Source organism: Psychromonas aquimarina ATCC BAA-1526, assembly GCF_000428725.1.
In the GTDB taxonomy this organism is placed as follows: Bacteria; Pseudomonadota; Gammaproteobacteria; order Enterobacterales; family Psychromonadaceae; genus Psychromonas; species Psychromonas aquimarina.
Genome location: NZ_AUAM01000008.1, coordinates 56,768 through 172,110, shown reverse-complemented (window position 1 = coordinate 172,110; position 115,343 = coordinate 56,768). Strand labels below are relative to the sequence as shown.

Here is a 115,343-nt window from a genome sequence, read left to right as displayed (position 1 = left end):
TGAAATCTGTTCTCATTTCAATTTCCATAAATTTATACCTACTGACTATAACTCTTTGTCAGAATGATCTTAGTGACAAAATAAGTGAAAGGTAGCATTACTGCAGTTATTAAAAGAGGGGCAATTTGCTCACTTACATTAAAAAACTGAATCAATAACTCGAGTAAAAAAGCTGAACTAGCATACTGGAAAAGGTAAACAAGTGGATAAATAACTAATTTTTTAAAAGACAGTTCTACATTAAACACAAACTTTGAATTTAATATAAAAGATAGAATTATTCCAAATATATATGAGAGCATAAAAGCCAATTGATACGATAAAATAATATTGAGTAACAAATAAACTAAGTAACTCCCCCCGGTATTAGTGAGCCCCATAACAATATACATGACCCAATGTTTTTTTAGCTTTATATTCATATTTATTACAATTTTACCGTACACTTAGCGATTTGTCTTCTTACTTATAATTATAGATAAGGGGCGCCCTTTACTATTCTCATAAGCTCTCCAAGCATAAGTTCCCACCAAACCTAAGCCAAACAGATTTAATGTGCCAAATGATAAAATTACAATTATTGTAGTGGCATAACCAGATACCTCAATAAGTCCCATTAATCGTGCAGTCAGAACTACAATCGCAAAAACGAAGGCCAGAACACTTCCAATCGCTCCTATATTTGTTAGCATCCTGATAGGGAAATCGGTAAATGCAAAAATACTATCCATCATATAGTCCACCTTTTTCCTAAATGTCCATGAAGATGCCCCCTCTAGTCGCTCAAGTCTTTCATAAGAGACTAGTTTTCTCCTAAATCCAAGCCAAAAGATCAATGCAATTAAAGATGATCTTGATTCATCAAGTCTTAACAGTTCTTTTCGGAAAATATTATTGCAACCGAAGATGTCAACTCCACCACTGGGCATATCCTTTACAACTAAACGTCGATATATCCCCCAAAATATACCTGATGAAATTTTAGATGATAAAGTGTCAGCTCTTGAAGAGCGAGTACCAATAACAACATCATGGCCATCATCTTTTAAGATATTAAAAAACTCAAGTAGCAATTCCGGTGGTTCCTGTAAATCAGCGGCCATTACACCAAAGTAACTGCCTTTGGCTACTGACAAGCCCGTACGAATGGCCGAAAATGAGCCAAAATTTCTAGAATGAGCAATTAACTGAGCCGAAAAATCCAAACTTTCTAAACGCTGAAGAATCATTTCATACGATTTATCCGGGCTACCATCGACTACAAATACAGCTTCCATATTGCCATGAAGTTTAGAATTCATATCAGTTAACACATCTAATAATCTCGATATAGATTCTTCATTTTTATAAACAGGTATAATTACTGAGTATTTCATAGCGACCACTTATTAATTTCATTTACAATATACCCTACTTCATTCATCGTCATAACAGGACTAATTGGTAATGACAATACTTCCATATGTAGCTTTTCACTCACGTCAAATACATCATTACCCCACTCCTTATAAGCACCTTGCTTATGCGGAGGAATAGGATAATGAATTAATGACTGCACCCCATTCGCAGTTAGATAATCAGCTAACTTTTCACGCTGGGTCGTTTTAATCACAAACAGATGCCAGACATGGGCATTTACGTCTTCAACAACGGGCAACTCAATCAGCGGGTTATTAATCCCCTTTAAATACGCCAGGGCTACAGCCTGACGTGCGCTTGTCTCTTTATCTAAATAACGTAACTTAACGCGTAACATTGCTGCTTGTATTTCATCTAATCGGCTGTTCATACCTTTATATTGGTTTTTGTACTTTTCATGGGAGCCATAGTTACGCAAAGCAGTGATCGTTTTTGCCAACTCGCTATCATTAGTTGTGACCGCACCGCCATCGCCTAAAGCGCCTAAATTTTTACCTGGATAAAAACTAAAACCAGCGGCATCACCCAAACAACCAACTTTTCGACTATGGCCTTCTTTCTCAGTATACAAAGCACCATGCGCTTGAGCGCAATCTTCAATAACTTTCAAATTATGCTTTTTAGCAATGGTATTGATTTCATCCATCGCAGTTACTTGGCCATACAGGTGCACGGTTAAAATCGCTTTGGTCTTTTTAGTGACAGCCTGTTCGATTAACTTTGGAGCTAAGTTGAAGGTGTTAATATCAGGCTCAACTAATACCGGCGTTAAGCCATTTTCAGAAATAGCTAAAATAGAGGCAATATAGGTATTCGAGGGAACAATCACTTCATCCCCTTTTTGTATCACACCAAGTTCAATATAGGCTCGCAGAATCAGTACTAATGCATCCAAGCCGTTAGCGACCCCTAGGCAATATTTTGTTTCACAATAAGTGGCGAATTCTTTTTCAAATTCAACAACTTCATTGCCTAATACATACCAACCAGAATCAATGACTCTTGCACATGCTTCTTTTAATTCAGTTTGATATTGCGCATTAATTTTTTTTAAATCTAAGAATGGAATCATAAGTTACTCAATAAAATGTTTTTTTTCATTGTAAAAATTTATATAGTTTTTTTTATTTAAATTAAAAAAGTATTCAATTTCATTTTCTTCAATAATTTGAGCGCCCATTTTTTTGTGGAATGTTATAACACCTTTATTTTCTTTTCTTACTTCAAAATGACACTTAGAAAATTGAAGTGTTCTGAATGCTAACTCATAAACTAACATCGCACTTTCAACAGCAGATAATCTTGTTTTATTTTCATTAAGTATCCAACTACCCCATGAAAAGGATCCCTTTACACTTGCAAAGTCATATAACCTTACGGTCCCGATTGGGGTTTTATCTGCAATTTTTTCAATAATAAAATAATATTCAATGCCTGATTTTTCTTTTTCTTTATATTTTTTTATCCATTCTTTTTGATCTTTAACACTTCCGGTTACTTTTGATAAATATTTATTATATTTCCCATCAACTCTTAAAGAATTGATAAATTCAGCATCACTTATTTCAACGAGTCTAAATTTTATTGTTTTACCTATTTGTTCAAGCTTCATTATTCACACTCTCCATAAATTCATTGTAATTTCTAATGTAGTCATCTGGATCATAGTGATCTGAAGCAAAAACCATTAAAACCGCATCAGCAGAATATCTATATTGAACCCCCCACACCATAGGCGGTAAATATATCCCTTTATTCGGCTCGTCTAATATGAACTCTTGTCTTTGTTTACCATCATCCGCCATCACATGGCAACTTCCCTTAATACAGACTAAAAATTGATGGCACTCTTTATGTGCGTGCTCTCCACGAACGTCTTTGCTCGGCACATCAAACACTGCAAAATATCTTTTAGGTGAGAAAGGAATTTCTTTATTAAATTCCCCTACAGTTAGGTTGCCGCGTAAATCATGAATAAGTGGGAATTCATGCAGTGTCACGCCTTTAACTTTGATAAGTTCTGGCTCGGTTTTAACAGATAACGCAGATGTTTTCTTATTATTCTCCGTTGAGACATAGCCAACAATATGAGCAGGATTACCAACTACGATAGCATTATCTGGCACACTTCTTGTAACAACTGCTCCTGCACCAACTATTGCTTTTGAACCAATCGTAATTTCAGGTAAAACTGTTGCACCGGCACCGATAGATGCCCCTGATTTTACAAATGTTTTAGGAGAAGAATCAGAGTATGATTTTGAACGTGGATATTTATCATTTGTAAATGTTACATTCGGCCCAATAAAAACATCATTTTCTAAAACAATACCATCCCATAACTGTACGCTTGATTTAACGGTAACGTTATCGCCAATGAAGACCTTGTTTTCAATAAAACAATGAGAAGAAATATTACAGTTTTTACCTATAATCGCTTCAGGTAAAATCACTACAAACTGCCAAACATTTGTATTTTCACCAATATTCTCACTTTGGATATCTGCTGTTGTATGTTTCATCATATCTCTAATTTAATTTAACTAAATCTAATAAATACTGCCATAACAATTTTTAATCAATGGTTTGGCAATCGCTTTATTTGTTCCATGGACAACCAGCCCTGACAGAAGCCTATCTCTTCAGGCAGGCAATCTTAAAGCCTTGTTGTTTCTCGATAGTTTTCACATATTATCCAGCATCCATCAAGCTATCGTAAGTGCCTGTATCTACCCAAGTGAAATCACGATCCAATAATTCGATATTTAAATCACCACATTTTAAGTTTTCGTTATTACCGCTGGTAATTTCTAACTCACCGCATTCTGACGGTTTAATATTTTCCACTATTTCAATCACATCGTTATCGTAAAAAATATAATGCTGTGACAGCAAAGTCAGATTTTGCTATTTCGGGTTGCTCTTCGAGAGAAATAGCTTTGTAAGTTTCACCACCCTCTAGCACTAAACGAACATTATCGTCGCCAATAAACTCTCCGCCATAATGAATGCCTGCGCCAAGCCAACAAGGCTTGGTTGAACTTTATATGATATTTCGATACCAAATTGACTCCATAACCTAGCAAACGATTAAACCTTCATTTTTAGGTTGTTTATTATATTCATCCCCACTCTATTCTCTTCGGTTTAATTTACTTATCACTATCAAAATAAAAGGCATTATCACCCGCACTTCTTTAAAAAAGCCAATATCTCGAACAAAAAGCGACAGTCCTAAATTAGCTTCAATTAAAGCTAATTTAGGTTGTGTGGAAATTAACAACTGAATTAGTTAATATTTAGACATCTCAGTAGTTGTTCTGAACTTTCTTCCCAAGTCAGCCATGGCATGTTATCTGATTTTGGATGTTCATCTTTCTCATATAATTCCAACCAATTTCTTATCGTAGTGGCTATAACATCTACCCTGTTATCATTATCAAAATAATACGCATAGTCGCCGGCGACCTCACGGAACACAGGAATATCTCGAGCAATAACGGGGATATTCTGTTGCGCAGCTTCAATCAATGGCAAACCAAATCCCTCACCATATGATGCGGCTATCAATGCACAACAGTTATGATAGAGATACTGTAGTGTATCGTCAGAGCAATTACTCAACCACCTGACATTTGATGTATTTGCATTATGTGATTTAAGCTTTTTAACTAAGCACTCTGTATTCCACCCCTCTTTACCAACTATTAGTAACGTATAATCTTTACGTGATGCGAATAAAGTTTCAAATGCGTTGACAACTTGCTCATGACCTTTTCTTGGCTCAATTGTACCAACCATTAAAAAGGTCTTAGATAAATCTAGCCCTTCCAATTCTGTCGCGACACTCTCAGTTACAACATTTTTTGGTGTTGTAAAATCAGCTCCTAAATGAAAATGCTCAATTGTATAAGGAAGTAAACGTTCGACTGCTGAAGAAGATATGAATTCTTCTAGATCATTCGCAACTGACTCAGATATACAAAGCAGCTTATCTGCTCTTTCAATTATCATACTCCCCCATAAAGGGAAAGCATCTTTTATTCCTGAGTGAAAAAATTCCGGCATTCTTATTGGCAATATGTCATAAACAACAATACAAATGAAGACACCAAATTCACGCCACTTTTTATATATTTCACCGGTAACAGAAGCGGCGTGAGCGACAAGGTCTAACCCTATAAAAACATCACCAGAAGTCGGCAATACATAGCCTTTATCTCTATTTTGATTATTAGCATATTTACTTTCATAATCAAACGCATAGTAATAATGACCATCAGATGCAAGGTACACTAATCTAATTTGATGCGACAAGCTTAAATCAAACCATTTCTCTATTATAGACTTGACTACTCTTTGAATCCCAGTCTTAGCATCACTTTCTGCTAATGCAGTTATATCTATAAGTAGTTCTGGCCTCTCCTTAGGCATTGATAGATCGATACAGTTTGCAATTTTTTTTAGTTCACTCTTTGATAACTTTGATATTTTATCGGAAATGCTATCAATGCATTGCTTATATTTACTTTCTTTAGAAACTTCTAGTTTTTCTGAAACTGTAAAAGATTCCATCCTCTCAAGTACTTTCTTAGCTGTTGTAGTCCAAGAGAACATCTTAACTCTTTGTTTAGAATTATTAAGCAACAACTCATAATACTCGTTATCTACAAGTGCTTTTTCGATAAGAGCCGCCATTTCAACTGGGTCTAGAGGATTAAACATAGCATCCTCCAGTCCAATAACTTCAGGGATACTTGTAGTGTTTGATCCTACAACAGCAGCCCCACAGACCATAGCCTCTAAACACGGTAAACCGAAACCTTCATGTAGAGAAGGGAAAACAAACAAACTACATCGCTTGTATAGTACTATTAGCTCTTTATTTGACACGTGCCCAGTAAGAATCAGCTCACCTTGATGAAGCCCAGCCTTAGCTGCTTCAGCTTCAATAATTAGCCTTCGCTCTTCATCGATGTGAGAAACAATAACTAGTTTTAATGTGTCCCTGATTTCCTTATCAACGAGTGAATATGCTTTAAACAAACCCGTGATATTCTTCCTTGTATCAAGATTCGCTGTATATAATACATACTTGCCGATAATATTTAAATTATCTAAAATATTATTGGATTCAGTTTCTGTAATATCAATATTTAAGAAAGCATTAGAAACTGAAGATGATATATTAAACACCTTTTTCTCATCAATATTTAAATACTCTAGGCATTCCTTTTTTGCACTCTCTGAAATAGAAAAGAAAAGATCTGCTCGTTTAAATTGTTCAATTTTCCTATAATACCAAGCTTTCAGTAAAGGAGACTCAAGGTAGTCACTTTCATTGATCAGCGGAATAAGGTCATATAGAGTCACGGCCGTTGGAATACTCCCCCTCTCTGGAATATTCGTGACTGAGTTATTATCCAGCCCCTCAAAAAAACTACTAATATGAACAAAGTCAGGGTCAATAAGTTTAATATGGAACTCTCTAATTATTTCAGCACATTGTGTAAGTTCAATATTATTTTCAATACCAGACACACCAGTAACACCACCAAATATGTGAATATTTCTCCTCCCGACAAGAGGTTCAAACTGAGCACGTAAAGATAAGATCGTTTCACTTAAACTGGAGTTTAGTAATATATGAAAATCGTGCTTACCACTACCAATTGTAATCATTTCTAGGGCTAAATCTAATGAATACCTACCTATACCTCTCATGTGACTAGGACTTTGACATGACTGCAGATCTATTAAAATTTTCATGATTATTTCTCCCCCTTTATGTCGTTTAGTATTCTCTTCCCTCTCTCGGTTAAAAAGGTAGCATTACATATTTCATGTTTACTGGAATTATCCAAATGAAATTTTCTAGTAAACAGCTCCAGCCTAGAGCTTCTTTTTATAAGACTCCAGATGACAGCTTTTAGTTTTGGCCGCGTACTTACAAACCTGATTGCCCCTGAAATAAAAAAACGAATAACTTTTACTAGAAAAGACTTAAATCTAGCTCTAAAACCGAGAGCTCCTATCAACCGTACTTGCAGTCCAAACCACCGTAATGGCTTTGTGAAGCGCCAAGAACGAGACTGTAAAATATGACTCATTTCTACTTCTGCAGCATTTGCCTTTGCTTCTGTAGCATTTGCCTTTGCTTCTGCCACATTTGCCTTTGCTTCTGCCGCATTTGCCTTTGCTTCTGCCACATTTGCCTTTGCTTCTGCCACATTTGCCTTTGCTTCTGCCACATTTGCCTTTGCTTCTGTCTCAGCAGTTTTAGCTTCTACATTTAATAAACGACGTTCAAATTTAGCAGCGAGTGATACTAAAGATATCCCAAAATCCTGGCTGAAAACATTATCGAAATGCTTTAAAATATCACTATCTGCTTCTTTTTGTGCAACAACAGCATAATCTGGACTAGTACCTCCTAATACATCCATTAAACTTGCACAGTTTTGATTCACCAACTCTTTTGGTTCATTTAACTTCACAACCTTAGTCCGTATAAAACCATGAAATTCAGATATAAAAGACAATAACTCAGAAGGTATTGATTTAATATGAGTAGGATCTAGATAGAATTTTTCTGTCGCAACTTTAATATTTTCTGGATTTGGCGTTTCTAATATTAGAATTCCACCTGGCTTTAGGACTCGAAGCGACTCTTCAACTAGCACCTGAAGATCATCAAAACTTATATGCTCTACAACATGAAATGCACTAACTATTGCTATACTGTTATCATTCTGTTCTTTTAGGTATTGAATTCCATTGTCTTGTATGACGTCAAGGCCAAGCTCAAGGCAAGCATCAAGCATACCACTATCAAGATCTATACCTTGAGCAGAAATACCATTATCTTTAAGCAATTCAAGCCATTCACCTCTACCGCAACCAATATCTAAAGCAGAAGAATCAGGGTATAATTCTTTCAATTTCAGAATAAATGGCAAATATATTTTTATTCTATTTTTTATTAATGCTCTCGAGCCTCTAAATTTATCCTCGAATGCCCTATAAAAACTTTTATGAGACATGTTTTACCTCTATTTTTTGATCTAGCCAAACTGATCCGGCAAATACTTGTTTTGATGAATTCACTACATTGAAAACCAAGGTTAAATCACGCCATTCATAATTTTTCGTTAAGTGAGTATCTTGATCGGTCAATGCAGTCTGAATAGAATAACTTCCGGGCCCTAAATTTGCAGGAAAGGAGGCTATAAACTCATAGACATTTCCAGCTACTGGACTTTCAATCACTTGTTTTGTGTGCCATGTATTTGTGCCGTACATAACTTGCCCCAGTCGATCTTTTATACCGTAACCAAGAACCAATGATTCGATGTCTTGGTGGATTTTTACTTTTATACGTAATTCAAGCGCATCACCAACTCCAACAAATTCAACCATTTCACCTTTGGTATTATAAAGCCCAATTTCTTCGACGGTTGCTTCATTTGTGCCGGAAACGGTTTCCACTTTGCCATCTTCTTTAACTGTCTGCGTGACAGTACTGTTTTCTTTTTCTGCAATTAAAGCATTATAAAAGTCCATCACCTCTTCGGGGTTTCCATCTTTAATAACCGCCCCTTTCTCAAGCAAAATTGCTCTGTCACAGATAGCCTGAATAGAAGCACGATCATGTGAAACTAGAAGCAGCGTTGTGCCCTGTTCTTGAAACTCCCGTATACGGTTTAAGCTTTTGTGCTGGAAATAGGCATCACCAACAGAAAGTGCTTCATCTACGATCAGAATTTCGGGGCGGTAAGCAGTGACTACACCAAAAGCAACACGCATCTGCATACCACTGGAGTAGGTACGAACAGGCTGGTCAAAATACTCACCAATTTCAGCAAAAGCTTCAAGTTCATCAATAACAGCGTCAATCTGCGCTTGAGTAAAGCCCATTAATCCAGCTGAGTGATAAACATTTTGACGGCCAGTCAGGTCAGGATGAAAGCCCATGCCAAGTTCTAAAATAGCTGAGATACGGCCAGCGATATGAACACTACCTTGAGATGGTTTAAGGGTACCCGTAATAATTTTTAAAAGCGTACTTTTACCAGCACCATTTTGCCCGACAAGACCAACAGCCTCACCCGGAGAAAGAGATAAATTAATATGTTTTAAAATCTGATGTTCCTGAATAGGCTTAGATTTCAAACCAAACCAAGACAATATACGCTGAGATTCAGAGCGGTAGTCTTTGAAAGATTTACTTACATTTTTAACTTCTAAAACATTACTCATAAAACATCCGCCATCTCTTCGCTTGCTTTCTTAAAAATAACCATAGCCAAGCTCAAGCTTACGATGGCAAATACACTTGGGTACACAAGTAAACTAGCATCTGGTGCTTTATCGTATAGCAATACGTGTTGAAACCCCATCGTTACCCCTGTCATAGGGTTTAACATCAGTAGCCAATGGTGTTTTTCAGGTACAATTGAAGCCATATACACGATAGGCGTTAACCAGAACCAAAATTGTAAAGCAATGTTCATAACCTGCCCTATATCTCGCATAAACACGTTTAAAACCCCAAAAAACAAGCCTATTCCTGCAGCCAAACCTAAGGTAATTAAAACTAGCAATGGGATCCAATGAAGCATATGAAAAGGAAGGTGGCCTAAAAAACCAAAAACAACAAACATGGTAATGAACAGCAGCAAGAAATTAACTAACCCGCTTCCGATTATTATCAACGGAAGTGCAAGCTTAGGAAATGACATCTTTTTAAGTAAATTACCATTATCTATGAACACCGTTAGAGAGCGGCCTAATATTTCTGAGAACAACATCCACCCAACTATTCCTGAAAGGATGTAAACAGGATAAGCATATTGAGTTGCTACTTCCGGCAGTTTAGCCGTCATAATTTGAGAAAGAATCAGTGCATAAATAAGCACCAGCGCTAAAGGATGCAATACCATCCATAATCCACCAAGTTTACTTCGCGCAAAACGAGAGCGAAATTCAGTTTTAATTGATGAAAGTATAAAATATCGATACGCCCAAAGCGGGAGGAATACTCTTTTCATTTAAATAATACCTTTAAAATAGAAAATAATAACGAGAGGGGAAATTTAGCTTTGCAGCCTTTCATATAAAGCCGGGAAACCCCTATATACTTAACAGCAAAGCTTAGATCATTTATTGTGCACACAAAAGAGCTAGGAGCGCGGCTGTTTTATCTTCCATTAAAGCTACATCAGCACGAGACTCAACGTTCAAACGAACTACAGGCTCTGTATTCGATGAGCGCAAATTAAAGCGCCATTCACTAAATTCTAAAGTAATACCATCAGTTTCATCTATCACTAAAGCATCTTTTTCATAAAACGACCTGACTCGTTGAATAGCGGTTTGAGGATCATCCAGCTTATTATTAATTTCACCAGAAGATGGATATGCGGCGATACGAGCTTCAACCATTTCTGAAAGCTTTAATTCAGAAACAGACATAAGTTCAGAAACAAGCAGCCATGGAATCATACCTGAATCACAATAAGCAAAATCACGAAAATAATGATGCGCACTCATTTCTCCGCCATAAACCGCATCTTCTAAGCGCATTCGTTCTTTTATAAATGCATGACCGGTTTTGGACATAACAGGTTTTCCATCAGACTGCTCAACTATATCGATTGTATTCCATGATAAGCGTGGATCATGAATAATTTTAGCACCTGATTCTTTCTTTAAGAAAGCTTCCGCTAAAAGACCTACGATATAATAACCTTCTATGAAATCGCCTTTTTCATCAAATAAGAAACAACGATCGAAATCACCATCGAAAGCAATTCCCATATCAGCCTTATACTCTCGAACAGCAGATGCAGTATCTTCTCGACACTCTGGTAAAAGAGGGTTTGGAATACCATTAGGGAAGTTTCCATCGGGCTCATTGTGAACTTTTATCAACTCTAGAGGTATATTTAATGCCTTAAATTTTTCTTCAAGTACGTCAATTACATGACCTGCTGCACCATTGCCAGAGTTAATAACTAACTTTAAAGGTTTAATACTTTTTGGATTGATATATCCCATTAAGTGTTCTACATAATCACTTAAAATATCAACCTTTTTATATTCACCACGCACCAATGCAGGTTTAGCAAAATCATTTTTCTCAGCTGAAAGCTGGATTTCTCTTAACCCTGTATCGCCACTAATTGGTCTTGCATCTTCACGCACTAGTTTCATGCCGTTATAATCCATCGGATTATGACTAGCCGTTACTTCTACGCCACCATCAACTTGTAAGTGAAAAGTAGCAAAGTAAATTTCTTCAGTTCCACTTAAACCAATATCGAATACATTAATCCCTGCATCTCTTAAACCATTAGAAAGAGCCGTTTTTAACTCATCACTAGTTAAGCGAACATCACCGCCAACAACAACTGTTTTGTCTTTCTTATCATCTTTAACCAAGAATTCACCATAGGCACGTCCGATCCGATATGCAATACCATCATTTAATTCAGAGCCTAACTTACCTCGGATATCGTATGCTTTAAAACACGTTAATCTATTCATTTATTATCTCTTTCTATAATCTGACAATATCATCATTGTGAAGGTAGCTGCCCGACTGAACTTCGATCAGTTCAAGATCTACTTTACCTGGGTTTTCGATTTTATGAGCAACACCGATAGGAATATAAGTGGATTGATTTTCTGTCAGAAGAAAGACATCCTCACCTTTTGTCACTTTTGCAGTTCCTGAAACGACTACCCAATGTTCTGCACGATGATAATGCATTTGAACGGACTGCTCTTTTCCTGGCTTTACTGTGATCAAATTGACTTTATATCGGTCACCTTTATCAATGGCATCAGATATCCCCCAAGGACTATATACTTCTCGATGATCTTTAAATTCGGTTCTATTTTCTAATTTCAGGTGTTCAACGATTTTTTTGACTTCTTGAACTTTAGATTTATCTGCAACTAAAACCGCATCTTTTGTTTCAACAACAATTATATCTTTTAAGCCAACAGCAGCGACTAGCTTATTCGGAGCATGAATTAAACAGCCGGTTGTCCCTTTTAAAATAGCGTCTCCATGATATACATTTTGATTATTATCTTTCTCTGATACTTCCCATAATGCAGACCATGAACCTACGTCACTCCAGCCGGCGTCCATTGGCACAACAACTGCTTTCGTTGTTTTTTCCATGACTGCGTAATCAACAGAATCATCCGGACACTTTAAAAACTCATCTTTTGATACACGTATAAAATCAAGATCAGTTGTGCTTTTCTCTACTGCTTTAGCACAGGACTCATATATTTCTGGAGATAACCGCTTCAGTTCATTTAGAAAAACGCTTGCTTTAAACATAAAACAACCGCTGTTCCAATAATATTCTTCTGATTTAAGATATTCTTCAGCTGTTTCTAAATTTGGTTTTTCCACAAACCCTTTAACTCTATAGCCTTTATCACCAGTAATATCACCGCGGTGGATATAGCCGTATCCGGTTTCTGGAGCTGTTGGTACGATACCGAAAGTCACCAATTCGTTCGTAGAGGCGAGCTCTAATGCTTGAGTGATCGAACGTTGAAATGCAACTTTATCAGAAACCACATGGTCGGCGGCAAGTATTAATAAAATAGGATCTTCACCATGAGCAATCGCTTCAAAAGCAGCTAACGCTATAGCAGGAGCAGTATTTCGACCGGCAGGCTCTAATATAATTCTTGATTTATCACCATAATTTCGAATTTGTTCTGCAACAATAAAGCGGTGTTCTTCATTTGAGATAATAATAGGATCAGAGGCTTCTAATCCATGAATTCTGTCTAATGTTGCTTGTAACATTGTTAAATCGTTTTGATTATCCAATGCTAAAAACTGCTTTGGAAATTTCAAACGAGATAAAGGCCACAACCGAGACCCCGATCCTCCGGCCATAATCACAGGGATAAACATAATTAATCCTAATTAAAAACTGTGAATTTTACATCAGTTCTTAGTAGATTTCTAATGATAACGTTAAATTCGCCCCTTAGACTAACTTATCAGGTACTCCCCCGTCATTCCCAAATTGGTTTGTCGATAATCTCAGAGCCAATAGCACCATAATGCAACGAGCTCAGCAACATGCAACTATCGGCTTCAATATCTCATCGTACATCTAAACAAAAAATCAGTGTAAACATCGTAGTAAAGCATTTTTACTTGCTATCCAATATTTACTGGTATGCGTGACAAATAATACCTATTTTCCAATGAACCGACAATCTCTGATAATCTTTGCCAAAACCACTTACAAGCTCTATCCATGTATCATCAACAATGCCAATGAATTTAATAATGACGGGTGATTAGTAGGAATAACACCATATTTATCAATTCTGAGTACTCTCACCGTCCAATCTGGCAGTTTAATGTAATCAATGGGTGAATAAATTATACCATCTGGATTCGCTTGATGTCTGTCATTAACAAAACGAAAACGCTGGCCCCCAGTTCCAGAGGTGGTGAAGCACATGATAACTGTTTGCGCCAGTGTACGGTTGTACTTGACAAGAGTACTACTGGTTAACCTTCCAAACCAAATCACCGATACCATCGGTTGGGTTAAAACCAGTTGGTGTGGATAATAAAATTTTACGTATCTGCTCATGATCAAAATTGTGACAAGCTTTGTCTAACCTCTCTAAAATTTCTTTATATTCACAATAAGGCAAGAAGCTTTCATTAGCTGTCATTATTCGTTCGTGTTCTGTCCCCATTACACCATCGCCAATCAACAACTCTTCAAATAATTTTTCACCTGGTCGTAATCCTGTAAATTTGATATCAATATCGCCAAGTGGGTTTTCTTGGGATTTCACTTCTAAACCAGAAAGCTTAATCAGGTTGGTCGCTAAATCAACAATCTTTACTGGCTCGCCCATATCCAATACAAAAACATCCCCACCTTTACCCATTGCACCTGCTTGTATAACCAACCCAGCGGCTTCAGGAATCGTCATAAAATAACGAATTATATCTGGATGAGTAATAGTGACATGATCACCCTCTGCTATTTGACGTTTAAATAACGGAATGACAGAACCAGAAGATCCCAATACGTTACCAAATCGCACCATACAAAAGCGTGTTTTACTATTTTCAGCGGCTAACGACTGTAATGTCAACTCTGCCATTCTCTTGGTTGTCCCCATTACATTAGTTGGTCTAACCGCTTTGTCTGTTGAAATCAAAACAAAAGATTCAACTTCAGCCTCAATCGCAGCAAGTGCGGTATAATAAGTACCGAAAACATTATTTCGCACCCCTTCAACCACATTATATTCAACTAATGGAACATGTTTATAAGCAGCTGCATGATAAAGAGTGTGCACTTTAAAGCTTTTTAACACAGCTTTTAAACGAGTCAAGCGCTGAACAGAGCCTAACAGAGGAATAATTTTTACATCTAGACCTTGTGATGCAACAAGCTCCGATAACTCTTTATCTATTTGATATAAAGAGAACTCAGAAAGTTCGAATAATACCAAGGAACTAGGTGATTGATGTATTATTTGACGACAAAGCTCAGAACCAATAGAGCCGCCAGCTCCCGTTACCATCACTATTTTATTTTTGATATTAGCTTCAAGAAGCTCTGCTTTAGCTGGAACGCAATCTCGTCCTAATAAATCTTCAATAGGTACATCACGTAATTGATCGATGGGTGCCGAACCATTTAAAATTTCATCAAAACTTGGAATTGATTTCACTTCTACCGGTAAATCAACCAGAGAGTCAATAATCACTTTACGTTGTGAGCGAGTCGCACTGGGCATTGCTAACAGCACTTTAATTGCACGAGTTTTCGAAACTAAGCAACTTAAGTTTTTACTACTGAATACCGTAAGACCGTTAACAACACTTTTAAACAGTTTTTTCTCATCGTCAATAAATGCAACAGGATGAAACTCATTTCCTTGACGTAATAAATTGACCAATTGGCGGCCAGAATCACCTGCACCGTAAATAATCACCCGCGTTTTTTGTTTATTATTCTGTTGAGCAACAATCACTCGTACAAATAACCGCGCACCACCACAGAGTAAAATAAGGTAAGTCCCGTAAAGAATAGGGACTGAGCGAGGAATAAACACATCAAAATAATAACCAAAAACAATAACTAACAATGCAGATATAAAACAGCTGATAACAATAGTTAACAGCGCATGCACGCTTAAAAAACGTAAAATAGCCCGATACAACCCTACCTTAGAAAAGAATAAAAGGGTTGTAATTGAAAGAGTAAGCAGTACTTGCCAGTATTGGTCAGTTTTAAAAAAATTCAAATCACCTAAACGTGTAGAGAATGCACCGAAAAAAGCGACACAAATAAAAAGTGCGTCAATAAAAACACTGATAATACGCTTACAAATGCGTGGTGTGGATAAAACAGAATCAATAAAAAACATAGGGCCTTGCCTAAACGAAGTTAGAGGTTAAAGCCCTATAAATCACATGTAAGGCTAATAAAAAAACAACATATCATAAAAGACAATTAAATGATGTAAATTATTTAACACGATCCCCGGAACCACTTCCTGTTGCCGTCATAATAATATATTTAAAATAATCTTTAACGGTTAATGCCTTAATCATTTCTTGATCTGTTTCAGCAAGTAACTTAGGTGTCGACATATCAATAGTATTAACTTGTGCAAGGCCTGTAATACCTGGCAGTACATCATAGACTCCACGACTATCTCGTTCAGCAATTAACTCTTCCTGGTTAAATAAGTTTGGACGAGGTCCGACAAAACTCATTTCCCCTTTTAATACATTGATTAACTGTGGAAGTTCATCAATTTTAGATTTACGTAAAAATGAACCTAACCTAGTGATCGATGCTGTACTCGCAAGATGACTCGCTACAGATTTTGTGTCGACCGACATAGTACGGAATTTAATAAGCTTGAAAGGACGCTTATTTTTCCCCACTCGCTTCTGAATGAAAATAGGAGATTTAGTATCAAAATAACCAATAATGGTCACAACCATAAGAATTGGAAATGTAATCATAAGACCACAAAAAGCCATGATAAAATCTAGAGTTCTAATTAAAAAAAAATTCATAGTATCAATTACTTTCTATTGTTTTTAATAAATGCAACTGCTGTTTTTTTCATACATTCAGCAATGCTATAAGGTGGTTGCCAGTTTAACAGCTTTTTTGTCTTTGATATATCGACTTGCAAAGAACCACATAAACGCTGTGATATTGCAGGCTTACCAATTAATTTAGCAAAAAAAGTAAACCATGAACTTGGTATTGTTAATAATCGACTAGGAACATCTAACGCTATAGCCATATGTTCTAACAAACCAGTAGTAGAAACATCATTATCATCAGACACTAAAAAGGTCTGATTTGCTGCTTTAGGGTGCTCGATACAAGTTACAATTAAATCAACAAGATTATCAACTGATACCAAACTACGTATATTATTTTTAATACCACCTAATGGTAAAGGAACACCTTTATTCACCCAATGCATCATAGAAGCGAAATTGGCTTTTACACCTGCCCCATAAACCAAAGGCGGGCGAATTATAACTACTTCCATTCCAGTATTATCTGCAATCTTACGTAAACCGATTTCAGCTTCATATTTGCTCAGCCCATATGGTTCTGTTGGCACAAAGCTACAATCAGGCTTAAATGGCCGACCAAGCTCTGTAGATTCACCGTTTACTTTAACAGAACTAATAAATATAAAACGTTTAACACCAGCATCAGCGGCTTGCTGTGCAAGGTTAAGTGTACCGTAGGTATTTACTGCTCGGAATTCATCTAATGGATTAGTAGAAGCATCATTCATGATATGAACACGAGCAGCGCAGTGGATAACAATATCGGCGTTAATTACAATCCTTTCCCAGTCCTGATTTTTACAGATATTATCAATAGAATATTGAGAAACTTGCCCATTTAACCTTTCATTTAAGCTTCGAACAGCAGCTCGTATATTATATTGTTTGCTGAGCAAATTTGGCAGAAGAGCCTGCCCAACAAAACCACTAATGCCGGTTAAAACAATTTCCATCCCCCCTCCCTAGATAAAGATCATAACTTTAAATTGCTTATAATTGTATTTGCCGCTGACTCTACTGAAAAGTGAGTCGCAAGTAAGCGGTTAGCATTATTGCCAATCTGCTTTCTGCGCTTTTCATCGACAGCTAAAATTTTTGCGGCTTCAAAAAACTCAGCGTCTTGACCATTTACCAAAATAAAGCCGGCATCCGCATCAGTAATAAATTCACTTAAATCATTCCCTTCATTAATACTGCCTAAAATAGGCAATGATTCAACCATATAACCAAGCAATTTACCTGGAAAATTATGGGTTTTGTGTGATGCAGCTAAAGAGAAAAGTCCCACATCAACTTGCGTTAATATTTGCTTATACCTCTCTTGGGAAACAGATGCCAATAAGGTGGTATTTGATAAACGTTGAGATTCGATGGTTTCTTTTACTAAATCAACTTCATCTCCTTGCCCGAGAAAAAGGAAATGCGCATTAGTAATTTCTTTCATGGAACGTGCTAAGCGTAATAAATTTCCCATGTCTTGCGCATGACCAATATTTCCACCGTAAAAGAAAATAACCTTACCTTGCAAGCCATAGGTTTCTCTTAAATCGGCATTCCCATCCCGTTGCAAAGAAGCAGTAGTGTCAGCCCAATTATATAATACGTGTGTATTAAATTTATCTTGGTGCTTATCTGTAAACAAAGTTAAATTTTTAGGTGACATTAAGCCGATAGAATCTGATGCGCAATAATTAACATTTTCAAAATAGCAAAAATATTTTTCAATAAGAGAGCCTTTTTTTATTAAGCCCTCATCAACAGCCCATTGCGGAAACATATCACGTAAAATCAAGTAAGATTTACATCTGTTTTTAGCCTTTATTTTATTTACTAAAGGACCAAAAAAAATAGACGGTGAATAATAGATAACTCCGTCAAATGGTTCTTTTTCAACTATATGAGGTATAGCAAGCCAAGCATTGAATGATAACAATGTTTCATTGATCGCTCGTTTAAACTTGCCCTCCCCCCTTAATTTTCCACTTTTGAACTTCCAATAAGTATTACCATCAAGACTGGAAATGTCTAATCGTTTTTCTTGCTTTGGCTTACCAGGCGCAATAATAACAACAGTATGCCCCTGTTTTTTTAATTCAGAAGCAAGTTCATGCAACATTTTTGCATGAACTAAGGTGCTATTGGGCAGGCTATCATCACCAATAATAGCTAAATGCATTTAAGACTTCTTCCATACAACACGATTAACATAATCAGTATAAGAATGAATAATTCTCACAACCTTGTCTGATACATTTGGCATAGAATAATCAGCAACTTGACGTAATGAGCGCTCTGTTCCTCGGCTTTGAGTCTCTAAAATTTGTAATGTTTGCACTACTCTTTCAGGCTCAAGTCCAACCATCATAACAGCAGCTTCTTCCATTCCCTCTGGTCGCTCATGTGCTTCACGAAGATTAAGGGCGGGGAAGTTAAGAATTGATGATTCCTCATTGATTGTTCCACTATCAGAAAGAACAGCGCGAGCTTCTTTTTGTAGTTTCACGTAATCTTTAAAACCAAGTGGTTTTAATAATTGAACTAATGGATGGAATTTGATTTGCTTAGCATCAATTCGTTTTTGCGTTCTAGGATGCGTCGATACAATTACAGGTTCATTATAAATTTCTGCAACTGTATTTAATGTTAATGCCAACTTATCTAAGTTAACATCTGAATCAATATTTTCTTCTCTATGCGCACTTACAATAAAATATTTTCCTGATATTAAGTCTAATCTTGAAAGTACATCAGAAGCATCAATTTCATCACTATAATGTGTCAAAACTTCACACATAGGACTGCCAGTTTTAATTGTTCTGTCTGCAGGCAAGCCCTCTGCGAGTAAGTATTCACGAGCTATATCGCTGTATGTAAGATTAACATCAGCGGTATGATCAACAATTCTACGATTAATTTCTTCCGGCACACGCATATCAAAGCAACGATTACCAGCTTCCATATGGAAAATAGGAATTTTACGACGTTTTGCAGGGATTGCAGATAAACAGCTATTAGTATCACCTAAAACTAAAAGTGCTTCTGGCTTTATTTTTTCAAGTACTTCATCAACCGAAATAATAATTTGACCAATTGTTTCTGATGCATTTTTACCTGCAGCATTTAAGAAATAATCAGGCTTACGTACACCGAGATCATCAAAAAAGATTTGATTTAATTCATAGTCATAATTTTGACCAGTGTGAACAAGAATATGCTCACAATGCTCATCTAACTTAGAAAGAACCCGTGATAAACGAATAATTTCAGGGCGCGTGCCTACAACACTTACAACTTTTAATTTTTTCATTACTTAAACCTTAAAATTAATCGTATCTGGATTTTCACGATCAAATATTTCATTAGCCCATAACATTACAATTAGCTCATCTTCACCGATATTTGTTATATCATGTGACCAACCAGGAGCTGTTTCAACTATTTGTGACTCTTCTCCATCAACAAGCAACTCATAAGACTCGCCAGTGATAATATGTTTAAACTTAAATGATGCCTTGCCTTTAATAACTAAAAATTTTTCAGTTTTAGTATGGTGATAATGTCCACCTCTGGTAATACCAGGATGAGCAGTAAAGAAAGAGAATTGACCAGAGTCTTTTGTTTTAAGCATCTCAACAAAGGTGCCGCGTTCATCACCGTGCCGAGTTACCGAATAAGAAAACTGTGACGGTTCAAAATAACTAAGATATGTTGAATATAAAGCACGAATAAAATCAGTTCCTACTTTTTCAGTAACAATAGAATCGCGACTGCCTTTAAACTTAGTCAATAAGTCTACTACTTCTCCAACTGTTGTTCTATAAATAGGGGATATTTCACAATATTGGCTATTCACAATTGAGCCTTCTAATAGGCGAACAAAGTTTTTACAAACATCATCAATATACACAAGGTTTAATTGCGCATCAGCATTATGAATAGTAATTGGTAAATCATTAATTGTGTTATAACAAAAAGTAGCAACAGCAGAGTTGTAGTTAGGACGACACCATTTGCCAAACACATTTGGAAGACGGTAAATATAAACTTCTGTTCCAGTTTTTTCTCGATAATCTTTTAGAACTTCCTCCGCTCCAGCTTTACTAGCACCATAAGCGTTATCTAGACTAGCCTGAATAGAAGACGTTAAAACAATAGGAGTTTTTTTACCACAAGATACTAGCTGATCAACAATCAGAACAGTTAAATCTGTATTACCTTTTTTAAATTCATCTTCACTTTCAGGGCGATTAATCCCTGCTAAATGATAAATAAAATCAGCCTGTTCAACTTTATTTAAAATATCTTCTTTTGAATCATCAAGGGTGATGGTTGATAATGACTCATAACCAGCTTCTTTTAAGAATACACATAAATTTCGACCGATAAAACCATCTGCACCTGTAACTAAAATTTTCATTTATACACCTTCTGGAACAATTAAATTTCCAGATTCAATGTCTCGCATAAAATCAAGTTTTCTTAATAAATCCTTCATTCCATCAACATCTAAACGCTGAGTATTGTGAGAATTATAATCCTCTACTTTAGAAAGATCTTTATCACCCTCTTCCATATATTGAGAATAATTCAAATCTCTATTATCAGCAGGAACTCGGTAATAATCACCTTGATCTTGTGCTACAAACATTTCTTCGCGACTACATAATGCTTCAAATAACTTTTCACCGTGACGTGTGCCAATTACATTTACTTGATGATTAGGCTTATCCATTAAACTAAAAATTGCTTTTGTTAACACATCAATGGTTGCACCAGGTGCTTTTTGAACAAAAATATCGCCATTGCTACCATGTTTAAATGCATGCAAAACTAAATCAACAGCATCATCTAAAGTCATCATAAAACGAGTCATACTAGGATCTGTTACTGTAATAGGAGAACCTTCTATTATTTGACGAACAAATAAAGGAATAACACTACCACGAGATGCCATTACATTACCGTAACGAGTAGTACAAATAGTCATATTTTCTGGAACATTCCGTGATTTAGCAACAATTACTTTTTCCATCATAGCTTTTGATATACCCATTGCGTTAATAGGGTAAACCGCTTTATCTGTACTTAAGCAAACTACATTTTTAACACCATAATTAATTGCAGCTTCTAATACATTTTCAGTACCGAGCACATTTGTTTTAACGGCTTCTAGCGGGTAAAACTCACAAGATGGAACTTGCTTAAGGGCAGCCGCATGGAAGACAAAATCGACACCCCGCATTGCATTTGAAATACTTTGATAATCACGCACATCACCGATATAAAACTTCAATTTATCTGAATTAAATTTTTTTCGCATATCATCTTGTTTTTTCTCATCACGAGAAAAAATACGAATTTCTTTAATTTCCGTTTCCAAAAAACGATTTAAGACGGCATTACCAAATGAACCTGTACCACCTGTGATTAATAAAATTTTATTTTTGAACATAAATAAGCTTCCTTTTAAATGACACGAACGTCATTATCAATGCTTTCAATCTGAATTGAATTTTTTTCATTATTCCTAGATTTTTTTTAGGAGTGAGATTAGCCGAATGTTGTCTATAATATATTAAACTTTGATTATCACATTCAATTTCAGAATTCATTGTAGCGACAATTGAAATCCAGTGATCATGCGCATACGTAACCTTAGGAAATGGAAGCATTGTGTTTTTAAGAGTTGACTTAAAACTCATGCAACATCCGAAATAATGCTGCTTTACCAGCATATTGAATAGCTTACGGAATAAGGAAAAAGTATTAAACGACATATCAACGTTATTGTAGTTATTATCTATTATATTCCCATCTTCGGTTACTGTGGTTATTCCATGATGGTAAAGTACTAGTGAAGAATTTGAGCTAAATTTAGCTTTAATAACTTTTAATTTATTTTCAAACCAAATATCATCCTGATCAGAAAGCACTATTATATCATTCTTAGAAAGCTGAATTGCTTTCTCGAAATTTCTCACATGCCCTAAATTGTAGTCATTTACATAAAGTTTAATACGATCATCATTCAAACACTCAATGATATTTATAGTATTGTCAGATGATAAATCATCACAGATAACCACCTCATCTTCTTTACCTAATTGATGCAATATGCTTTGTAATTGCTGATATATATACTTTTCACCATTGTAAGTTGTTAAACATACAGAAATTTTCATGTTATCCCTTTTGCTTTTTTATTAAAAAAGTAAGCCCGTCATGAATTCCTTTGCAACCTGATATAAAGTGTTGCCATTTGTTCTTTCCAAACACAACAGAAAGGAACAATTGAATATTACTACTCAAAATAAGTTTGAAAGAATACAAAAATGGGATATGTGATTTACTTAATAAATAAAAGGGATTTCTATTTTTGTAATAAGTTCGAAAAGGTGAATGTATTGATCCACCAAGTGGCACCTTACTTTTCCCGTCACCTATGCTATGCAACAATTCGACAGTTGGAATACAAATAATTGGAATACTATATTTAATACACCTAAAACACCATTCAAAATCTACAAGGTCAATAAAAAGTTTGTCATCCATTAGCCCTGCTATTTTAAATACATTTGCAGTTGCAACACTTCCAGAAGAAATAGCTAAATCTACACTTAAATTACTTTCCAAACCTCTGCTGTAACTCTTTTGGCCTAGCCCGAATTTTGATAATTTGAAGTTAGGTAACTCTTGTCCTGTTTTTTCATCTATAACTACAGGACAAAATACTGAATTAACCTGAGGATCTTTTCCATAAATCATATCAGAATAAAAATTTTCAGGTATTTTGCTATCTTGATCAAAAAAACAAATAAAATCTGCACCTTGATTTAAAGCATTTTCTATACCTAAATTCTGTGCTTTTGCAATACCTAAATTTTGAGAGTTATAAATAATATTATCTTTAGGTATTGGTAAATCTAATAAAACTTGGTTTGGAGAGTTATCAACAACAACTGCATTAATGTGCTGCTTTTTTAAAGAGCAAATCATTTTTTGTAAAGCTGTAAGTTCTGGATGAAATGTAATAATTACTGCAATTACCCTCATATTATTTTTTATCCTCATGATGTAAAATTTCAGACCAATACCATAAAACCACAATAAACCCTACAGAATTCACCAACATTGGATTAGTTATTGACATTAAAATATAAATAAGCATAACAACAAGTGGAAACCCATTATCAACTTTCCAAGGGGCAATAGAAAAAGATGGAAAAAGTATTGCGAAATAAAAAACAATAGTTAAAACAATTCCAAAATATCTTATATTATCTAATATTGTTATTTCTGTTTGCGAAGTAAATTCATTAGAGGCACTTGAAAAATATAAACTAGCTAACCCCTCTCCAAAAAATATGTTGTAGTTATTTACCCAATCAATAAAAGATATTGCATGTTTTATTTTATGTGACGTACCTTCGTCAGATAAAGAGAACATAGCTATTGAAAAATCACTAAAAAACGCTATAAATAAAAAACACAATAAACAAATTCCAACAAGAAAAAATAAGGTTATTGGTTTAACTTTTTTTAAAGTTAAAAATACAAGGGCAAGAAAAACACCTACCAGCAAAGATCTCGCCGAACTAAGTATAATGACAAATAAAAATAATAATAATAATATAAAATCAACTAAATTAATTTTTTTGAACATTTTTTTTAACACGATAGAAATGCTAACAAATAAGAATGTCACTCCTCCTAGACGAAAGAAATCTTGTGCACCATTCCCCACATCCCGTACCCCCTGACTCCCTCCACCATAACTTTTAAATAAGGCAGAAACCATATTTAGCTCGTATAAAATTGAAAGCATAAGAAGTATCGTCCCGATACACAGCACAATTCCAGATAATAAAGCTATCTTATTCATATCGATCCTGAAAAGATTAATGAAATATATCAAAAACAACATAGCTGTAGATAAAAAAAGCTGATTCCTTAATCCTTCAGTTACTTCAAAACCAAATGAAACAACAAACGAATATAAAAACACAAAAAATATAACAAATGGTGAGAAGGTTTTCACCTTAAAGTCACACTGATTATAAACCATGCCAAAAAGTAACAAAACCATCATAACTAGCAATAACAGTTTATTAAAAAACATAACTGGCAATACAAAAGAGAAAGAAGCAAATAACAAAAAACAAATGAATGGAAAAAAACGCAAAATCAACTCTCTTAAAATTAACTACCTTTTTATAACAGCAATAAAAAATGCATAAGTAATAGCTAAACTAACTCATCCAACATTGCAGAAAGCTGTTTACGCCAATGCTTCGTATTTAAACCGGAAACCTCTATTGCACTTGATTTATCTATTATAGAAAATGCGGGTCTTTGAGCAGGTGTTGGGTATGCATTTGTTGGAATAGGTTTAACAGGAATATCAGCTGTTATTAACCCCTTGGCTATTGCTAATTCTTGAATGGCAATAGCAAAATCATACCAAGATGCAACGCCAGCATCGGTCCAATGATAAGTACCTATAACCTCTGCTTTGTGAGCAATTATCCATAACCACTGGGCTAAGCCTTTAGCCCAGGTTGGTGTGCCAATCTGATCATATATGATCCCTAATTGAGGCTTTTCTTGCATTAGCCGCAACATGCTTTTTACAAAATTATTACCGTTAGCAGAGTACACCCAAGCTGTACGAACAATAACACTGGATTCTGGTAATATTTGGTTAAGCACAATCTCACCAGCCAATTTAGAGGCGCCATAAACATTTAAAGGGTTAGGTTGAGCATCTGTTTGATAAGGTGTTGCAGCCGCTCCATCAAAAACAAAGTCTGTTGAGATATGCAATACACGAGCACCAATTTTTTTACATGCCTCCGCTAAATATTTCACACCAAGCTCATTAACAGCATAAGCGGTATCAGCGTCTTGTTCTGCTTGATCAACAGCAGTATAAGCAGCTGCATTAATCACTAAATCAGGTCTGCTTTTGATGATAAAGTCTGCAACCAAGCTTTCATCAGCAATATCAAGCTCATCAACACCGACGCTTATAACATCAAACTCTTTGGGCGCTAACTGCTCAAGCTCCCAAGCAAGTTGACCGCCTTTGCCGGTAATTAAAACTTTCATTATTATTCCTTAAAGGAGTTAAGAGGGATGAAGTCGCGTAATGAGTGATGAAAACGAATCACTCACAAGCATCAATTAAACTTAGGAGAATCTACAAATGACAACGCATTGGCATCTTTACCTGAAAGTAATGGCTCTTTACCATCCACTAAAGGCCATTCAATACCAACCTCTGAATCATCCCATTTCATAGAGACATCAGATTCAGGATGATAATAATCAGTGCATTTATATACAAACTCTGCCGACTCACTTAAAACATAAAAACCATGAGCAAAACCTTCCGGTATCCATAATTGTCGTTTATTGTCGCTTGATAGCTCAACACCAACCCACCGACCAAAAGTCGAAGATGATCTTCTCATATCCACTGCGACATCATAAACACTTCCAGAAATAACTCGAACTAGCTTACCTTGAGTTTGATCTTGCTGATAATGCAATCCACGCAAAATTCCTTGTGATGATTTACTGTGATTATCTTGAACGAAAGGTTTTGCACCTGTTTTCTCTGCAAATAGCTCCGCACGAAATGTTTCCATAAAAAAGCCTCGTTCATCACCAAAAACTTTCGGCTCTATAATTTTGACATCTTCAATACTTGTATTTATAAATTTCATTAAACAGCCCCACTTGCGATATTAAATAAGTACTGACCGTAACCTGTTTTCTTTAGCTTCTCTGCCTGAGCAAGTAATTCATTTTTATTCAACCAACCCTGCACGTAAGCAATTTCCTCTAAACAAGCTACTTTGAAACCTTGGCGATGCTCAACAGTTTGTACAAAATGACTGGCTTCTAATAACGAATCATGGGTGCCTGTATCAAGCCAAGCAAACCCACGACCTAATAATTCAACATTCAGGTCGCCACGATTCAGATAAGCAATATTAACATCAGTAATCTCTAATTCACCACGGTGTGATGGTTTGATAGATTTGGCTATTTCAACTACGTCATTATCGTAAAAATACAACCCGGTCACAGCATAATTTGATTTTGGCTGTTCAGGTTTTTCTTCAATGCTTAATGCTTTTCCAGTTTCATCAAACTCAACTACACCAAAACGTTCAGGATCGGTCACATGATAACCAAAAACCGAAGCTCCTTTTTCAACCTTGGCTGCAGCAAGTAATTTGTCTGAAAAATGCTGACCGTAAAAAATATTGTCCCCCAGCACCAATGCGACATTGCTATTCCCAATAAACTCTTCGCCGATTATGAAGGCTTGAGCCAATCCGTCTGGTGAAGGCTGCTCTTTATAACTAATTTCAATACCAAACTGGCTTCCATCACCAAGCATACGCTCAAAGTTCGGAAGATCCTCCGGCGTGGAAATAATCAGTATGTCTTTTATACCCGCTAACATTAATACTGATAACGGGTAGAAAATCATTGGCTTGTCATAAATAGGAAGTAGCTGCTTTGATGTTCCTAATGTGATTGGATGCAAACGGCTTCCTGAGCCTCCCGCAAGAATAATACCTTTATAGCTAACCGCCATTAGTTATCTCCAATACGCTTAAGCTGATATTCACCGCTTAATACACGCTTCCACCAGTTTTCATTACTCAAATACCATTCAACTGTTTTGCGAATACCTGTATCAAAACTCTCTTGAGGTTTCCAGTCTAAATCACGCTCAATTTTTGAAGCATCAATTGCATAACGAACATCATGCCCGGGGCGATCTGTAACAAAGGTGATTAAGTCGCTATAAGATTTCAAATGCTCTGTTTTTTCAAATGATGAAGTTGGCACTAACTCATCCAATAAAGAACACAATGTTTTTACCACTTCAATATTCTTCTTCTCGTTATGCCCACCAATGTTGTAAGTTTCTCCTACCTCACCTTTAGTCACAACTTTATAAAGAGCACGAGCGTGATCTTCAACATATAACCAGTCACGGATCTGACTGCCATCACCATAAATAGGCAATGCTTTCGCTGATAATGCATTTAAAATAATATGCGGGATCAGTTTCTCTGGGAAATGATAAGGGCCGTAGTTGTTCGAGCAGTTAGTGATAATAGTAGGCAAACCATAAGTACGGTTCCAAGCTCTTACTAAATGATCACTCGATGCTTTAGAAGCAGAATAAGGTGAACTTGGGTCATACGAAGTTTCTTCGCTGAAAAGAGCATCAGTTCCTTCTAAATCGCCATAAACTTCATCAGTTGAAATATGGTGAAAACGAAAAATTGATTTTTCAGCTCCCTCAAGTTTATTCCAGTAACTACGAGCTGCCTCTAATAAAACAAAAGTCCCCATAATATTAGTTTGCATAAACGCAGTTGGTCCATCAATAGATCGATCTACATGCGACTCAGCGGCCAAATGCATAACCGATGTAGGTTTATATTTTTCAAAAACCTCAGTCATTGCCTTAGCATCACAAATATCAGCCTGCACAAAATAATAACGCTCATTGTTTGACACAGTAGCAACAGATTCAACATTACCTGCATAAGTAAGTTTGTCTACATTAACTACAGAATCATTTGTATTTTCGATAATATGGCGTACAACAGCACTACCAATAAAACCAGCTCCGCCGGTGATTAAGATCATAGGTACTCCCAAAGAAGTTAAAAACAGTATTAATTGTAATTATTTTATTTTTAATGGTAAAAATTTACAGAAAAGAAACCAACAAAGGCCAAATGTAATAACAAAAAATAATTATTGTAAAACATTAACAGTCTCTTTATATAAAACATTTTCAAACATAGTCTCTACTTCATTGTTTTTGACTATATTAAGCAATATATTGTCGTAGTTAGCATGGTTACTACTGAAATCATCCATCAAATAATTCAATTTCGCATTCTTTTTTATGAATAAATAATAAAAGACCATCTTGGCTTTATGTATTGTATCTTTATCTAATTTTACTACTTTATCTAAATTCTTAATTGTTTTCTCATAAACTGATTTAGATACAGAGCTGATATCTATACCATATCCAGAATAACAACCATCTCCAGCGGTTACCACAGGAATACCAAAAGTTGCAAACTCCAATCCAGCCGTGCCTCTTACAGTTAAAATAACATCAGCAAAATCTTTAATCGTAGCCGTATTCATATCATTTGGAACAATTTTTACATTATTAATATTTAATTCACCCAACAAATTTTCGATAACACCTGATTCATTAAACATATATGAAGTTGGATGAGGCTTTATAACCCAATTTACATTATCTAGCTCTTTAACCATCTGCAACAAATTAACTAACCACACATAGTAATCGCAGTATAGTCCATTCGCTATATGCGGAAAATCACTGAATGCGTGAGGCATTATCACGACATTCTGTTTATGTTTATCTAACGATAATATTTTTTCAATTGAACTTTTAGAATATATTTTTTTATCTTTATATGAAGCTAAAACATCTATTTCATTAATATTACCTGAAAATCGTTTTTTAAAGTAAGACTCTACTTCTTTATCAAAATCAACACCCTGAAGTCTTTCTGCCATGTCACTTAATGAAATTTCCGGATGATAAAAATGGGTTGTCACATTATCCTTATGAAGAAATTTCAACTCTTTTGTCGGCATTAATGTTTTTATTCCTCTTTGTACCGCCACTCTATATAAAACACCATGGTTTAAATAACATTTATCAGCAACAATTAAATATTCTACCGAATTATCATCGAAAACTGCAGACACAACTTTATATTTAAAAATAGCAGACACAATATATTTAAAAAGCATAAAATCTTTTTCTGGACTGTATTTATCATTAGAAAATCGAATATAAGCATCGTATATCAAATCGCCAATAGTTATATCCTTGTATTTAATACCCTCTATATCAGCAAGGTTTTTTATACTTCTGAATAATCCAATGGCTTCAAAAAAACTAACAGCAAAATACAAAGCTTTTTTTAAACTTGGTAATGAAAACAAAATAACTTTACTAATTAAATAAGACTTAACTAGCTTATAATAGGGTTCATTGAATTTAGAGGAAGCCGATAACAAGACAATAATATTTAAATTTTTAATTTTCTCTACCGTTTTCGCGACTCGCATATTAGATTCAAGTTCAAATGGATTTTTTTCTGATACTTCTACTAATACTATTTTTTTACTATCCTTATGGCATCTTTTTGTCTTTTGAGACTGCCAAAATAACTTGTTATTTTTTATAAAATGAGAGTGGCTTTTTTTTAATCTATTCTTGTCACCTAGCCTTTTTATAATTTTACTCATTAATTTATTTAGCATGCTTACTCACCTAGATACTGATTATGAATCTTAGATACCTTATTACTTAATAAAGAAGCAGGAATACCTCCTACAACTTGATTATCTAAAATATCTTTAGTTACAACGGCATTTGCACCTATTGTAATGTTACTGCCAATTGTACATGGCCCGATTATTTTTGCGCCGGCCCCAATTTGAACGTTATCTCCGATAACCGCCAAATCATTTAAACCTTTAAATCCATTATTCCCAATAGTAACTTGCTGTAATATGGTGCAGTTATCACCGATAACAACATTCGGATTCAAAACGATACCATTTAGATGTGGTAAAAAAAGCCCTTTTCCGATCTTAGTCCAGGGCTCTATTTCAACACCAAAGTGTTCCTGGGCACGATTATAGAAAAAAAGAAACACTCTATATATAACTTTAACAATTACATGCTTTGTTCTTCGGTAGTAAATAAAGTGACATAATCGCAATAAAAATAAGAACTTATATTTCCTATTAAACAACTTAAAAAATATAGAACTTTTTACTTTGCCAAAATTTCTGAAATGATCAACGCGTAATGATAACTTGAAGTCTTCAAATGTTTGCATAGTATACTTATAAGTTTTCATAAAATTGATTTAGTTTATCTAGAACAAAATCTATTTTTTCTTTTTCCAAACCGTAATAAATTGGCAACCTAATAAGTCGTTCACTTTGACTTGTTGTATACATATCGTTTCCATTAAACCTGCCGAATATTAACCCGGCTGATGAACTGTGAAGAGGTACGTAATGAAACACACTCAATATATCATTACGCTTTAAATAACTGAGCAATGACCTTCTAGTGTCTATATCTTTTACTTTTATATAAAACATATGAGCATTATGTAAGCAACCAGTAGGCACAGCTGGAAGCTCGATAACCCCCTTGCTTGATAGTTTTTTTAAACCTTCAGAATATCTTTTCCATGATCTTAATCTATCACAATTTATTTCCTCAGCTCTTTCAAGCTGCCCCCATAAATAAGCAGCACTAATATCATTCATAAGATAACTACTTCCCAGATCTACCCAAGAATATTTATCAACCATTCCTCTGAAAAATTTACTACGGTTAGTTCCTTTTTCTCTAATTATTTCAGCTCGTTCGGAAAATTGCTCGTTATTGACAATTAACAGGCCACCTTCACCGGCACTGGTGTAGTTTTTGGTTTCATGAAAACTAAAGGTGCCCAAATGACCAATTGTGCCAAGAGCTTTTCCTTTGTAACAGCTCATCATGCCTTGAGCTGCATCTTCAATCACAAAAAGTCCATGACGATTTGCGATATCCATAATTGTATCCATTTCACAGGCAACACCGGCATAATGCACAGGCACAATAGCTTTTGTTTTCTCAGTTATAGCTTGCTCAATGAGTTTTTCATCAATATTCATAGTATCTGGACGAATATCAATAAAAACAATTTTAGCTCCACGAAGTACAAATGCATTAGCTGTACTAACAAAAGTATAACTAGGCATAATAATTTCATCACCAGGCTGAGTATTAATCAAAATTGCAGCCATTTCTAATGCATGAGTACAAGAAGTTGTTAAAAGAGCTTTCTTACACTTCAATTTATTTTCAAACCATTTATGGCATAATTTTGTAAATTCACCATCACCTGATATTTTGTTACTTTTAATTGAACGTAAAATATATTTTTCTTCATTTCCAGTTAATGGCGGTTCATTAAATGGTATCATTTTAGCTATCTCTCTTTTTGCTTAAATATTTTTTTTCAAGTTTTAACAAATCTTTCAGCCTTTCTTTTATTTTTATTGCAGGACTTCCAGCATAAATACTCCAAGGCTGTGTTGTTTTTAAAACCAGTGACATTGCACCAACTGAAGTTCCTTCTGATAAGGTGACCCCGGGCATAACTATAGAGCCAGCACCTACAATTGAATATTTCCCTAAAACAACTTCTTTTTTATACTCATTTTTGAATTCTGCAGGTATCGTTGAATTTGTCATTGCACCACCTGAATAATCATCCGATTGAGTGAATACTTTAACGCCATAGGCTACGGTAGAAAAATCATTTAACACAATGCCCTTTTCACCTCCTGCAATTAAACACATTGGAGTTATATGAACATTTCTGCCAATGGAGACTTTTCCAGAAATGACACAAAAATCATCAATCCTTGAATTGTCCTTAATACTTATTGTTGCAGGGTTATAAATACTAGCTTTATCACTAATCTTTACGTTTTTCCCAAAAAACTTAAGCCCAAGGTTATTCAGCTGTTCATTAGTAAGATACGGCATATTAATAATCCTCGAATAAATTTTTTAACTGTTGATAATACTTTTCTTTTGAAAAGAAATTTTTGATTGTTTCTATATTATTTTCTTTCTCATTTAATGCCAACCCAGCCAAAGAAATATCATTTACATCGAAAGCCTTCACACCTATAGAACTAAACAACTCCCAAGATGTGACATCACTCCTCATATATACTTTTTTCCCTAACCCTAACAAACTAATAGTATTGCCCATGGCTTGCTGTCTTTTATGTGCAAAAATGGCGATATCAATCTTACTTAAAAATTCTAAATAAATTTCAAAGTCCATAAAATCGACAATTGGTATAAACTTATCACCAAAAAGCTCCTTACCTCTATTAATTACTTTTTGAGTCCACCCATTTGACCAAGGTTTTTCACCATATGACAAGATACAATAAACTTTAATATTATCTTGTTTAAATTTTTGTAGGCTGTCAAATATCTCTAAATGGTTATTGGCAGGATCGGCTGAATTACCGACTTGGATGCGTACAACATCATCATTTACACTTTTTAATTCAGTATAATTAAACACATTACTCTCATACATAAGTGATTCATAGAATTCACCTTTTGCATTATAAAGTCGCTTTGCTAGCATATAATCACCAGGAAGATAGGTAATATAACCAGAAAAACTGCCTTTTACTTTTTTCGCAATTTTATACCAGAGGCTAATATTTTCTTTATCAGTAGGAACATCAATGTCCCCTCCCCCCCATATTATCCAATTAGTTTTACTTGCAAATTTATTAAAAATATAAAGAAACAAAATTACTTTTTTATCAAACAGCCCATGCAAGTATATTTTTTTTGATTTTGAGAAATAATAAAACAATAACATAATTGACATTGGAACTTTAAAAAATAAAATCATTTTTCTTATGAAACCATTGCTACTGTCATAAGGTCTAATGATTTTTATATTAGAAAAGCCAGCTATATCATTAACTCTTTCTTTTTGTGAGTTCAATATTAAAAACAAATGCTCATCAGAATTGAAATTATTATTAATATAATTAACAAATGGCCTAATAAACTTAATTTCATTACCCACAATATGTAAATGTTTCGGAGATGACATTATTACCTCTTGTTGTTTGAATTAGGTTAAATTCCGATAACTTTATTTTTAAATACAAAACCTTTCCCCTCTATGAACACTTTACAAATAAACATGTTACACAGCATAGAAACTGTACTGCCTGCTAGAATAGAATATGCTGATGCTGTTATTCCAAATTTAGGTACAAATGAAATAGATAAAACAATAACCGTTAAAGCACTAAAAAAGGTTATATAAAGCGAATATCTTGGTTTATTAAAATAATAAAAGAGACTTGCCTCGATAGTTCTAAAATTATAAATAAGAGAACTTAGTATTAATATTCGAAACACAAATTCACTTCCTAAGAAATGTTGGGGAGCGACCAATAAAATAATTTCATTTGAGAATAAGATTAAAATCGCAGAAATGATAAGCATCATCGATTTGTAATATAAAGCGAGCCTCCTTGATGCATTTATGACGTTATCGCCACTTAATTTATATAGCGCAGGCTGAATAGCTTTACCGATAGCACCAGCGACAATGACAATTATAGCTGACAACTGTAACGCAAATGTAAAATACCCTAACTGCTCTTTATCAACAAAGTTTTGCAAAAATAAAACATTATATTTGTTTATACAAAAATACATTATGTATGCGATAAAGATTGGAAACGCAAAAGTAAAAGTAGATCTGGCAGTATCGATAAGGTTAAAAAAACTAAATTTATAAGGTAACTTAATTAAAGATATACACCAGATAAAAAAGGTACTGGATAAAAGTGCTAAAACTACAGAATTAAGGGAACTCAAATTAAAGAACTGAAACACAAAAATTAACGATGTATACAAAAAAACAGTTGTCAATTGGAGCATCAGAAATTGCTTAGGCTTTTCTATGACCCTTAAATAGCCCGAATATATTGCATTCAAAAAACTAAATATTGATATCAAAACAATGCAACTGTATAGATTTGCATTAACGGAAACCAATATATTATTGAGAATAAAATCTTTAAAAAGAAATGCCAAGAGTAGTATTATAAAAGCCATAGTAAAATGTATAAGCATCACTTGCCCAGTATATATTTCTTTGCTTTCATTTGATTTTTGTAAAAAGTAACATCTGACAAAAGTAGAAATTATTCCAAAATGAACAATAAAAGTCATTGCTGCAATTGAAGCGCTAAATACACCATATATAGCATACTCTTCAATAGTCATCATTCTTGTGTAATATGGAAGTAAAAACAGACCACTTACCGCGACAACAAGAAAATCACCAATACCATAAATAATGGAATCGCTAAAAAGTTTTTTTAACAAGCTCCCCCCCCCACATACATTTGAAGTTAATACCTAGCATACTATTATCAACTAATTAGTATCTAATAGGCACTGTGCTATTTTAAAATCAATTTCTTCATCAATATCTATTGAACGAATTCTAGGCATAATACTTGCAAATGAAGGCTCTATAATAGCTGCATTTTGAGTTAAAAATTGCTCCACATTCCAAATATAAATAGCACCATTAAGGCGAAATTCCTTATCAAAATCTTGACTGCGAGATTTTCTTTTGCTTTCTTTTACAAAATTATTCATTGATAAAGAATCATCAAGTGTATTACACCACTGTGTAGGGTGATCAACTTCGCAAACAGACAATACGGAAGATGCAGCTTTGCCGGTATAAATATCAAATGCTTCTTTAATATCATTGCTGTTTCGTAGTGGAGATGTTGCTTGCAATAATACAACCTCTGTAAAATGAACCCCCTTTTCCAGGTACCATAACAAAGTATGTTTAATTACATCAATGCTTGATGCTGTATCACTTGCAAGAGCTTCGGGACGCAAGAATGGAACTGTCGCACCAAATTGTTCTGCAATTTCAGCTATTTCACTATTGTCTGTATTTACAATAATTTGATCAAAAATCTGACTACCAATTGCAGCGTCAATACTCCAAGCTATCAAGGGTTTACCAGCCAAAGATAAAATATTTTTTCTTGGGAGGCGCTTACTTCCACCTCTGGCAGGGATGATTGCTAAGACTTTTCTATTCCCATTCTTCATCTATAGCCCCAAACTTACTATATCAACTTGTGCTCGCTGATAATCTTCCATGCGACCAATATCCAGCCAATACTCATGAATAGGAAACATCATGACATTACCTTGTGCCTCTATTTTATGTTCAAGCAGCGTAGGCATATCAATTTTTTCATTTGTCTTTACTTGCTTAATAACTTCTGGATTAACAACGTAAATTCCTGCATTAATATGGAAAAACTGAGTTGGCTTTTCTGCCATACTCGTTATTTTTCCTGCATCACCTTGGATAACACCATAAGGAATTTGGTATTCATATTCTCGCACACACATTGAAGCATCTGCAGATTCATTGTTATGAAAGTCTAATACCTTTTTAAAATTAACATTGGTTAAAATATCCCCATTCATCATAATTAAGGGAAGCTTTGGTAAATCAGCAGGCAGTAAACCTAACGCGCCACCAGTTCCAAGGGGAGAGTCTTCATAAACATAGGTAATATTCACCCCCCACTTTGAACCATCACCAAAATGGTTCATGATCATTTCTGGCATATAGTGCGTAGAAATATAAAAATTAATAAAACCTGATTTAATAAAGTTAAGCAGTGTAATTTCAAGGATGGGTTTATCCCCAACTTTTAATAGGGGTTTCGGGCAATTGTTTGTTAGCGGTCTTAAACGAGTACCAAATCCGCCAGCCATTAAAAAAACAGGGTTATCTAATTTTTGTATTGATAAAGACTCATGCAATGTTTGTAAGCCAACTACAATACCAGCTTCAATAATTGGAATTGATAAAATTTCCTTGGACTCCATTAGCTCAATTAACTGTCCCTTGCTAACTTCTGTCGTAGCAGTCGTTGGTTTAGTGTTCATCACCTTAGAAACGCAGTCATCTAATGAAATACCAGATAATATTCCTCTACGAATATCACCATCACTGACCACTCCTAATAACTTATTATTTGGAGCCACAATGATTGCACCTCGTAGCGCTTCACGATCAATGACTTCGAGTGCTTCACGGATTGTATTTTTTGGTGTAATTAACGTATTTTGCCATTTATGACTCATAGTTTACCTTCTTAAACTAAAACGAGTACCAATACGGAAAGTAGGAGTAAACTCCCCTTCACCTTTATTATCAATTATTTTTTCCATTTTTTTTAATAATAAAGTGCTGTCACCAACTTTGACTACGACCCCTTCACTACTACGCCCAACAACTTCACCAATCGTCGCAATATAAGTAGGTGCGTCGATAATTAACCTAGAAGAAATAATTGCGTATTCTTGCTTATCAATGTAACACCTGGCGTTGGGCCCAGGTTTACGAATTGCGCGAATAAAGTTATGAACCCTTTCAGCTCCCCAGCTGAAATCCACAATTTCATCTCCAAATGTGCGAATTCCAAAGTATGTTCCCACCGGGTGAATATCTTCTTGAGGTTGTCTAACAACAACATTTTTTTCGATTTTAACTATTGCCGAATGCAGAACATTTGCACATTCGAAAGCGGCTTTATTCAACAATGTAGCATAATCATCTTCTAACGATATGGCATATAATCGTTGCTCGACAATATCACCCGTATCAATCCCTTCATCAACATAGTGCACAGTAATACCAAACTGCTTTTCACCATTAATTAGAGCCCAATTCAAAGGGTTTCTTCCTCGGTAAAAGGGAAGAGCACCAGCATGGCAATTAATAAATCCATTATTTGCTAAATTAATAATTTCTTTTCTTAAGATTTGATTAAATGACATAGAAACTAAAAGGTCTGCATTAAAGTCTGCAATTTTATTTATGAAACTAGGGCAATTTACATTTTCCTGAGGCAGAAAAGGCACTCCCAACTTATTAGCCCAATCCTTCAAAACTGGATCTTGAGTATCAAACCTTGGCACAATAAAGACAACTTCTAAGCCTGGGGTTTCCGAAATCAATCTAATTGTCTCATGGGACCACGGTCCATCAGCAAAATAACCTATTTTCATATTATCAACTCATCTTCTTTAAAATCTTTAATTGCTCGTTTCCCAACCACATCCCAATAATTAATTGGGCTAATACCATTTCCAGGTCTTTTTATAGCAAGGCAATCCTCAGTAAAAGTTTCACCTTTTTTTATAGAACGGGTCGCGACAATGCTTTTACGGACTATCACTTTATTCTTTATTTCTGAAGAGCTAGGCCCTTTAATCCCATTACCTTCAATAATTTCAACTTTTTTTATTAAAGCTATCATTTCTTGAAGTTCAGTCGGCTCTAAAGAGGCCTTGTGGTCTGGCCCTTCCATATTTTGATCCAGAGTAAAGTGCTTCTCAATTATTCTGGCTCCTTTAGCAACAGCTGCTACGGGTACAATAATACCTTCACTATGATCTGAATAACCAACAGGCAGTTTAAAAGAATCTCTAATCGTAAGCATCGCGTTTAAGTTTATCTCCTCTAAAGGAGCTGGATACTCTGTTGTACAATGTAATATGCGTACCTTTTCTTTCAAATATGCCTGTCCTTTTTCTGAATAATATGCAGTTTCAAATTTATCAACGGAAGGCGTTTCATTCGTTTGAGAGTAACCGAATGCTAAAATACCTAAAGCCATTTCGATCTCTGATAAGGAAGCCATTCCGGTAGATATAATGATATCAAGCCCTGTTCTAGCATGTGCCAATAATAAGGGTGCATTTGTAATTTCACCTGAAGGTATTTTTAATAAAGTTTGACCTAACTTATCAACAAGGAATGCTAAACTCTCTTCGTCAAAGGCTGTTGACAAAAAAGAAATATCTTTATGTTTGCAATAGTCGACCAATATGAAATGATCTTCATACTTAAGCTCAAGTCTTTTTAACATTTCTAATTGAGATTCTGACTTACCTATATTTTTAGTTTGATATTCAGCCTGAAGAGCACTTGTGGTGGCTAACTTCTTCGCTTTAAATGTTTGAAATTTAATAATGTCAGCACCAGCTCCAGCTGCAACATCAATTAATTTCTTAGCTAACTGCATATCCCCATTATGATTAACACCAGCTTCCGCAATAATCAATGTGCTCATATAATTTCCTTAATTAACATAAATGCTTCCGCCGCATGACAGTTTGACTGTACCCCTCGAATACAGGCCAGTGATTCTAACGCCTTTCTGCTTCTTGGAAAGGGAAACTCACCTATTTCAGATTTAAATACCTCTAATATCTCTAATTTTTTTTCAAGATGCGAAGTGATATCAATAAACACATTAGGCTTAAATCCACCATCTTCAGGCTTTAGACCAAAATCAGTTTCAGATATTGTTTCATATGCTAAAACTCTTTTAATAAAAGGGTACCTGAATGATTTTGTCGCAGACATCACTGCATCATATACAATTTCATGGTCACTGTGCGCATCATTACGATAAACAGTGAAAACTTCATTAGGCTGAATGGTTTGAATAACCTTCGATACAGCAGCGATTAAACGTCCTTTAGTTAGGGTTTCAAGAGCAGCAGGAGGAAAATACAGCTCATGAACGGAACTAAATCCATATAAACTTTTTACTTTTACTATTTCTTTAATTCTTTCCTTAACTTGCTCATTAGTAAAGCCTGCTTCTACACTCATCCCCGTTACTAACAACCAATGCACGTCATAACCGCTTTCAATATATCTCAGTATTGTACCACCGCAACCTAAGGTTTCATCATCCGCATGAGGAGCTACGATTAGCACTTTTTTCACAAATATTCTCCTTTATCTGGCAATTCTTGCTCATCAAGGTTGTGTATCCAAATCGCATTTTTTTCTGCGCATTTTACCAGTATACTATTTCTTTTTTTAGATAAAACTTTTCCTGGTTCAATATTTTGTGCGTAAGAATCCACTGCGATTGAAGATGATATAACAGGAACTAACTCACCATTCCAGCTAAACTCTGCACCGGGATAAGGTGGAGCTAACGCTCGAATTAAATTATGAATTGAAACAGCAGACATACGCCAATCGATTAAGCCATCCTTTCTACTGCGTTTTCTCCAGTAGGTCGCTTTCTTATCGTCTTGCGGATTAAAAACTGCAGTTCCAGATGATAAATCATTTGTAAAATTAATTATTTGTTTATTAGCAACAGCAAGTACCTTTTTATATAATGAGGTAGCGTTATCTTCAGTAGTAATAGCTATTAACTCTTGACTTAAAATGGGACCAGAATCAGCACCTTCATCCATTTTGAAGAATGTGGACGCCGTTTCATCTAACCCCAACGCTAAGGTCCAAATAATAGGGTGCCTTCCTCTATTCATGGGTAGCTTAGCAGGATGAAATCCGATAACACCACAAACCGGTAGGTCTAATAGCTCCTTTCTAAGAAGGTAACTCCAGCCAAAACAATAAATAACATCTAACTTAAATTTTTTGAAAAAATCTATTGAAGCCTCTCTGTCATTTGGATCTTCATAGAAATATGGAATCTTATTTTCAATACAAACTTGAGATAAATCTACAAAATCAGAATTTACTGCAGATTCCTTTCTCGTTATCACAGCAGAAACTTCTATATTATCCATATTAACAAGTGTATTAAGAGCTAAGAGACTTGATTCGACACAGCCGATAAAACCTATTTTCATTTTTTACTCACTTCAAAATCGTAAAAAGATTTCGCAACCACTTTATCTAGGGAGCACGAAAGCAGTTTATCAACAATTTGAATTGAGCTATCACCATTACCATATGGATTTTTAGCCTGCTTACAGCGAAATTTGAACTCAGGACTTACCGCAACGTCGATAGCTTCTTTTATTTCTTCAAGGGAATCGCCACACTGAATGACAGTGTCGCCTATAATTCGACCTTTTTGACGATTGCCAATATTAATTGTTGGTATGTTAAAAGTAGGAGCTTCAATTAACCCACTAGAAGAGTTACCAATAACTGCGTCGCAATACTTTAATAAACTTAAATAGCGCAACTGCCCTAATGATTGAACCAACAACACTCGGTCCGGATTTTGTGCTTTGAAGTCATCTAATATTTTAATTAATTCACGCCCGTGAGTGTCGGCATTTGGGTAGGTAATCACACACTTATAATTAGGGAAAAGTTCTAATGCTTTATTTAAATTGATAAGGGATTCAGATGAGCCATATTTTTCCAAAGTTACAGGATGATAAGTTATCATAAAATATGGAGATGACACATCAAAACCAAGAGATTCAGATAAAGACTTACGCTCCATTAATGGTAATTTGACAATACTATCAATTCCAGGAGCACCAAAATTAAAAACGGTGTTAGGCTGCTCTCCTAATTGAATTACTCGTTTTCTATACGCTTCAGTGGTCGTAAAGTGAAAATGTGACATTTTAGTAATTGAATGTCTTGCGGCCTCATCAATCAAACCTTCTGTTGTTTCTCCACCATGTATATGAGCAACAGGAATGCAAGCAAGCATTGCGGCTTGTGCTAATGCCATTGATTCAAACCGGTCCCCCAATAACACCAACAAATCTGGCTTATTCCTATCTAAAGCCTCCGAAGCTCCTATTAGCGCCAGACCCATAGACTTTGCTATGCCAACAGGAGTATCAGATGATAGAAGGAACTCCATTTTTTCCGTGATGGGAAAGCCGTCTTCAATTATTCGACTAGCTGTATAACCGAATTCAGGGGATAAATGCATTCCTCCAACATACAATTGCAGCTCAGATAAAGAGGATTCCTGAATTCCCTTTATAACCCAGTAAAGTAATCCATACTCAGCCCTTGTTCCTGTAAATACAGCAATCTTTCTCATTATTCTACTCCTAAGTAAACAGGTGAACTCGGTAAATTAATCAAATGCCCTTCAACCCACTCTGACACAGTCAAATCCCCCTTTAGTGCGTTTTTAAACATCGGCAAACGGTGCATCAACTGCCAAATAGGTCTTGTCATTACGCCTTGCTTATTGGTTTCTTTTAATAAAGAATTTCTATTTTCTGTATCAGGGCAGATAATCGCATTTAACCAGTAGTTTGATTGTGCATATCTCGGTTCAGCAACAAACTGAAAATCAGAACCTGAAAACAATGTTTTGTATTGCTCTGCAAGTATTCTTTTTTGCTTTAGAAACTCCGGTAACACTTCCATCTGCGCGCACCCTAAGGCTGCGTTTAAATTCGGTAAGCGATAATTAAAACCGGGCTCATCATGATAAAACTCATAAGGGTGAGGTACTTTAGCTGTAGTGGTTATATGACGAGTATGTACACCATCATCAAAGCTTTTACACAATATCATGCCGCCACCGCCTGTAGTAATAACCTTATTACCATTAAAACTAATAGCAGAAAAGTCACCAATAGTACCTGTGTGCTTGCCTTTATAAAAAGATCCTAAACTTTCCGCAGCATCTTCTACTAATACGATATTCCACCTCAAACAAACAGTTAACAACTCATCAAGCTCAACGGGATGGCCAAAGGTATGCATAGGCACAATCGCTTTAATATGTTGCCCTGTTTTTTTATGAATACACTCCCCATCACTGTTTAACTTTGCGTTAGCATCAAGATATTCTGCAGTTGCTTTTGGGCACAAACCCAAACTGACTTTAGATACATCCACAAATATGGGCTCTGCCCCCATATGGTATAAAGCATTACAGGTAGCAACAAAAGTTAAAGCTTGAGTGATAACTAAATCACCTGCTTTTACGCCAGCCATATACAGCGCAGTATGCAATGCAGCCGTGCCGTTAACGGTCGCGACAGCTTTTGCTGTTCCTGTGTAAAATTCTATATGCTTTTCAAAATCTTCAACGTATTTCCCCACACTCGATACAAACGTACTATCGATAGTATCAGTAACATATTTTTTTTCATTACCCGCGAATGTTGGGGCATGCAACGGAATAAAATCATTGGTTTGATAAATATCTCGAACAAAACTGATTAACTTATTATTCATGCTTGCAGCCTTACATCTTACTGTCGAGATACTTGCCTGTTTCTTTGTGGCCAAAGTCAGGAATCATCTTGAAAAATAATTTTACGATTTGATCTTTGCTCCACTCTTTAGTGGACTTCATATCAGCAATTTCTTTATCAAAGAATGAAATTAATTCAGCATCAAATAGCGCTTCATTTTTTATCACTCCTAAGTTTTCAAAGCGCTGCATATCGAGTGTTTCTTTATCAGTGAAGAACTCTTCGAAATCTTTTTCACCCGTAGTATCACTAGCAGTGAATAAGCATGGCCACTTCCCTTGTTCCGGTAACGTTTGAGCTAATTCTCGCGCTTCATTTTCTGAATCACAAAGGTGTGGTTCATAACCCAATTGTTTTAAGTATTTCACCGCAATATCTGCAAATGAAATAAGGTGTAGCGCTTCGCTTAGCTTTGGAAAGAAAATATCTCTGTTTTCACCAAAGATACACGACATAAGGCAAAGTTCACCGGACTCCTGAGGAGTTACAAAATAGCGTTTGATATCTTTAGGGGCTACAATTGGCTGACACTTTTGGATACGTTGATTAAAGCCATGGAGAAGAGAACCATCTGAAAATGCAACATTGGCAAATCGAGCAGTAGATATTTTAATATCCGCACTACGTCGCATTAAAAACATTTCCATAATACGTTTAGATGCCCCCATCATATTAACTGGGTTAGCAGCTTTATCCGTTGATACACAAAAATATTTTTTTACGTCTTTGGCAGCTGACTGCAATAAGGTTTTTTCGGTGTTAAAAACATTTACATCAATCATACGCATTAATGTGAATGGATCTTTTTCACTGCGAACATGCTTAAGAGCAGAAAGGTTTAAAACATAATCATATTGCCCGTCAGCTTTAATAAACGTATCGTACTCAATCGAACCGATATCCAAAGCAAACGTTTGAAAATCTCCTTCGATATACCCAAAAGAACTGCGGATATCTCGAACAAGCTCAACCATATTATTTTCACTAATATCAACAGCATGCAATTTCTGCGGGTTTCTCTTGAATATTTCTTTGGTTACAGCTTGACCAATAGAGCCTGCAGCTCCAACAACCAGAAAACGACTATTTGAAACTATTTCTGACAACTCTTTTTCGTGAGTTTTAATGTCATTGGAAAACAATTCTTTTTCACGACCGATAAGAGATAAAATTGAACTCATTAATAAATCACCTTTAATGTTTAATTTACTTGTGCACACATATTTTCTGAATTGATTTGCTAAGACTAGTTAGAACTAAATTTATCTGATTAAGCATTTAAGTGCATATTCAAGTGCTTCATCTATTTAATACCCCCAGTACCTGCCATTGCATTAGTTAAGCGGGTCAAGAGCAATGAAGTTCCCTGTTGCACGTTTTTCGGCACAGACATTTAGCTGAACAGCTTTAATGACATCAAAATAACAGCTTCAAACTTCTTTCAGTACTAATTGCAGCAGTTGAATTAGCACCATTTTAGTAATAATCAATTCGACAAGCAGGGACTTTTCACCCATCCAAACTACATCAACAAAATTCTAGCTGATGTGATTTTTCATGCAGACCAATAATCACCTCGACTGATACCTACTTGACTTTCAAGTGTTAAAGTAATTATCGACATATATGATGTTATTAATAATTTATTATGCATCAACATACTCTAATAGTAAGTAGAATGGAGAGGTATTGAAGATTAAATGCTATAACATAGAAGATATAGCATTTTAGAGCTCTAAAACAAGCCAAAAACCCAAGAATTCTACTGTCATTTTAGATGGTTACAGAGGAACTAAAAAGAGTCATTTATATGTCAGGAAGCAGTTAGTTAATTGTTGCGAGCATATTAAATAAACTACCGTTTATGACTTTAGCTTAATGTGAATACTTCCTTATTTCTTATTTCTTATTTCTTATTTCTTATTTCTTATTTCTTATTTCTTATTTCTCATAAAATAACCCATTAAAACTAACATTACAGACAACATGCCACCTAATAATGTACCTAACACAGCAATTAATGCGCGCTTAGGTTTGCTTTTTTCTTCGGCAACTACAGCCGGATCAATAGTTTTAAAGGCGTATTCTATTTGTACTTGCGATAGCATTTTTGTTTTCAACTGTTCTTCAATCAACTGGTAAAAAACCGTGCGCATATCTGCAAGAGAAGTCGCTTCTAAGTTTGATTTAAGGAATTTAATATTACGGTCAACCTCTTCTGAGTCGGCTTCCCTCATCTCTTTATTAAGATCTGAAATTAACAATTCGACCCACTCTTTAGCTAATATTGGTGATATGAACTCTATACTGACTGTTACCATACTAGTTTTCTTATCCGAGCCAATAACTACAAGGCCACTGATTAATTTATAAACCTGCCAATCAGTAGGTTCTAATGACTCACCTGTCTCTTCATTAATTTTCCAAACATTCTTTTCAATATCATATAGTTTCGTATCAAAAATTAATTTAGTACTATCTGAATCCCATTTTTTGCTTGCAAATAGTTCAGCTTTCAAATCATGGCGATTTACAAAAGCAGTTAAGAATTTGCGCGACTTTAATACCGCTAAAGCTAAATCAGTTGTATTTGATGAACCAGATCCAAGGTTAACTCCTGCTAAGGATGCTAAACCTCCAAACTGTGAAGTTAATGCTCCCATTTTATTACTATCTTCCGTTGCAGGGGCTAACAATATTGAAGACTTGTAGATATTTGGCTTTGATAGTGCGAAAGCCACTGCACCAACAGCAAAAATAACAGTGATCAAAAGAACTAACCATTTTCCCTTCCAGATAACAGCAAAGAGTTCACGTATAGTAATATCATCTTCTGCGTTCATGGCTTTAGAGATAGAAAGTACGTCAATGTTATTTACACTATTTTGTTGCTGATTTTGCATTTAATTTCGTCTCATGATGCAGGTGTTAGGAGTAAGCAGCATACTTTCTATATTGTCGCCTATACTGCCTACTATTTAATTATATGTTACGGCTAAGCCTAACCTTTCGGGGACTGAGTAAAGACTGATATTAATTATTCGATACCCCGGCCCAAAAACTACCGGGGTAACGCTTATATCTTTTACTAATCTTTAATGGCGCTCCAGGCAACTCCTAACTGGTACATAATTTGTGTTGCTGAAGTAAAGGTTGTTAGTGTATCCATGTAATCGGTATCCATCGGCATAACAATGGTATCACCAGGCATCAACGGCTGATCTTCGCGGCTGAACCAGAATGACTGATTTGGAACAAATACACTGCCGTTTGCACGAATAACATAAACACGATCCGTATCTGCTTGTTTTTTAGGGCCGCCAGATAAATCTAAATATGCATCAACATTTTTATTCTCTTCAAAAATATGAGCTGTCGGGAACTGTACATGTCCGATTACCGAAATCACTTTACGCAATGGTGGAATATGTAAAAAATCCTGATTTTCTAAGTTAATATTCTGCGCTTGATCGTGCTGCAGAATCTTATCAAGGTTAATTGACATACGGCCAACCGCTTCAGCGACACCTAACTGTTCGATGGTATTCATAGCGCTTTGCGCATCACTGCTTTGTAACGGACTGGTGCTTGACTGGCGACGGAATGATAGCGTACTGACCTCTTCACGTAACTGCTGGTGTAAAAACGCCAGCTGTTTTTCTTCAATTTTACGTAGACTTTCTCGTGCAAAAACGGCCCCTTGTGGATAAGCAAATTCAGTTAGACCACCTGCTCGCTGAATCACATCATATAATGTTTCACCGCGGTTAAAACTGTAAGTTCCCGGGAACTGCACTTCCCCTGACAGAGTCACTTTATAATCTTCCCGCCATTCCGGCTTAGTAAAGATATGTACTCTATCTTTACTTTCCAGCCTAATATTTGCATTTTCAGTGCCTTTCATTGCACCTGCAATATCAATACTCTGATAGTTAATACGACTTTTACCTTTAACCAGCTTAATACGGCTTAATTCACCAGCAGTTAAATATGACGCTTCTTTTAAGCCGCCGGCTATATTAATTAGCGTTTGTAAATCTGCATTCTTAAATAGCGGGTAAATACCAGGGAACTTAACCGCACCGCGAATATCAACAATCTGCACCGGATTTTTAAAGTCAGACTGCGCTTTTAACTGCGCAATAACCGGCTTTAACAACTCAGTTCTAAACGCCTGTGCACTACTCTGCTGTTCCGATTTATCACCTAAATCAGAGATAGCTAATTCCTCGTCAATTTCAGCATTATCAATCTCTTTGGATAAATTACTTTTTTCACCCAGTTTTTCAGCAATTCCTGTATCTTTATTTAAAACAATAACCTGGTCCTGCTCCTGCAGTTTTATATCTAATTCACTTTTTGGGTTCGAAACAGCAGCTAACAGATCAAAATACATCACTTTAATATTATGCTCAAGCCCTACCTCACGTACCAGTAAAGCATTATTCAAATCAACATCTTTATTCAAATCTAATTTGACCGATTTAATCACATCGCTAACAGTCAAATCTTCCGTCCATTTATAAACCCCAGGCTTAACCACTGCACCGGAAAGTGTAACGGCATTATGGTAAAGTTCACTTGCTTTACCAACCTGCAGTTCATCACCATTTTTCAGTAAAAATTCCTGACTAGCCTTTTTATCTTGTACATTTATTTCAAATAACTCTCGGCCCATTTTTGTTGTTCTGGTTAACTGCACTTCCGGGTATGCTTTAGCATTTAAGCCACCGGCTAGTTTAAGCACACTATTAATGTTTTTTTCATCTTTTAATTCGTAAATAGCCGGACGTTTTACAAAACCATCAATACTAACCATTTTCTTTTTGATCGGGATAAATACAACATCCCCCTGCTTTAAAGAGATATCCGATGATGTATCACCTGAAATTAACAGATCATAGAGATCGATTTTTTTAATAGTTTTGTTATTACGCTTAATATGAATTTCACGTAAAGAGCCTAATTTATCAATGCCTCCAGCAGCTTTTATCGCCTGAGTCACCGTCGACAGAGAGCTGATTACATAACTGCCGGGTTTGTATGCTGAACCTAACACAAAGACTTCGATTGTCTTTAACTTGCCTAGACTAATACTGGTTTCTACACCAATCATACTGCGCTGTATTAGCGCGCTTAATTCCGTTCTCAACTGCTGATAGGTTAACCCTCTCGCTTGAAAAGGTCCTAACTCTGGGATATGAATAGAACCTTCGCGGTTAATGACTAAATTATAATTTTCTGTCGTTTTACCAAATACTTTGATCTTCAGCTCATCACCAACGCCTAACAGGTAATCATTCGGCACAGGAAGATCGCTTAATGGTGTCAATGACATAGGTTCACCGGCAAACAGATCATAACCAAACATTTTTAAAGAATCGGGATCTTTTACTTTATTTTTTGTTTTTTCTGTATCGACGATACGCGGTTTAATTGTTTGTTTATCTTCTACAACTTCCGTTACTGCTGTTTCTTGAGAGGAAATGGCTTTTAACTGCTCTAAATCCATTCCATATTGAGAAGCGAGCATTTTCTGCTGCGTTTCCGGCAGTTTTTTAAACTGCTCTATCTGCTCTGGAGTCGGGCTGTTAGCGAATACATTAAAAGACAAAACAAGCAGTATTAATGCTGAAAATAACCTATTTATATTAAACATGTCTCACTAGTTACCTATATTATTAAAATTTAAAGCCGTTTCAGGCTCCACAATAAACTCTTATTTCAAAACAGCTTAAAAACGCAGTTCCCATGATAAGCCGGCATTTACTTTATCTGAATTATCCTGCGCATCAGAAAATAAAACTGACAAAGATAGCATACCTTTATATAACAGAAAACGGTAAGAGCCAACTAACTGATTTCCAGGGTTATCATTGCTGTCATGATGTAGAAATAACTGCCATTGATGGTCATTGGCCATCTGCACATAACTTCCTAGGGAATAACGCTTCTTATTGTAATAACGATCTTCACTATTACGATACTCAAACACAAAGCGCATCTGCATACCTGAAGCGAACACACTATAATCACTTCCGATTAAAGAGTCGGAAAAATCCGGCTTTGAATCATCGATAATCTGCTGCATATAAACAGCCAGAGGAAGATCAATTATGGACTGCAGACTTAAGCGGCTGTCCATGCTCAACTGCTGATAGTTATCTTGATAATTACTATTCTGCGCTTCTTTAAAGTCAAAGTAGCTAACTGACAGTTCAAGTGCATTAACCGGCCGTAACGATAAACGCGATCGCCATGAGTATTTCCAGTCATCTGTCGTTCTTAACTGATTTATACCGCTTTTAAAATAAACATCACCAAATAAAGGCAAGTCGATAAAGGTTCTTTCTAAACCTAACTCATAGGCAGGATGAACACGCTGCTCTGCACTCAGCGACTGCAGCCAGCTTGGGCTCCACCATTGTGCCTGAGTATTAATAAAAAAATTAGTTTTCCCCGTAGTAACTGCAAAATAGCTGTTATCTAAATTAAACCTAGGCTCTTCTTTATCATGATACTGCGCATAATTAGCACTGACCCGCATTGAGAAACTAGATCTGTCAATCTCAACATTGGAAAAAGCGCCCCATTCAACATCGTTATCCTGGCCGAAACTGCTGGGCATATCCTTCTGTGAGGCTTTTAACTTTAAGAAACGTTTACCGTACCCCTTTTTAGAAGCATTAATTTTATAGCTGATATGGTAATAAGCTTGACGGGTAGTTTCTGTCAGCTCTAAAGGGGATATCACTTTTATCTGTTCAGATATTTCCCGCCACGGTAAAGGAAAAGTATTAACAGGCACAGTGACAATGCCTGCATCAACTAATAGTTGTAAATCACTGCGAAGATAAACATCATCAGTTTCCATCCACGGGCTGGCCCACACTGGAGTAACCAATAGAAAAAAAGCGGCAGTTAATAACCTTTGTAACCGATATATATATATATTCTTCACTTTAAGACCATAAGTTAACAGGTAATATACTTAAAAATGAGCAAGTTCATTCGCCTCCATCGCTCAGATATCCCGAAATAATTATTCTGGAGGAGAAAAATATAATTGAAAAAGTTCTTTTCAGGCACGCTACCGCCACTAAGTTGAATAACTCAGATCCTGAAATAGTAAATTTTGAGCGCGCAGTATAGCTTTTTTATATGTAATTTCCAGTAAAATCACTTATCTGTGACCTCCATTTATATGATGCAAACATCACAGTTTCATAGCCGTATAATTTTTAAATAGATAAATATTGGAAGACCTATAGGCTGTGAGTAATGCTTGGTAACTTATATTTATCACAATAAAAACATATTCCCTTCTCACAAATAACAATTTGTTTTGATTCTAGATTCAAGACTCTACTTTCTGTATCCTTAACTGTGAGCAAAGGCATTAAGAAGAGGTATTAATGAGTAAACAGTGGTTTGTTGTGTATTGTAAAAGCCGGGAAGAGTGTCGTGCACAGCAGAATTTACAGAATCAGGGAATTCATTCTTTTTTTCCTAAAATCCGTAAAGAAAAAATAATTCGAGGCAAGAAAGACACTGTTGAAGAGGCACTTTTTCCTAGTTATCTATTTATATTTGTAGATCAGGCTGATGCCAGCTTCAGTAAAATTCGTTCTACTCGTGGTATTAATGATTTTGTCAAATTTGGACGAGAAATTGCGCGAGTCTCAGAAAAGATAATAAAACAGCTTGAAAATGCCTGCCATTCAATCAACGACTTTGAAGCTGATACTCAGCTCTTATTTAAAAGCGGTGATAAAGTGGAGATTAAAAGCGGTTCATTTAAAGGATTAACTGCTATTTTTGAAGCACAGGATGGTTTAGAGCGCTCGATGTTATTGCTCAATATACTTAATCAAGAGAACAAAATCTCTTTCTGTAATAAAGAGATTAAAAAAGCGGAAAGTTAATTATGTTTACACTGCATCAGTTTCAAAATTTACGCGCAGCCCGGGCTTTTTCTGATTATTTAACGGCACTTAATATTAAAAATCAGATTCAGCATGATGACTTTTATTATCAGTTATTAATTGAACAAAATCCGCAGCTGCCCAAGGCGCAGGCAGAGCTGGAGCTGTTTTTACAGAACCCCAACGATCCTAAATATATTTCGGTAAGCTGGCATACGGGTACAACAAAAAATGACAGTAATCACTTAGCTTATGTAAACTCCAATATAATAAGTAATTTCATCAGCCATGCAGGTCTTATAACCCATTCAGTATTTGCCTTTTGTGCTGCTATATTTATCCTGACAAGTTTAGGTTTCTTTAACCCCATTCCGTCCGTTTTTTCTTTTTTTACTCAGCAGCCTTTTGACTACACGCAAAGCTGGCGTTTTATTACCCCTGCTTTTTTACACTTCAGTCTTCTGCATATTGTCTTCAACTTACTCTGGTGGTGGCAGTTAGGGGGCATTGTTGAAAAGCAGCATGGTAGGCAGCGCTTATTGATACTTTTCTTCTTCTCGGCAGTGTTGGCAAACCTTGCGCAGTACTATCTAGTTAGTCCTTACTTTGGCGGTTTAAGCGGTGTTGTCTATGGCCTGGTTGGTTACTGCTGGTTATACGGCAAACTTAACAAAGGCAGCAAAGTAAATTTACCAAACTCCTATTTTATCTTTTTAATGGCCTGGCTTGCTTTTGGGTTTGTTGACCTATTACCGGTAAATGTCGCCAATTATGCCCATCTGGTTGGTTTATTAGCCGGCCTAGTTTTAGCAGGCATTTGTTCGAAGATAAAAATGTGAAGGTTAATAATTAAAACGCTGAGTCTATTTAAAATAACCGCCGGGAATAAACAATGTAACCGTATACTCTCTACGGTTACATTGCCGTAATCTATAGGGTTACAAAAGGTGTAATTTTTTTCAGGGTACTTTGACCTATGCCTTTGACGTTAATTAACTCATCTATATTCAAAAAATCGCCGTTATTTTCGCGATAATCCACAATAGCCTGAGCTTTTTTATTTCCAATACCGTTGATTACAGAAAGCTGCTCAGCATTCGCACTGTTAATATTTATTTTTTCCGACAACTCAGCAGTTGAAACAAGCTGTTCAGCGCTCTTATCAGCGGCAAAAACCAGCTGACCGGCGGATAATAAAAACAATGATACGGCAAGTAATAAACGGCAGGTTAATTTTTTAAGCATCGGGTATTCCTCCTTAAATGACCAAACGCACCATTTAAATTAGACTATATTTTGACTTTATCAATGAAGTTTAAGCAGAATAAATAAAAACTACCCGGACGGGTAGGTAAGCTTCTACAGGCGGAAGAGAATTACAGAACAATCCTTTTTAATAGGGGAAAGTTAGCACTCTCCAGACAGATAACATACCGAAGAGCGCAGTCTCATTTACAAATGCCTGCTAATCAGGCGCTTACTGATACAAATATTTAGTAAACAGCAGATCTTCAACTGGTTTTTTACCGGTTTCAGTAAGCAGCAGCGCATTAACTTCATCTAAACAGCGGGCACGAATATTCTCCCGCTCTGCAATTGATTTAACCTTTACTTCGTTCTGCTCACCAAAAATGGTAATTATTTTATCGCGAATAAGCGGCTCATGATTCTCTATTAAAGCGTAACTACTCTTTGAATTGACCATTAATTCTATGGTAATACGCACAAAACCCACGCGTTTACCTGGTTTTATATAGTTGGTGATAATATCCGGCTCAATTAAAAAATACTGATAATCATTTTTCACTTCTTCAACGGCCTCCTCTTCAGCAAATGCAATAGAAGAGAACAGTGAAAAACAAAGCACGCAGACTAGCGCTCTTTTAAACATGGTGATTTCCTTAACAAAGATGAACCTTATATATTTGAATGATACAATAGCAAACTATTTCCCGTTTTACCTCTTTTGAGAGTTAAACAAAGGCACAACAGTCAAAGGCTTATATGCACAATCACTTACTTCCTATCGGGCCGACAGCATACTGGTCGACACAACAAAGGCCTCTGCACTGCCCCGATAATGTGCTTGCCTGGCTTTATGATCACAGCTCATTAACACAAAAACTGGAAGGTTTATGCAAAACATTCAGTGTGCAGATAAAACAGCAGATAACCACAAATTCAATAAACAGCCCTCTTTCAGATTATTTTAGCAGCGAATCACAGGTATTAGTACGTGAAGTTTACTTATATTGTGATGATACCCCAGTAGTATTTGCGCAGACTGAGATTCCCTTTTCAACATTAAGTGAAGAGCAGGAAAAATTAGCCCAAATCGGCGAACAGTCACTCGGCAAGTTTCTTTTTCAAGACCCGACCATGGTACGCGGCAAGATTGAAACTGCAGAGTTTCTCAAAAATTCTTTTCTACATCAGTTGTCTGAGTCTCTCCAGCAAAGCTGCCGACACTCCTTATGGGCAAGGCGCTCTCTATTTCATATAAAAAACAAACCGTTATTAGTGAGCGAGGTGTTTTTACCCGCTTCTGGAATATATTTGACATGAGTTCTTTTTCCAAACAAAAACTTCAGGCATATACGCAGCTGATGCGTGTTGATAAACCGATCGGTACCCTTTTATTGCTCTGGCCTACGCTTTGGGCGCTGTGGATTGCAGCACAGGGCTTTCCTGATTTCAGTGTACTGATTGTTTTCTCACTTGGCGTATTTTTAATGCGCAGTGCCGGCTGCGTAATTAACGATTTTGCAGATCGTAAAATTGACGGCTTTGTTGAACGCACCAAAAATCGCCCTCTGCCGTCCGGGCGCGCCACCAGCGCAGAAGCCGTACTTCTATTTTTATTCCTTGCTCTTATTTCTTTCTTTTTAGTGTTAACACAGAATAGCTTAACCATTCAACTGTCAGTTGTCGGGGTTTTGTTAGCATTCACTTACCCTTTTATGAAACGTTTTACACACCTTCCCCAGCTGGTTTTAGGCTTGGCCTTCAGCTGGGCAATACCAATGGCGTATGCAGCGCAGGCAGATGCTCTTCCAACTGTAGTATGGATTTTATTTGCGGTTAACATTCTCTGGACCATAGCTTACGATACTTTATATGCGATGGTTGACCGTGATGATGATTTAAAGATCGGCGTAAAATCTACGGCTATTTTATTTGCCGATAATGACAAACTAATTGTCGGGCTGCTGCAGCTGTTCAGCCTGATTTTATTAGTTTTAGTCGGCTGGATAGAGGCTTTAAACTGGATCTATTATGTGGGTTTATTAATAGTGTCGGCTTTATTTATTAAGCAGCAGATAGAGATAAAAACACGCGATAAAAAGGCTTGTTTTAAAGCCTTTTTAGATAATAATTATGTTGGACTGGTTATCTTTATCGCGCTGTTTTTGAGCTACCTTTAATTATCAGCAAATAAGAAGTGATATACGAGCATTATTAACAGCCCGGGCCGCATTCCATACACTGATTGATCATCGCAGAGCCTAATTTCAGTTTCGCATTCAGATCTCGTAATGCAGTACGTAGACCTTCTTCTATTACCGGGTGATAAAAAGGCATATCCAGCATCTGTGAAATCGTCATTCGATTCTGATGCGCCCATGCTAACAGGTGCGCCAGGTGCTCAGCCTGTGGACCAATCATTTCAGCACCTAAAAAACGCCCGGTACCATGCTCTCCATAAAGATTTAATAAACCTTTGTTTTTTAACATCACACGACTGCGCCCCTGATCTTCAAAGGATACACTACCGGTTTCAAAACAGTTACAGCCGCTATATTTTTCACTGACCTGTTTAAAAGTCAACCCTACCATTGCCAGCTGCGGCTCAGTAAATACCGCTGCAATTGATGAACGACGCAGGCCAGCACGAATATTAGGATAAACTCCGGCATTACTGCCGGCTATTTTTCCTTGATCGGCAGCTTCATGCAGTAAAGGGATCTGGTTACTGGCATCACCGGCAATAAATATTGAAGGGATTGAGGTCTGCATAGTAAACGGGTCGGCAACAGGAACACCGCGAGCATCATTTTCAATGCTGATATTTTCTAAGCCTAAATTATCCACATTAGGACGACGTCCCGTAGCAGCTAATACATACTCAACTTCAGCAATCTGCTCAATACCATCTTTATCAACATAGGTAATTTCAACATTATCTCCTTTACGCACCATGTTTTTAACATTAGCATCAGCATCTAAATAAAATTCGTCTGAAAATGTTTTCTGCGCATATGCCGTTATCTTCGGATCAGTAAAGGGACCGACTTGTCCACCCATACCAAACATCAGTACTTCAACACCTAAACGATGCAGTGACTGTCCAAGCTCTAAACCAATTACCCCGGGACCAAATACAACAATGGATTTTGGTAAATCAGTCCAGTTAAACAAGTCGTCATTGATAATAAGCTTATCACCTAAGTCATTCCAAACTGCCGGGTAACTTGGCCGGGATCCCGTAGCAATAACAATTCTATCGGCATCTAAAAGTGTATGATCATCAATCTGCAGCAGCGTTGCCGAAACAAAGCTGGCTTTACCAATTAATTTACCCTGCTCAGGAATACCATCAACAGCTTCCACCACAAAGCCGACAAATCTGTCTCTTTCATCGCGAATACGCTGCATCACTTTTTGACCGTCAATACGTACAGGGCCGTCAACAAATACACCAAACGGACTTGTATGTGCAGCGCTATGAGCAGCTTCAGCGGCTGCAATTAATAACTTACTCGGCATACAGCCGACACGGGCACAAGTTGTACCGAATTCAGCGCCTTCAATAAGCACGACTGAATCTGTTTTTTCTTTAGCAGCTCGGTATGCGGCTAATCCTGCAGTACCGCCACCAATAACTGCAACTTCGACTTTAATGTGCTTCATAAATACTCCAGGAAACTAATATATTAATGATTTAGTGAAATTTGGGGTCAAAAAAAGCGCAGCCTTCAATACTGAAAGTGCGCTTCTAAACATACCCGTTATCAATCAAAATGCATTTATCAGTCACTAGCTCGGACACCAATACAAGGCGCAACATGATGACAATGGCTAGCCCTTATCGAGTGTTGCAACGCAGTATTGGTTTTCGAACTAGTGACCCACGGGGCAAACCGTGAGGCAAACATCTCCGTTGTTGTGAAGTCTCGATTTAACCAGTTAGATCTTCACCTTCACGCCTAGGACCTGTTTACCTCACGACTTGCTGATTTTTGCATCTTGAATGATAACGGGTATATAACTTAGTAAAAAGTTTCTTTAGCTCTATTAACCTTTAACGTAAGCAATCACTGCATCGCTGTCGCCGATGTGCTTTCCATCAACAAATAACTGCGGTACTGTCGTTTCACCAGTAACGGCTTTAAGACTTACGCTTGTCGCATCAGTGCCTAAAACAATCTCTTCAAAGGCGATATTATTATCTTTTAATGTCGCTTTTGCTTTTGCACAGAAAGGACAACCAGGTTTAGTAAACAATGTTACTGCTGATGGTGCTTTAGCTCTCGGGTTGATGTAATTAAGCATAGTATCTGCATCAGACACTTCAAACGGGTCGCCCGGCTGGTTCGGCTCGATAAACATTTTTTCAATTACACCGTCTTTAACCAGCATGCTGTAACGCCAGCTGCGTTTGCCGAAACCAATATCACTTTTATCAACTAACATACCCATACCGTCAGTAAATGTACCGCTGCCGTCCGGTACAACTGTGATATTTTCAGCTTCCTGATCTGCCAGCCAAGCATTCATTACAAAGGTATCGTTAACACTTAAACAAACAATTTCATCAACACCGTTCTCTTTTAATACTCCCGCTAATTCATTGTAGCGAGGCAGATGTGTTGAAGAACAAGTTGGAGTAAAAGCACCTGGCAGTGCAAATACAACCACGGTTTTTCCAGAAAACAGCTGATCGGTTGTTACGTTTACCCATTCATCACCCTGGCGAGTTGGAAAAGTAACGCTTGGGATTTTTTGACCTTCGATATTATCTAACATGTGTAACTCCTAAATATGATAAAAATGAGATAAGTAAAAATTTTAGTTTCATTTTGAACAAGTGCTTAACTTGTTTCGATGGAGTAATTATGGACAAAACAAGACAATAGGTAAAATCGTTTATTATTATGATAACGATAGGATTTTGCTATCACAAGATAATAATGAGGCAGTTAAACCTATTAAAGCGGCTAAAGTAATACTCTTTTCCGCTTTAATAGGGAAGAAAAATTTAATCAAACAATGAACGTAAATTAGCAATACCTTTATCAGCCAGTTGTTTTTTCTGTTCCTCGGTCTTTTTACGGGGACCGCTTTCCCAGTCAAGATCATCCTGAGGCAGTTCAGATAAAAAACGGCTTGGTGTAGGTTTGATCAGTTCGCCATACTGATTACGCTCTTTAGCTAGGGTAAAGGTTAACTCTTTCTGCGCACGGGTAATGCCCACATAAGCAAGGCGTCGTTCCTCTTCAACATTATCTTCATCGATACTCACCTGGTGGGGAAGAATTCCCTCTTCCATACCGATCATATATACAAAGGGAAACTCCAGCCCTTTAGATGCATGCAGGGTCATCAGCTGTACCTGGTCTAACTCTTCCTCTTCCTCATTACGGGAAAGCATATCGCGAAGTGTTAAGCGTGCAACCACCTGCTCAAGTGTCATCTCTTCATCCAGCTCATCACCTTTAAGCATCTCTGTTACCCATTTAAATAACATAGACACATTTTTCATCTGCATTTCTGCTGCTTTCGGGCTTGGGCTGCTCTCGTATAACCAGTCTTCGTAACCGATATCACGGATAAGATCCCGCACCACATCAATCGGATCTTCGCGTTTCAAACGATCATTCAATTCTACTAACCAGCGGCTAAAGGCCTGCAGCGACTGCAGACCTTTACCTGATAACGTCTGCTCTAAGCCCATTTCAAAACTTGCCGCAAACATACTAATCTGCCGCAAATTAGCATAATTACCCAGTTTCTCACGGGTCGCCGCCCCTATTCCCCGCGCTGGTTTGTTAACAACTCGTATAAATGCATTCTCATCATCGTGGTTTACCAGCAGCTTTAAGTAGGCCATGATATCTTTGACTTCACTACGGGCAAAAAAGGAGGTACCGCCGCTGATACGATAGGGAATACGGTTTTCCATCATTACTTTTTCTAATAAACGACTCTGGTGATTACCACGGTAAAGTACCGCATAGTCACTAAATGAAGCACCATTCATAAATTTATGTCCGGATAACTCCATCACTACACGCTCTGCTTCATGCTGCTCATTTTTTGCAAACAGCACTTTAATGGACTCGCCGTAAGCCAGTTCACTAAACAGACGTTTATCAAACTCATGCGGATTATTAGCAATCAATATATTAGCGGCTTTTAATACACGCTGGCTGGAGCGGTAATTCTGCTCAAGCTTCACTACTTTTAACTGCGGAAAATCATTCTGCAGCAGCACTAAGTTTTCAGGACGGGCACCGCGCCATGAGTAGATGGACTGATCATCATCCCCCACCACGGTAAATCTTGCTCGTTCACCAACTAAGGCTTTAATTAATTCATACTGACTGGTATTGGTATCTTGATACTCATCCACCAGCAGATAACGGATCTTCTTCTGCCAGCGTAAACGAACTTCTTCTTTTAAAGTAAGCAGCAGAGTAGGCATAACGATTAAATCATCAAAGTCCAGTGCGTTATACGCTTTTAACTGGCGCTGATACAAGTCATAACAATGCGCAAAAATAACTTCACGCTCACCTTTGGCATGTTTGACTGCCTGCGGGGGTAAAACTAAAGCATTTTTCCAGTTGGAGATCTGCGTAATTAATGCTTTAAGCAGGTCCATATCTTCCTGCAGCTGTTTTTCAGTCAGTTCTTTTAATAAGGCCAGGGTATCCTGATCATCAAACAGGGTAAAACCAGCCTTCATGCCTAAGGTTTTATATTCACGTTTAATAATATCTAAACCTAGAGAATGGAAAGTCGAGACCATCAGTCCGCGTGCTTCTTTTCGCCCTAGCGTCTGGCTGACACGCTCCTTCATCTCCCGCGCGGCTTTATTGGTAAAAGTTACCGCAGCAATATTTTTGGCTAAATAATCACAATTCTGCACTAAGTGCGCAATTTTATTAGTGATCACACGGGTTTTTCCACTGCCCGCTCCCGCTAAAACAAGACAAGGTCCAGAGATCATTTTTACTGCGGCATCTTGTCCGGGGTTAAGCTTCATGGTCTATCCTACATACTCAAAAATACGAAACAGCAGATTTTACGTCAGTTTAACTTTAATACAAAACAATCTATTAATCGGAGAGATAGCCGAATCGTCAAAAAGACTAAACAAATGTCCATTATAACATTGCATATTCAAATAATATAACGATAATGAACGTTCATTCACTTGGCAGTATAATTATGGACAAAAAAGAGAAAATATTTATCGTAGCTGAGAAACTACTTGCAGAACATGGTGTCTATGGCCTGTCAATGAAACTATTGGCCGACACAGCAGGTATAGCGGCGGGTACAATTTATCGGTATTTTGAAAACAAAGAGGCGCTGCTTCATGAGTTACACCAGCATATTTGTAAACAGTCCTCTTTAATTATTTTTAACGGCTGGTCAAATGTTCAGGAACCAAAACAGAAATATGACCGCCTGTGGAGCAATGCTTTTAATGCAGTGTTAAATAACCCGAAGCGCGTGGCTGTTATAGAAATGCTGAATTTTGTTGTGCCTCCCTGTCAGGCGGAAAATACAGCAATTGAGGAAAATACATTTTTTCCATTAATAGAGTTTTACCAGCAGGGTATAAATGAAGGCCGTTTTCACGACTGGCATATATGTGCATTAATCACGCTAAGTTTTGATACTTCTATCAATCTCGCTAAAAAGATTTCACGTAAACGCCTAGAAATAGACGAAACACTGCTCAATCAGGTCAGAGATGCTTCATGGTTGAGTATTCAGAAAGTTAATTCAGCAAACTAAATTTTAATTATTAAGGTAATACAATGAAAAAATGGATCGCTTCGGCAATATTATTAGCAATATTGGTATTCGGCAGTGTCATTGGTTTTAACATGTTTAAAGCTTCAAAAATTAAAGAATTTCTTGCTAACCGCCCTGTTCCTGAATTTCCTGTGACGAGTGCGACTATTCAGCATGAAGACTGGACCCCGCATCTGCGCGCAATTGGTTTTATCGAACCAATTCAAGGGGTAACGGTTGCCAATGAAGTTGCCGGCAAAGTAGTAAAAATAAATTTTGAATCTGGTCAGAAATTAAAAGCTGACGATGCGCTGATTTACCTTGATTCAGAAGTTGAAAAAGCGAATCTGAAAGCATCTCAAGGCAGAATGCCGGCAGTTGAGCGTAACTATAAACGCATGGTCTCATTATTCAAAAAAGGCTCGGTTTCACAGGGTAAAGTTGATGAAGCTGAAGCTGAACTTCTAACATTGCAGGGACAGATAGAAGGTTATCAGGCAACAATCAGCCGCCGTATTATCCGTGCACCATTTGACGGTATTGCCGGTCTGCGTAATGTATTTATGGGTGAATACTTAAAAGACGGCAGTGATATTGTGCGTTTAGAAGATGTCAGCCGTATGCGTTTACGTTTCACCGTACCGCAGAATGATCTGAATAAAATTCATATCGGCCAGAAGATGAATATATTTGTAGATGCTGAGCCGGAAATCCCATTTACGGGGACCATTTCAGCCATTGAGCCTGCGGTAAATTTCCAGAGCGGTGTTATTCAGGTACAGGCAGATATCCCGAATGAAGCACAAAAATTACGTTCAGGTATGTTTGCTAAGGCAAATATTATTCTACCGACGGAAAAATCTCAGATCATCATTCCTGAAACTGCTGTTAACTACACGCTTTACGGTGAAACCGTTTATCTGTTAACGGAACAAACCAATGAAGACGGTACTTCCTACATGCAGGCTGACCAGCAGATCGTTAAATTAGGCAACAGTAAAGACGGTTCTGTACATGTTCTTGACGGTCTGAAAAAAGGCGATGTTATTGCAACCAGCGGACAGGTTCGTTTAAGTAACGGTGCTCGAGTTAAAATTGTTGAATCAGATATATTAAACAAACCCGCTGAAATTCCAGCTTTATAGGGGCTCCGATGAAATTTACAGATACCTTTATACGCCGCCCGATACTGGCGATATCCATCAGTCTGCTGATCGTGTTATTAGGTCTGCAGGCGTTAGGAAAAATGCAGGTACGAGAGTACCCGACCATGACCAATACCGTAGTAACTGTTACCACCAGCTATTACGGTGCAAACTCCGATCTTATTCAGGGCTTTATTACTCAGCCGCTTGAGCAGGCCATTGCGCAGGCAGATAATATTGACTTTATTACCTCGCAAAGTTTTATGGGCCGCTCCAGCATTTCGGTATATATGAAACTAAATACCGATCCCAATGGAGCTGTTGCAGATATTCTCGCCAAGGTAAACAGTGTCAGTTCGCAGCTGCCCAGCGAAGCTGAAGATCCAACCATTGATATGAGTACCGGCTCAACAACTTCGGTTATCTACCTGTCATTTTCAAGTGACGAGCTAAATTCCAGCCAGATCACCGACTACCTTGAACGGGTAATTAAACCGCAGCTGTTTAGTATTAACGGTGTTGCTAAAGTAAACCTGTACGGCGGAACCGATTTTGCCCTGCGTATCTGGTTAGATCCGGAGCGCATGGCTGGTTTTGGTTTAACAACAGCAGATGTAGTACAAATTTTACAAGCGAACAATATTCAGTCTGCTACCGGTCAGGCAAACAGTTATTTCACTCTGATTAACGGTAATACAGAAACGCAGATTAAGAATGCAGCCGAACTGGAAAATCTTGTTATTGCCACTCGAGAAAACAGTAAAGTCATTCGCCTGCAGGATATCGCCCGCGTTTCCTTAGAAAAAAGCCATGATATTTACCGGGCAATGGCTAATGGTGATGAAGCCGTTGTAGTCGCAATTGATGCGGCACCAACAGCAAACCCGCTGGATATTACTGCAGGCGTACGTGAAATGCTGCCGGATCTTGAGAGAAATAATCCAAGTTCAATTGATATGAAGGTGTTATATGACTCAACGATTGCCATTGAAGAGTCTATTGCTGAAGTAGTTAAAACCATTGCTGAAGCAGGTATCATCGTACTTGTTGTGATGCTCCTGTTTTTAGGCTCATGGCGTGCAACACTGATCCCGATTATCACCATTCCACTGTCACTTATCGGTGTACTGGTAGTAATGCAGATGTTTGGTTTCACCATTAACTTAATGACGCTGCTGGCCATGGTACTCGCCATCGGCCTGGTAGTTGATGATGCGATTGTTGTGGTAGAAAATATTGACCGGCATATTAAAGCAGGTGAAGATCCCTTCCGGGCAGCCATTATCGGTACCCGGGAAATTGCCGTCCCGGTTATTTCCATGACTATTACCCTGGCAGCCGTTTATGCACCGATTGCATTAATGGGGGGCATCACCGGCTCGCTGTTTACTGAATTTGCTTTAACACTGGCAGGATCTGTTTTTGTATCAGGCATTGTGGCATTAACACTATCACCTATGATGTGCAGCATTATGCTCAAAAGCAACCATCAGCCGAACCGTTTCGAACAGGGAGTCGAAAACGTTTTATCCGGTATTACCGATAGTTACTCGCGCATGCTGGATAAAGTAATGACACGCCGTCCTGCTGTTATTGTTTTCGCTGTACTTGTATTTATCTCTTTGCCTTTATTATTTGCCGGCATACCGGCAGAGCTGGCCCCCAAAGAAGATAAAGGCGCATTAATGATGATGTCTAAAGCGCCGTCAAATGCCAACCTTGATTACATCGAAAACAGCATGCGTACAATAACAGGCATGCTCTCAGAGCAGCCGGAAGTGGAAAGCAGTCTGGCCATGTCCGGCATACCCAATGCTAACCAGGCATTCGGCATTGCCATTATGAAACCCTGGAGTGAGCGCGAGAAAAACCCTAAAGAACTTGCAACGACCTTAGCACCGGCATTTAACAGTGTGGCTTCAGTGGCTACAACCGCATTCCAGATGCCTGAATTACCGGGTTCATCGGGCGGTTTACCGGTGCAGTTTGTTATCAGTACTGCAAACTCGTTCCAAAGCCTGGGCAGTATTGCATCGGATGTATTAGCAGCCACGCAGGCTAACCCTAATTTTGTTTATTCAGAGCTGGATTTAGCTTTTGATTCTGCAACCATGAATATCAAAATTGACCGGGATAAAGCCGGTGCTTACGGCGTCACTATGCAGGATATAGGTATAACCTTAGGCACCCTGTTAAGTGACGGCATTTTAAACCGTATCGACCTTAATGGACGTAGTTACGAAGTTATTGCTCAGGTTGAACGTAAATACCGTTTATCTCCGGACAAGCTGGGCAGTTTTTTCGTACGAGCTAAAAACGAAGACATGATACCGCTGAGCGAACTGATCGATATTGAGGTAGTCGCAGAGCCGCGTTCACTGCCGCATTTTAATCAGCTTAACAGTGCAACAATCGGTGCCGTATTAGCCCCGGGTTTTGCCATGGGAGATGCGATTAATTTCTTTGAAGAGCTGTCAACGACCACGTTGCCGCAAGGTTATACACATGATTACCTGGGGGAGGCACGTCAGTTTGTATCCGAGGGTAATGCGCTGTACATGACCTTTGTATTAGCCGTTTTAATTATATTCTTAGTACTAGCGAGTCAGTTTGAAAGTATTCGCGATCCGCTGGTTATTATGATGACGGTTCCTCTTGCTATCAGTGGTGCCTTAATTGCACTTGCCTGGGGTGCCGCCAGCATGAATATTTATACTCAGGTTGGTTTAATAACCTTAGTCGGCTTAATCACTAAGCACGGTATATTAATTGCGGAAGTCGCTAAAGAAGAGCAGCTGCATCACGGTATGAACCGCATCGACGCAGTTAAAAAAGCAGCGACAATACGCTTACGCCCGATATTAATGACCACTGGCTCTATGGTGGCAGGTTTAATGCCGCTGTTATTTGCAACCGGCGCAGGTGCGGTAAGCCGTTTCGGTATTGGTATTGTAATCGTAGCCGGCCTGTCGATTGGTACGCTGTTTACTCTGTTTATTCTACCGGTGATTTATTCGCTTATTGCAAGTTCACATACTCCAATCCAGGAGTTTGATGAAACCCTGCAGCATAAAGTAAAAGAACAAGTAAACTAAAAATAATTAGTTACAACACTTGAATAAAAGGCCCGGCAGTTTAACTACCGGGCCTTTTTTATAAGCAGTCCAAAAGCCCGCCCGAGTGAATAAATTAGAAATGATGCTAGTGTTATTGACAGACTGTTATAGCGGAATATACGCGCAGGGCTTCAAACAGCAATAAACTTCACTAATAAATAGAACCTACAGCAGCAGGATATAAACATGCCGGCCGATAAAAGTGTAAATTCTGAAAGTATTGAGCAGCTGAAAAGAGATAGTGAACTGAATATGTTTTTAAAGCGTATGCCGGAAGGTGTTAGAACGAGTTTTAGCAGCCAACAGCTAAGCAGTATAAAAAGCGCGATGAAACCTCAAAGCAGAGGAAATCATGCGGTTGATATTCACCACACTATCAAATTCTTTCATTACCATTATTATTATGTGTTTATTGCAGGAAGAGATCTGCGCGAACTCACTCGGCGGGAAAAACATATCAGCTTATTAATGAAAACTGCATTCACGGCTATTTTTTTAAGCTTTTGTGCTCTGCTGGGGATATTAGTGCTGTACCTGATCAAATCCGCAATGGGCATTAACATTTTTCCAAACTATTCATTTGGTGTTTGGGACTGGTTTAAAGAAGTTTTCTTAATTTAGTAATTTTCAGCTGAGTTCAAAACAGAATAGTAATAAGTGAAAAAAAGAAGCTAAAAGAACTGTGGTCAATCAGCACCTGGCGGCGATGGATAGACCACAATGTATTCCCATTTCCCACTTGCAGGCCCTTTGTTAATAGGCGTTTGGGTTAGTGAATCCTTTAATAATAGTTAAGAATATAATTTTTATATCCAGCCATACCGACCAGTTTTTTATATAATGCAGATCAAATTCCACCCGGTTTTTCATTTTATCAAGGGTATCTGTCTCCCCTCTCCAGCCGTTGATCTGTGCCCAGCCGGTCACTCCCGGTTTGACCTTATGACGGAGCATATAATAACGCACCTGTCCGCGATACTGCTCATTATGGGCAACGGCATGCGGTCTGGGGCCGACTATCGACATGCTGCCGGCGAGCACATTAAAAAACTGCGGAAATTCATCTAATGAAGTGCGCCGTAGAAAGCTGCCGAATCGAGTTACACGGGGATCTCCTTTAGTTGCCTGAGTCACAGTATCGCTGTTTTCCATTACACTCATGGATCTGAACTTCCATACCACAATTTCTTCACCACGCAGCCCGTAACGGCGCTGTTTAAATAAGACAGGGCCTGGAGACGTCAGCTTGATTCCAGCTGCAATCATAATTAACGGTATGGAGATCAGGCATAATATAATACTGCTGATGATGATATCTTCAGTGCGTTTAACCCACTCTTTAGCACCAAGATAAGGAGATTCAAAAACACTTAAAGTGTCAATATCACCAACGTTGGCAAAACGTGAACGGATCAGGGTTGATACTAAAAAATCAGGGATGTAATGCACATCAACGGTTGTATCTCCCAGACGCAGCAGTATATCTGCAATGCGTTTTTCAGCTTTTAACGGCAGGGCAATAAACAGCATTTCAACCTGCCCGTTACGCGCGAGCTTAATTACTTGTTCAATTTTACCCACAACATCCATATTTAAATCATCAGTAACCCGGCGGGGATGGCGATCTTCATAAATACCAACAACTTTGTAGCCTAACTCATCGCGTTTTCGTATTTCGCTCAGCAGCTCACTGCCTGAATTTGTTGCACCAATAATCGCAACACGCTTAATATTAAATCCGGCTCTATGACGGGCTCTGATATATTGGCGCTGTACAGCCCGCCACAAAAAACTAAAAATAAAACTTAGAGCAAACCAAAGAACCACCGTTACCCGGGAAAACTCTTCAGACTGTTTCAACAAAAATGCGATCATAACAGCGATAAAAAAAGCAACGCTGATACAGGCCCAGGCACTCAAAACCATTTCTGAAAAATGCCCGACCCGCCATGAACGATACAGAGCAAATGATTCTGCAATATATAAAAAAGCAACCGACACAACCAGGGAGGCGATGATATATTCCCGCTCTATAGTTAAACCGTACAACCAGGCTGCAACGGGCAATGAGCCTAGCAGTACACATAAATCCAGCAGGCGATATATAAACGAATAGGTATTAGAACTAAAGGTAAAAACTTTACGTGATGCCACAATCTGAACTCCCTGTATTTGCTGACTATAAAAAGTAATACACTGAATTAACGTGATATTACTTTTCATAGAACAACATTAGATCAAACCGGTATACGACCGACTGCAGAAAAAAGAATTTTTTTCTGCAGTCGGCTTGTTATTTATTACTATCAACTACTGATACAATCATTATTCCAGCGTCAGACCCGCAAAAGAAATATAACTGTACCCTCCTAATTTACCAACAGGCCTGAGCTCAACATGAATACTTCCTTCAAACTCAATATCCGCTTTAAGGTAAAACCATCTATATCCCTTGCTTAGCTCAACAGGCGAAACTTCCCCGTTCACTGTTAATTCAAGCATTGCAGGATCATTCGTCCAGGCTCCAGCCTTGAAGTACAAGGAAGCTAAGCCGGCCTGATCACCCGAACTTTTTAAATCAATCAACACGGCATTAGTGTCCTTCCAGGACATACCGGTATAACCGCTTGCGACTACAGTTCCATTATTTACAAACTTATAAGTGCTGTCCCTGTATTTAGGCGAGCCGGCGTAATCAATTGAGGTGACTTCTGCTCCGCTAAAATCAACATTTCCAGACATGCCGTCGGACGCGGTATATTCAACATTACTTACGTCGATTTCGCCCCCAGTTTCAACACTGACTCCATGTACTAATGCATAACTAGGTTTACTTTCTACATTAAGTAAAAGACCCGCAACTTTAATTCCACTATAACCGCCATGACTACCGGTAGGGGTAACCGTAACAACCGTAGACTGCTCGAATGCAATGTCGATCTTCACATAATGCCATGAATATGATGACGGCAGCGTAACAAGCTCAGTTGTATCACCCGCACGAACGGTCAATCCGGCAAGATCAGAACTCCAGGCTCCAAGTGACAAATACAGGGTTGCTACCTGAGCATTTCCGCTGCCTAACAGGGAGAAATTAAAACTGTTAAGCTCATTATAATTCATCACCACATAGCCGTTTTCCAACTCCTGGCCCTGCTCCTGAAAGATGAAAATGGATGAATCGTGAGATGATAAACTGCCGTTACCAATCGAGAAATCAACACTGCTGATTTCATCTACGCTAAACTCATCGTTGTAATTATAATCACTTTTAAAACCATAAAACTCGCGGCCGTCCAGCTCAATCACCCCTGGTTTTTCAATAAATGTAGAAACAATAGAAACATTTCCCGGTATAACAGGGTCATCTGGATCCGGTATCGGATCTACCGGGTCATCCGGCAGTGGTTCAGGCAATGGTTCCGGCAGCGGTTCCGCTGTATCTTCCAATGGAATATCAATACAATAATCCTCTGAATAAGCTGTACCAGCCTGATTATAAGAACCTATTCGATAACAGGAGTTACTGCCGGGCACGCTCGCATAATCAACATAAGAAGTAGAGTCGGCATTCAAAGTGGCAATGATGACATACTCACCGTCGGTTTTACGCTCGACAACATAACCATCTTCGTCCGTAGCATTATCCATCCATGAAATAACCGTTTGAGTACCAGTACCGGCTGCGGTAGGAAAAGTCTGAATCATCTTGTTAATCTGATAGATTCGGTACTCCTGCCAGCTTTTATAACCGATCAGAACGATCAGTGAGATCACGATTGCAGATAATAAAATTGTCCCTGGAGTCATCACCTTAGTGGTAAAGTTTGCTGTGGAAATTCCCCGTAGTTTAAACATAATCAATCCCCTTGCTGCACTCTTTCAGGTGACAATTGATAACATTGCAATCTCTACGGGACCTCACTTAAATATTCAGCAGTCCTTTGCGAGAAAAGTGTGATAAAAGTCACTTAATAGTCAATAATAATAGTTGCGTAAAAAGCAATTCTATTATTAACAGTATGCCAATACTCTGGCAAACACAAATCACCAGAGGAGACAAAACAGCCCGATATTGCCAGGCAATTAACTCGAAAAAATTTCTTTTTATCGACCGATAAAATTTAGTGAATTGAAACAATAAAATAGATTAGGAAGTGACAGTTTAATGTATTTAAATAAAAAAAATTCAGCTCAATATTTTTTTTAAAAAAATACAATTTTTGTTCTCTAAACTAAGAAATATCAGTCAACATCAGCTCTGAGAGCATTATTGACTGACCATAATATACGGGCTAAACAGGGGGAAAACAGCGCTAGAGGAACAAAAAAAAATCATTTCAACTAAATCAAAAGAAACCTTTCGACAGAAATAATTCAGCGCTGTTTGCCGGATTAAGTTTCACAAAGAAGATTACTGCAGCGGCAAAAAAACGGCTTTAATATGCAGACAAACGGCCTTGTTACACTTAATGCACAAGCTTAAAAACCCGTCACAATGAATTTCTTAATCAGCATATTTAAACAGGCGCCTTGGAGGCTTAACTATCCAGCAGATCCCGGTAAACTGCATATGTACGTCGAGCAACATTCTCTGAATGATACAGATCTAAAGCTAATTCTTTAGCTTTTTCCCCCATAGCCAGCCTTAAATTATCATCATCTAAAATTCGTCGAAATTTATCGGCAATATTATTTTCATCAAAGGGATTAATTAAATACCCTGTTTCATTATTTCTAACCATATACGGCATACCGCAGCGGTTAGATGTCACAACAGGGATCCCCGCAGCCATTGCTTCTTCAATTCCCATTGGAGAATTTTCTTCAAATGAAGCTAACGCATAAACAGCTGCGGCCTGCAGTTCCTCCATAACTCTCTGTGTTGATATCCTGCCGAGTAATTTAATATGTTTGACCAGATCATGTTCAGCAATCCACTCGCTCATTTCCTGCGCATAGCGCTCATCGCTTACGCTGCCTGCTACCCTAAGCTCAACATCGTAACCAGCTTTAACCAGTATCGCGACGGCTTTAACTAATATTAACGTATTCTTACGCGGGCAAATAACAGCAGAAGTAAAAATTACTCCTTTTTTCTCTTTACGCTCCAGGGTGAAAAAATGGTCTGAGATAGGATTATCAATATCGTAAATAGCGGCTGGCGAAAACAAAGAGACTCTTTCCCTCACATAGGGGCTGATTGAAATTATATTAGGCAGCTTAGCCCAGCTGCTTTTTTCAAAATGCTCCCATAGTTTTGATCTCAACCATTTAAAACTGCCGTTGGAAAACAAAGTATCCCCGTAAATAAAACCGTGCACGGTAAAAACTTTAGGTATAGACAAGCTGTTTACCATAATCCCGTAAGTATCATGAGCATGAATTATGTCTGGTTTTAACTTAAGCAGATAATTACTAATAAGCACTTTACTCTTGCTCAGTGCATTAAGTAATTCACTGCCCTTAGGTTTCGGCAGGCGATGGATAGTTGTATTATTCCAGCTTTCCAGGCTGGTTTCTGCGGCGCCGGCACACAAAGTAATGACCTGTATATCAAGTTCCGGGTAAGCGGCCAAAGAACGAACTAAATTAAGGCTGACAGCTTCAACACCGCCTAATGGAAGATTTGTATCGGCAGGGAACTGTGTTACAAATGCTAATTTAATCTTTTTCATCAAAGCCTTCCTTTTTATCTGCAAGCATATGAATAAAAACTGTTTCAAACAGCTCCATCGACTGATTCACTGCATGATTTCTTTGATAATAGTCTCTTGCATTCGCAGAATACTCTTCCCACTGTTGATGGTTCGAACATAAGCTTCGTAAAGCAGAAATCAGTTCTTCTTTATTTGTTACGCTGACACCTAATTTTTTCTCTTTTATCAGATCATCCGGATCAAAAGTAGAAATTACCGGCAGCCCCTGACTCCAGGCCTCTAAAAATGTATTAGGGAAACCTTCATATTTTGAAGAACAACAAAAGACCGTACTGCATCTATACAGCGCCGGCATATCATCACGAGCCACCATGCCCAGACAGGATACATTATCTAAGCAGTCCATTTTTTCCAGCAGCCCCTGCGAATAAGCATCATCGTGACTCGGACTTCCAGCTACTAAAAAATTGTATTCAGGTATCTCAGCAGCGGCTTCAAGAAATAATTCAAGACGTTTACACTCATGAAAACGCGCAGCCCAGAGAATAGTAGGTTTATCAGCAGGAAATTCTAAAGGGGTATACTCACTCTGCTCAGGTCCGATGCAGGGCATAGGTAAAACAGTTGAGTCCAGGTTAAAAGCATTCTTCAATAAATTCATCTGTTTTTTTGTCTGCGTAATAACTTTATCGGCATGTAACAACCCGTACTTATACAGAAGCCGCTCTCTAAAGGTATGCATCACCGGAAAATCCGGATCAGCATCGGCATCGCTAGCCAGAGAATAAAGAAATTTTTTATTATTCAATTTGCACCAGAGCGCAACCTGTCCGGTAACATATTCCCCACAATTCTGGTAATACAGCTCAGCATCGGCTCTTTTCATTGCTGCATTTAATCCCGTCCATCGGGGATGAAAAAAACGAATCCCCGGTAAGCCGGAATCCTGACGGCAGATCTTAATTACATTAATACCGGCAATCACTTCATCCTCTTCCCGCCCTTCTGACCAGGTTAATAATGATACCTTGTGACCTTTTGCCGCTAGCCATTTGGCCATAAGAGTAGTCTGCCTTTCAACTCCACCAAAAGAGCCCTGATTACCACCAGTAACCGCACCATAAGCGAAATGTGCAACAAGACATATACTCAGCATAATTATTTGCGACCTTGAGTTTCTGCTGGATTAATAATTAGAGAAAATATAAATTTCTTGATCTACTTTATCAGCAGGCAGTTCAATCATAGTAAAATCAGCTCGTAAGCAGATAAATAATTTCAAATTTTTCTCTACCTACAGGGAAGCTGAAACGTTTTAAAGTCATTAAATCATCGCCATACTGACATAATCCAACATCTGTAGAAAAAGCGGCCCTGTAACCTGTCTGCTTTATCAGATTAACCGCCATCTCATTATAACTACCGTTCGGATAACAGAAATAGCAGCATTGAGTTCCAATTTCCTGTTCAATACGATTTTTTGAATTAACTAACTGAGAAGTAATTAACTCTTCTGACAAACGATCTAGCCGCCAGTGGTTCACAGTATGGCTGGCAATATCTAACCTGTTATTTTTTACACAGTCACGCAGCTGCGGCCATGTAGCTATAGCTGACCAGTCATCATCTTTACATATATCACTGAGAGCTTTACTGGAACGTTTCTCCAGTTCTTCACAAAGCGCACTGAATAATTTATTAATCTGATTGTCATCATCAAATGTCTGCTTACAATGGTTACGAAAATTCTGATAGCTTACGGTTAGCTTTTCACGTGAACTCCCGTCAAAGTTATACACCCGTCCGTCGTGACCAAGTGATATCTGCCCTCCCATATTCTGCTGCAGCGCATAATCCAAACGATCAAACCAGAAGGGTTGTGAAGAATCTATATGACAGGTTGAAACAAACAAGACAGGTTTTATATTAAAGCGTTCACAAACAGGCAGAGCATAGTCAATATTATTACGATAACCATCATCAAAGGTTATTAGTAAACTATGCTCCTGCATCGGAATTTTTCCATCAAGCATATCAATGCACTGCTCAATGCTTATAAAATGATAATAATCAGACAACAGCCTGAGTATGCGCTCCAACTCTGCAGGACAAAGCTGCGACCTCAAAGGTTCCCATATCACACCTTCATGTTTCGCCATCACACCGTGCAGCATCAATACTGTGATCTGATTGCGTTTCCTGAAGTGTAAATACCGTAGAACCCCCAAAACGGATAAGCTCTTAAGTATTATTTTCTTTATCAAATGCTTCATTATTTCAGACTAGTTACCTTCAATTGTTGAGCTTACAAGCAGCTTCTGTAGCTCATTTAATTCAAACATGTAAAGAAATAATCTACTGCTGTGACATCAGACTATCAAAGCGACGGCCCTTGCAGTTAAGGAACAGGGAAACAGCTCCTGATGCAGCCGCAGCTGCTCAGTCTATTAACTCACTTTTTAAACCTTTTCTAAGTTTTTCTCTTTCGATATAAATACGTAACATCAAAGCAATTGCTACCCACATCCCCACAGCACCTTCTCGAGGGTAAAAAGTCTGACTTCCGGTAGATGCAAATAAAAATGCAAAAACCAGCGCAAAACAGAGCCCACCAGTAACCACATAGACAGCAGTCTGTTTTTCTTTAAACAGCGACCAGGAGTACTTTAAAATATAAAAATAAAACAGAAATATCGGAACGGCACCAATGAAACCATTATCAAGAATCCACTCCAGGTAAGCATTGTGCGGGTGAGCAAAGACTTCGCCTTCACCATATTCAACCATTATCTGCATAGTAATACCGGTATTCTGCATCGCTTCACGTCCGTATCCCAGAAAAGGAGCTTCAGTAATATGCCACCAGACCACAGGCCAGCTGATGACTCGTCCCGATGTTATAGTGTAGGTATCAATTTCCTCTTTTTCAAAATCGGCCGGGGCCAGCTCTTCAGTCTGCGGCGTCACTCCCTGCATTAAGCGATCGATTGTGGAAGGCGCAAAAACAAACAAAGCAGCAGCCAAAACCGGAGCCAGCAGAAGAAACTTCCGCCACCTGAAAACACAAAGTATAAAACCTAAAACGAGCCAGGTTATATACCCCATCCTGCCTCCTGTCATCGCCATCGCCAGGAAAATAGAAATACAAGCAGGAATAATTATAAAAAGAAATTTTTTAACACTTACCAGCTCTTTTAAGCAAAATACAGCCCAGAAAGCTCCGCTCATGATCATAGATATATTGACCCGATGAAAACCAACATTACTTGAAATAACCTTAATAGCCTTCCTTTGTAAACCGTCACCGGACATAATTAAGGAGCCGAAGCTCATGGCTTTTATTACCTGCAGAGCAAGAAAAATAAACATTAAACTCAGCGTAATAACAGCAAAGTTATACTGTTGACGGTTTCGGCAGCCGTCAAAGATAATCATCGCCGGGACCACCCACTTAACGCAGTTAATTAAATATTCATTTACTGCTGTTAAGCTTCCCATGCTCTCCCATCCGTATACGGCATGCAGATCACTGATCCCGGTCATATCATCGAAATAACGCAGCACGCCGGCGAAAATAAAAAAGTAATAAAAAATAAGAATGGTATTAATATGCAGGGGCATTTCCCAGGTAAGCTTCTGTTTATTTCTGTTGATTAACCAGGACAAAAACACATTCAGAAATAAAAAATTCCAATGATTCAAACCTGGGATACCAGCAATTGATTTAGGCATATCCGGGTGTTGAAATACAGCCATCAGCAGCACCAGCCAGCAGGCGGTCCGAAACCAGTCTTTCCAGGCATAAACACTTAAATATGCTATTAGAAGTGTTAATAAAGTTATCCGGATCAAAGACAACCCCCAAATAAATGCAATGGATACTTCTCTGCGGCTGCAGCAGAAACCAATAGTCCGTTGATTTAAAGCGTAAATTATTTATTAATTTATCTTAGTATAAAATCAGTCTTAATATAATCAGTTAGTTACATCTGAACTGGAAACATCTGATTTATTCTAGTATCAATATCTAAATTTTAACAACTACAAGTTTACTCGCTCTTTTGTTAGCGGCGAACCGGATCGTTAACTATACTGCTAGCAAGTACGGAACAACTTTCTCGCCTAGGAGAAAGGACCTAAATGTAAAATCAATTACTTATAGTGTGTTAATGCATTTTAGCATTTAATGCATTTAATGCATTTAATGCATTTAAGGATAAATGATGAATTTATACTCAAGGAAAGCCACATACTCAACAGTCCTATTTTTTCTGCTCTTTTCGTCCCAAATCATAAGCGCATACCAGGTTCCAATAGGCATACCCGAATCACCAATCAACTTTGAACAAGCCCCTCCGCCAAGAGCAGAAAGCTGGACAGCAAATCCAGTATCTGAAACCCATGGTTACTATTATATAAATTTCACCACAGGAAGTGACAGCAGACAATACGGCACACCGCTCACACCAAGAAGAACGATTCCGTTCCCTATTCCAGCCGGGAGCTATATTGAAATTGACGGCAGATACGCTAATGCAATCGGCGGCGTTATTAAGATGAACTCCATGGGGACAGATGATACCTGGGCGGCAGGCAGTAAAGGACCGGTATGGATAACCAGCGCCCCAGGAAAAGAAGGATCATTCGAGAAATATAAAGCCCTTGCTTACGGCTCTAACTTATTTATCTCGAATATGATAGTGCAGAATAATTCATCTATACAGATCGGCTCAATGTCAGAAGGTTATGGTGTTACCAATATAGTAGTAAGAGACAGCGAATTTATAGGCGATCCGCTGACCGGTAATGTTGCTTTATTATCCGCAGTAGGCCATCAGAACAGCTCAAGCACTAATGTTATCTTGTATAATAATGTGATTAGAGATTTAGGCGATATATATAATCCCAATGATGTTGACGCGACATGTATCGGTGTTTCAGGCTATACCTCTTATGTCTGGATATTAAATAATAAAGGCTTCAACGCATCGGGTCCCGGCCTGCAGATAAATGCTATGCCTCCACGCACAGCCTCCCATAATATATATGCCGGAGATAACGAGTTTTATAATGTAAGGCAGTCTGGAATGTGGGTGAAATACGCCTCAAATGTTGTGTTTTCTAGTAACTATGTACATAACATAATAAGCACTCCCTGGTCGCCGGCTAAGGCAATGGGTGCCCAGTATGAGCCAAACGGTTTATGGATGATTAACAACAAAATCCATGATACCGAATACGGCATCAGAATACCGAGTACAAATGCAATCGAAGATACTGATATCAAAGTATATATGATAGGAAATGTCATCTATAACATTCATACGGAAAGCCCGGTAGGTACCTCCTCAGCCTGGGAAAGTGCCGGGATCCATATTCAGGGAGCTCAGGAAAGGTACATCTATAATAATTTAATATTTAATACACCTAATGGAATTAATATATCTTCAACATCCGGCATGACAGATATCAAAAACAATATTATTTTAAAAGTAGATGCAAACCACACTACAGGTCAGGGCTATCAGATATGGTCTGAGCACCACCAGAGAGCACCGGAACTTCTAGTTTCCAATAACTTTTTCGGCACTGATGAAATGAGCGTCCAGCTCAATAAAACCAACTTTGCCACAACCCTGAGTTTAGATGCACATCTGAATGCGGGTACAACAAGTGAAGTCAGTACAAACTTTTCCGGGCCGGTCGATGTTGCTCAAATAGATCTAGAGCAGATAGCACTCGAGGGATATGACAACAGCCGCCTATGGGATTTCGGCAAAGATATGTATCCAGAACTGTCAACCACACTCTCAGAGCTGTTAAACAAGAACGTACCAATAGATAGTGATTTTCTAAGGAAAGAAAGAGTACTCGGCTCCTCTGTTGATATCGGTCCCTTTGAACAGCAAGGTACTAACTCTAATATCATTATTCCTGAGAAACCAGGCAACGTACAGATCATACTGCAGTAATATACAGCAGTTCAGACTTAACGGAGCAGATACAATTTTATATTTGTATCTGCTCCGTTTTTATTTGCCCTTCGTACCTTCGTTATAAATGAATTACAGCGAGATACATTATCAATTTATAAGCATTTAAAGGGGGAGTTTCTGATCAACAAAAATAGATTTTCCCCTGGCGGTTAAAGGAATCGCATCAACAACTTCAACTTTCACCTGCACCCTTCCTTTTAGTTTTACTGTAATATTTTCTTCAATACGCTGCTTCTGCGACTCTGAGAACAGATGACCAGCAACCACTTTTATCACTGAATACCCTGGCGTATCCTGATAAAACTGATACTGCATCACATTGTCAAAAGTATCATCGTGCATATTAACCGCCGTCCATGAGATTAAACTATTATCTGATGCAACCAGATACTCCTGCACCCTATGTCCGCGTATATTTTTAACAATCAAATAGTTGCGCTTACATTGTTCACAGTGATCAGCGACATATTCTGCAAAATCTCCGGTTTTATAGCGAATAAACGGCATAACGGTATTCATAAAACCACTGCCGACTATCTGCCCTGTTTTACCTTTTTCAGTGATCACCTCTCCCTGGTCATCAATTAACTCAAAATATCCGTAGGTCGGCCAAACATGGTAATCACAACAAAACTCACACTCACCGGCAGCCACTAGCTTTTCAGTATGCCCGTAAGACGAAAAGTAACGACAGTGAAATACAGATTCAACAAATGCTCTCTGCTCCGGATAAACATTTTCAGATTCCGCTAAAATACCTTTTACATTTTCAACACTGATTTTTTCTTTTTTTATAAAACGGGCTAACTGATAAACCGATGACGGATAGACATGCAGATAACAGGATTTTAATGATTTAATATGTTCGATATAAGCTCTTATATCACTATCATTCATATGAAAATTACTATAATAATGCTCATTAAAAACAGGATCAAAACTGTAGTTTAAGCTGCTTTTAGTCCCGGTTACCCGGCCGCGAAACACCGCTTTACTATCCCCGAATTTAAAGCCGGCTTTTCTCCAGCCGTCCACTAAATAAGCATATTCAATCTGAGAACGTCCGGCATTAATATAAAAAGTTAAAGGAATACCGCTTGTTCCGCCTGTAGTCACATAATCAACGTCAGAGTTATTTTTATCAACGAGAAGAAGATCATCAATATTTTCATTAATAAAGGCTTTATCAATCAGAGGGAGCTTTTTAAAATCATCAAGCTCCTGCAGAGAGAAAACATCTATCCCGGCGTCATCATATAATTTACGGTACGCAGGACATTTATTATAGGCATTAGATACCTGAAACTGTAACTGCTTTAAATGGTAGGCATCAACTTCAGCTCTTGTCCATTTTTCGGCACAGCGGATCAGTCTGGTCGTTTCTCTAAATTTCCTGCCGATTAAATACTCTAAAGGGATCCGAGATAACACTGTCGCGGCAAGTTTCTTAACAGGAGAGGGCATGGTTTCCCATAGATTTTTTCTTGAAAAAGCTTTTTTCATTTCAGCTCCCCTGTTCTTTAAAAACGTTAAGCCATTGTCTCTGAACACACTCAAGATCGAAACGCTTAGTCGATGCGGCGGCATTTCGGGAATACTCACTTAGAAGTTTCTCATTATTGAGCAGATACAAAATCTGTCGAGCAAAATCCTCAACAGAATGATTTTCAATTAAGAAACCGTTATAGCCACTGACCAGTACATCGGATAAATCCCCTACATTGGGTACAACCGCGGGAAGGCCTGCTTTTAACCCTTCCAGCATAGACAGTGCCAGTCCTTCAGACCTGGAGGTTAATACATAAATTTTAGACTGATGCAGCCAGCTCAGCACATCATCCTGATGCCCGGCAAAATCGACCATAGCAGAGATATTCAAAGAATCCGCGTAAGACTTTAAATCATTTAATAGCGGCCCGTCACCAATTACCAATGCTTTACAATCTGTCTTTTCGTCTTTGATTTTATTAACTACATCAAGAAACAGATTAACCTGCTTAACCTTAGATAAACGCGCGGTCAAAACCAGATCATATTTTTTACTGTTTTGAACTGCACAGGGGTAAAATTTATTGTGATCAATCGCCCCTGAGATAACCTCTATTTTAGCAGCCTCCACACCGGCTTCCTGTAAAAATAATTTAGCGCCGTTACCCATTGTTATAATTCGGTCTGCAGCAGCCGCAATACGGCAGATATAAAACGTTAAAAACCTATCTTTACCGTCCAGAAATTTAAAAAATCTATTTTCTGTTTTTCCGGCGGCAAGTGTTTCGGTAATACCACCGACGCAGAAATATATTGAACGGCATCTCAGCATATTGGCAAACAAAATTGATAAAGATGCATTAAAAAGAATATGAAATCCGCCAATATAATCCGGCTTCATGCGCATCGAGCAGCTAAAAAAAGAGATTAAACGAGCAAAAGTATCGCCGCAGTATTTTCTCAGCCGCTCAGGGGATTTTACAACCGTCAGCCCTTCTACGCTGTAGTTAATATTATTTGAAACAATATACACATGGCGGACGCTTGAACAGGTTACGATTGGTATAAGGTGAGCATCAATCCAGTTTTTTGAATAAAAGGTTCCCGTTAAAACGATAATATGCCCGTTTTTTTGGAGTTTCTTTTTCGGCAGCATCGAAAATAATAAAATCAGCAAGTACAAGGTAAAAATAGTTAAACGACCGAATAAAATTTTAACTTTATACATAAAGAACCTCATATTTAAACTGGACTTTTAATATCAGGAAAGACTAAAGGCGGCCAGGCGATAGAAACACTTTTCCTACCGCTGTTATCGGCCGGGTTAATTTGTAAATTAGAGTAATACTTACCATTTATATACAAAGCAACTTTTTCAGGATCATCTGCATACCAGGTCAGCCCGTAAAGATCCTGCCCCTTGTAAGTAGTGGACAGATGTATCTGCTCCTTATCGTCGGCAGACTTAACCATAAAGCTTAATTCTTCAACCGTACGGCAGTAACCTAATAACCTTCTGGTTGTAGCGGTTAAAATCAGTTTGTTTTTCTGATAAGCAGCTAATAACTCAAACGCATCTCTGGTGCATTGTTTAAAAGCCTGCTCGCCGCTAAATACCTTTCCCAAATGACTATACAGAACACTGCAGCCTTTATTTTTCAGCAGTGTATTCAGCACTGATTCAGTTAATACATTATGAATACCGCGGGCAGAGTCAAAGACAGAAACACCGCCCCATGAGGGATTACAGCGCATAAACTCCTGCACAGGAGTGCCGTCCAGCAGCTGAGTTTTTCTTAATACATGGTTATCTTTATGCATCGCATATTTAACACTGCCTAAGCGCGCGAACCAGCCTTTAATAAACTCAATTAAAATCGTTTTACCCGACTTATAAGGCTCTTTAATATTAAACAGGCTGCGGTAATTTCGTTTCACATTCTGTGAAGCGATACTTGTGACCCGTCCCTTCCAGATAAAAGACAGCCCGCCTGTTTTTACCGTAAGATCTGTATGAAATGCATCCGCCCCTGCTACGGCCCCTTCTCCCTGCATAATATCGTCATCTAAATTGGTAGGGGCCTGAGCATGGTCAATCCAGACTTCGAGTTTACGCTGACCTTTCTGCAGCTCTGCCCAGCACAGCTTAATACGCTCCCTTGAGTTAACAAAGTCACCAAAAGAGTGCAGACAGTCAATATGACCGGAATCAATCAAATAATGTATTTTTTTCCGGCCGTCATTATCTGTATTAGTATAAGAAAATTGATTTTCAGGCATATCAAAGTAGATACTGTTACCAACTTCCAGACCAACACCTTTCCCTAAAATAGTCTGCTCAGTGGTATTCAAGTAGCGCGCTGTTTCAAAGTAAATCTCTTTATTCGGTGTTTCATCTAAATCACTGCAGACTGCCAGCATAGCCTGGTAGGGATAGGGATATTTCCGTAAAGAGATATTCATTATCAATTCCTTTTCAGTGAATCAACGAATCTTATTCCACAAATGATTTTTTTCAGATTTATTAAGCAGTAAAACACTATAAAAAAAAGCGAGAGAAAAACAGGCAAACACAAAGAACATCCCTGAATAGAGATATGCATACTGTAAGTAATAATATTTTGCCAGACCAAGCAGAGCGGCATAGGGAAGCGTCGCAATAACAGGTTTAAACACTGCTTTACTTAAATAACAGCGCACGGGAATAGACAATTTTTTACAGGCATACAAAGGTAATGCAAGACCATAAGCCAGATTGGACGGGATAATTAATAAACACGCGGCAGTGATAAGATTAAAGTTATTTTCAATAAACAGCAGATAAAGGATAAAAAACACCATAAGCACAATCAGGCTCATATAAATAGATATTTTCCCATGAATATTTTTAGCGATCATAATACGCAGAGAGCTGTCCTGTGCCGTCGGTAATAAAGCCCCTAAGGATAAAACCGCTATCAGCAGCCAGTTCGCATAATCAGCCCCCATCCAGAATGTGATAACAATGTCGCCGAAAACGGCCAGAGCGATCACTAGAGGCAGAGTGAAAGCAAAACTAAATTTAGTCGTTGTTAGAAAAAATGACTGCAGCTCTTCCGCTTTATCTTCACTTAACATAGCCCCTGCTGTGGGGGTTAATATCATAGTAAATTTGACCATAAAGGTTGATATATGCCGGGTTAATGCAAGCGGCCTGGCAAACACCGCTAAAACTGCAGGCCCGAAAGCGTTCACAATTAGAATATTAACTGACTGTAATAAAACCACAGGAGGCAGCACAGCCAGCTTTCCTTTGGCGCTGAAACCCAAAAGCTCCCAGCATAGCTCTTTGCAGATATTAGAAGGAGATATCGAAATTTGTTTAGTATACTGAGAGGCAATAATAATTCGGATCATCTCAACAATAAGCGTTGAAGCTAAATACCCCTGCGCCATTCCTACAAGGCCAAAACCAGACATTAACATGGTCATCATAATTATCAGTGACAGCACACTGAAACCTGCCGTCAGAGCATTATGCAGATCCCATCTATGATGACCGGTTAATAATCCGCGGCTGATAGAAAACAGTGTTGTTATCGTTAGACTAAGACCTAAATAAAACATAACAGATTGAGTTTTAAATACGTTTTCACCCAACTCTTGAGCAAAAAAAAGCGGCATAGTATAAACAACCGTTAAGGTTCCCAGAAGAATAGTAAGAGAAATAAAAACTTCTATGGCCAGCGTAGAGCTGATCAGCTTGCTGAGATCTTCGGTTTTATGCTCCGCATTATATTTAGCGACGTACCTATTTGAACTTGCCCCGATTCCTAAACCGATTAAAGACAGATATGAAATTAATGCCCAGCAGAAATCCCAGATACCCAGCTGTACCTGACCTATATATTCATGCATCAAGCGGGGCATAATAAAACCAGAAACAACCAGAACCAGATGACTTGCCCAGCTGATTAAGGTATTTCTCACGATTCTATTTTTGCCGCTTAAATCGACATCCGTTACAGGAGTACTTCTTTTTTTCATAACCTTCTTTCGTTAGAAGAGTAACCGACAGATTCATTATAACCACCAGCAGCCTGAGCAAATTCATTTAATTCAACCTGCGTAAGCTCTGTTTTCCAGCGGTCATCAAGCGTTATCAGACTGCTCGAGTCAAAACGCATGCCGTTACCCAGAACATGATGCTCTACCGCTTTAAAGTCCATGCGTTTTTTGCCGGGATTAACCCCGATAAACTCAAATATTCGATTGAGTTCGCTCTCTGTATTATCACAAAGATCCTCATAATGCACTTTAAGCCATTTATCCTCAGTCATGGTCGCTAATACAGCTTCGGTTTCCTGATTACAGCGCAACCATTCATGAGCTCCCGCCGCGACATTTCTTCCCTGCTCCTGAGTTTTCTCTGCTCCGCCGCCGCGGAATTCAGGATCTTTCGCATCAGCATATTCAGAAGGGTTTTTATAGGCTAACGATACCCCCCTTCCATCACGTACAAGCCAGACAACTTTAATATCCAGATCTTTGTTCTTAAGCAGATATTTAAGACGAATACCTGTCTTAGATGAGTCAACAACAGCATCAGCTCCGGCTTGCTCCGCAACGGCACGAACATAATCAGCATTACGCCGCTGCAGCCTGGCTAACTGCTTTCGCCAGCTCGGCGAGATATTTAATAAAACGTCGCGCATCCATTCGACAGAACGGCGGCGTACCAGAGGTTTTAATAAAAAAAGTACATAGGGGCTCGCATTAGAACGAATATCAGTACCGGCATCAAAGATACAAAAAGACTGCCCTCTGGACGCCATTTTTTCACTGACCCCGCGCCAGAATTCACATTCTTCCAGGAGGCTTTTACAGGAACATAAATAACTGTTTTTATCCCCTAAATGGCCCGCTTTTAGTTCACCAACGCTGCATAAATCAGGATGAGCGCCAAGGAGCATGGCCAGCATAGTGGAGCCGGAATGGCTGGCGGCGGCTAAATAAATCAAGGATTGTTTTTTATTATCCATAATATGACTTAATTTTTCCTGTTCGACTATCAAGCATAAGCAGATAGGTAAGTTAAAAGCCCGCTTAATATCCACATAACAAAAATCCTTCACCGTTTATAAACAGTTGAAGAATAAGTGGATAAAATTCGCCGTTTTTTACAACCAGCTGAATAATCAAACGGGTAATTTTATTAAGCTTAGTTCGATACTTTAAAACTAACGAGATTTACTGGGAAAAATCATTTCTTTGACTAACAGAGCAATAAATAACGTATTAGTCACTAAATAACGCTTCCATAAACGCCCGGGCTCCTGCTTCACCCGATATAACCACTCCATTCCATACTTCTGCCACAGCAGCGGTGCACGCGTTACTTTTCCAGCTAACACATCAAAGGAACCGCCTACACCATGCACAACAGGAACCCGCATGGTTTCATTCCAGCGGGCCATAAACTGCTCTTTTTTCGGCGAAGTTATTGCAACAAATAATACGTCAGCCTGCGAATCCGCAATCTGCCGCGCAACAGCCTCCTCCTGATCATCAGAAAAGTATCCATGCCGGCAGCCTGCGATGATAACTCCCGGATACAGCCTGCGGATTTCAGCTTCTGTTTTAGCGGAAATATCCGGGGCGGCACCAAGACAGAATACTTTATAACCCCTGCTGCTGCCCTGTCTCAAGATGGCGTGCATTAAATCAATACCAGCGATCCGCTCTGGTAATTTATGTCTAAGCAGCCAGCTTGCAGCCACCAGCGAACTTCCATCGGCAAGAATCATATTCGATGACTGAACATCAAGGTTAAGAGCCGGGTTGCGTTTCATATTGACTATTTTTGCAGCATTCAACATACCAATATGCAGTGATTTTTTTTCTCTGACAGCCGCATCGATATTATCCAGGGCATCAGATTCACTGAGCGCATGAACCTTAATGCCGAATAAAGTTACATATTTCTGGGTAACATTAAACACTGGCAAGGAAGGGAGCGGGGCAGACGGTTTGCTCAATGCAGGCATAAACTATTCTCCGTAACCAAAAACACTACCGACAGTAAAGAAATCAAATAAAAAAGATATTAAGAACATAATGATAGATAAGATTTATCACTTTAACTAATTTATAGAAGTAAATAAGCCGGTGAGCAATTCTCCGTCATCTCCGGAAAAAATTTAAGCAGACAGCAGCCAGAGTAAGTTTTTTTGTTCGCTTAAAGGAACTATACCCATGCTGCCTCAAGATGCTTTGTCAGGCGCTAGCTCGGACACCAGAGCAAGGCGCAATATGAGGTAATTGTTATTCACTTTTCGATTGTTGCAACGCAGGGCTGGTTTTCGAGCTAGTGCCCCGTAGGGTAAGGAAACTTGCACCGATCTGCGTTGTTATAAAACCTCTATGTAGAATAACTATACTTCAATTTTATGCCTAGCATCTCGGCACAATTTGCCTTGCTGACTTTGCATCTTGAAGTAACATGGGTATACACTCATTTAAAGTTATTTTAAGGATACTTAATATGTATTTTAGTGACCGAAAAAAATTAACTTCATTTTTTGCATTCAATATTATATTTGTTCTAGTCGCTAATCCGTCAGTTGTTTCTGAGCTGATCGCTGAATGGTGGAGTGTAGGCCCCTATAACCACGGCCTGTTAGGTTTCGGCCTAAGCATGTACTGTTTCTGGTTAAAGCGGGATATTTTCAGCTGTTACAGCTTCAAACCTGTTACGATTCTGTTCATTCTCTGCAGCTGTCTGTTACTTTTTACTGCAAACCTTGCCAGTATCGGCCAGCTCCAGCAGCTGAGCGTATTTCTTATCGTAACCGCTTTGTTAACCTCGGTTTACGGTTATAAAATTATTAAAACTCTCTTTCTGCCGCTGCTGATACTGTCTCTAACACTACCCATATGGAATATACTGCAGGTACCCTTACGGGATATTTCAACTGCGGTTAGTTTTCATAGTGTCAGTCTGCTCGGGTTCGAAATAACTAGAGAGGGTTACCGCCTTATTACACCGGGCGGTATATTCAGTGTCGAAGAAGCATGCTCAGGTCTCGGCTTCTTTTTAGTCTCCGCTTTATATGCGGGTTTTGTTACTCAGTTCAATAATTTAACTTATAAAGCCGGATTAGGCTTCCTAATACTTGCTGTTATTATCGCTATAATTGCTAACTGGATCCGTATAACAGTTATTATTATTGTCGGCAGCCAGACTCATATGCAGCACTTTATCGTACAGGATCATTTAACATTCGGCTGGTTTGTTTTCGCCGCCGGTATTCTGCCTCTTATCATTATCGGACAAGCCAGTTTTAATGAACCCGCAGCAGATAATTCAACTAGCTCCGTAGAGCAAAATGCACGGCCTGTTCTCAATACACGATACTTATTACTGGTATCGGCCATTGTCGTGCTCTCCAGCGGTGCTTTTTCATATGTTTCCTCCCGCTATGATCCCGACTACAAGTTTATATTACCGACAATAAGCAGTTATAAACAACTCGGTCAGGTTAATGCGGCCAGTCCTAACTGGTCCCCGACCTCAATCGGGGCAAGTTCAGAACAGTTCGTCTATTTCTCTCAGGGGGAGTTGTTAATTCAAGTTTATCTGGCCAATTATGTGCGTCAGCGTCAAGGGCAGGAGATGATCTTTGTAGAAAACCGTCTGTTTAATGAAAACCGCTGGGCAGCAGTTGGCCAGGAAACATTAGCCATCAAACAGAACAGCGTGCTCAATAAAGTAAATTTAATCAAACTTCGCCGAGATACAAAACGCTCGCGCTTAATTGCCTACTGGTATGTGAACGACGGACACTTTAGCGCAGATAAAAAACAGTCGAAATGGAATGAAGCAGTCGCGACAATAAAAGGCAGCCCCGGCGCAACACTGATCGCGGTTGCACTTGACTATCATAATCAAGAGCAAAGCCGTGCACTGAAAATAATAAGTGACTTTTCTTCTGAATTTATCAGGCCCTCAGCTTCACCTGAGCCGCAAATATAGGAAGTCCTTATGCAGAGTGCCTTTTGGTATATAAAGCGTCTTAATAGCATGTCATATAGAGAAATAATCTGGCGTTTAAGATTATTAGCTGAAGCGGTTATTGAACGGCTTCGTGTACAGCTCAAACAAGTTCCCGAGGCTCAGTTTCAAGCTGATTATAATCCTGATGCAGAGTTTAAGCCGCCTTTTAAAGTCTTTGTCGGTGATATCAGACAATTTAATATTTTATGGCGAGCCCCGCTGCTTTATAAAGCAGATTATATTATTAACCATCGCCTCAGTTTTTTTGATCTGCAGGAACATCACCTGGAATCACCAGTCAACTGGCATAAAGATCATGCGGCAGGCCGGCAAACCAGCCGTAAACATATTATGGCAGTCAACTACCGGGACACAGCCGTTAATGGTGACTGTAAACTGGTGTGGGAGCCAAACCGGCATCATCAGTTTGTAGTACTTGCCCGGGCGTATCAAGTAAGCGGGCAGTTAAAATACGCACAAGCGGTTGTAAAGCAGCTAAACAGCTGGCTAGATGCTAATCCATATGGTTACGGTATGAACTGGTGTAACCCTCTTGAGCTGGGCATCAGACTTATTAACTGGGTATGGGCGATTGATTTAATTCAAGACTCTGGATTATTCAGCGGTCAGTTTAAGAGACGAATATTAAATAGTGTTTTTCTGCATTGTCGTGATGTAAGTGCAAAATTCTCTCAAGGCTCTTCAGCAAATAATCACCTAGTTGGAGAAGCCGCTGGAGTTTACATCGCTTCAAGTTATTTTTCGGTACTCAAAGACGCTCCTGCCTGGCGTATTAAAAGTAAAGCTGTATTAGAAACTCAAATACAGGCACAAACCTTTGCCGACGGCTGTTCCAGAGAGCACGGCTTCGGCTATCAGTTTTTTGTTTTTCAGCTGTACTTAATCTCCTCGCTGGCGGGACAATGGCGCCAGGATAATTTTTCAGCGCCTTATCACAATACCCTAAATAAAATTGCCGAGTTTATTGCCAGGGTTGCTCAAGGCGGTGAAAACTACCCGATGCTTGGTGATCAGGACGATGGTTACGCCCTGGATCTTGGTGATCATGTCCATAATATTAATGCAGTCTGTGACACTGCCTATTATCTTTATGATCAGCAGATATTCACAACAAGCGGCCGGCAGCCCAGCGAAACTGCATTCTGGTTATTTAACCAGCGAATCATTCGCCGGCATAACGAGTCAGCAGAACAGATCAAGGTATTAACCTCACACAGATTCAATGAATCAGGTTATTTTCTCTTACAGGCTGGTTTAGCTGCTGAGCATAATCAGGTCAGTATCCTGTTCGATTGTGCAGAGCTGGGTTATACATCAATTGCCGCTCACGGCCATGCCGATGCATTAAGCTTTGTTATGCGCATTAATGGTAAAGATCTGCTTATTGACAGCGGTACTTATGATTATTACAGTTTTCCGCAGTGGCGCTCCCATTTTAGAAAAACCAAGGCGCATAATACCCTTGAGATTGACGGCCTGGATCAGTCAGTTATGACCGGCCCGTTTATGTGGGAACAGCATGCTCAAGCCCGCTGTTTACTTTGGGAGCCCAGCGGCTGCGGCGGCAGGGTTACTGGTCAGCATAACGGCTATCAGCGCCTGACCTCACCCGCTCTTCACCAGCGCAGTCTGGATTTGAATTCACAACAAAAACAGCTGCAGATTACTGATAAAATCCATACTCAAGGGCGGCACGATATAGCAGTCTACTTCCATCTTTCAGAGTACTGTAACGATATAGCCATTAACGGCCATATCTGCACCTTAACCCTGGCTGAAGAAAAAATATCTATTTATTTACCCGAAAATCTGCAGCTGTCTTTAGTGACGGGAAAACCCGGAGAGGATACACATAAGGCCTCATTAGGCTGGATAAGCCGCGGTTATCATCAGAAAAAGCCTATAACAACCTTAGTTGCTAAAGGCTGCATAACAGGCGAACAGCAGTTTAAAACCATTATAAACTGGTGACTGCTTTTAACTGCAGGGTTTCAGATAACGGCCGGTCGGCCAGATCTTTTTTGTATAAAACGGCAGGTTCAAAGCTTTATCCCGCCAGATAAACAGACTGCAGCCGAGCCTTTTTTCAGCCAGCCAGCGTCGTTTATGATCGCTGTAACCACCTAAAAAGTCATAACAGTTTAATTGTTCCTGAGCACAGTATGAAAATGCAGAATAACGTAAAACCTGTCCGATTCCCGGTAAAAATTTCGGGTTATAACCTTCCTGAAGCGCCAGAAAATCATTGTTATAAACATAACCCAGCTGCATAGCCTGTGTCTCATTATTACTCTGCAGACTAAATAAACGCAGCCAGCCTTGCTCCAATGCCAGCGGCACAAACAAACGGTAAAAGGCAGCTAGCTCAGGGCGGCGCTGAAAGGAACCGCTTGATCCGGCATGTAACCAATGCTGATTATGTAAACTAAACAGCTTCTCGAGCTGCTGGAATATATCACTATCCGGATCACTAACAGTAATCTGCCACGGTCCAAGTTTATCAAGACGCCTGCTGGATTGACGGATATTAGTACGCAGGCTTTTCGACAGCTTAGGTAATATATCGCTTCTAAACAGCTCTAGCGGCACCCGAGAAAACTCAACTGTACGCTGATTACAATGAAGTGATTTTACTTCCGCTAAGGACTGCAGCAGCGTTTTTCCACCTTCACTCCAGGCGGCAATATTAGTAAACCAGATAAAGTCCCAAAGAACTTTAACCTCAGGAGAGAGCAGCTGACGCCATAACCCGGCTTTAACCGCAGTGCTGTTATCGCGATGAACAATAAAATTTGAATATTCTGAGCCGATAGCCTGATCTCCAGCAAATCTCAATGCGTTATAGGTGAACAGGTGAGCAAGGCGATACTGCTGAATATAAAAAGGAGCAATACCAATAATTTCACCAGACTTTTCGATAACGATAATTATCGGTTTAATAAGGGATTTCTGACTGTTACGCCAGCAGTTTAGCCACTCCCAGGTCAGGAATATATTGTCAGCATCAGACTGCTTAAGCAGCTTATTCCACTCTGCTCTGATATTTTCAAAACCATGCCAGTCACTGATAACACGAGCATGAATTAATTTGTCTGCATTTATCTGCATACACCTCCCTAGCGATCCATTCAAAGCTGTTATGGTTATAACTGGCAAATTTGACAGTTGAATATTATTCTCTATCATATTCAACTGTTCGATTTTCAACCACTAATAAGCGTAAGCCAGTTAATGAATTATTTAAAACTCTCACAAACTTCAAGCAGATTTTATCTGCCGCCTTTCTTTTTCGGCTTATCAGCTCTGCTGCTGAGTGCCTGCGGCGGCGGTGGTGGCGGCGGCTCTTCATCAATAGCAGTTTCAGATACAAATAACACAGAAGCATCAACGGCGCAGACCGAGCAAATCAGCAGTTCCACTGTCAAGATTAGCTGGGAAGCCCCAACTTTCAATGAAAACGGCTCGGAGCTGACAAATTTATCCGGTTTCAAAGTCTACTACGGACAGTCTGCACAAAAGTTAGATAAGTTGATAATTATTAATGATCCGCAGCAGACATTTATCAAAATAGATACATTGTCGGCAGACAGGCTTTATTTTTTCTCAATAACTGCATTTAACGATTCCGGATTCGAAAGCCGGCATACAAATATTGTGCAGATCCAGCTCTAAACATAATGTTTTACTAAAACACCGGCTTTATTCTATCCACAATACATTTTCAATTAAGAGCTGCACTATGAGAGATAAATCACTTAATTATGTATTCACAAATAGTTTGCTAGACAAAAAAATTCATTCCTAGACTAAGCTTCTTATAGATAAATACAGCGCTTACCTTATGCTGACAGCTGCTCTATAACAACAGCCTATACTGCTCTAAAGTTTCTCAATAAGCGCCTGCTTATCTGCTCTTACAGATACAACATATACAGCAGAAAAGATGCCGTTCAATTGTAAATAAGAACAAACATTACTATGCTGATTATAAGTTAACTATTTGATATTGCTGAACTGCCGTAATAGAAACTAACAATACACGGAGTGCCTTATGAGTTTTGAAAAAGTGTCGGTAATCGGGCTTGGATACATAGGGCTGCCGACAGCAGCAATTATTGCATCCCGAGGCATGAGCGTGATCGGCGTAGAAGTTAATCAGAAAGCAGTAGACACCATCAATGCCGGCAAAATTCATATTGTCGAACCGGATCTCGATATTGTTGTACGCAGTGTAGTATCCACCGGCAACTTACGCGCAGTTACCACAGCAGAGCCTGCGGATGTTTTTATACTTGCAGTACCGACCCCTTTTATACACAGCAATGATGACAGCCATCATCCGGATCTTCACTATATTGAAGAGGCGGCTAAGACCATCGCTCCGGTCCTGGAAAAGGGAAATCTGATTATTTTAGAATCAACATCTCCGGTAGGAACCACTGAAAAGCTGGCAGACTGGTTAGCCGAAGCACGTCCAGATTTATCTTTTCCGCAAAATAGCGGTGATGCGGCCGATATTAATATTGCACACTGCCCGGAACGCGTTTTACCAGGTCATGTACTGCAGGAATTAGTTTCCAATGACCGTGTTATCGGCGGCATAAGTAAATCATGCAGTGATAAAGCAGTTACATTTTACGCAACCTTTGTCCGAGGCGAGTGCATCGTCACTAATGCCCGCACTGCAGAAATGGCAAAATTAACCGAGAACTCTTTCCGAGACGTTAATATTGCGTTTGCCAATGAGTTGTCCGTTATCTGCGACAAATTAAAAATAAATGTATGGGAACTGATTAAATTAGCTAACCGTCATCCCCGGGTAAATATTTTAAATCCAGGACCCGGCGTCGGCGGACACTGCATTGCCGTTGATCCCTGGTTTATCGTTGACAGCTGTCCGGAAGAAGCCAATCTAATTAAGCAGGCGCGTTTAACCAATGATCATAAACATTTTTACGTTATCGAACAGATAACCCGTGCTGCAGATGAGTTTAAACGCCCTGTTATTGCCTGCTTAGGACTGGCCTTTAAAGCGGATATTGATGACCTTAGGGAGAGCCCCGCCTTACAGATCGTTGAACAGTTAGCCAAAAACAAAATTGGCCAGTTAATTGCGGTCGAGCCGAATTTACGCTCATTACCTGAGCATCTGCTTAGAATGGGCGTTGAATTTACCCACCTGGAACATGCGCTGGAAATTGCTAATGTGGTAGTTGTACTGGTGGATCATAAGGAATTTAAAACCGCAGCAGATAAAACTCACTTTGCAGCCACTATGGTGATTGATACCCGCGGAATCATATAAACAAAGATGCTGGTTTTAAATATGTATTGTTAAAAATTATACAGGAAGTAGCTTCAGAAAAGGGCTGCTGCCGTTAGTTACGAAAATTTCGAGGTAAGCAGAATAATGATCGATTATTACTTACAGCTAACTATTTTTGATTTACTAACAGCCTGCGTTGAAATCTCATTAGCAGTTACCGCTTTAATTAATATAAAAAACATAAAACTTAAACTTAGTTTCACTGCCATGGCGGTTTCCGCAGCCCTTTGGCATATCAGTTTAGCGAGCAGCCCGGTAAGTTTTACTGCACTGAGCTGGCAGTTTCAGAGTCTTGAAATTCTGCGTTACAGCAGCTGGTTATCAGTTCTGATTTATCTATTAATGCACTCGCGAAAAACAAAAATTCCACTGCAGTGGCCGCTGAGCATAAATTTATGCATGGCGCTTTGCCTGATCATTTTTGCCTACGGCTTAACCCGCGGTTTAACTGTATTCCCCTACCCGATATTATGGCTTTACGTAAAAATACTGTTCTGTTTAGCGGCTATTGTCATGGCCGAACAGGTGCTCAGAAATCCCGATTCCAGCCGTATAGCAAAATTTGTAGGGCTAGTTGTAATCACACAGGTTGCTTATGATACTTTGGTTTACTGCAATTTGTTACTGCAGATCAGCACCAGCAACAGCAGCAGCCTCTGGTATGCTCGCGGCTTTATCAGCAGCAGCACTTCACTGCTGCTTACTTTGAGCATTATTATTTATCCGTTTAAACAGCGCCTGGAAAGTAAATTTAAACTGTCAAATACGGTGATCCTGTTTAATACCAGCTTTATCCTGGCGGGTATTTTTTTAGTTTCCATGTCATTACTCGGCCTTGCGGTTAAATCACTTAACATTCAATGGGCTGAAGTTCTGGAAATATTATTCTATGTCATGGCAGTCTTTGCCATTGCCACCCTGTCATGTATGGAAAAATTTAGAAAAAGAGTTAATGTCTGGACCAGCAAACACTTCTTCACTCACAAATATGACTATCATAAGCAGTGGATTAAACTGGATGTTCTGCTTTCTAAAAAAAACCCGGACGGTAATAATTATGAGACAGCCCTGCTGGCTATGACAACATTATTTGACTGCTGTAAAGGCGGGATCTGGATAAAAGGACAGCAGTTTTTCTCCCTCGTAGCCGTAAAAAACCTCGATTTACAATCCACCCTGCCGATTGAACCTAACGACAGTGACTTTATTCAGATAATGGAGCAGCAGGAGTGGGTTTTCCAGGCTCCCCGCTATTCCGGCGACACTGACAATCCCTACAACGAGCATCTGCCTGAATGGTTTGTTGATACTGAAAATGCCTGGACGATTGTGCCCCTCAACAACCGTAATAACCTGATTGGTTTCATTGTATTATGCAAAGAATCTGTTTTCTCATGTTTAACCTGGGAAGATTTAGACATCCTGAAACTTACCGGAAGGCAAGTCGCCAGTTATATTGCTCATCAGCAGGCATCAGAAAAATTAATCCAGAATAAAAAATTTGATCTGTTTAACAAGGTTACCGCTTTTGCAATTCACGATATAAAAAACCTGGTTGCACAGCAGCGCCTAATGATAAAAAATGCCGACAAATTCAAGCATAAACCAGAATTTGTCAGCGACGTAATTTTAACCATCACTAATTCAGTTGAAAAAATGGATAAACTGTTAATTAAACTGCAGGGTAACCCGCAGGGAAACATGGAAAGAGTTAACGTTAATGACACTCTGTTAAATGCGCTGGAAATGAATTCCAATAGTTTTCCCAAACCGACCCTGTCCGTTAACGGCCCGACGGCCTTTGTAATGGCGGATCCGGACAAATTGTTAATGGTCATCAATCACCTTATAAAAAACGCTCAGGATGCGACTCAGGACAGCGGAACAATCGCTATTAAATTAAACACACAAAAAGAAGCTTTATGGTTAGAAATCAAAGATTCAGGCTGTGGAATGGAGCAATTTTTTATAAATGAACTATTATTTAAACCGTTTTCCAGTACAAAAAAAAATGAAGGTATGGGAATAGGAGCCTATCAGATAAGAGAGCTAATACACTCATTACAGGGAGAGCTTTTTGTTGAGAGTGTTAAAGAAAAAGGCACTACATTTTCCATCTATTTACCCTTAAATATCGCAGAAAAAGACTTAAATAAATCAGCTTAACGTTTTCAGAAAACAGGGATATTCAATAAGCAGATTAAGGTACCTCCCAGATACCGATAAACGATAAGTGTTTTAAAAATTGTGAGTATCAAATTAGTTTATAACTTTAAATTAAACGGATAAATGATAGAGGGCTATATGAAAAACATACTATTAATAATGCTCAGCGCCACAATCTTGACTGCTTGTGCAGCCTCAATTGAAACACCCGAACAGGCAGTTGAGGTCCAGGAATATACCATTGGTACTGGCGACCAGCTGTTTATCAATGTCTGGCAGAACCCCGACCTGTCAATGACCGTACCGGTTCGCCCCGACGGGAAAATATCAGTGCCCTTAGTGGGTGATGCAACAGCGGTTAACCTTTCCGCAGAAGAGCTGGCAGTCATGCTGACTAAGCAGCTGGAAAAATTTATCCGCCAGCCTAAGGTAACTGTCATTGTTATCTCCGCAGAGAGTGCCGAATTCTTAAGCCGGGTACGCATTACCGGTGCTGTGCAGATTCCACAGTCTATCCCCTACCGCCGCGGCATGACCATACTGGATCTGGTACTTCAAGCCGGCAGCTTAACCTCTTTTGCCGATGGAGATGCGGCTCTGCTGTATAGAAAAACCAAAGACGGCACCAAACGCTACTCCATACAGATCGATAAAATAATTAAGAAAGGCGATATCACAACAAATTATGAGCTTCAGCCGTCAGATATTCTAATCGTCCCAGAGAGTTTATTTTAATTATGGAACATAACGATATTTTAAAATACTTAATTACAGCATGGCGGGAAATATGCCAGCGCAAATTCAAAGCAGCTTTTGTTATCACGCTGCTGAGCTTTGCAGTTATGGCAGTCGGTATATTTAAACCGTCTGTATTTAGAAGTGAAGTCACTATTTACGCAGATACTCAAAATGTTATTAAACCCTTATTAGGTAAACAGACAGAAGTTACCCGCGTCAAACAGAACCGTACGGATCAGGTTCGTGACATCATCTATTCGCCGCGTCAGTTAACCAAGGTGATAAACCGAATTTACGGTAAAAACGCATTTCCTGAAGGCACCGAGAAAGAAAACAAGTTAACTGAGCTGCGGCAGAAGTTAAGTATCGAAAGCATCTCCGGCAACTACATCAGAGTTTCATATGAAGACGATACCGCCGACAAAACCTTTCGCCTGCTTAATGAAGTTGTACTGCTGTTTATCGAAGACAGTGCCAATACTAAACGGGAAGAGAGCCGCAGCGCATTTAACTTTATAGAACAGCAGGTTGACAGCTATAAAAAACAACTGCTGCTGGCCGAACAAAGATTAAAAAACTTTAAATCAACGCACCTGGACGGCACAGAATCAGAAGTTGAAGCACGCATATCAGCAATACGCGCCGATATTGAAGATATGAAAATTCAAAAAATGGAAAGCTTAACACGCATTTCATCGCTCAAAAAACAACTGTCGTCACAGGATAAGTTTTCTGCAAAAGATTATGAAACGGCCCTTTATCATACCCGCCTTAAAGAACTGCAAAAAGATCTCGCTAACCTGTTATTAACTTATAAGGACGACTATCCGGCCGTCATTGAACTAAGATATCAGATTAATGATCTCAAAGGTGCTATTGAAGATTTAAATGAGGCAGAAAAAACACCGCCCGGTACAAGTGCCGATTTTAATCCTTTATACAAGGAGATAAGCAGTAAGTTATCTACAGCTCAAGTTGAACATACCACTATCAATAACCGCTTAAATGCTTTCAGAGCATTACTTGACGAGGCTTATGAGCGGCGTAAACGTATTGCTAATAATCAGGCGGAGCTTGCTGAACTAAACCGGGATAATAATGTAACCAAAATATTATATGAAGACATGCTCGCCAATAAAGAAAAAGCCCGCCTGTCCATGGTCTTAGATATTGAAGGACAAGGGGTAAACTACAAAATCCAGGAGCCGGCAACTTATCCGACAACTGCATCTGGCCCCCGGTTTCTGCATTTTGTTATCGCCGGCCCGATTCTGTCTTTTCTGCTGCTGATAATAATATTTATCATCAAAAGTACGCTTGACGGCAGAGTAAGGTTTGCATCGCAGCTGAATACATTCGAGGGGGCCCCGCTGCTCGCCTCAATCAGCCACAGCATGAACCATTTAGAAATACGAAAACGGCGTATTCATAATATAACCTTATTGTTCTATATGTTAATCGCCATGAGTTTATATGCGGGGGCAGCCTTTATGTATAAATATGATATCCCGGCATCTCAACTGCTCACGCTTTGGAGCTAAGACATGACATTAAAAAGTGTAAATAGTGATAATACACCGCTAAATGACAACAATCATATTGTCGCGGCAAATATAGAAAAAAAGAGCCGTATGCAGATCTGCAAAATGAAAGAGGAATTTCTGCTCACTCCGGAAGAACTTGATGAACGTAAAATTATTTATGCCAGCTGCAGCAGCGGCCAGACACTTAACGATTATCGCGAGCTTCGCACTAAATTATTAAAAATTTCTAACAATAATAATTTTATCTGCATGATATCAAGCATTGATCAGGACGCAGGCACAACCTCAATCGCTATCAACCTGGCTGCCAGTATTGCACTTGACCGCAGTAAAACAGCCGTAATAATCGACTGTAATATCCACGCATCAAAACTAAACGACTACTTTAGAGTTATACCGAGACTCGGCTTAACCAACTTTCTTGCCCAGGATACCGATGATATGGAAGACATTATTTATCCGTCGGGTATTCCGCGCGTAAGAATGATACCGGTGGGCATCAGAACAGAACATGCAGCTGAATATTTTTCTTCTGAAAAAATGGAGCTGTTTATGTCGCGCATAAAACAACGCTACCCGGACAGGTTTATTATACTCGATGCACCGCCGATAGGGCTGTATGCCGAAGGGCAGATTTTAGCTTCACTTTGTGACTTTGCGATTCTGGTTGTGCGCTACGGTCAGTCAAACACGGCACAGGTACAGGCCGGGATTGACATTATCAGTACCGACAAGCTTGCCGGCCTTATTTTCAACAACTGATGGTATGCCTATGAAAATTCAATCCATGCATATATACAACGGACTGTTATATCTCGTTTTGTTTTATCAGCCGCTGTTAACGGCGGCAGAGCAGGAAAGCAGTCACCTGCCGGCACAAAAAAACTTCATCCAGTTCGGTGCTGAATACAGCTATAGTGACAATATCTATAAAACCGCAGAAAATACGCAAAGCAGCGGCCGTTCACGAGCAGATGTCGAAGTCAGTTATGCCCAGAAAAATGAAACGAATGATATTGCTCTTAACTATCGTGCAGAATATACCGATGAAAGTAATAATCTTCTGGAAGACAGTAAGTTCTGGGCCGGCAACGGACTTTTTTCTCAACAAATATTTACTAAAAATCTACTGCTTGGGCTCAGTCACGACAGGGAACGTTTTGTTGTTGATGAGAATATCGCCTCCCTGTCCTCCAATGAAACTGAGCGGGATATTTTTACGATAGAACCACAGTTGTTCATCCCCTATTCCGACCGTTCCAAGTTTATCTTAAGCGCGGCGCACAGCCAGGCAAGATTCCATGATTTCAGTAGTAAAAACAATGAAAGTAACACCGGACAGGTCAGCTGGCAGCATCAACTGAACAGGGAATTACAGCTCCAGTTTTCCTACAGTAACGGTGAGGTCGAATTTGATACAGACACCAACAGTTATAAAAAACAACAATTCAACACGCAAGTTTCCGGCAGCCACCGCATGGGCCGTTATTCACTCACTGTTGGTAAAAGCCTGGTAGATTATCAGAATGCGGAATACGACGGCCTTAATTACAGTTTGACCACTGATGCCCTGGTTAAGCAGCATCTGTTTATTTTAAAAGCAATGAAGGATCTGACCGATTCCTCACTACGGGAAGGCAACAGCAATGAACTGGATTTTTTCCAGAACCAGTTAGTATGGACCACACAAATCAGCCTGTCTCATCAATACACTATGCTTGACGACCGTTTAACCAACAAGTCATCCATTTACTTTAACAAAGACCAGTCCATCAGTAGTATCCACGAAACAAGAGACTCCAATAGCCAGGGTATAAATACACGCTTTGACTGGCCGATAAACGAGCAGTGGAGTGCAGGTTTATTTGTCCACTATAAACTGTCCGATCTGTACAGCGGAGAAAAAAAGAAGCAGATAGAAGCATCAATTTCCAGCCGCTATAATTTCACCGACGCATTATATATCCAGTTCCGTATCGACTGGGAGGATCAGAAATTTGACCGAAGTGAAGCGGACAATACGGAACAGAACTATGCAACGCGCATCGTATTTATATATTAAATACCCACGTATTTAAGGAAAATATTTTGAAAAAAGATGACGAGGCGAGTTTACTGATTGTCGAAGATGATATCGGCTTACTGACCCAGTTAAAGTGGCATTTCTGCGATTACAATATCGTTACAGCCACTACATTAAGCGAGGCTGTTGTTGCGATCCGATTACATGAGCCCAAAGTAATGGTGCAGGATCTTGGTTTACCCCCAGACGAAGACGGGGTTACTCAAGGTTTTGATTTACTGCAGCAGGCTCTGCATATGAACCCCTATATGAAAATTATTGTCATGACAGGTAATGACAGTAATGAACATGCACTTAAAGCCGTTAATCTTGGAGCCTATGACTTTTACAGCAAACCCGTTGATCCGCAGACACTGGATCTTATCGTTCAGCGGGCATTTCATATGCATCAGCTAGAAACAAAAAATCGAGAATTTAACCAGGCTAAAAGCAGTACACTTGAAGGTTTAATCACAACCGATGAAAAGATGCTGAAAGTATGCAAACTGATAGAAAAAGTCGCACCAACTAATGCCGCATGTTTATTACTCGGCGAAAGCGGCACTGGAAAAGAGGTTTTAGCTAAATCACTGCATGCACTTAGCGCCCGTAATGAGAAACGTTTTGTGGCAATTAACTGCGCGGCACTGCCTGAAAATTTATTTGAAAGTGAACTTTTCGGTTATGAAAAAGGCGCATTCACAGGAGCAGTAAAAAGCACTCCCGGAAAATTTGAACTTGCCAACGGCGGTACGGTGTTTCTAGATGAAATAGGCGAAATGCCGCTGCAGCTGCAGTCTAAGCTGCTGCGTTTTCTGCAGGAAAAAGTCATTGAACGCGTCGGAGGACGAGAGTTAATTCACCTTGATACGCGAATTGTCTGCGCAACTAACCGAGACCTTGAAGCTATGATGGCAAACGGTGAATTCCGTGAAGATCTCTATTACCGGATCGCTGAAATACAGATTGATATACCTGCCTTAAGAGAGCGTAGTGCCGATAAGATATTACTTGCGCGATATTTACTTAAAAAGTACACCCAGGAGCAGAACTTAAAAATTATCGGTTTTACTGAGGATGCTATTAACGCTATCGAAGAACATTTCTGGCCGGGTAATATTCGCGAGCTTAGTAACAAAGTCACACGCGCCGCAATTATGTGTGAGCAGAAATATATCAGCGCTGAAGATCTTGGTTTGAAATTAGTAAGCCAGACACCGCTGAACTTAAAAGAAGTTCGTCAGAATGCCGAGGTACAGGCCCTGAAAAGGACATTAATCACAACAGAAAATAACGTATCAGCAGCAGCCAAATTATTAGGCATTACCCGGCCGACACTGTATGACCTGATGAAAAAATATAACTTAAATCAGAACTAATTAATCCAGTTTCTCACTTAAACAGAGTTTGAATTAAGGAGCTCTCAATGAAGGCAACTTACTGCAGTGATAAAATAAGAATTGTTTTATCAATAACAATAATGGTCTGCGCAGCTTTACTGTCAGGTTGTAATGAATCTCCCGATTCACAAAAAGACAACCTGGCAATGTATGTCCAGCAGGGAAAGTCCTATCTTCAGCAGCATCAGTTTAAAGCGGCTTTTACTGCGGCCAATAAAGCCGTTGAAGCAGATCCGGACAAAGTTGACGGTTATCTTATTTTAGCCGCAACTTATCAAAAATCCGGTCAAGCGAACCAGAGTATCAAAGTACTTGAAAGTTATTCCGGCGTTAAGCAAAGCGAGTATTATTTCGCTCTTATTACAGCCTATCAAAAAGCAGGTAAACTGACTTCGGCTAAGAAAATTATTAACAGCCGTCAACAGCTGTTAGCAGCAGAACCTCAGCGCTTTGCGTTCGTACAGGCAGAGCAATGGTTATATTCCAGTAAACTACAAAAAGCAAAACAGGCTTTTAATCAGTTAGTCAATAATCCAGATTATGAAATTAAAAGCATGCTTGGCCTTGCCCGCATTGAAGCCGTTTCGGAAAATCAAGACGGCGCACTAAAAATCCTTGACGATATTATTGAATCAGCGCCGACAAACAGTGAAGCTTTAATCCTGAAAAGTCGTATCTACCTTGAACAGGGAGATTATATTAATGTTGAACAAACACTTTCTCTAGCATTAAGTACATTGCCGTCAGCGGATATATTTACCCCGGACAGAATCGAAATACTACAGCGTTTAACCGATGTATTGACTCTGCAGGGACGCAGCGCAGAAGCGATGATTTATTCACGGATATTAGCAGAAGAGTTCCCCGGGGCAGAGTCCGTCAGGCAGCAGTACGCCGCCGCGCTGGAGTTATTCAAAAAAACGCAGTTAACTGAAGCCAAAAAGATTTTACAGGAAATTCTTGAGACAGCCCCCTCTCACAAAAAATCGAACACACTGTTAGGCTTAATACTCTATAGCGAAGGCGATGTTAAAAATGCTGAAAAGTATTTATCCGATGTGGTTGACCCTGAAACCTCCGCAACTAAACTCACCGAACTTTATGCGGTTACCCAGCTGAAACTCAACAGATCCTCTGATGTTTTAGCCTTAATAGAGAACATGCCGGAGGAGCAGTACAATAGTGATACCTGGGCACTTTATATAACAGCAGCTGTTAAAGAAAGGCAGTTTGAAAAAGCTCAAACGGCCCTGAATCAAGCAAGAAAACTACATCCAGATTCCGCACCGCTGATATTACTGCAGGCCCTTTACTACAATCGTTTAACGACACCGCAGCCTGAAAAGGCATTGCAAACCTTAAGTGATGCATTACAAAAATCAGGAACAGAACCGAAACTGCAGACGGCCTATATTAAACAACTGCTGATTTTAAAACGCACTTCTGAGGCGGATAACTATGTTGAACAATTAGCTTTGTCCTATAAAAACAGTATCGAAACTCAATTAATCGTCGCCAGTTATCGAATTCATCAAAAACAATTCACTGCAGCCGAACAGGTTTTAAATAAAATAAGGACAGTTGAAGCTGATAATATTCAGGCCCTTTACAGCTTAAGCTACATCTATCAAGTTCAGCAGAAATGGCAGCTTAACTTATTAAATTTCAAAGAGATAATTCAGATCTACCCTCAAGAAATTCAAGCTTACCGAGGTCTGGTTTTAAGTTTAATCCAGCTGCGCTTAGATCCCTTCAAGGCAGAAGCTCATTTTCCGGGTAATCATGAACCCTCACTATTAGCACTGACATTAGCAAACTTAGCCCTGCAGCAGAATAACCTTGAGCTAACAAGCCAGCTTGCCCAGTCAGCAGACACTGGCTTGCCGGGAAAATTCCGTCCGTTATTAAATGAAGTTATGCGCCGGCTCAATTTGAAAAAAGCAGCGGCAGCACTTACCAGAGAAGATTATAAAGATGCGCGGGTAATACTATTAGCAGCGCTTCAAGAGTCTCCAGAGAACCAGCGTCTACTGAGTTTATTAGCCAACGTTGAGATTCGTTCAGGACAATACAAAGAAGCACAAAAAATCACCGATCAGATCGCAGTATTGCTGCCGGACAGCCCCCTGTCTCATATACTGCAGGCGGATCTGTATCTAGCACAGAACAAACCGCAGCAGGCGTTAGATTCATTACACAAAGAATGGCAGGAAAAAAACAATGAAATCATTGCAGAAAAAATTTATCAGACCTTAAATAAAACAGATCCGGCAGAGGCTGTAAAATATCTTGCTAAGTGGCGAATAGAAGTACCAGACAGCCTTAGAGCCATGCGTTATGATGCAATCTATCATCAGAAACATGGTAAGACAAAACAAGCACTGCTACTTTATGAAAAGATACTGAAAAAAGCACCGGGTGAAGTCACAAGCCTTAACAATGCCGCCTGGATCTATTTTGAACAGGGTGATGCCCGAGCCGTCAGCCTAGCCGAAAGAGCCTATAAAATTAATCCGACCAACGGTGCGATCCTGGACACTTACGGCTGGATCTTATTTAATAATGGCGAACAGGCTATAGGTAAAGCGTTAATCGAGAAGGCTGTACAGTTAGCGCCGGATGAACAGGCTATTAAACAGCATTTAGAGCAGATTAATAATACGCTGAACTGATTAACAGATTAACAGATTAGCCGAATCCTGCACTCGACTACTATATAAAATAGCAGATCGGCATGAACTTTTATGAGTACTAATCGCTTGTTTTTGTTCATGTCGAAAAACATTACACTCACCGATAAGTAAAAAATAACTAACAATATTAGGCAAGCCATCACAAAATGCGATTAACCAAAACAATTTCACGTGTGCAATCAAATAGTTACACGCATCAACAGCAAATAACCTAAAAAAAAGCAATATCACAACGGCGCAGCTCAATACAATTGAGTCCCTCTTCTGCACTGCTTGCAAAGACATTAAGTTAAGCACAGGCACAATTGACGATAAACTTTACATAGCTGGCTTTTGCATACCCGATGCAGTTTGTAATTGACTGATAAAAAAGATATTTACTTATTTGGCATTATCTATGCTCTAGTTATACAGAGTGAAACAAAATAATGTTCACATCGTGAGTAATTTCATAAAACTTAGTGAGGGGATTAACATGAAAAAGCTTATTTCCACATTTTTTGTATCAACCCTGCTTTTACTTACCAGCGTTACAGTATCGGCCATTCCAATGCCGGAGATCGAAGGTTCAATTAACTTTACCGGCGACTCAGTCAATACTGTTGTCGGAACTGCAGTAACTAAAATTGATTTTTCCGGTTTGCCTATCGTCAACTTAGCGACAGGTGACTTTGTGGGCAGCGAGGCTATGTCAGTTACATTTGTAGACCCGTTTACTGTAGGACCTGTGAGTGCTCTATGGGTAGTAAACGGCTTCACCTTTGATTTAAAATCAATAACTTACAATGTTGCAAATGCATTTTCCATAACGGTTGCGGGTGACGGGACTATTAAACATGCGGGATATGCAGACACTGCGGGTGAATGGGTATTTACAAGCCAAACTTCAACATCAGAGGTGTCATTCTCTGCTACTGCCGTTCCAGCTCCAGCAGCTGCTGCAGTATTAGGTTTAGCATTGATTGGTTTCGGTTTTGTCCGCCGCGGCAAAAAATAAAATCTTAACTGAAATTTAAAAAATGACGTTTAGCCCAACAGCAGTAATACTGCTGCTGGGCTTTTTTGTTACAGATAAAAAATCCCCTGCTTATACCGTTATCATTCAAGATACAAAAATCAGCAAGTCGTGAGGTGAATAGTTTCTAGGCGTGAAGGTGAAGATCTAACTGGTTAAATCAAACTTCACAACTTACTCCATGGCGAGCTGCTGAAAAATGACTATGATTCATAAGTATCAAACACATTGGAAAAATAAAATGAAACAGTCTCAGGTGAAATTACTTCTCAGCTTAGATTATGAACTTTTTTTTGGTAATAAAAGCGGCAGTGTCGAGCACTGCCTGCTCCGGCCTACCCGGTATTTACTTAATGTGGTAAATAGATATAACGTCAAAATAAGCTTGTTTGTCGATGCCGGTTTTTTAATTAAACTCAAACAATACAGCGCTGATTTTCCTCTCCTTGCAGAGCAGTATGCGGCAATAAAAAAGCAGCTGCAGTCACTTTCCCAGCAAGGTCACGATATACAGCTGCATATCCACCCGCACTGGCAGGACAGTTACTACAGCAGCAAAGGCTGGGTAATAAATAGTAAACGCTACCGATTACATGATTTTTGTCGTCAGGAACAGAATGAGATAGTGACAAGCTACAAGCAGGAGCTTGAATCATGCTCTGAACAGAAAATATTTGCGTTCCGCGCCGGAGGCTGGTGCCTGCAGCCTTTTGAAGATATTAGGCAGTCACTTGAAAATAACAATATCTGGTTAGACAGCACTCTGTTTGCAGAGGGGCGCTGTGATGATCCCAGCCGCTGGTTTAATTTTAAGGACATGCCGGATAAAGCCTGGTGGAATTTCAAAAATGATCCGTTAACTGAGCAGCTGGACGGGTACTTTACGGAACTGCCGATTAGTGCAGTCAAAACATCCCCGCTGTTTTTTTGGAAACTGGCGTTTCATAAGCAGTTCTCCAGCAGTAAATTTTCTGCCTTTGGTGACGGCCAGGCTATCATTCACGACAAAAGTTATTATATTCAGCGTTTAAGCAGAACAACCTGCGGGCCGGTTTCACTTGACGGCAGTAAAGCCGGCCAGCTAGATAAAGCACTTAAAGAACATAAAAATAAAGCAGATCCGCACGCTGTTTTTAATGTTATGGGTCATCCTAAAAGTTTAACCCCCTACTCGCTGGAAAAGTTAAATACCTTTTTACAAGAGCACCATGAGCTGAGCTCAATAACCTATCAGGATCTACATCATCTAAGAAATACGGCTGGTAAAAATTAGCTATAAAAAAACCACTATAAATAGTGGTTTTCACTTAACAACACTTGTTACACACCGTACTTTTCACGATATGCCTGTACAGATTGGAGATGCTCCTGCATTTCAGGCTTCGCCTGCAGATAAGTCACCAGATCACCCAGCTGCACAATTGAAATGACTTTAGCATTATAATCACGTTCAACTTCCTGAATAGCAGAAAGCTCTGCTTTGCCTTTTTCCTGACGATCCAAGGCAATCAATACACCAGCAAGTTCAGCATTATGTGCCTGAATGATATCCATTGATTCACGAATGGCGGTACCAGCCGTGATAACATCATCAACCAGCATTATTTTTCCTTTAAGCTCAGAGCCTACTAGACTTCCGCCTTCACCATGAGTTTTAGCTTCTTTACGGTTAAAGCAGTACGGCAGGTCTAAATCGTAATCGTTTGCTAAGGCAACCGCAGTTGTTGTTGCAATTGGGATGCCTTTGTAAGCAGGTCCAAACAGAAGATCATAATCAATACCAGAATCCATTAATGCAGCCGCGTAAAAGCGTCCTAAACGCGCTAAATCCAGACCGCTGTTAAACAGGCCGGCATTAAAGAAGTAAGGACTGGTGCGGCCTGATTTTAATGTGAACTCACCAAATTTAAGTACTTCTTTTTCTATAGCAAACTCAATAAACTCTTTCTGATAATCTTTCATGCGAATTATTCTCCTGCTAGTGCTTTATTCTGTTCAGCGATTAATCTCTCGATACCGCTTTTTGCAAGACTCAGCATTGCAAGCAGCTCATCATGGCTGAATGCACCGTCTTCTGCAGTCCCCTGGATCTCAATCATACCGCCAGTTTCAGTCATAACTACATTCATATCTGTTTCGGCATTTGAATCTTCATCGTAATCTAAATCACATACCGGCGTACCTTTGTAGACACCCACAGAAACAGCCGCAATCATCTGCTTCAGCGGACTTGTTTTCAATTTACCTTCCTTAACCATCCAGTTAAGCGCATCTGCTAATGCGATACATGCACCGGTAATAGATGCTGTACGTGTACCGCCGTCTGCCTGAATAACATCACAGTCTACAGTGATCATATTTTCGCCTAGAGCATCAAGGTCAACCGCGGCACGTAATGAACGTGCGATCAGACGCTGAATTTCTAAGGTACGCCCGCCCTGTTTACCTTTAGCTGCTTCACGCATATTACGAGTATGTGTTGCACGCGGTAACATTGCATATTCAGCCGTTACCCAACCTTTACCTTTGCCTTTTAAAAAACGAGGCACTGAATCTGAAACTGATGCGTTACAAAGTACTTTGGTATTACCCACTTCAATTAATACAGAGCCTTCAGCATATTCGGTGTAATTACGAGTGATTTTGATATCGCGGTTTTGTTCTGGAGTACGGTTGCTAGGGCGCATAAATTAAAAAGCCTTCTTAGAAAATGAGGGCTTATTATAAGATTAAAGTGAATCGAGGTCACGTGAAGAAAAACTAATTATTTCCATACTGCACCAGCTGGTTATAACCTTTTTCCTGGGCTCTAAATAACGCGCTGTCTGCCCTGCGCACCAGTTCATCCGCCTGGTATTTGTCGTCATAAACCAGTGTTGCACAACCCGCACTCATAGTTAAAACAGACGATGAAGGTGAACCTTTATGTGTTAACGCCCAGCGCTGCAGTACAGAAAACACATCTGCAGTCAGCGCCTGCGCACCTTTGGCACTAGTTTCAGGCAGGATCAGGATAAACTCTTCACCGCTGTAACGCGCTAATAAGTCAGCCGGGCGGTTAATGACTTCCTGCAGACGCCGGGCTAATTCAATTAAACAGCTGTCACCTGCCAGGCGGCCATACTGATCATTAAAACTCTTAAAATGATCAATATCCAGCATCACCACAGAGAGCGGAAGCTTGGAACGTCTTGCCCTCGCCCACTCTTTATTGAGCAGCTCAGTAGAGTGATAATGATTAGGCAGTCCGGTCAAAGTATCGCGCATCGCTAATTGTTCCAGTTTTTCCTGCATATCCCGGAGCTGGCGGTTTGTCCTGGTTAACAGCAGAGAACGTAAAACGAAGATAAAACAGATCACTGCAGCGGCTGCTAAAATAGACCATAACCAGGTTAAACTATTTTTTTTCTCGTAAACCAAAGGAAGCCAGCGGTTGATAATCTCTTCGTGCTGCTGCACTGAAATACTTGCAATTATCTTATTGAACACACCAAGTAAAACACGGTTGGACTCCCGAACAGCCAGAGATAAAGCATATTTATGTTCAAATTTATCGGCAATTTTCAGTTCGGGATAATATTTTTGAATCTGCCTGGCCATCACAGGAAGAGAGTCAATAAAACCGTAAATTTCTCCGCTTTCAACTGCATCCAGCCCTGCCTGTGCAGATGAAAATTCACGCAGATGACCCTGCGGATAATTTTCTTCAAAAACATCCTTATAGGAGTAATCTTTAACAATGCCTAAAGGCTTATCTAATACTTGTTCCAGCTTGTGTATTAAACGTTCTTTTTTTGTCACCAGCACCTGCGGAAAACGTAAATAAGGATATGAAAAGTCTAAATAACGTTCACGTTTTTCACTCCTGCTGATCACCGGAATAAAATCACATTCCCCCTCTTTAAATAAGCGCAGAGTTTCCGACCACGACCTGCTTTCTACCAGCTGTACCGCATTACCAATGCGCTGCTTAAACAACTGCAGAAAATCAGCCCCCATACCGATATACTGCCCGTTTTGAATACCTTCTATAGGCAGCCAGTCCGGGTCAACACACATCTTTAAATCCCCCTTACGCTGTAGATAACGACGTTCACTTTCACTGAATACCGGCATTTTCTGCTGAAAACTTGTATCTACAAACTGCTCATTCAGTTCTTCAGACATAGACCATTTTTTCTGTAAATTAAATAACTCTTGATCGCTAACCGCTAATAGACCTTTATTTAAAATATCACGCAAAACAGGATTATTTTTATGAACAGCCATATATTGCGGCAGATGATTAAAGACATAATGATCAAACAGAGGTACGTTTTTTACGCCGCTGATGAAATAGCGCTGAATATAATAATTAAGCACCGCATAGGAGTCCAAAACCGCATCAACATGGCCCAGCACCAGCTGCTCAACGGACTCTTCGGTACTGTTGGTTAAAAGCAGATTAATCTCAGGATAGTGAGTACGCATTAACTCCTCATAGAAGAAACCGCGCACTACGGCGATATTTTTATTCTTCAGGTATTTAAAGTCGGCATAGTGAGCCGTCTCATTAGAAGTGAGCAGACCGTCAATCGCTTTTAGCGGATTATACTGAGTAAAAACAGCATACTGCTCTCGTTCCGGAGTGATCTTTATATTAGTGATTAAGTCGATATCGCCGTTTTCCAGCATGCCCAGATAATCGTTCCAATGATAACCCGGCACAAACTGTATTTTTAACCCGGTTTTTCGTGCAACTAGACGAATCAGATCATTAGAGTAACCTTTGGCCTGGTTATGTTCGGTAAAGTTAAAAGGCCGCCATGCCTTTTCTGCATGTACCTTGATGAGCGGAGCGCTTTGTAAATACAACTTTTCCTGTTCAGTGAAAGAGATATCTGCAGCGGCGGCGGCGGACAATGTTAAACAAGTTACAATAATGCCGAAGACTAACATTAATGATTTACGAAATAGAAAAATAAAAAGGATCATAAAAGGTGCACTCTGATGCTTAAGCCGCCTGCTTGATCAATATTTTATCAAACAAGTAACTTAAACAACTGAGTATTTAGGCTGTTTTGTGAGCAGAGACTCTATATAACTGAATAAATGGCATGTTACTTGGGTAATTTATCCACATCAGTGATCTTCACTTCACCAGCCACTGTTAAACGAGGCTCTTTTATGAACTTCTCTCCCTGTACCTGAATGAAAACAGACTGGGTTTTGCCGCTCTGCACAAAAACATCCTGGTAAAACTTGTTGATATCAGCTAATGAAGTTTCCTGCAGACACTGAATATAAGCCTGTTTATTGTTTATCTCTTTTTTAACACTTAACCACTCATTAATCAGATAAGCAAACTCTCCCGACATTGCCGTAGGTTTAGCTAAATAATTGGCAATATGTGCTTTTTTAATAGCAGCGAATTTTTCTTCATCTGTTGCTTCGATGATCTTTTTAAAGTTGTTCAGAAAAGCATTAAAACGAAGATGCAGCTGTGCATTGCTGGCTGCCGGACTTTGTGTAAACAGGCCGAATGCAACGTGGTCATTCACAGGAAAAGTAGCAGTAAACGGAGAGTAAGTAAGCTGCTCCTGAGTGCGGATCTGATCGTAAAAAGCCGGGCGTAATATCTTATTTAGCAGCTCAGCGGCAGCCAGGGGTTTATCCCCTTTTAGTGTTGTAAGGTAAATACTTGCCAGGGCGTCATCCTGCATCTCTGAACTTAACTGATAATTTAAAGCTCCTTGATTAAGATCGGCATTTAAACGTTTAATAACATAAAAATCTGCGGCCTGAATATTTACCGTTTTTTCTACAGCAGCGCTTAACTCAAGCACCTGAGTGCTGCTTAAATTACCCAATGCAAGCAGACGTAAAGCGGAACTGTCAAACAGCTGTTTGATAAACAAGTCAACATCATTTAAGGTCAGACTCTGCACCTCTGCAAGCAGGGTTTGATCAGACCAGGCCGGCTGACGTACAACCTGCCTGAATCCGTCAAGCGCCAGATCCATCGCTTTAATTTTCGCTTTATTATTCAAGCGTCTGTGCATATCCTGTTTCGCAAGCGTTAACGACTGTTCACTAAACTTGGCATTTTGTATCTGTTTTAATACCGTCAGCAGCAGCTTATCCTGCTTATCGCTGTATCCAGAGGTACTGATAACCAGCCCGTTTGAACTGCTCAGGGCAAATCCTAACCCCGCTTCCTGCGTGACAAAATTCAGCTCTGCAAACTGCTTTCTAAGCATACTCAGGAGCAGATTCATGGTTACACGAGATTTAGCGCTCTGATCAGCAATATTACTGTTAAGCTGCAGTTTAATAATTGCTTTCGGCTCATCAATATATTCACTCTGCTGAAACCACACTGAATATCCCGGTTTATTAACCAGCTGAGCAGCTTTTTCGCTGTGCTCTTTTTTTACCAGGCTTAAATTTTCCGGCTGCCATTCATTGCTTTTCGGCAGTATCAGTTCAATTGTTTCAGCCTGCTTTAACCAGGCCTGCTGGGTCTCAATTGAAACAGCACTTTTTGCATACTCTCCCTGATAATATGGGATTTGTGTTCCGCCTTTTGCCTGCTGACTTAATTCAAAAATGCGGCTGTTTTCAGGCGTTAAATAAGATAAGACCTGAGTGATAAACTTTTCGTTAAAGCTGTCCAGGCGATATGGAAAAAACAGTAAATCACGGCTCGGATAAACCTGCATATTCGCCGATAATGCCATTACATAATTAAAACCGGAGTTTTTCGTTAAAAATTCAAAACGCTGATCTAAACTTTTTTTCTGCTCCTGGTACTGCTGTTTATTAATGCCCTGTTCTTTAACTAAATTTATAAAAGCAAACAAGCTGGCGATGATAGTATCCTGCTCTTTTAATCCTTTGCTGGTTAACTTGAACTGCATAGAAAATTTCGAATACTCATCGCTATGCGGCGCATAAAAGCTGGACATTACGGAATCAGCTAAACCGGCTTTCTGCAGATAATCAGACAAGCCGCCTTTATGATCAGAGCCGAGCAGACGGCTGATATAACCGCCCGGCTGATACATATATTCGTCTTTAACACTAGGCACTAAAAAATTAACCTGCAGTATCTTCAAGTCTGCCGTGGGTTTCATCTCCACTTTAAGGGCTAACTCTTTTGCCGTCAGCATAGGTGTCACGATAACCGGTTTCTGCGCATTTTTATTGGGAATCTGGGTTAAGTATTCACTAGCGGCTTTCTGCAGCTCTTCGATTGAACGCGGTCCGGTAAGCGCAACTTTCATTAAATTAGCTGAATAGTAGTCCGCAAAGAACTGCTCCAGCTCCTGCTGCAGTTTACTGCCCGGCTTATCAGTCAGCGTAGTTAAATCCCCGGTACTGAAGCGCGCCATTGGATAATCAGGGTTTAAGGTATAACGCTGCAGCGCGTAAAGTTTACGCATATCGTTATCAAAGTAGGTTTTATGCTCTGCATTTACCGTATGCCTTTCTTTTTCTGCATATTTTTCATCTAACAATGGTGCGCGCATAACATCACCGAGGCGGTCTAAGGCTTCCTCAAAAGAGTTATCATTAACTTCAAAACCGTAAACAGTGCTCTCCTGAGAAGTGTAAGCATTAGTATAACCGCCATGCTGACTCATAAACTTACTGTATTCATTGATTACCGGGTAACGCTCGGAGCCGAGAAAAAGCATATGCTCTAAATAATGCGCCAGACCAAGCTGACTCTCCGGATTATGCATGCTTCCCACAGGTACCGATAACGACGCAGAGCTGTTTTCTAAATCCGGATCTGACACCAGTAATACTTCAAGGGAGTTGCTTAAACGAATCTTCTGATAACGGCGATTATCATTGGGGCTCTGTTTAATCGACTCATTGATAATTTCAAAAGATTTCATAGTGGACTCAGTATTATTTTTGTCGGAGGCAGACAGCAATGAAGAAAAGCATAAAGCAAAGCAGCTGAACATCAGGGTAAGGAAGTTAACAGGTAACATGTATAAATCTCATATTAAGAAATGAACCGTATAGACAGCGTACTATGCGATAAGTTTAACAAAAAAGAAACAAAGCTGTATTTATACCTGCAGCCAGAATGTCACTGGTCCGTCATTAGTTGAAGAAACCTGCATATCGGCGGCAAACTCACCGCTTTCTACCTTGATGCCCGTATCAGCACAGTTTTTATTAAACAGTTCATAGAGACGCTCCGCTTCCTGCGGCAAAGCACCATAAGAAAACCCCGGGCGGTTACCTTTTTTTGTATCGGCGGCCAGAGTGAACTGAGAGACAACTAACAAACTGCCGCCGGCCTGCTGCACGTTAAGGTTCATTTTATCTTCACTGTCGGAAAATATCCGATAAGCGAGTACCCGTTCAGCCAGACGTTTACATTTTTTTTCATCATCATCTTTTTCGACGCCTAATAAAACTAATAAACCGCCGTCAATTTTCCCAACAGTTTTACCGGCGACATCCACATTTGCATGGCTGACACGCTGAATAAGGGCAATCATATTTCCGCTCCAAGATCTGCTTGTACTGTTTTTTTATTTGAAAATTCGTCTAATGTTGCAGTCACCTCTGCGCCTATTAAGACAATTAACCAGCTGAAATATATCCATACAAAAAGAATAGGGATAACCGCAAGCGCACCGTATATGATCTGCTGTGACGGGAAATTAGTAATATATAAAGAGAACAGATCGGTCGCTAAGGAGAATAAAACGGCAGCCACAAAACCACCGGTTAAAGCATAACGGAAACTGACCCGCTGATGCGGCACCAGGTTATACACGCCGGCAAAAGCTAACCAGGAAAAAACAAAGGGCATAAAACTCAGCAGCCTTTGTCCAGCCGAAAGAAAACCATCCGTCTGAACAATAGTAAAAAGATAAGAACTTAAAGCAATACTGCCGCCGATAATAATCGGACCAAGACTAAGAATCGTCCAGTAGATAGTGAAAGCCTGTACCCTGGGGCGTTTATTGGTACAGCGCCAGATACGGTTAATCGTCTGGTCGATAGTAGAGATAAGCAGTAAAGCGATCACGATCAGTGATGCAATACCCATCATGCTCATCTTTTTGGTATTTTCAATAAAACCGCTCATATGTACTTTAATGGCGTCACCGGATGTCGGTACAAAGTTGTTATAAATAAGATCTTCTATAATTTCATTCAGCTCAGAGAACATAGGGAAGGCAGAAAGCATATAAAAAACAACAGCCAAGCAGGGAACTATGGATAATAGAGTGACGTAGGCAAGGTGCCCTGCCGGTACCTTAATATTATCCTGCTGACAGCGGTGCAGTAGAAATATTAAGTACGAATATACCGTCTTAGCCTTATCGAAAACAAATTGCTTATCCATCTGCGCAGTCCTTACTAGTTAGCATTCTCTCACTATACCTTTAAATTATAGATAAAAAAAAGGCCTTACCGAAGTAAGACCTTATTAATCAGTTATTTCTAACTAATTAAGCTTTAGCTGGACGCGCAGCACGTTTACGTTCGTTTTCTGTAAGAAGCTTCTTACGGATACGAATGCTTTCCGGTGTTACTTCCACTAACTCATCTACATCGATAAATTCAAGCGCCTGCTCAAGCGTTAATTTAATTTCAGGAGAAAGTGTCTGTGCGTCATCTGTACCCGATGCACGAACGTTAGTCAGCTGCTTACCACGTAAACAGTTTACTGTTAAATCGTTAGCACGGTTATGAATACCGATAATCATACCTTCGTATGCTTCTGCACCATGACCGATAAACAGACGACCACGCTCCTGCAGTGTAAACAGCGAGTAAGTTACCGCTTTACCAGTACCGTTAGAAATCAGTACACCATTCTGACGCTGACCAATTGTACCGCCTTTGTGCGGGCCGTAGTGATCAAATGAATGGTACAGAAGACCAGAACCAGAGGTTAATGTCATAAATTCAGTCTGGAAACCGATTAAACCGCGGCTTGGAATCATAAAGTCTAAACGTACACGGCCTTTACCGTCCGGCGTCATATTAGTTAGTTCCGCTTTACGGATACCTAACTGTTCCATTACAGAACCCTGGTGCTCATCTTCAACGTCAACCGTTAATGTTTCCATCGGCTCCTGCAGCTGACCGTCAACCATACGTTCGATAACTTCAGGACGAGATACAGCCAGCTCGTAACCTTCACGACGCATATTTTCGATTAAGATACCCAGGTGCAGTTCACCACGGCCGGATACTTTGAATTTATCCGGATCATCAGTTTCTTCAACTTTAAGCGCAACGTTATGTACTAATTCTTTCTGTAAACGCTCAAGGATATTACGTGAAGTGACGTATTTACCTTCTTTACCACAGAATGGTGACGTGTTTACCTGGAAAGTCATGGTAACCGTTGGCTCATCAACACTCAGCGGAGGCATGGCTTCAACATTGTTTTGATCACAAATCGTATCAGAAATTTTCAGCTCACCTAAACCACTGATTGCAATGATGTCACCGGCTTGTGCCAGCTCAACGTCATGACGCTCAAGACCTAAGTAACCTAATACCTGACCAACTTTACCTTTACGCTCTTTACCGTCACTGCCGACAACAGTTACCTGCTGGTTAACTTTAACGCTGCCGCGCATTACACGGCCGACACCGATAACACCAACATAGGAGTTGTAGTCAAGCTGTGAAATCTGCATCTGGAAATCACCGTCACGGTCGCCTTCCGGTGCATCAACACCATCAACAATAGCCTGGAATAACGGTTCCATGTTTTCAGTTTTTTCTGGAGACTCTGTGCTTGCCCAGCCGTTTAACGCAGATGCGTAAACAACCTGGAAGTCTAGCTGTTCATCAGTTGCACCAAGATTGTCAAACAGATCAAATACCTGATCCATAACCCATTCAGGGCGGGCACCTGGTTTATCGATTTTGTTAATAACAACAATCGGTTTCAAACCGTGTGCAAATGCTTTTTGCGTTACAAAACGAGTCTGCGGCATCGGGCCGTCAACAGCATCAACAATAAGACAAACACTGTCTACCATAGACATGATACGCTCTACTTCACCACCAAAATCGGCGTGTCCAGGAGTATCTACGATATTGATATGGTAGTCGTTCCACTCAATCGCAGTGTTTTTAGCAAGGATGGTAATACCACGCTCTTTCTCTAAATCGTTAGAGTCCATTACGCGCTCTTCAGAGCCGCCGCGTGAATCTAATGTTCCAGACTGCTCTAACAGTTTATCAACAAGGGTAGTTTTACCATGGTCAACGTGAGCAATAATGGCAATATTTCTTAATTTATCTAACGACATGATGCGCCTCAAAAGTAACTATTAATAAAAATACCAATTAGATGAATCTAGCAGCGGAAGCAGTTTCCCGCGCTGAACTTATCTAATTGGTATAAACGCGCACATTGTAACCATAATTTCAAAAATAGAAAGTTTTAACTCGGTCACAATTAGGATATCTGCTGCATTTATGCATTTTTCTCTGCCGAAAGCGATCATATTAGTGCAAAGCACCAACCAGGGGCACCAATGCACCAACTTGGTGCCCTATTTGACGGATAATTAACTGATACTCACAATAAAGGTCGATAAAACAAGAGATTTCCAAGTTGGCACGATTTTAGCTTACTTGTGTCATAAATTATTTTTGTTATGGTTATTCATCATTTTGATGTCAATTGAGGTTCTAAACATGTCAGTACAAACAGCACAAGACGTTCTTGATCTAATCAAAGAGCAGGATGTAAAATTCGTTGATTTACGCTTTACTGATACACACGGTAAAGAGCAACACGTATCAGTTCCATTCCACCAGCTCGATGAAGACTTCTTTGAAGAAGGTAAAATGTTTGATGGTTCTTCAATCGCCGGCTGGAAAGGCATTCAAGATTCAGACATGGTATTAATGCCGGCTCCTGAAACAGCTGTTATCGACCCGTTCACTGATGACTTAACTCTTAACCTGCGCTGTGACGTTTTAGAGCCTAAAACGATGCAGGGTTATGACCGTGATCCGCGTTCAGTTGCTAAACGCGCTGAAGCATACATGCGCTCAACGGGCCTGGCTGATACCATTCTATTTGGTCCTGAGCCGGAATTCTTCCTGTTTGACGACGTAAAATACGGTAACAGCATTGCCGGTTCTTTCTACTCAATCGATGCTAAAGAAGCAGCCTGGAACTCGGGTACTTCATACGAAGACGGTAATACAGGCCACCGCCCTGGTATTAAAGGCGGCTACTTCCCGGTAGCACCTGTTGATTCAGCTCAAAACATCCGCTCTGCTATGTGTTTAATTATGGAAGAGATGGGCCTTGTTGTTGAAGCACATCACCATGAAGTAGCAACAGCCGGCCAGAATGAGATCGCCTGCCGTTTCAACACTATCGTTGAAAAAGCCGATGAGATCCAAATCTACAAATACGTTGTACACAATGTTGCACACGCATTCGGTCAGACAGCTACATTTATGCCTAAACCGCTTGTTGGTGATAACGGCTCTGGTATGCACTGTCACCAGTCTCTAGGTAAAGACGGCGTTAACCTTTTCTCCGGTGATCAGTACGGCGGTCTTTCTGAAATGGCACTGTTCTACATCGGCGGTATCATCAAGCATGCTAAAGCAATCAATGCATTTGCTAACGCATCAACTAACTCGTACAAGCGTCTTATCCCGCATTTTGAAGCGCCAGTTATGCTGGCTTACTCTGCGGCAAACCGTAGTGCTTCTATCCGTATCCCAGTGGTACCAAACCCGAAAGCAAGCCGTATCGAAGTGCGTTTCCCTGACCCGACAGCAAATCCTTACTTAGCATTCTCTGTAATGTTAATGGCCGGCCTTGACGGAATTAAAAACAAGATCCACCCGGGTGAAGCATTAGATAAAGATCTATACGATCTTCCTAAAGAAGAAGCGGATTCAATCCCGCAGGTAGCTGTTTCTTTTGAAGAAGCACTGGCTGCACTTGATGCTGACCGTGACTTCCTTCTTGAAGGCGGCGTAATGTCAAATGATGCAATCGATGCATACATTGAGCTTAAAACTGCTGAATGTGAAGCTGTTTCTCAAGCAACGCATCCAAAAGAATTCGATCTGTACTACAGCGTATAATCAATTCGACTGCACTGCCTGCTTGAGGCTGACTTCAAGCAGGCAGTCAATGCACAAGAATCTGGTTACTTCAGAACGGTTTAGTTCGACTTTTTAAGTTAATTCAAAGTGTTTGATAGATTAATTCGGCGCTTCGAGTGATAAAGCCCGCAGCAAAGCGGGTTTTTTATTGCCTAAAATACAATGATGGCTCACAATTAAATCAATTGTATTTGGGGTTTTAATTATGAAATATTCAACTTTTTGCACGGCAGCTTTAATTTTTCTTTGTTCATCTATTGTTACAGCAGCAGAGACTAAAATTTATCACTGGATTGATGAAGACGGTAACAGCCATTTTTCAGATACGGCAGTCCCCGGCACTGAAGAGGTCACAGTAAAAAACGAAAACTTATTTTCCAGTGACACGGCACTGAAAACAGACAGTGAAGATAACGATTTATCACTGGATGATGAATTTGCAGACAGTGAACCGGCTGTCGAGTATCAGGCAACCATAACATCACCGCAGGATGATATGGCGTTACGCAGTAACGACGGCACAATCAACGTGCATGTAAAAACAACACCGGAAAAAGAAAATACTCAGAAACTG

General features: G+C 39.1%; 94 protein-coding genes (2 of these 94 running past the window's edge). 24 read left to right on the top strand and 70 right to left on the bottom strand.

Annotation, left to right across the window (positions count from 1 at the left end; translation table 11 throughout):
- The 45 genes from G337_RS0101910 to G337_RS0101685 form a co-directional block, all read right to left on the bottom strand.
- Positions 1-28 carry the 5' end (the start) of a DUF7024 domain-containing protein gene (locus G337_RS0101910; protein WP_051302887.1) on the bottom strand. Its footprint begins 2,246 nt before the window's first position, so 28 of the gene's 2,274 nt are visible here — the first part of the coding sequence; the start codon lies at positions 26-28; the stop codon falls past the left edge of the window.
- Between the two features lie 10 nt (positions 29-38).
- The gene (locus G337_RS29510) at positions 39-380 is read right to left on the bottom strand and encodes a GtrA family protein (protein WP_425414420.1); all 342 of its coding nucleotides are present in this window, start codon (positions 378-380) and stop codon (positions 39-41) included.
- A gap of 66 nt (positions 381-446) precedes the next feature.
- Entirely contained in the window at positions 447-1,376 is a 930-nt protein-coding gene (locus G337_RS0101900) for a glycosyltransferase family 2 protein (protein ID WP_028862371.1), read from the bottom strand.
- Positions 1,373-2,491: a DegT/DnrJ/EryC1/StrS family aminotransferase gene (locus tag G337_RS0101895; RefSeq protein WP_028862370.1), complete on the bottom strand. Its 1,119-nt coding sequence runs from the start codon at positions 2,489-2,491 to the stop codon at positions 1,373-1,375. The genes G337_RS0101900 and G337_RS0101895 overlap by 4 nt, the downstream gene beginning before the upstream one ends.
- Positions 2,492-2,494: 3 nt before the next feature.
- Positions 2,495-3,031, bottom strand: coding sequence for a GNAT family N-acetyltransferase (locus G337_RS25365; RefSeq protein ID WP_051302886.1), 537 nt, complete (start codon positions 3,029-3,031; stop codon positions 2,495-2,497).
- Positions 3,021-3,941 (bottom strand): WxcM-like domain-containing protein, encoded by a 921-nt coding sequence (locus G337_RS29400; RefSeq protein ID WP_028862369.1) that lies wholly within the window; start codon positions 3,939-3,941, stop codon positions 3,021-3,023. The genes G337_RS25365 and G337_RS29400 overlap by 11 nt, the downstream gene beginning before the upstream one ends.
- A gap of 169 nt (positions 3,942-4,110) precedes the next feature.
- Positions 4,111-4,314, bottom strand: a complete 204-nt coding sequence (locus G337_RS29505) for a sugar phosphate nucleotidyltransferase (protein WP_028862368.1) — start codon at positions 4,312-4,314, stop codon at positions 4,111-4,113.
- A gap of 393 nt (positions 4,315-4,707) precedes the next feature.
- Complete coding sequence (locus G337_RS0101875; protein ID WP_028862367.1) at positions 4,708-7,188, bottom strand: glycosyltransferase family 4 protein; 2,481 nt, start codon at positions 7,186-7,188, stop codon at positions 4,708-4,710.
- A gap of 2 nt (positions 7,189-7,190) precedes the next feature.
- Positions 7,191-8,462, bottom strand: coding sequence for a class I SAM-dependent methyltransferase (locus G337_RS27495; RefSeq protein ID WP_051302885.1), 1,272 nt, complete (start codon positions 8,460-8,462; stop codon positions 7,191-7,193).
- Positions 8,452-9,678, bottom strand: coding sequence for an ABC transporter ATP-binding protein (locus G337_RS0101865; protein ID WP_028862366.1), 1,227 nt, complete (start codon positions 9,676-9,678; stop codon positions 8,452-8,454). Before G337_RS0101865 ends, G337_RS27495 begins: the two co-directional genes overlap by 11 nt.
- The gene (locus G337_RS0101860) at positions 9,675-10,469 is read right to left on the bottom strand and encodes an ABC transporter permease (RefSeq protein WP_028862365.1); all 795 of its coding nucleotides are present in this window, start codon (positions 10,467-10,469) and stop codon (positions 9,675-9,677) included. Before G337_RS0101860 ends, G337_RS0101865 begins: the two co-directional genes overlap by 4 nt.
- A gap of 112 nt (positions 10,470-10,581) precedes the next feature.
- Positions 10,582-11,967: a phosphomannomutase CpsG gene (gene cpsG, locus G337_RS0101855; RefSeq protein ID WP_028862364.1), complete on the bottom strand. Its 1,386-nt coding sequence runs from the start codon at positions 11,965-11,967 to the stop codon at positions 10,582-10,584.
- 13 nt (positions 11,968-11,980) lie between these two features.
- Positions 11,981-13,369 (bottom strand): mannose-1-phosphate guanylyltransferase/mannose-6-phosphate isomerase, encoded by a 1,389-nt coding sequence (locus tag G337_RS0101850; protein ID WP_037026888.1) that lies wholly within the window; start codon positions 13,367-13,369, stop codon positions 11,981-11,983.
- Positions 13,370-13,974: 605 nt separating this feature from the next.
- A complete protein-coding gene (locus tag G337_RS0101845) occupies positions 13,975-15,867 on the bottom strand; it encodes a polysaccharide biosynthesis protein (RefSeq protein WP_028862362.1) in 1,893 nt (630 codons plus the stop codon).
- 100 nt (positions 15,868-15,967) lie between these two features.
- A complete protein-coding gene (locus tag G337_RS0101840) occupies positions 15,968-16,528 on the bottom strand; it encodes a sugar transferase (protein ID WP_028862361.1) in 561 nt (186 codons plus the stop codon).
- Between the two features lie 8 nt (positions 16,529-16,536).
- On the bottom strand, positions 16,537-17,499 hold the full coding sequence (locus G337_RS0101835; RefSeq protein WP_028862360.1) for a UDP-glucose 4-epimerase family protein: 963 nt from the start codon (positions 17,497-17,499) through the stop codon (positions 16,537-16,539).
- Between the two features lie 20 nt (positions 17,500-17,519).
- A complete protein-coding gene (locus G337_RS0101830; RefSeq protein ID WP_028862359.1) occupies positions 17,520-18,722 on the bottom strand; it encodes a glycosyltransferase family 4 protein in 1,203 nt (400 codons plus the stop codon).
- Positions 18,723-19,853 (bottom strand): non-hydrolyzing UDP-N-acetylglucosamine 2-epimerase, encoded by a 1,131-nt coding sequence (wecB, locus tag G337_RS0101825; RefSeq protein ID WP_028862358.1) that lies wholly within the window; start codon positions 19,851-19,853, stop codon positions 18,723-18,725.
- A gap of 3 nt (positions 19,854-19,856) precedes the next feature.
- On the bottom strand, positions 19,857-20,963 hold the full coding sequence (gene wbjC / locus G337_RS0101820) for a UDP-2-acetamido-2,6-beta-L-arabino-hexul-4-ose reductase (protein ID WP_028862357.1): 1,107 nt from the start codon (positions 20,961-20,963) through the stop codon (positions 19,857-19,859).
- The gene (locus G337_RS0101815; RefSeq protein WP_028862356.1) at positions 20,964-21,998 is read right to left on the bottom strand and encodes a polysaccharide biosynthesis protein; all 1,035 of its coding nucleotides are present in this window, start codon (positions 21,996-21,998) and stop codon (positions 20,964-20,966) included.
- Entirely contained in the window at positions 21,985-22,728 is a 744-nt protein-coding gene (locus G337_RS0101810) for a glycosyltransferase (protein WP_028862355.1), read from the bottom strand. The genes G337_RS0101815 and G337_RS0101810 overlap by 14 nt, the downstream gene beginning before the upstream one ends.
- 1 nt (position 22,729) lies before the next feature.
- Positions 22,730-23,599, bottom strand: coding sequence for a glycosyltransferase family 2 protein (locus G337_RS25350; protein ID WP_051302884.1), 870 nt, complete (start codon positions 23,597-23,599; stop codon positions 22,730-22,732).
- A 1-nt stretch (position 23,600) separates the two neighbouring features.
- Positions 23,601-24,428 carry a hypothetical protein gene (locus tag G337_RS0101800; RefSeq protein ID WP_157619163.1) on the bottom strand — a complete coding sequence of 276 codons (828 nt, stop codon included), beginning with the start codon at positions 24,426-24,428 and terminating at the stop codon, positions 23,601-23,603.
- Between the two features lie 362 nt (positions 24,429-24,790).
- The gene (rfbD, locus tag G337_RS0101790) at positions 24,791-25,654 is read right to left on the bottom strand and encodes a dTDP-4-dehydrorhamnose reductase (RefSeq protein WP_028862353.1); all 864 of its coding nucleotides are present in this window, start codon (positions 25,652-25,654) and stop codon (positions 24,791-24,793) included.
- Positions 25,655-25,725: 71 nt separating this feature from the next.
- Positions 25,726-26,274, bottom strand: a complete 549-nt coding sequence (rfbC, locus tag G337_RS0101785; protein WP_028862352.1) for a dTDP-4-dehydrorhamnose 3,5-epimerase — start codon at positions 26,272-26,274, stop codon at positions 25,726-25,728.
- Positions 26,274-27,158, bottom strand: coding sequence for a glucose-1-phosphate thymidylyltransferase RfbA (gene rfbA, locus G337_RS0101780; RefSeq protein ID WP_028862351.1), 885 nt, complete (start codon positions 27,156-27,158; stop codon positions 26,274-26,276). Before rfbA ends, rfbC begins: the two co-directional genes overlap by 1 nt.
- Positions 27,158-28,228, bottom strand: coding sequence for a dTDP-glucose 4,6-dehydratase (rfbB, locus tag G337_RS0101775; protein ID WP_028862350.1), 1,071 nt, complete (start codon positions 28,226-28,228; stop codon positions 27,158-27,160). The genes rfbA and rfbB overlap by 1 nt, the downstream gene beginning before the upstream one ends.
- 111 nt (positions 28,229-28,339) lie before the next feature.
- Complete coding sequence (locus tag G337_RS0101770; RefSeq protein ID WP_028862349.1) at positions 28,340-29,902, bottom strand: capsular polysaccharide export protein, LipB/KpsS family; 1,563 nt, start codon at positions 29,900-29,902, stop codon at positions 28,340-28,342.
- Between the two features lie 2 nt (positions 29,903-29,904).
- Complete coding sequence (locus tag G337_RS0101765) at positions 29,905-30,486, bottom strand: serine acetyltransferase (RefSeq protein WP_028862348.1); 582 nt, start codon at positions 30,484-30,486, stop codon at positions 29,905-29,907.
- A gap of 7 nt (positions 30,487-30,493) precedes the next feature.
- Positions 30,494-31,630 (bottom strand): dTDP-4-amino-4,6-dideoxygalactose transaminase, encoded by a 1,137-nt coding sequence (gene rffA, locus G337_RS0101760; protein WP_028862347.1) that lies wholly within the window; start codon positions 31,628-31,630, stop codon positions 30,494-30,496.
- Between the two features lies 1 nt (position 31,631).
- Complete coding sequence (locus G337_RS0101755; RefSeq protein WP_028862346.1) at positions 31,632-32,198, bottom strand: acyltransferase; 567 nt, start codon at positions 32,196-32,198, stop codon at positions 31,632-31,634.
- Position 32,199: 1 nt separating this feature from the next.
- Positions 32,200-33,303 (bottom strand): TDP-N-acetylfucosamine:lipid II N-acetylfucosaminyltransferase family protein, encoded by a 1,104-nt coding sequence (locus tag G337_RS0101750; protein ID WP_028862345.1) that lies wholly within the window; start codon positions 33,301-33,303, stop codon positions 32,200-32,202.
- A 26-nt stretch (positions 33,304-33,329) separates the two neighbouring features.
- Positions 33,330-34,595, bottom strand: coding sequence for a lipopolysaccharide biosynthesis protein (locus G337_RS0101745; protein WP_028862344.1), 1,266 nt, complete (start codon positions 34,593-34,595; stop codon positions 33,330-33,332).
- 51 nt (positions 34,596-34,646) lie between these two features.
- Positions 34,647-35,348, bottom strand: a complete 702-nt coding sequence (locus G337_RS0101740) for an acylneuraminate cytidylyltransferase family protein (RefSeq protein ID WP_028862343.1) — start codon at positions 35,346-35,348, stop codon at positions 34,647-34,649.
- Positions 35,349-36,401 carry a nucleotidyltransferase family protein gene (locus tag G337_RS0101735; protein WP_028862342.1) on the bottom strand — a complete coding sequence of 351 codons (1,053 nt, stop codon included), beginning with the start codon at positions 36,399-36,401 and terminating at the stop codon, positions 35,349-35,351. It abuts the gene before it with no gap.
- A 3-nt stretch (positions 36,402-36,404) separates the two neighbouring features.
- Positions 36,405-37,328: a methionyl-tRNA formyltransferase gene (locus tag G337_RS25345; RefSeq protein ID WP_037026884.1), complete on the bottom strand. Its 924-nt coding sequence runs from the start codon at positions 37,326-37,328 to the stop codon at positions 36,405-36,407.
- Positions 37,325-38,395 carry an N-acetylneuraminate synthase gene (gene neuB / locus G337_RS0101725; protein ID WP_028862341.1) on the bottom strand — a complete coding sequence of 357 codons (1,071 nt, stop codon included), beginning with the start codon at positions 38,393-38,395 and terminating at the stop codon, positions 37,325-37,327. The genes G337_RS25345 and neuB overlap by 4 nt, the downstream gene beginning before the upstream one ends.
- Positions 38,392-39,060, bottom strand: coding sequence for a PIG-L deacetylase family protein (locus G337_RS0101720; RefSeq protein WP_028862340.1), 669 nt, complete (start codon positions 39,058-39,060; stop codon positions 38,392-38,394). Before G337_RS0101720 ends, neuB begins: the two co-directional genes overlap by 4 nt.
- Positions 39,057-39,947 (bottom strand): formyltransferase family protein, encoded by an 891-nt coding sequence (locus G337_RS0101715; protein ID WP_028862339.1) that lies wholly within the window; start codon positions 39,945-39,947, stop codon positions 39,057-39,059. The genes G337_RS0101720 and G337_RS0101715 overlap by 4 nt, the downstream gene beginning before the upstream one ends.
- Complete coding sequence (neuC, locus tag G337_RS0101710; RefSeq protein ID WP_028862338.1) at positions 39,944-41,113, bottom strand: UDP-N-acetylglucosamine 2-epimerase; 1,170 nt, start codon at positions 41,111-41,113, stop codon at positions 39,944-39,946. The genes G337_RS0101715 and neuC overlap by 4 nt, the downstream gene beginning before the upstream one ends.
- Positions 41,113-42,267 (bottom strand): LegC family aminotransferase, encoded by a 1,155-nt coding sequence (locus G337_RS0101705; protein WP_028862337.1) that lies wholly within the window; start codon positions 42,265-42,267, stop codon positions 41,113-41,115. The genes neuC and G337_RS0101705 overlap by 1 nt, the downstream gene beginning before the upstream one ends.
- Before the next feature lie 10 nt (positions 42,268-42,277).
- On the bottom strand, positions 42,278-43,468 hold the full coding sequence (locus G337_RS0101700) for a UDP-N-acetylglucosamine 4,6-dehydratase (RefSeq protein WP_028862336.1): 1,191 nt from the start codon (positions 43,466-43,468) through the stop codon (positions 42,278-42,280).
- Positions 43,469-44,221: 753 nt separating this feature from the next.
- Positions 44,222-45,190: a Wzz/FepE/Etk N-terminal domain-containing protein gene (locus G337_RS0101695; RefSeq protein WP_245597602.1), complete on the bottom strand. Its 969-nt coding sequence runs from the start codon at positions 45,188-45,190 to the stop codon at positions 44,222-44,224.
- 185 nt (positions 45,191-45,375) lie between these two features.
- Positions 45,376-47,946: an SLBB domain-containing protein gene (locus G337_RS0101690; RefSeq protein WP_028862334.1), complete on the bottom strand. Its 2,571-nt coding sequence runs from the start codon at positions 47,944-47,946 to the stop codon at positions 45,376-45,378.
- A 75-nt stretch (positions 47,947-48,021) separates the two neighbouring features.
- Positions 48,022-49,248 (bottom strand): capsule assembly Wzi family protein, encoded by a 1,227-nt coding sequence (locus G337_RS0101685; protein ID WP_157619160.1) that lies wholly within the window; start codon positions 49,246-49,248, stop codon positions 48,022-48,024.
- Positions 49,249-49,702: 454 nt separating this feature from the next.
- On the opposite strand from G337_RS0101685, the gene rfaH reads away from it, so the two are divergent.
- Positions 49,703-50,212, top strand: coding sequence for a transcription/translation regulatory transformer protein RfaH (rfaH, locus tag G337_RS0101680; RefSeq protein WP_028862332.1), 510 nt, complete (start codon positions 49,703-49,705; stop codon positions 50,210-50,212).
- 2 nt (positions 50,213-50,214) lie between these two features.
- Positions 50,215-51,051 (top strand): rhomboid family intramembrane serine protease GlpG, encoded by an 837-nt coding sequence (gene glpG, locus G337_RS0101675; protein WP_028862331.1) that lies wholly within the window; start codon positions 50,215-50,217, stop codon positions 51,049-51,051.
- A 91-nt stretch (positions 51,052-51,142) separates the two neighbouring features.
- Here the strand turns inward: glpG and G337_RS0101670 are convergent, their stop codons facing one another.
- Together G337_RS0101670 and G337_RS0101665 are read right to left on the bottom strand one after the other, a co-directional pair.
- Positions 51,143-51,457: a ComEA family DNA-binding protein gene (locus tag G337_RS0101670; protein WP_028862330.1), complete on the bottom strand. Its 315-nt coding sequence runs from the start codon at positions 51,455-51,457 to the stop codon at positions 51,143-51,145.
- A gap of 232 nt (positions 51,458-51,689) precedes the next feature.
- Positions 51,690-52,103, bottom strand: coding sequence for a flagellar basal body-associated protein FliL (locus G337_RS0101665; RefSeq protein ID WP_028862329.1), 414 nt, complete (start codon positions 52,101-52,103; stop codon positions 51,690-51,692).
- A gap of 113 nt (positions 52,104-52,216) precedes the next feature.
- Here G337_RS0101665 and G337_RS0101660 point away from each other — a divergent pair, with 113 nt between their 5' ends.
- Both G337_RS0101660 and ubiA read left to right on the top strand, forming a co-directional pair.
- Positions 52,217-52,777 carry a chorismate--pyruvate lyase family protein gene (locus G337_RS0101660; protein WP_028862328.1) on the top strand — a complete coding sequence of 187 codons (561 nt, stop codon included), beginning with the start codon at positions 52,217-52,219 and terminating at the stop codon, positions 52,775-52,777.
- Positions 52,774-53,637 carry a 4-hydroxybenzoate octaprenyltransferase gene (gene ubiA, locus G337_RS0101655; RefSeq protein ID WP_028862327.1) on the top strand — a complete coding sequence of 288 codons (864 nt, stop codon included), beginning with the start codon at positions 52,774-52,776 and terminating at the stop codon, positions 53,635-53,637. The genes G337_RS0101660 and ubiA overlap by 4 nt, the downstream gene beginning before the upstream one ends.
- A gap of 34 nt (positions 53,638-53,671) precedes the next feature.
- On the opposite strand, the gene G337_RS0101650 is transcribed toward ubiA, so the two are convergent.
- From G337_RS0101650 to rep, 3 genes are all read right to left on the bottom strand, one after another.
- Positions 53,672-55,123: a dihydrolipoyl dehydrogenase gene (locus G337_RS0101650; RefSeq protein WP_028862326.1), complete on the bottom strand. Its 1,452-nt coding sequence runs from the start codon at positions 55,121-55,123 to the stop codon at positions 53,672-53,674.
- 384 nt (positions 55,124-55,507) lie between these two features.
- Positions 55,508-56,239: a glutathione peroxidase gene (locus G337_RS0101645; RefSeq protein WP_028862325.1), complete on the bottom strand. Its 732-nt coding sequence runs from the start codon at positions 56,237-56,239 to the stop codon at positions 55,508-55,510.
- A 232-nt stretch (positions 56,240-56,471) separates the two neighbouring features.
- Positions 56,472-58,481, bottom strand: coding sequence for a DNA helicase Rep (rep, locus tag G337_RS0101635; RefSeq protein ID WP_028862324.1), 2,010 nt, complete (start codon positions 58,479-58,481; stop codon positions 56,472-56,474).
- A gap of 185 nt (positions 58,482-58,666) precedes the next feature.
- Here rep and G337_RS0101630 point away from each other — a divergent pair, with 185 nt between their 5' ends.
- The 4 genes from G337_RS0101630 (at position 58,667) to G337_RS0101615 (ending at position 64,124) form a co-directional block, all read left to right on the top strand.
- Positions 58,667-59,242 (top strand): TetR/AcrR family transcriptional regulator, encoded by a 576-nt coding sequence (locus G337_RS0101630; protein ID WP_028862323.1) that lies wholly within the window; start codon positions 58,667-58,669, stop codon positions 59,240-59,242.
- Positions 59,243-59,265: 23 nt separating this feature from the next.
- Complete coding sequence (locus G337_RS0101625) at positions 59,266-60,387, top strand: efflux RND transporter periplasmic adaptor subunit (RefSeq protein WP_028862322.1); 1,122 nt, start codon at positions 59,266-59,268, stop codon at positions 60,385-60,387.
- Positions 60,388-60,395: 8 nt separating this feature from the next.
- Positions 60,396-63,482 carry a multidrug efflux RND transporter permease subunit gene (locus G337_RS0101620; protein ID WP_028862321.1) on the top strand — a complete coding sequence of 1,029 codons (3,087 nt, stop codon included), beginning with the start codon at positions 60,396-60,398 and terminating at the stop codon, positions 63,480-63,482.
- A 207-nt stretch (positions 63,483-63,689) separates the two neighbouring features.
- The gene (locus G337_RS0101615; protein WP_051302882.1) at positions 63,690-64,124 is read left to right on the top strand and encodes a hypothetical protein; all 435 of its coding nucleotides are present in this window, start codon (positions 63,690-63,692) and stop codon (positions 64,122-64,124) included.
- Positions 64,125-64,256: 132 nt separating this feature from the next.
- Here G337_RS0101615 and G337_RS0101610 read toward each other — a convergent pair whose 3' ends face one another.
- The 6 genes from G337_RS0101610 to G337_RS0101585 all read right to left on the bottom strand — a co-directional run bounded on the left by G337_RS0101610 (position 64,257) and on the right by G337_RS0101585 (position 72,919).
- Complete coding sequence (locus G337_RS0101610) at positions 64,257-65,657, bottom strand: undecaprenyl-phosphate glucose phosphotransferase (protein ID WP_028862319.1); 1,401 nt, start codon at positions 65,655-65,657, stop codon at positions 64,257-64,259.
- Between the two features lie 171 nt (positions 65,658-65,828).
- Positions 65,829-67,361, bottom strand: a complete 1,533-nt coding sequence (locus tag G337_RS0101605; RefSeq protein WP_028862318.1) for a hypothetical protein — start codon at positions 67,359-67,361, stop codon at positions 65,829-65,831.
- A gap of 683 nt (positions 67,362-68,044) precedes the next feature.
- Positions 68,045-69,181, bottom strand: coding sequence for a glycosyltransferase family 4 protein (locus G337_RS0101600; protein ID WP_028862317.1), 1,137 nt, complete (start codon positions 69,179-69,181; stop codon positions 68,045-68,047).
- Positions 69,168-70,319: a glycosyltransferase family 4 protein gene (locus G337_RS0101595; protein WP_028862316.1), complete on the bottom strand. Its 1,152-nt coding sequence runs from the start codon at positions 70,317-70,319 to the stop codon at positions 69,168-69,170. Before G337_RS0101595 ends, G337_RS0101600 begins: the two co-directional genes overlap by 14 nt.
- 97 nt (positions 70,320-70,416) lie before the next feature.
- Positions 70,417-71,322, bottom strand: coding sequence for a polysaccharide deacetylase family protein (locus G337_RS0101590; RefSeq protein WP_245597600.1), 906 nt, complete (start codon positions 71,320-71,322; stop codon positions 70,417-70,419).
- 280 nt (positions 71,323-71,602) lie between these two features.
- Complete coding sequence (locus G337_RS0101585; protein WP_245597598.1) at positions 71,603-72,919, bottom strand: O-antigen ligase family protein; 1,317 nt, start codon at positions 72,917-72,919, stop codon at positions 71,603-71,605.
- A gap of 467 nt (positions 72,920-73,386) precedes the next feature.
- Between G337_RS0101585 and G337_RS0101580 the strand changes: the two genes are divergently transcribed.
- Positions 73,387-75,135 (top strand): right-handed parallel beta-helix repeat-containing protein, encoded by a 1,749-nt coding sequence (locus tag G337_RS0101580; protein ID WP_157619156.1) that lies wholly within the window; start codon positions 73,387-73,389, stop codon positions 75,133-75,135.
- A gap of 126 nt (positions 75,136-75,261) precedes the next feature.
- On the opposite strand, the gene G337_RS0101575 is transcribed toward G337_RS0101580, so the two are convergent.
- The 6 genes from G337_RS0101575 to G337_RS0101550 form a co-directional block, all read right to left on the bottom strand.
- A complete protein-coding gene (locus G337_RS0101575; RefSeq protein ID WP_028862312.1) occupies positions 75,262-76,662 on the bottom strand; it encodes a phenylacetate--CoA ligase family protein in 1,401 nt (466 codons plus the stop codon).
- Position 76,663: 1 nt separating this feature from the next.
- Positions 76,664-77,875: a glycosyltransferase family 4 protein gene (locus G337_RS0101570; protein WP_028862311.1), complete on the bottom strand. Its 1,212-nt coding sequence runs from the start codon at positions 77,873-77,875 to the stop codon at positions 76,664-76,666.
- Between the two features lie 14 nt (positions 77,876-77,889).
- Positions 77,890-79,110: a hypothetical protein gene (locus G337_RS0101565; protein ID WP_028862310.1), complete on the bottom strand. Its 1,221-nt coding sequence runs from the start codon at positions 79,108-79,110 to the stop codon at positions 77,890-77,892.
- Positions 79,111-79,131: 21 nt separating this feature from the next.
- Positions 79,132-80,673: an MATE family efflux transporter gene (locus G337_RS0101560; RefSeq protein WP_028862309.1), complete on the bottom strand. Its 1,542-nt coding sequence runs from the start codon at positions 80,671-80,673 to the stop codon at positions 79,132-79,134.
- Positions 80,670-81,743: a sulfotransferase gene (locus G337_RS0101555; RefSeq protein ID WP_245597586.1), complete on the bottom strand. Its 1,074-nt coding sequence runs from the start codon at positions 81,741-81,743 to the stop codon at positions 80,670-80,672. Before G337_RS0101555 ends, G337_RS0101560 begins: the two co-directional genes overlap by 4 nt.
- Positions 81,744-81,866: 123 nt before the next feature.
- On the bottom strand, positions 81,867-82,673 hold the full coding sequence (locus tag G337_RS0101550) for a WecB/TagA/CpsF family glycosyltransferase (protein WP_028862307.1): 807 nt from the start codon (positions 82,671-82,673) through the stop codon (positions 81,867-81,869).
- A gap of 497 nt (positions 82,674-83,170) precedes the next feature.
- Here G337_RS0101550 and G337_RS0101545 point away from each other — a divergent pair, with 497 nt between their 5' ends.
- Both G337_RS0101545 and G337_RS0101540 read left to right on the top strand, forming a co-directional pair.
- A complete protein-coding gene (locus G337_RS0101545) occupies positions 83,171-84,661 on the top strand; it encodes an exosortase C-terminal domain/associated protein EpsI (RefSeq protein WP_028862306.1) in 1,491 nt (496 codons plus the stop codon).
- A gap of 48 nt (positions 84,662-84,709) precedes the next feature.
- Positions 84,710-86,674: an alginate lyase family protein gene (locus G337_RS0101540; RefSeq protein WP_245597584.1), complete on the top strand. Its 1,965-nt coding sequence runs from the start codon at positions 84,710-84,712 to the stop codon at positions 86,672-86,674.
- 6 nt (positions 86,675-86,680) lie between these two features.
- On the opposite strand, the gene G337_RS0101535 is transcribed toward G337_RS0101540, so the two are convergent.
- A complete protein-coding gene (locus tag G337_RS0101535; protein ID WP_028862304.1) occupies positions 86,681-87,811 on the bottom strand; it encodes a GNAT family N-acetyltransferase in 1,131 nt (376 codons plus the stop codon).
- A 123-nt stretch (positions 87,812-87,934) separates the two neighbouring features.
- On the opposite strand from G337_RS0101535, the gene G337_RS0101530 reads away from it, so the two are divergent.
- From G337_RS0101530 to G337_RS0101480, 11 genes are all read left to right on the top strand, one after another.
- A complete protein-coding gene (locus tag G337_RS0101530) occupies positions 87,935-88,375 on the top strand; it encodes a fibronectin type III domain-containing protein (protein WP_028862303.1) in 441 nt (146 codons plus the stop codon).
- 379 nt (positions 88,376-88,754) lie between these two features.
- Positions 88,755-90,008: a UDP-N-acetyl-D-mannosamine dehydrogenase gene (gene wecC, locus G337_RS0101525; protein WP_028862302.1), complete on the top strand. Its 1,254-nt coding sequence runs from the start codon at positions 88,755-88,757 to the stop codon at positions 90,006-90,008.
- A gap of 105 nt (positions 90,009-90,113) precedes the next feature.
- The gene (gene prsK, locus G337_RS0101520; RefSeq protein ID WP_028862301.1) at positions 90,114-92,195 is read left to right on the top strand and encodes an XrtA/PEP-CTERM system histidine kinase PrsK; all 2,082 of its coding nucleotides are present in this window, start codon (positions 90,114-90,116) and stop codon (positions 92,193-92,195) included.
- Between the two features lie 138 nt (positions 92,196-92,333).
- Positions 92,334-92,930, top strand: a complete 597-nt coding sequence (locus G337_RS0101515; protein WP_037026880.1) for an XrtA/PEP-CTERM system exopolysaccharide export protein — start codon at positions 92,334-92,336, stop codon at positions 92,928-92,930.
- A 2-nt stretch (positions 92,931-92,932) separates the two neighbouring features.
- Positions 92,933-94,474 carry an XrtA system polysaccharide chain length determinant gene (locus G337_RS0101510; protein WP_028862299.1) on the top strand — a complete coding sequence of 514 codons (1,542 nt, stop codon included), beginning with the start codon at positions 92,933-92,935 and terminating at the stop codon, positions 94,472-94,474.
- A 3-nt stretch (positions 94,475-94,477) separates the two neighbouring features.
- Positions 94,478-95,239, top strand: coding sequence for a CpsD/CapB family tyrosine-protein kinase (locus G337_RS0101505; RefSeq protein WP_028862298.1), 762 nt, complete (start codon positions 94,478-94,480; stop codon positions 95,237-95,239).
- A gap of 10 nt (positions 95,240-95,249) precedes the next feature.
- Complete coding sequence (locus G337_RS0101500) at positions 95,250-96,539, top strand: porin family protein (RefSeq protein WP_028862297.1); 1,290 nt, start codon at positions 95,250-95,252, stop codon at positions 96,537-96,539.
- A gap of 26 nt (positions 96,540-96,565) precedes the next feature.
- A complete protein-coding gene (prsR, locus tag G337_RS0101495) occupies positions 96,566-97,918 on the top strand; it encodes a PEP-CTERM-box response regulator transcription factor (RefSeq protein WP_157619154.1) in 1,353 nt (450 codons plus the stop codon).
- Positions 97,919-97,965: 47 nt separating this feature from the next.
- Positions 97,966-100,611: a tetratricopeptide repeat protein gene (locus tag G337_RS0101490; RefSeq protein ID WP_028862295.1), complete on the top strand. Its 2,646-nt coding sequence runs from the start codon at positions 97,966-97,968 to the stop codon at positions 100,609-100,611.
- A gap of 496 nt (positions 100,612-101,107) precedes the next feature.
- Entirely contained in the window at positions 101,108-101,629 is a 522-nt protein-coding gene (locus tag G337_RS0101485) for a hypothetical protein (protein WP_028862294.1), read from the top strand.
- Positions 101,630-101,888: 259 nt separating this feature from the next.
- Positions 101,889-102,920, top strand: coding sequence for a polysaccharide deacetylase family protein (locus tag G337_RS0101480; RefSeq protein ID WP_028862293.1), 1,032 nt, complete (start codon positions 101,889-101,891; stop codon positions 102,918-102,920).
- Between the two features lie 47 nt (positions 102,921-102,967).
- Here G337_RS0101480 and pyrE read toward each other — a convergent pair whose 3' ends face one another.
- The 7 genes from pyrE to typA form a co-directional block, all read right to left on the bottom strand.
- The gene (pyrE, locus tag G337_RS0101475) at positions 102,968-103,609 is read right to left on the bottom strand and encodes an orotate phosphoribosyltransferase (RefSeq protein WP_028862292.1); all 642 of its coding nucleotides are present in this window, start codon (positions 103,607-103,609) and stop codon (positions 102,968-102,970) included.
- 5 nt (positions 103,610-103,614) lie between these two features.
- Complete coding sequence (rph, locus tag G337_RS0101470; RefSeq protein WP_028862291.1) at positions 103,615-104,334, bottom strand: ribonuclease PH; 720 nt, start codon at positions 104,332-104,334, stop codon at positions 103,615-103,617.
- Between the two features lie 73 nt (positions 104,335-104,407).
- Complete coding sequence (locus tag G337_RS0101465; protein ID WP_028862290.1) at positions 104,408-106,621, bottom strand: transporter substrate-binding domain-containing diguanylate cyclase; 2,214 nt, start codon at positions 106,619-106,621, stop codon at positions 104,408-104,410.
- A 125-nt stretch (positions 106,622-106,746) separates the two neighbouring features.
- The gene (locus G337_RS0101460; RefSeq protein WP_245597574.1) at positions 106,747-109,533 is read right to left on the bottom strand and encodes an insulinase family protein; all 2,787 of its coding nucleotides are present in this window, start codon (positions 109,531-109,533) and stop codon (positions 106,747-106,749) included.
- 180 nt (positions 109,534-109,713) lie between these two features.
- A complete protein-coding gene (gene dtd / locus G337_RS0101455) occupies positions 109,714-110,151 on the bottom strand; it encodes a D-aminoacyl-tRNA deacylase (RefSeq protein WP_028862288.1) in 438 nt (145 codons plus the stop codon).
- Positions 110,148-111,008 carry a virulence factor BrkB family protein gene (locus tag G337_RS25340; RefSeq protein WP_037026878.1) on the bottom strand — a complete coding sequence of 287 codons (861 nt, stop codon included), beginning with the start codon at positions 111,006-111,008 and terminating at the stop codon, positions 110,148-110,150. Before G337_RS25340 ends, dtd begins: the two co-directional genes overlap by 4 nt.
- A gap of 106 nt (positions 111,009-111,114) precedes the next feature.
- On the bottom strand, positions 111,115-112,938 hold the full coding sequence (gene typA / locus G337_RS0101445) for a translational GTPase TypA (RefSeq protein ID WP_028862287.1): 1,824 nt from the start codon (positions 112,936-112,938) through the stop codon (positions 111,115-111,117).
- 391 nt (positions 112,939-113,329) lie between these two features.
- Here typA and glnA point away from each other — a divergent pair, with 391 nt between their 5' ends.
- Together glnA and G337_RS0101435 are read left to right on the top strand one after the other, a co-directional pair.
- A complete protein-coding gene (glnA, locus tag G337_RS0101440; protein ID WP_028862286.1) occupies positions 113,330-114,748 on the top strand; it encodes a glutamate--ammonia ligase in 1,419 nt (472 codons plus the stop codon).
- 226 nt (positions 114,749-114,974) lie between these two features.
- Positions 114,975-115,343: the 5' portion of a DUF4124 domain-containing protein gene (locus tag G337_RS0101435; protein WP_028862285.1), read on the top strand. Its footprint extends 198 nt past the window's final position; the window shows 369 of its 567 coding nt (coding positions 1-369); it begins with the start codon at positions 114,975-114,977; the stop codon falls past the right edge of the window.

What these genes read in the sequence shown, in the direction of transcription:
- G337_RS29510 (WP_425414420.1), bottom strand. Translation starts at nt 380, where the DNA reads ATGGGGCTCACTAATACCGGGGGGAGTTACTTAGTTTATTTGTTACTC.
- G337_RS0101900 (WP_028862371.1), bottom strand. Translation starts at nt 1,376, where the DNA reads ATGAAATACTCAGTAATTATACCTGTTTATAAAAATGAAGAATCTATA.
- G337_RS0101895 (WP_028862370.1), bottom strand. Translation starts at nt 2,491, where the DNA reads ATGATTCCATTCTTAGATTTAAAAAAAATTAATGCGCAATATCAAACT.
- G337_RS25365 (WP_051302886.1), bottom strand. Translation starts at nt 3,031, where the DNA reads ATGAAGCTTGAACAAATAGGTAAAACAATAAAATTTAGACTCGTTGAA.
- G337_RS29400 (WP_028862369.1), bottom strand. Translation starts at nt 3,941, where the DNA reads ATGAAACATACAACAGCAGATATCCAAAGTGAGAATATTGGTGAAAAT.
- G337_RS0101875 (WP_028862367.1), bottom strand. Translation starts at nt 7,188, where the DNA reads ATGAAAATTTTAATAGATCTGCAGTCATGTCAAAGTCCTAGTCACATG.
- G337_RS27495 (WP_051302885.1), bottom strand. Translation starts at nt 8,462, where the DNA reads ATGTCTCATAAAAGTTTTTATAGGGCATTCGAGGATAAATTTAGAGGC.
- G337_RS0101865 (WP_028862366.1), bottom strand. Translation starts at nt 9,678, where the DNA reads ATGAGTAATGTTTTAGAAGTTAAAAATGTAAGTAAATCTTTCAAAGAC.
- G337_RS0101860 (WP_028862365.1), bottom strand. Translation starts at nt 10,469, where the DNA reads ATGAAAAGAGTATTCCTCCCGCTTTGGGCGTATCGATATTTTATACTT.
- cpsG (WP_028862364.1), bottom strand. Translation starts at nt 11,967, where the DNA reads ATGAATAGATTAACGTGTTTTAAAGCATACGATATCCGAGGTAAGTTA.
- G337_RS0101850 (WP_037026888.1), bottom strand. Translation starts at nt 13,369, where the DNA reads ATGTTTATCCCTGTGATTATGGCCGGAGGATCGGGGTCTCGGTTGTGG.
- G337_RS0101845 (WP_028862362.1), bottom strand. Translation starts at nt 15,867, where the DNA reads ATGTTTTTTATTGATTCTGTTTTATCCACACCACGCATTTGTAAGCGT.
- G337_RS0101840 (WP_028862361.1), bottom strand. Translation starts at nt 16,528, where the DNA reads ATGAATTTTTTTTTAATTAGAACTCTAGATTTTATCATGGCTTTTTGT.
- G337_RS0101835 (WP_028862360.1), bottom strand. Translation starts at nt 17,499, where the DNA reads ATGGAAATTGTTTTAACCGGCATTAGTGGTTTTGTTGGGCAGGCTCTT.
- G337_RS0101830 (WP_028862359.1), bottom strand. Translation starts at nt 18,722, where the DNA reads ATGCATTTAGCTATTATTGGTGATGATAGCCTGCCCAATAGCACCTTA.
- wecB (WP_028862358.1), bottom strand. Translation starts at nt 19,853, where the DNA reads ATGAAAAAATTAAAAGTTGTAAGTGTTGTAGGCACGCGCCCTGAAATT.
- wbjC (WP_028862357.1), bottom strand. Translation starts at nt 20,963, where the DNA reads ATGAAAATTTTAGTTACAGGTGCAGATGGTTTTATCGGTCGAAATTTA.
- G337_RS0101815 (WP_028862356.1), bottom strand. Translation starts at nt 21,998, where the DNA reads ATGTTCAAAAATAAAATTTTATTAATCACAGGTGGTACAGGTTCATTT.
- G337_RS0101810 (WP_028862355.1), bottom strand. Translation starts at nt 22,728, where the DNA reads ATGAAAATTTCTGTATGTTTAACAACTTACAATGGTGAAAAGTATATA.
- G337_RS25350 (WP_051302884.1), bottom strand. Translation starts at nt 23,599, where the DNA reads ATGAGGGTAATTGCAGTAATTATTACATTTCATCCAGAACTTACAGCT.
- G337_RS0101800 (WP_157619163.1), bottom strand. Translation starts at nt 24,428, where the DNA reads ATGAATAAGATAGCTTTATTATCTGGAATTGTGCTGTGTATCGGGACG.
- rfbD (WP_028862353.1), bottom strand. Translation starts at nt 25,654, where the DNA reads ATGAAAGTTTTAATTACCGGCAAAGGCGGTCAACTTGCTTGGGAGCTT.
- rfbC (WP_028862352.1), bottom strand. Translation starts at nt 26,274, where the DNA reads ATGAAATTTATAAATACAAGTATTGAAGATGTCAAAATTATAGAGCCG.
- rfbA (WP_028862351.1), bottom strand. Translation starts at nt 27,158, where the DNA reads ATGGCGGTTAGCTATAAAGGTATTATTCTTGCGGGAGGCTCAGGAAGC.
- rfbB (WP_028862350.1), bottom strand. Translation starts at nt 28,228, where the DNA reads ATGATCTTAATCACCGGCGGAGCTGGTTTTATTGGTAGTGCTGTTGTA.
- G337_RS0101770 (WP_028862349.1), bottom strand. Translation starts at nt 29,902, where the DNA reads ATGCTAAATAAATTAATGAGTAAAATTATAAAAAGGCTAGGTGACAAG.
- G337_RS0101765 (WP_028862348.1), bottom strand. Translation starts at nt 30,486, where the DNA reads ATGCAAACATTTGAAGACTTCAAGTTATCATTACGCGTTGATCATTTC.
- rffA (WP_028862347.1), bottom strand. Translation starts at nt 31,630, where the DNA reads ATGATACCATTTAATGAACCGCCATTAACTGGAAATGAAGAAAAATAT.
- G337_RS0101755 (WP_028862346.1), bottom strand. Translation starts at nt 32,198, where the DNA reads ATGCCGTATCTTACTAATGAACAGCTGAATAACCTTGGGCTTAAGTTT.
- G337_RS0101750 (WP_028862345.1), bottom strand. Translation starts at nt 33,303, where the DNA reads ATGTCATCTCCGAAACATTTACATATTGTGGGTAATGAAATTAAGTTT.
- G337_RS0101740 (WP_028862343.1), bottom strand. Translation starts at nt 35,348, where the DNA reads ATGAAGAATGGGAATAGAAAAGTCTTAGCAATCATCCCTGCCAGAGGT.
- G337_RS0101735 (WP_028862342.1), bottom strand. Translation starts at nt 36,401, where the DNA reads ATGAGTCATAAATGGCAAAATACGTTAATTACACCAAAAAATACAATC.
- G337_RS25345 (WP_037026884.1), bottom strand. Translation starts at nt 37,328, where the DNA reads ATGAAAATAGGTTATTTTGCTGATGGACCGTGGTCCCATGAGACAATT.
- neuB (WP_028862341.1), bottom strand. Translation starts at nt 38,395, where the DNA reads ATGAGCACATTGATTATTGCGGAAGCTGGTGTTAATCATAATGGGGAT.
- G337_RS0101715 (WP_028862339.1), bottom strand. Translation starts at nt 39,947, where the DNA reads ATGAAAATAGGTTTTATCGGCTGTGTCGAATCAAGTCTCTTAGCTCTT.
- neuC (WP_028862338.1), bottom strand. Translation starts at nt 41,113, where the DNA reads ATGAGAAAGATTGCTGTATTTACAGGAACAAGGGCTGAGTATGGATTA.
- G337_RS0101705 (WP_028862337.1), bottom strand. Translation starts at nt 42,267, where the DNA reads ATGAATAATAAGTTAATCAGTTTTGTTCGAGATATTTATCAAACCAAT.
- G337_RS0101700 (WP_028862336.1), bottom strand. Translation starts at nt 43,468, where the DNA reads ATGAGTTCAATTTTATCTCTTATCGGTCGTGAAAAAGAATTGTTTTCC.
- G337_RS0101695 (WP_245597602.1), bottom strand. Translation starts at nt 45,190, where the DNA reads ATGCAAAATCAGCAACAAAATAGTGTAAATAACATTGACGTACTTTCT.
- G337_RS0101690 (WP_028862334.1), bottom strand. Translation starts at nt 47,946, where the DNA reads ATGTTTAATATAAATAGGTTATTTTCAGCATTAATACTGCTTGTTTTG.
- rfaH (WP_028862332.1), top strand. Translation starts at nt 49,703, where the DNA reads ATGAGTAAACAGTGGTTTGTTGTGTATTGTAAAAGCCGGGAAGAGTGT.
- glpG (WP_028862331.1), top strand. Translation starts at nt 50,215, where the DNA reads ATGTTTACACTGCATCAGTTTCAAAATTTACGCGCAGCCCGGGCTTTT.
- G337_RS0101670 (WP_028862330.1), bottom strand. Translation starts at nt 51,457, where the DNA reads ATGCTTAAAAAATTAACCTGCCGTTTATTACTTGCCGTATCATTGTTT.
- G337_RS0101665 (WP_028862329.1), bottom strand. Translation starts at nt 52,103, where the DNA reads ATGTTTAAAAGAGCGCTAGTCTGCGTGCTTTGTTTTTCACTGTTCTCT.
- G337_RS0101660 (WP_028862328.1), top strand. Translation starts at nt 52,217, where the DNA reads ATGCACAATCACTTACTTCCTATCGGGCCGACAGCATACTGGTCGACA.
- ubiA (WP_028862327.1), top strand. Translation starts at nt 52,774, where the DNA reads ATGAGTTCTTTTTCCAAACAAAAACTTCAGGCATATACGCAGCTGATG.
- G337_RS0101650 (WP_028862326.1), bottom strand. Translation starts at nt 55,123, where the DNA reads ATGAAGCACATTAAAGTCGAAGTTGCAGTTATTGGTGGCGGTACTGCA.
- G337_RS0101645 (WP_028862325.1), bottom strand. Translation starts at nt 56,239, where the DNA reads ATGTTAGATAATATCGAAGGTCAAAAAATCCCAAGCGTTACTTTTCCA.
- rep (WP_028862324.1), bottom strand. Translation starts at nt 58,481, where the DNA reads ATGAAGCTTAACCCCGGACAAGATGCCGCAGTAAAAATGATCTCTGGA.
- G337_RS0101630 (WP_028862323.1), top strand. Translation starts at nt 58,667, where the DNA reads ATGGACAAAAAAGAGAAAATATTTATCGTAGCTGAGAAACTACTTGCA.
- G337_RS0101625 (WP_028862322.1), top strand. Translation starts at nt 59,266, where the DNA reads ATGAAAAAATGGATCGCTTCGGCAATATTATTAGCAATATTGGTATTC.
- G337_RS0101620 (WP_028862321.1), top strand. Translation starts at nt 60,396, where the DNA reads ATGAAATTTACAGATACCTTTATACGCCGCCCGATACTGGCGATATCC.
- G337_RS0101615 (WP_051302882.1), top strand. Translation starts at nt 63,690, where the DNA reads ATGCCGGCCGATAAAAGTGTAAATTCTGAAAGTATTGAGCAGCTGAAA.
- G337_RS0101605 (WP_028862318.1), bottom strand. Translation starts at nt 67,361, where the DNA reads ATGTTTAAACTACGGGGAATTTCCACAGCAAACTTTACCACTAAGGTG.
- G337_RS0101600 (WP_028862317.1), bottom strand. Translation starts at nt 69,181, where the DNA reads ATGAAAAAGATTAAATTAGCATTTGTAACACAGTTCCCTGCCGATACA.
- G337_RS0101595 (WP_028862316.1), bottom strand. Translation starts at nt 70,319, where the DNA reads ATGCTGAGTATATGTCTTGTTGCACATTTCGCTTATGGTGCGGTTACT.
- G337_RS0101590 (WP_245597600.1), bottom strand. Translation starts at nt 71,322, where the DNA reads ATGGCGAAACATGAAGGTGTGATATGGGAACCTTTGAGGTCGCAGCTT.
- G337_RS0101585 (WP_245597598.1), bottom strand. Translation starts at nt 72,919, where the DNA reads ATGGCTGTATTTCAACACCCGGATATGCCTAAATCAATTGCTGGTATC.
- G337_RS0101580 (WP_157619156.1), top strand. Translation starts at nt 73,387, where the DNA reads ATGAATTTATACTCAAGGAAAGCCACATACTCAACAGTCCTATTTTTT.
- G337_RS0101575 (WP_028862312.1), bottom strand. Translation starts at nt 76,662, where the DNA reads ATGAAAAAAGCTTTTTCAAGAAAAAATCTATGGGAAACCATGCCCTCT.
- G337_RS0101570 (WP_028862311.1), bottom strand. Translation starts at nt 77,875, where the DNA reads ATGTATAAAGTTAAAATTTTATTCGGTCGTTTAACTATTTTTACCTTG.
- G337_RS0101565 (WP_028862310.1), bottom strand. Translation starts at nt 79,110, where the DNA reads ATGAATATCTCTTTACGGAAATATCCCTATCCCTACCAGGCTATGCTG.
- G337_RS0101560 (WP_028862309.1), bottom strand. Translation starts at nt 80,673, where the DNA reads ATGAAAAAAAGAAGTACTCCTGTAACGGATGTCGATTTAAGCGGCAAA.
- G337_RS0101550 (WP_028862307.1), bottom strand. Translation starts at nt 82,673, where the DNA reads ATGCCTGCATTGAGCAAACCGTCTGCCCCGCTCCCTTCCTTGCCAGTG.
- G337_RS0101545 (WP_028862306.1), top strand. Translation starts at nt 83,171, where the DNA reads ATGTATTTTAGTGACCGAAAAAAATTAACTTCATTTTTTGCATTCAAT.
- G337_RS0101540 (WP_245597584.1), top strand. Translation starts at nt 84,710, where the DNA reads ATGTCATATAGAGAAATAATCTGGCGTTTAAGATTATTAGCTGAAGCG.
- G337_RS0101535 (WP_028862304.1), bottom strand. Translation starts at nt 87,811, where the DNA reads ATGCAGATAAATGCAGACAAATTAATTCATGCTCGTGTTATCAGTGAC.
- G337_RS0101530 (WP_028862303.1), top strand. Translation starts at nt 87,935, where the DNA reads ATGAATTATTTAAAACTCTCACAAACTTCAAGCAGATTTTATCTGCCG.
- wecC (WP_028862302.1), top strand. Translation starts at nt 88,755, where the DNA reads ATGAGTTTTGAAAAAGTGTCGGTAATCGGGCTTGGATACATAGGGCTG.
- prsK (WP_028862301.1), top strand. Translation starts at nt 90,114, where the DNA reads ATGATCGATTATTACTTACAGCTAACTATTTTTGATTTACTAACAGCC.
- G337_RS0101515 (WP_037026880.1), top strand. Translation starts at nt 92,334, where the DNA reads ATGAAAAACATACTATTAATAATGCTCAGCGCCACAATCTTGACTGCT.
- G337_RS0101510 (WP_028862299.1), top strand. Translation starts at nt 92,933, where the DNA reads ATGGAACATAACGATATTTTAAAATACTTAATTACAGCATGGCGGGAA.
- G337_RS0101505 (WP_028862298.1), top strand. Translation starts at nt 94,478, where the DNA reads ATGACATTAAAAAGTGTAAATAGTGATAATACACCGCTAAATGACAAC.
- G337_RS0101500 (WP_028862297.1), top strand. Translation starts at nt 95,250, where the DNA reads ATGAAAATTCAATCCATGCATATATACAACGGACTGTTATATCTCGTT.
- G337_RS0101490 (WP_028862295.1), top strand. Translation starts at nt 97,966, where the DNA reads ATGAAGGCAACTTACTGCAGTGATAAAATAAGAATTGTTTTATCAATA.
- G337_RS0101485 (WP_028862294.1), top strand. Translation starts at nt 101,108, where the DNA reads ATGAAAAAGCTTATTTCCACATTTTTTGTATCAACCCTGCTTTTACTT.
- G337_RS0101480 (WP_028862293.1), top strand. Translation starts at nt 101,889, where the DNA reads ATGAAACAGTCTCAGGTGAAATTACTTCTCAGCTTAGATTATGAACTT.
- pyrE (WP_028862292.1), bottom strand. Translation starts at nt 103,609, where the DNA reads ATGAAAGATTATCAGAAAGAGTTTATTGAGTTTGCTATAGAAAAAGAA.
- rph (WP_028862291.1), bottom strand. Translation starts at nt 104,334, where the DNA reads ATGCGCCCTAGCAACCGTACTCCAGAACAAAACCGCGATATCAAAATC.
- G337_RS0101465 (WP_028862290.1), bottom strand. Translation starts at nt 106,621, where the DNA reads ATGATCCTTTTTATTTTTCTATTTCGTAAATCATTAATGTTAGTCTTC.
- G337_RS0101460 (WP_245597574.1), bottom strand. Translation starts at nt 109,533, where the DNA reads ATGAAATCTTTTGAAATTATCAATGAGTCGATTAAACAGAGCCCCAAT.
- dtd (WP_028862288.1), bottom strand. Translation starts at nt 110,151, where the DNA reads ATGATTGCCCTTATTCAGCGTGTCAGCCATGCAAATGTGGATGTCGCC.
- G337_RS25340 (WP_037026878.1), bottom strand. Translation starts at nt 111,008, where the DNA reads ATGGATAAGCAATTTGTTTTCGATAAGGCTAAGACGGTATATTCGTAC.
- typA (WP_028862287.1), bottom strand. Translation starts at nt 112,938, where the DNA reads ATGTCGTTAGATAAATTAAGAAATATTGCCATTATTGCTCACGTTGAC.
- glnA (WP_028862286.1), top strand. Translation starts at nt 113,330, where the DNA reads ATGTCAGTACAAACAGCACAAGACGTTCTTGATCTAATCAAAGAGCAG.